Origin of the sequence: Alloyangia pacifica, assembly GCF_003111685.1 — a bacterium.
In the GTDB taxonomy this organism is placed as follows: domain Bacteria; phylum Pseudomonadota; class Alphaproteobacteria; order Rhodobacterales; family Rhodobacteraceae; genus Salipiger; species Salipiger pacificus_A.
Genome location: NZ_CP022189.1, coordinates 2558615 through 2667944 on the forward strand (window position 1 = coordinate 2558615; position 109330 = coordinate 2667944).

Annotated in this window: 112 protein-coding genes (1 of these 112 only partly in view); 50 read left to right on the forward strand and 62 right to left on the reverse strand. The window is 67.2% G+C overall.

Annotated elements, in window-relative coordinates:
• A protein-coding gene (locus tag CEW88_RS12365) for a molybdopterin-dependent oxidoreductase (protein WP_108967204.1) crosses the window boundary here: on the reverse strand, positions 1-450 show its 5' portion. The gene continues 54 nt to the left of window position 1, outside the view; the window shows 450 of its 504 coding nt (coding positions 1-450); its start codon is at positions 448-450; its stop codon lies off the left edge, out of view.
• Between the two features lie 167 nt (positions 451-617).
• On the opposite strand from CEW88_RS12365, the gene CEW88_RS12370 reads away from it, so the two are divergent.
• On the forward strand, positions 618-1220 hold the full coding sequence (locus CEW88_RS12370; RefSeq protein WP_108967206.1) for a response regulator: 603 nt from the start codon (positions 618-620) through the stop codon (positions 1218-1220).
• 33 nt (positions 1221-1253) lie between these two features.
• On the opposite strand, the gene CEW88_RS12375 is transcribed toward CEW88_RS12370, so the two are convergent.
• The gene (locus CEW88_RS12375; RefSeq protein ID WP_108967208.1) at positions 1254-2246 is read right to left on the reverse strand and encodes a zinc transporter ZntB; all 993 of its coding nucleotides are present in this window, start codon (positions 2244-2246) and stop codon (positions 1254-1256) included.
• Positions 2247-2659: 413 nt separating this feature from the next.
• Here CEW88_RS12375 and CEW88_RS12380 point away from each other — a divergent pair, with 413 nt between their 5' ends.
• Together CEW88_RS12380 and CEW88_RS12385 are read left to right on the forward strand one after the other, a co-directional pair.
• A complete protein-coding gene (locus CEW88_RS12380; RefSeq protein WP_108967210.1) occupies positions 2660-2896 on the forward strand; it encodes a hypothetical protein in 237 nt (78 codons plus the stop codon).
• A 185-nt stretch (positions 2897-3081) separates the two neighbouring features.
• Positions 3082-3333, forward strand: a complete 252-nt coding sequence (locus CEW88_RS12385) for a hypothetical protein (protein WP_108967212.1) — start codon at positions 3082-3084, stop codon at positions 3331-3333.
• Between the two features lie 212 nt (positions 3334-3545).
• On the opposite strand, the gene tuf is transcribed toward CEW88_RS12385, so the two are convergent.
• The 5 genes from tuf to CEW88_RS12410 form a co-directional block, all read right to left on the reverse strand.
• Entirely contained in the window at positions 3546-4721 is a 1176-nt protein-coding gene (gene tuf, locus CEW88_RS12390; RefSeq protein ID WP_092424762.1) for an elongation factor Tu, read from the reverse strand.
• A gap of 284 nt (positions 4722-5005) precedes the next feature.
• Positions 5006-5581 carry a cob(I)yrinic acid a,c-diamide adenosyltransferase gene (locus CEW88_RS12395; RefSeq protein WP_108967214.1) on the reverse strand — a complete coding sequence of 192 codons (576 nt, stop codon included), beginning with the start codon at positions 5579-5581 and terminating at the stop codon, positions 5006-5008.
• A 2-nt stretch (positions 5582-5583) separates the two neighbouring features.
• The gene (locus tag CEW88_RS12400; RefSeq protein WP_108967216.1) at positions 5584-5784 is read right to left on the reverse strand and encodes a twin transmembrane helix small protein; all 201 of its coding nucleotides are present in this window, start codon (positions 5782-5784) and stop codon (positions 5584-5586) included.
• A 104-nt stretch (positions 5785-5888) separates the two neighbouring features.
• Positions 5889-6764, reverse strand: coding sequence for an SDR family NAD(P)-dependent oxidoreductase (locus CEW88_RS12405; RefSeq protein WP_254694402.1), 876 nt, complete (start codon positions 6762-6764; stop codon positions 5889-5891).
• Between the two features lie 101 nt (positions 6765-6865).
• Positions 6866-7453 (reverse strand): SH3 domain-containing protein, encoded by a 588-nt coding sequence (locus CEW88_RS12410; protein ID WP_108967218.1) that lies wholly within the window; start codon positions 7451-7453, stop codon positions 6866-6868.
• Positions 7454-7645: 192 nt separating this feature from the next.
• Between CEW88_RS12410 and CEW88_RS12415 the strand changes: the two genes are divergently transcribed.
• The 4 genes from CEW88_RS12415 (at position 7646) to CEW88_RS12430 (ending at position 12797) form a co-directional block, all read left to right on the forward strand.
• Positions 7646-9958: a DNA topoisomerase IV subunit A gene (locus CEW88_RS12415; RefSeq protein WP_108967220.1), complete on the forward strand. Its 2313-nt coding sequence runs from the start codon at positions 7646-7648 to the stop codon at positions 9956-9958.
• Positions 9959-10315: 357 nt separating this feature from the next.
• The gene (locus CEW88_RS12420) at positions 10316-11074 is read left to right on the forward strand and encodes an electron transfer flavoprotein subunit beta/FixA family protein (protein ID WP_108967222.1); all 759 of its coding nucleotides are present in this window, start codon (positions 10316-10318) and stop codon (positions 11072-11074) included.
• Complete coding sequence (locus CEW88_RS12425) at positions 11074-12000, forward strand: electron transfer flavoprotein subunit alpha/FixB family protein (protein WP_108967224.1); 927 nt, start codon at positions 11074-11076, stop codon at positions 11998-12000. The genes CEW88_RS12420 and CEW88_RS12425 overlap by 1 nt, the downstream gene beginning before the upstream one ends.
• A gap of 221 nt (positions 12001-12221) precedes the next feature.
• Entirely contained in the window at positions 12222-12797 is a 576-nt protein-coding gene (locus tag CEW88_RS12430; protein WP_108967226.1) for an NADPH-dependent FMN reductase, read from the forward strand.
• Positions 12798-12882: 85 nt separating this feature from the next.
• Here CEW88_RS12430 and CEW88_RS12435 read toward each other — a convergent pair whose 3' ends face one another.
• Together CEW88_RS12435 and CEW88_RS12440 are read right to left on the reverse strand one after the other, a co-directional pair.
• Positions 12883-14514: a capsule biosynthesis protein gene (locus CEW88_RS12435; protein WP_108967228.1), complete on the reverse strand. Its 1632-nt coding sequence runs from the start codon at positions 14512-14514 to the stop codon at positions 12883-12885.
• Entirely contained in the window at positions 14492-15151 is a 660-nt protein-coding gene (locus CEW88_RS12440; RefSeq protein ID WP_092426167.1) for an ABC transporter ATP-binding protein, read from the reverse strand. The genes CEW88_RS12435 and CEW88_RS12440 overlap by 23 nt, the downstream gene beginning before the upstream one ends.
• A 211-nt stretch (positions 15152-15362) precedes the next feature.
• On the opposite strand from CEW88_RS12440, the gene CEW88_RS12445 reads away from it, so the two are divergent.
• Positions 15363-15959 (forward strand): uracil-DNA glycosylase family protein, encoded by a 597-nt coding sequence (locus tag CEW88_RS12445; protein ID WP_108967230.1) that lies wholly within the window; start codon positions 15363-15365, stop codon positions 15957-15959.
• Positions 15956-16744: an SseB family protein gene (locus CEW88_RS12450; RefSeq protein ID WP_108967232.1), complete on the forward strand. Its 789-nt coding sequence runs from the start codon at positions 15956-15958 to the stop codon at positions 16742-16744. Before CEW88_RS12445 ends, CEW88_RS12450 begins: the two co-directional genes overlap by 4 nt.
• A 10-nt stretch (positions 16745-16754) precedes the next feature.
• Here CEW88_RS12450 and CEW88_RS12455 read toward each other — a convergent pair whose 3' ends face one another.
• From CEW88_RS12455 to CEW88_RS12485, 7 genes are all read right to left on the reverse strand, one after another.
• Positions 16755-17759 carry a P1 family peptidase gene (locus CEW88_RS12455; protein WP_108967234.1) on the reverse strand — a complete coding sequence of 335 codons (1005 nt, stop codon included), beginning with the start codon at positions 17757-17759 and terminating at the stop codon, positions 16755-16757.
• A gap of 224 nt (positions 17760-17983) precedes the next feature.
• The gene (locus CEW88_RS12460; protein WP_108967235.1) at positions 17984-18724 is read right to left on the reverse strand and encodes an SDR family oxidoreductase; all 741 of its coding nucleotides are present in this window, start codon (positions 18722-18724) and stop codon (positions 17984-17986) included.
• Positions 18725-18759: 35 nt separating this feature from the next.
• Positions 18760-20205, reverse strand: a complete 1446-nt coding sequence (locus tag CEW88_RS12465) for an aldehyde dehydrogenase family protein (RefSeq protein WP_108967236.1) — start codon at positions 20203-20205, stop codon at positions 18760-18762.
• Positions 20183-21871 (reverse strand): ABC transporter ATP-binding protein, encoded by a 1689-nt coding sequence (locus tag CEW88_RS12470; RefSeq protein ID WP_108967813.1) that lies wholly within the window; start codon positions 21869-21871, stop codon positions 20183-20185. Before CEW88_RS12470 ends, CEW88_RS12465 begins: the two co-directional genes overlap by 23 nt.
• Entirely contained in the window at positions 21871-22686 is an 816-nt protein-coding gene (locus tag CEW88_RS12475) for an ABC transporter permease (protein WP_108967237.1), read from the reverse strand. The genes CEW88_RS12470 and CEW88_RS12475 overlap by 1 nt, the downstream gene beginning before the upstream one ends.
• Positions 22683-23627 carry an ABC transporter permease gene (locus CEW88_RS12480; RefSeq protein WP_108967238.1) on the reverse strand — a complete coding sequence of 315 codons (945 nt, stop codon included), beginning with the start codon at positions 23625-23627 and terminating at the stop codon, positions 22683-22685. Before CEW88_RS12480 ends, CEW88_RS12475 begins: the two co-directional genes overlap by 4 nt.
• A gap of 40 nt (positions 23628-23667) precedes the next feature.
• Positions 23668-24111, reverse strand: a complete 444-nt coding sequence (locus CEW88_RS12485; RefSeq protein WP_108967240.1) for an NUDIX domain-containing protein — start codon at positions 24109-24111, stop codon at positions 23668-23670.
• Positions 24112-24222: 111 nt separating this feature from the next.
• On the opposite strand from CEW88_RS12485, the gene CEW88_RS12490 reads away from it, so the two are divergent.
• Entirely contained in the window at positions 24223-25362 is a 1140-nt protein-coding gene (locus CEW88_RS12490; RefSeq protein ID WP_108967241.1) for an alpha-D-ribose 1-methylphosphonate 5-triphosphate diphosphatase, read from the forward strand.
• A 15-nt stretch (positions 25363-25377) separates the two neighbouring features.
• Here the strand turns inward: CEW88_RS12490 and CEW88_RS12495 are convergent, their stop codons facing one another.
• Positions 25378-26451: a 5-(carboxyamino)imidazole ribonucleotide synthase gene (locus tag CEW88_RS12495; protein ID WP_108967243.1), complete on the reverse strand. Its 1074-nt coding sequence runs from the start codon at positions 26449-26451 to the stop codon at positions 25378-25380.
• Between the two features lie 144 nt (positions 26452-26595).
• On the reverse strand, positions 26596-27087 hold the full coding sequence (purE, locus tag CEW88_RS12500) for a 5-(carboxyamino)imidazole ribonucleotide mutase (protein WP_108967245.1): 492 nt from the start codon (positions 27085-27087) through the stop codon (positions 26596-26598).
• Between the two features lie 219 nt (positions 27088-27306).
• Between purE and CEW88_RS12505 the strand changes: the two genes are divergently transcribed.
• The gene (locus CEW88_RS12505; RefSeq protein ID WP_108967247.1) at positions 27307-28236 is read left to right on the forward strand and encodes an L-lactate dehydrogenase; all 930 of its coding nucleotides are present in this window, start codon (positions 27307-27309) and stop codon (positions 28234-28236) included.
• Between the two features lie 49 nt (positions 28237-28285).
• Here CEW88_RS12505 and CEW88_RS12510 read toward each other — a convergent pair whose 3' ends face one another.
• The 3 genes from CEW88_RS12510 to CEW88_RS12520 form a co-directional block, all read right to left on the reverse strand.
• On the reverse strand, positions 28286-28786 hold the full coding sequence (locus CEW88_RS12510) for a YbjN domain-containing protein (protein ID WP_108967248.1): 501 nt from the start codon (positions 28784-28786) through the stop codon (positions 28286-28288).
• Positions 28787-29225: 439 nt separating this feature from the next.
• Positions 29226-29759 (reverse strand): DUF3859 domain-containing protein, encoded by a 534-nt coding sequence (locus CEW88_RS12515; protein WP_108967250.1) that lies wholly within the window; start codon positions 29757-29759, stop codon positions 29226-29228.
• Positions 29759-31357 (reverse strand): phosphoenolpyruvate carboxykinase, encoded by a 1599-nt coding sequence (locus CEW88_RS12520; protein WP_108967252.1) that lies wholly within the window; start codon positions 31355-31357, stop codon positions 29759-29761. Before CEW88_RS12520 ends, CEW88_RS12515 begins: the two co-directional genes overlap by 1 nt.
• A gap of 381 nt (positions 31358-31738) precedes the next feature.
• Here CEW88_RS12520 and CEW88_RS12525 point away from each other — a divergent pair, with 381 nt between their 5' ends.
• Genes CEW88_RS12525 through CEW88_RS12555 form a run of 7 tightly spaced genes read left to right on the forward strand, consistent with a single transcriptional unit; the run spans position 31739 to position 37169 of the window.
• Positions 31739-32440, forward strand: coding sequence for a response regulator transcription factor (locus CEW88_RS12525; RefSeq protein WP_092426129.1), 702 nt, complete (start codon positions 31739-31741; stop codon positions 32438-32440).
• Positions 32441-32443: 3 nt separating this feature from the next.
• Complete coding sequence (locus tag CEW88_RS12530; RefSeq protein WP_108967254.1) at positions 32444-34159, forward strand: sensor histidine kinase; 1716 nt, start codon at positions 32444-32446, stop codon at positions 34157-34159.
• Between the two features lie 4 nt (positions 34160-34163).
• On the forward strand, positions 34164-34604 hold the full coding sequence (locus CEW88_RS12535) for an HPr kinase/phosphorylase (RefSeq protein ID WP_108967255.1): 441 nt from the start codon (positions 34164-34166) through the stop codon (positions 34602-34604).
• Positions 34597-35520 (forward strand): RNase adapter RapZ, encoded by a 924-nt coding sequence (gene rapZ / locus CEW88_RS12540; RefSeq protein WP_108967257.1) that lies wholly within the window; start codon positions 34597-34599, stop codon positions 35518-35520. Before CEW88_RS12535 ends, rapZ begins: the two co-directional genes overlap by 8 nt.
• The gene (locus CEW88_RS12545) at positions 35517-35915 is read left to right on the forward strand and encodes a PTS sugar transporter subunit IIA (protein WP_108967259.1); all 399 of its coding nucleotides are present in this window, start codon (positions 35517-35519) and stop codon (positions 35913-35915) included. The genes rapZ and CEW88_RS12545 overlap by 4 nt, the downstream gene beginning before the upstream one ends.
• Positions 35916-35962: 47 nt before the next feature.
• Positions 35963-36244 carry an HPr family phosphocarrier protein gene (locus CEW88_RS12550; RefSeq protein WP_095882339.1) on the forward strand — a complete coding sequence of 94 codons (282 nt, stop codon included), beginning with the start codon at positions 35963-35965 and terminating at the stop codon, positions 36242-36244.
• A gap of 37 nt (positions 36245-36281) precedes the next feature.
• Entirely contained in the window at positions 36282-37169 is an 888-nt protein-coding gene (locus CEW88_RS12555) for a lysophospholipid acyltransferase family protein (RefSeq protein WP_108967261.1), read from the forward strand.
• 124 nt (positions 37170-37293) lie between these two features.
• Here the strand turns inward: CEW88_RS12555 and CEW88_RS12560 are convergent, their stop codons facing one another.
• Complete coding sequence (locus tag CEW88_RS12560; RefSeq protein ID WP_108967263.1) at positions 37294-38169, reverse strand: 3-hydroxybutyryl-CoA dehydrogenase; 876 nt, start codon at positions 38167-38169, stop codon at positions 37294-37296.
• Between the two features lie 161 nt (positions 38170-38330).
• Here CEW88_RS12560 and CEW88_RS12565 point away from each other — a divergent pair, with 161 nt between their 5' ends.
• The gene (locus tag CEW88_RS12565) at positions 38331-39221 is read left to right on the forward strand and encodes a DUF6473 family protein (protein WP_108967265.1); all 891 of its coding nucleotides are present in this window, start codon (positions 38331-38333) and stop codon (positions 39219-39221) included.
• A gap of 67 nt (positions 39222-39288) precedes the next feature.
• Here the strand turns inward: CEW88_RS12565 and CEW88_RS24890 are convergent, their stop codons facing one another.
• Complete coding sequence (locus CEW88_RS24890) at positions 39289-39990, reverse strand: phasin family protein (RefSeq protein WP_254694403.1); 702 nt, start codon at positions 39988-39990, stop codon at positions 39289-39291.
• A 233-nt stretch (positions 39991-40223) separates the two neighbouring features.
• Positions 40224-40841 carry a glutathione S-transferase family protein gene (locus CEW88_RS12580; protein WP_108967267.1) on the reverse strand — a complete coding sequence of 206 codons (618 nt, stop codon included), beginning with the start codon at positions 40839-40841 and terminating at the stop codon, positions 40224-40226.
• 211 nt (positions 40842-41052) lie between these two features.
• Here CEW88_RS12580 and CEW88_RS12585 point away from each other — a divergent pair, with 211 nt between their 5' ends.
• Entirely contained in the window at positions 41053-42183 is a 1131-nt protein-coding gene (locus CEW88_RS12585) for an SRPBCC family protein (protein WP_108967269.1), read from the forward strand.
• A gap of 83 nt (positions 42184-42266) precedes the next feature.
• On the opposite strand, the gene CEW88_RS12590 is transcribed toward CEW88_RS12585, so the two are convergent.
• Together CEW88_RS12590 and CEW88_RS12595 are read right to left on the reverse strand one after the other, a co-directional pair.
• Complete coding sequence (locus tag CEW88_RS12590) at positions 42267-42581, reverse strand: DUF1244 domain-containing protein (protein WP_108967271.1); 315 nt, start codon at positions 42579-42581, stop codon at positions 42267-42269.
• 13 nt (positions 42582-42594) lie between these two features.
• A complete protein-coding gene (locus tag CEW88_RS12595; protein ID WP_108967816.1) occupies positions 42595-43332 on the reverse strand; it encodes an N-formylglutamate amidohydrolase in 738 nt (245 codons plus the stop codon).
• A gap of 230 nt (positions 43333-43562) precedes the next feature.
• Here CEW88_RS12595 and pyk point away from each other — a divergent pair, with 230 nt between their 5' ends.
• The 5 genes from pyk to CEW88_RS12620 all read left to right on the forward strand — a co-directional run bounded on the left by pyk (position 43563) and on the right by CEW88_RS12620 (position 47421).
• Positions 43563-45008 carry a pyruvate kinase gene (gene pyk / locus CEW88_RS12600; protein WP_108967273.1) on the forward strand — a complete coding sequence of 482 codons (1446 nt, stop codon included), beginning with the start codon at positions 43563-43565 and terminating at the stop codon, positions 45006-45008.
• Between the two features lie 181 nt (positions 45009-45189).
• Positions 45190-45390, forward strand: a complete 201-nt coding sequence (gene rpmI / locus CEW88_RS12605; RefSeq protein ID WP_009504408.1) for a 50S ribosomal protein L35 — start codon at positions 45190-45192, stop codon at positions 45388-45390.
• Between the two features lie 17 nt (positions 45391-45407).
• Complete coding sequence (gene rplT / locus CEW88_RS12610) at positions 45408-45773, forward strand: 50S ribosomal protein L20 (protein ID WP_108967275.1); 366 nt, start codon at positions 45408-45410, stop codon at positions 45771-45773.
• 210 nt (positions 45774-45983) lie between these two features.
• Entirely contained in the window at positions 45984-47054 is a 1071-nt protein-coding gene (gene pheS / locus CEW88_RS12615; protein ID WP_108967277.1) for a phenylalanine--tRNA ligase subunit alpha, read from the forward strand.
• An 82-nt stretch (positions 47055-47136) separates the two neighbouring features.
• Positions 47137-47421, forward strand: coding sequence for a YrhK family protein (locus tag CEW88_RS12620; RefSeq protein ID WP_108967818.1), 285 nt, complete (start codon positions 47137-47139; stop codon positions 47419-47421).
• Here the strand turns inward: CEW88_RS12620 and holA are convergent.
• The 3 genes from holA to leuS are packed head-to-tail and all read right to left on the reverse strand — an operon-like array spanning position 47418 to position 51511.
• On the reverse strand, positions 47418-48446 hold the full coding sequence (gene holA / locus CEW88_RS12625) for a DNA polymerase III subunit delta (protein ID WP_108967279.1): 1029 nt from the start codon (positions 48444-48446) through the stop codon (positions 47418-47420). The two genes, CEW88_RS12620 and holA, sit on opposite strands and share 4 nt — an antisense overlap.
• A 10-nt stretch (positions 48447-48456) precedes the next feature.
• On the reverse strand, positions 48457-48954 hold the full coding sequence (gene lptE, locus CEW88_RS12630; protein ID WP_108967281.1) for an LPS assembly lipoprotein LptE: 498 nt from the start codon (positions 48952-48954) through the stop codon (positions 48457-48459).
• Positions 48941-51511 carry a leucine--tRNA ligase gene (gene leuS, locus CEW88_RS12635; protein WP_108967283.1) on the reverse strand — a complete coding sequence of 857 codons (2571 nt, stop codon included), beginning with the start codon at positions 51509-51511 and terminating at the stop codon, positions 48941-48943. Before leuS ends, lptE begins: the two co-directional genes overlap by 14 nt.
• 209 nt (positions 51512-51720) lie before the next feature.
• Here leuS and CEW88_RS12640 point away from each other — a divergent pair, with 209 nt between their 5' ends.
• Positions 51721-52980 carry a glycosyltransferase gene (locus CEW88_RS12640; RefSeq protein ID WP_108967285.1) on the forward strand — a complete coding sequence of 420 codons (1260 nt, stop codon included), beginning with the start codon at positions 51721-51723 and terminating at the stop codon, positions 52978-52980.
• Positions 52981-53058: 78 nt separating this feature from the next.
• On the opposite strand, the gene CEW88_RS12645 is transcribed toward CEW88_RS12640, so the two are convergent.
• Positions 53059-53556, reverse strand: coding sequence for a DUF3576 domain-containing protein (locus tag CEW88_RS12645; protein ID WP_193989038.1), 498 nt, complete (start codon positions 53554-53556; stop codon positions 53059-53061).
• A 302-nt stretch (positions 53557-53858) separates the two neighbouring features.
• Here CEW88_RS12645 and CEW88_RS12650 point away from each other — a divergent pair, with 302 nt between their 5' ends.
• The 7 genes from CEW88_RS12650 to CEW88_RS12680 all read left to right on the forward strand — a co-directional run bounded on the left by CEW88_RS12650 (position 53859) and on the right by CEW88_RS12680 (position 61133).
• On the forward strand, positions 53859-54842 hold the full coding sequence (locus CEW88_RS12650) for a porin (protein ID WP_108967287.1): 984 nt from the start codon (positions 53859-53861) through the stop codon (positions 54840-54842).
• 132 nt (positions 54843-54974) lie between these two features.
• On the forward strand, positions 54975-56447 hold the full coding sequence (locus tag CEW88_RS12655; RefSeq protein ID WP_108967289.1) for a tetratricopeptide repeat-containing sulfotransferase family protein: 1473 nt from the start codon (positions 54975-54977) through the stop codon (positions 56445-56447).
• Positions 56438-57091: a YggS family pyridoxal phosphate-dependent enzyme gene (locus CEW88_RS12660; RefSeq protein ID WP_108967291.1), complete on the forward strand. Its 654-nt coding sequence runs from the start codon at positions 56438-56440 to the stop codon at positions 57089-57091. The genes CEW88_RS12655 and CEW88_RS12660 overlap by 10 nt, the downstream gene beginning before the upstream one ends.
• A gap of 118 nt (positions 57092-57209) precedes the next feature.
• Positions 57210-58679 carry a PLP-dependent aminotransferase family protein gene (locus tag CEW88_RS12665; RefSeq protein ID WP_108967292.1) on the forward strand — a complete coding sequence of 490 codons (1470 nt, stop codon included), beginning with the start codon at positions 57210-57212 and terminating at the stop codon, positions 58677-58679.
• Positions 58680-58690: 11 nt separating this feature from the next.
• On the forward strand, positions 58691-59623 hold the full coding sequence (locus CEW88_RS12670; protein WP_108967294.1) for a bifunctional riboflavin kinase/FAD synthetase: 933 nt from the start codon (positions 58691-58693) through the stop codon (positions 59621-59623).
• A complete protein-coding gene (locus CEW88_RS12675) occupies positions 59620-60090 on the forward strand; it encodes a YcgN family cysteine cluster protein (RefSeq protein WP_108967296.1) in 471 nt (156 codons plus the stop codon). Before CEW88_RS12670 ends, CEW88_RS12675 begins: the two co-directional genes overlap by 4 nt.
• A complete protein-coding gene (locus CEW88_RS12680) occupies positions 60090-61133 on the forward strand; it encodes a threonine aldolase family protein (protein ID WP_108967298.1) in 1044 nt (347 codons plus the stop codon). The genes CEW88_RS12675 and CEW88_RS12680 overlap by 1 nt, the downstream gene beginning before the upstream one ends.
• Before the next feature lie 61 nt (positions 61134-61194).
• Here CEW88_RS12680 and hspQ read toward each other — a convergent pair whose 3' ends face one another.
• Positions 61195-61521 carry a heat shock protein HspQ gene (gene hspQ, locus CEW88_RS12685; RefSeq protein WP_108967822.1) on the reverse strand — a complete coding sequence of 109 codons (327 nt, stop codon included), beginning with the start codon at positions 61519-61521 and terminating at the stop codon, positions 61195-61197.
• Between the two features lie 222 nt (positions 61522-61743).
• Between hspQ and CEW88_RS12690 the strand changes: the two genes are divergently transcribed.
• Positions 61744-62340, forward strand: a complete 597-nt coding sequence (locus tag CEW88_RS12690) for a lytic transglycosylase (RefSeq protein ID WP_108967300.1) — start codon at positions 61744-61746, stop codon at positions 62338-62340.
• 84 nt (positions 62341-62424) lie between these two features.
• Here the strand turns inward: CEW88_RS12690 and CEW88_RS12695 are convergent, their stop codons facing one another.
• From CEW88_RS12695 to dapE, 4 genes are all read right to left on the reverse strand, one after another.
• On the reverse strand, positions 62425-63006 hold the full coding sequence (locus tag CEW88_RS12695) for a LolA family protein (RefSeq protein WP_108967302.1): 582 nt from the start codon (positions 63004-63006) through the stop codon (positions 62425-62427).
• 295 nt (positions 63007-63301) lie between these two features.
• Positions 63302-66703, reverse strand: a complete 3402-nt coding sequence (locus CEW88_RS12700) for a DNA translocase FtsK (RefSeq protein ID WP_108967304.1) — start codon at positions 66701-66703, stop codon at positions 63302-63304.
• Positions 66704-66724: 21 nt separating this feature from the next.
• Positions 66725-67906 carry an aminotransferase class I/II-fold pyridoxal phosphate-dependent enzyme gene (locus CEW88_RS12705; protein WP_108967306.1) on the reverse strand — a complete coding sequence of 394 codons (1182 nt, stop codon included), beginning with the start codon at positions 67904-67906 and terminating at the stop codon, positions 66725-66727.
• 290 nt (positions 67907-68196) lie between these two features.
• Positions 68197-69339, reverse strand: a complete 1143-nt coding sequence (gene dapE / locus CEW88_RS12710) for a succinyl-diaminopimelate desuccinylase (protein WP_108967308.1) — start codon at positions 69337-69339, stop codon at positions 68197-68199.
• Positions 69340-69577: 238 nt separating this feature from the next.
• On the opposite strand from dapE, the gene rnr reads away from it, so the two are divergent.
• Entirely contained in the window at positions 69578-71914 is a 2337-nt protein-coding gene (rnr, locus tag CEW88_RS12715; protein WP_108967310.1) for a ribonuclease R, read from the forward strand.
• On the opposite strand, the gene CEW88_RS12720 is transcribed toward rnr, so the two are convergent.
• Complete coding sequence (locus CEW88_RS12720) at positions 71886-72596, reverse strand: glutathione S-transferase family protein (RefSeq protein ID WP_108967312.1); 711 nt, start codon at positions 72594-72596, stop codon at positions 71886-71888. The two genes, rnr and CEW88_RS12720, sit on opposite strands and share 29 nt — an antisense overlap.
• Positions 72597-72701: 105 nt before the next feature.
• Here CEW88_RS12720 and CEW88_RS12725 point away from each other — a divergent pair, with 105 nt between their 5' ends.
• The gene (locus CEW88_RS12725) at positions 72702-73409 is read left to right on the forward strand and encodes a helix-turn-helix transcriptional regulator (protein WP_108967314.1); all 708 of its coding nucleotides are present in this window, start codon (positions 72702-72704) and stop codon (positions 73407-73409) included.
• Positions 73410-73529: 120 nt separating this feature from the next.
• Complete coding sequence (locus CEW88_RS12730) at positions 73530-74810, forward strand: lytic murein transglycosylase (RefSeq protein WP_108967316.1); 1281 nt, start codon at positions 73530-73532, stop codon at positions 74808-74810.
• A gap of 6 nt (positions 74811-74816) precedes the next feature.
• Here CEW88_RS12730 and CEW88_RS12735 read toward each other — a convergent pair whose 3' ends face one another.
• The 12 genes from CEW88_RS12735 to CEW88_RS12790 all read right to left on the reverse strand — a co-directional run bounded on the left by CEW88_RS12735 (position 74817) and on the right by CEW88_RS12790 (position 84793).
• Positions 74817-75257, reverse strand: coding sequence for a hypothetical protein (locus CEW88_RS12735; protein WP_108967318.1), 441 nt, complete (start codon positions 75255-75257; stop codon positions 74817-74819).
• A complete protein-coding gene (locus CEW88_RS12740) occupies positions 75254-75736 on the reverse strand; it encodes an RNA pyrophosphohydrolase (RefSeq protein WP_108967824.1) in 483 nt (160 codons plus the stop codon). The genes CEW88_RS12735 and CEW88_RS12740 overlap by 4 nt, the downstream gene beginning before the upstream one ends.
• Positions 75737-75901: 165 nt before the next feature.
• Complete coding sequence (locus CEW88_RS12745) at positions 75902-77266, reverse strand: S41 family peptidase (protein WP_108967320.1); 1365 nt, start codon at positions 77264-77266, stop codon at positions 75902-75904.
• A gap of 7 nt (positions 77267-77273) precedes the next feature.
• Positions 77274-78386: a murein hydrolase activator EnvC family protein gene (locus CEW88_RS12750; protein WP_108967322.1), complete on the reverse strand. Its 1113-nt coding sequence runs from the start codon at positions 78384-78386 to the stop codon at positions 77274-77276.
• Positions 78383-79900: a 2,3-bisphosphoglycerate-independent phosphoglycerate mutase gene (gpmI, locus tag CEW88_RS12755; RefSeq protein ID WP_108967324.1), complete on the reverse strand. Its 1518-nt coding sequence runs from the start codon at positions 79898-79900 to the stop codon at positions 78383-78385. Before gpmI ends, CEW88_RS12750 begins: the two co-directional genes overlap by 4 nt.
• An 82-nt stretch (positions 79901-79982) precedes the next feature.
• Complete coding sequence (locus tag CEW88_RS12760) at positions 79983-81263, reverse strand: TRAP transporter large permease (protein ID WP_108967326.1); 1281 nt, start codon at positions 81261-81263, stop codon at positions 79983-79985.
• The gene (locus CEW88_RS12765) at positions 81257-81760 is read right to left on the reverse strand and encodes a TRAP transporter small permease (protein WP_108967328.1); all 504 of its coding nucleotides are present in this window, start codon (positions 81758-81760) and stop codon (positions 81257-81259) included. Before CEW88_RS12765 ends, CEW88_RS12760 begins: the two co-directional genes overlap by 7 nt.
• 106 nt (positions 81761-81866) lie before the next feature.
• Positions 81867-82871, reverse strand: coding sequence for a TRAP transporter substrate-binding protein (locus CEW88_RS12770; protein WP_108967330.1), 1005 nt, complete (start codon positions 82869-82871; stop codon positions 81867-81869).
• Between the two features lie 259 nt (positions 82872-83130).
• On the reverse strand, positions 83131-83385 hold the full coding sequence (locus tag CEW88_RS12775) for a DUF6455 family protein (protein ID WP_203594938.1): 255 nt from the start codon (positions 83383-83385) through the stop codon (positions 83131-83133).
• A gap of 3 nt (positions 83386-83388) precedes the next feature.
• On the reverse strand, positions 83389-83712 hold the full coding sequence (locus tag CEW88_RS24895) for a DUF6455 family protein (protein ID WP_254694404.1): 324 nt from the start codon (positions 83710-83712) through the stop codon (positions 83389-83391).
• A 4-nt stretch (positions 83713-83716) separates the two neighbouring features.
• Positions 83717-83974 (reverse strand): DUF6455 family protein, encoded by a 258-nt coding sequence (locus tag CEW88_RS12785; RefSeq protein WP_108967332.1) that lies wholly within the window; start codon positions 83972-83974, stop codon positions 83717-83719.
• A 90-nt stretch (positions 83975-84064) separates the two neighbouring features.
• Positions 84065-84793 carry a M48 family metallopeptidase gene (locus CEW88_RS12790; protein ID WP_108967334.1) on the reverse strand — a complete coding sequence of 243 codons (729 nt, stop codon included), beginning with the start codon at positions 84791-84793 and terminating at the stop codon, positions 84065-84067.
• 179 nt (positions 84794-84972) lie between these two features.
• Between CEW88_RS12790 and CEW88_RS12795 the strand changes: the two genes are divergently transcribed.
• On the forward strand, positions 84973-85218 hold the full coding sequence (locus CEW88_RS12795; RefSeq protein WP_108967336.1) for a hypothetical protein: 246 nt from the start codon (positions 84973-84975) through the stop codon (positions 85216-85218).
• Here CEW88_RS12795 and CEW88_RS12800 read toward each other — a convergent pair whose 3' ends face one another.
• Positions 85219-85476, reverse strand: a complete 258-nt coding sequence (locus tag CEW88_RS12800; RefSeq protein ID WP_108967338.1) for a DUF167 domain-containing protein — start codon at positions 85474-85476, stop codon at positions 85219-85221.
• Between the two features lie 173 nt (positions 85477-85649).
• On the opposite strand from CEW88_RS12800, the gene CEW88_RS12805 reads away from it, so the two are divergent.
• Together CEW88_RS12805 and CEW88_RS12810 are read left to right on the forward strand one after the other, a co-directional pair.
• On the forward strand, positions 85650-86228 hold the full coding sequence (locus CEW88_RS12805) for a nitroreductase family protein (protein ID WP_108967340.1): 579 nt from the start codon (positions 85650-85652) through the stop codon (positions 86226-86228).
• Entirely contained in the window at positions 86225-86926 is a 702-nt protein-coding gene (locus CEW88_RS12810; protein ID WP_108967342.1) for an EI24 domain-containing protein, read from the forward strand. The genes CEW88_RS12805 and CEW88_RS12810 overlap by 4 nt, the downstream gene beginning before the upstream one ends.
• Before the next feature lie 32 nt (positions 86927-86958).
• On the opposite strand, the gene CEW88_RS12815 is transcribed toward CEW88_RS12810, so the two are convergent.
• Positions 86959-87252 (reverse strand): DUF1467 family protein, encoded by a 294-nt coding sequence (locus CEW88_RS12815; RefSeq protein ID WP_108967344.1) that lies wholly within the window; start codon positions 87250-87252, stop codon positions 86959-86961.
• 9 nt (positions 87253-87261) lie between these two features.
• Positions 87262-87666 (reverse strand): methylmalonyl-CoA epimerase, encoded by a 405-nt coding sequence (gene mce, locus CEW88_RS12820; protein ID WP_108967346.1) that lies wholly within the window; start codon positions 87664-87666, stop codon positions 87262-87264.
• Positions 87667-87831: 165 nt separating this feature from the next.
• On the opposite strand from mce, the gene CEW88_RS12825 reads away from it, so the two are divergent.
• From CEW88_RS12825 to CEW88_RS12835, 3 genes are all read left to right on the forward strand, one after another.
• Positions 87832-88566: a response regulator gene (locus CEW88_RS12825; RefSeq protein WP_254694405.1), complete on the forward strand. Its 735-nt coding sequence runs from the start codon at positions 87832-87834 to the stop codon at positions 88564-88566.
• 77 nt (positions 88567-88643) lie between these two features.
• Positions 88644-89120: a hemerythrin domain-containing protein gene (locus CEW88_RS12830; protein WP_108967348.1), complete on the forward strand. Its 477-nt coding sequence runs from the start codon at positions 88644-88646 to the stop codon at positions 89118-89120.
• Between the two features lie 240 nt (positions 89121-89360).
• Positions 89361-89993, forward strand: a complete 633-nt coding sequence (locus tag CEW88_RS12835) for an MT-A70 family methyltransferase (protein WP_108967350.1) — start codon at positions 89361-89363, stop codon at positions 89991-89993.
• 85 nt (positions 89994-90078) lie between these two features.
• On the opposite strand, the gene CEW88_RS12840 is transcribed toward CEW88_RS12835, so the two are convergent.
• Positions 90079-90810: a BglII/BstYI family type II restriction endonuclease gene (locus CEW88_RS12840; RefSeq protein ID WP_108967352.1), complete on the reverse strand. Its 732-nt coding sequence runs from the start codon at positions 90808-90810 to the stop codon at positions 90079-90081.
• 17 nt (positions 90811-90827) lie between these two features.
• Positions 90828-92609 carry an aspartate--tRNA ligase gene (gene aspS / locus CEW88_RS12845; RefSeq protein WP_108967353.1) on the reverse strand — a complete coding sequence of 594 codons (1782 nt, stop codon included), beginning with the start codon at positions 92607-92609 and terminating at the stop codon, positions 90828-90830.
• A 183-nt stretch (positions 92610-92792) separates the two neighbouring features.
• Between aspS and CEW88_RS12850 the strand changes: the two genes are divergently transcribed.
• Together CEW88_RS12850 and carB are read left to right on the forward strand one after the other, a co-directional pair.
• Positions 92793-94025: an SAM-dependent methyltransferase gene (locus CEW88_RS12850; RefSeq protein ID WP_108967355.1), complete on the forward strand. Its 1233-nt coding sequence runs from the start codon at positions 92793-92795 to the stop codon at positions 94023-94025.
• Positions 94026-94313: 288 nt separating this feature from the next.
• Entirely contained in the window at positions 94314-97661 is a 3348-nt protein-coding gene (gene carB / locus CEW88_RS12855) for a carbamoyl-phosphate synthase large subunit (protein ID WP_108967357.1), read from the forward strand.
• Positions 97662-97890: 229 nt separating this feature from the next.
• On the opposite strand, the gene CEW88_RS12860 is transcribed toward carB, so the two are convergent.
• The 5 genes from CEW88_RS12860 to CEW88_RS12880 all read right to left on the reverse strand — a co-directional run bounded on the left by CEW88_RS12860 (position 97891) and on the right by CEW88_RS12880 (position 102459).
• On the reverse strand, positions 97891-98577 hold the full coding sequence (locus CEW88_RS12860) for an ABC transporter ATP-binding protein (RefSeq protein ID WP_108967358.1): 687 nt from the start codon (positions 98575-98577) through the stop codon (positions 97891-97893).
• Positions 98574-99323, reverse strand: a complete 750-nt coding sequence (locus tag CEW88_RS12865; RefSeq protein ID WP_108967360.1) for an ABC transporter ATP-binding protein — start codon at positions 99321-99323, stop codon at positions 98574-98576. Before CEW88_RS12865 ends, CEW88_RS12860 begins: the two co-directional genes overlap by 4 nt.
• The gene (locus CEW88_RS12870) at positions 99316-100299 is read right to left on the reverse strand and encodes a branched-chain amino acid ABC transporter permease (protein WP_108967362.1); all 984 of its coding nucleotides are present in this window, start codon (positions 100297-100299) and stop codon (positions 99316-99318) included. Before CEW88_RS12870 ends, CEW88_RS12865 begins: the two co-directional genes overlap by 8 nt.
• On the reverse strand, positions 100296-101216 hold the full coding sequence (locus CEW88_RS12875) for a branched-chain amino acid ABC transporter permease (protein ID WP_108967364.1): 921 nt from the start codon (positions 101214-101216) through the stop codon (positions 100296-100298). The genes CEW88_RS12870 and CEW88_RS12875 overlap by 4 nt, the downstream gene beginning before the upstream one ends.
• A gap of 112 nt (positions 101217-101328) precedes the next feature.
• Complete coding sequence (locus tag CEW88_RS12880) at positions 101329-102459, reverse strand: ABC transporter substrate-binding protein (RefSeq protein WP_108967366.1); 1131 nt, start codon at positions 102457-102459, stop codon at positions 101329-101331.
• A 191-nt stretch (positions 102460-102650) separates the two neighbouring features.
• Here CEW88_RS12880 and CEW88_RS12885 point away from each other — a divergent pair, with 191 nt between their 5' ends.
• The 5 genes from CEW88_RS12885 (at position 102651) to CEW88_RS12905 (ending at position 106457) form a co-directional block, all read left to right on the forward strand.
• A complete protein-coding gene (locus tag CEW88_RS12885) occupies positions 102651-103055 on the forward strand; it encodes a winged helix-turn-helix domain-containing protein (RefSeq protein WP_254694406.1) in 405 nt (134 codons plus the stop codon).
• Positions 103056-103124: 69 nt separating this feature from the next.
• Positions 103125-103913: a molybdate ABC transporter substrate-binding protein gene (modA, locus tag CEW88_RS12890; protein WP_108967368.1), complete on the forward strand. Its 789-nt coding sequence runs from the start codon at positions 103125-103127 to the stop codon at positions 103911-103913.
• A 3-nt stretch (positions 103914-103916) separates the two neighbouring features.
• Positions 103917-104609 carry a molybdate ABC transporter permease subunit gene (modB, locus tag CEW88_RS12895; protein WP_108967370.1) on the forward strand — a complete coding sequence of 231 codons (693 nt, stop codon included), beginning with the start codon at positions 103917-103919 and terminating at the stop codon, positions 104607-104609.
• Complete coding sequence (gene modC / locus CEW88_RS12900; protein ID WP_108967829.1) at positions 104606-105709, forward strand: molybdenum ABC transporter ATP-binding protein; 1104 nt, start codon at positions 104606-104608, stop codon at positions 105707-105709. The genes modB and modC overlap by 4 nt, the downstream gene beginning before the upstream one ends.
• A 79-nt stretch (positions 105710-105788) precedes the next feature.
• Positions 105789-106457, forward strand: coding sequence for a GntR family transcriptional regulator (locus CEW88_RS12905; protein WP_159099601.1), 669 nt, complete (start codon positions 105789-105791; stop codon positions 106455-106457).
• A gap of 7 nt (positions 106458-106464) precedes the next feature.
• On the opposite strand, the gene CEW88_RS12910 is transcribed toward CEW88_RS12905, so the two are convergent.
• The 4 genes from CEW88_RS12910 to CEW88_RS12925 all read right to left on the reverse strand — a co-directional run bounded on the left by CEW88_RS12910 (position 106465) and on the right by CEW88_RS12925 (position 109328).
• Positions 106465-107379 carry a DMT family transporter gene (locus tag CEW88_RS12910; RefSeq protein ID WP_108967373.1) on the reverse strand — a complete coding sequence of 305 codons (915 nt, stop codon included), beginning with the start codon at positions 107377-107379 and terminating at the stop codon, positions 106465-106467.
• 66 nt (positions 107380-107445) lie between these two features.
• Positions 107446-107832: a hypothetical protein gene (locus CEW88_RS12915; RefSeq protein WP_108967375.1), complete on the reverse strand. Its 387-nt coding sequence runs from the start codon at positions 107830-107832 to the stop codon at positions 107446-107448.
• A 13-nt stretch (positions 107833-107845) separates the two neighbouring features.
• On the reverse strand, positions 107846-108622 hold the full coding sequence (locus CEW88_RS12920; protein WP_108967377.1) for a DUF6478 family protein: 777 nt from the start codon (positions 108620-108622) through the stop codon (positions 107846-107848).
• A 109-nt stretch (positions 108623-108731) separates the two neighbouring features.
• Positions 108732-109328, reverse strand: a complete 597-nt coding sequence (locus tag CEW88_RS12925; RefSeq protein ID WP_254694407.1) for a dihydroxy-acid dehydratase — start codon at positions 109326-109328, stop codon at positions 108732-108734.
• Positions 109329-109330: the final 2 nt, after the last annotated feature.

Genomic DNA, 109330 nt, shown 5'->3' on the forward strand with positions numbered 1-109330 from the left:
CTCGCTGCGGTACTCGGGATAGTCGTCAAAGGGGTAGACGATCCAGAGCGGCCCCTTGTCGCGCACGCTCATCAGCGAGCCGTTGCGGGCCCAGGCGATGATCGGCCCCTCCGGCACCGCGTCCTCGAGCGGAATTTCGGCGGAATACTCGTTGATCGCCACCGCCCGCAGCGACCCCTCGGTCACCTGCAGCGCCTGAACCAGATCGTGCAGGGACACGCCGGTGAAGCGCTGCGCTCCCTCGGTCCAGATGGTGGCAGTGGTGAAGGTCGTGGTCCCGATGGATTCCAGCATGTGCAAATCAAATTGGGCGCCCTCGGGAGCGTTTGTCACGGGCACCGCGCCGGTCACCGTCAGCAGCACCGGCCCCTGGGGCGCTTCGAGCGAAATGGCAAACGCCGGAACGGTCTTGAGAAGGAAAAACGCACAGCAAGCTACCCAACGGAACATGACGCTCAACCTCCTTGCGAACCTTATTGCCGCTCAATATCATACGAGCCAGTTACCCAAGCGCAAAGAGCTACCATATTGCGAGTGACCGAACCAGTTAGCGAAACCAACCGGTAATAATTTTGCGCCAGAAATCGCTTGTGGCATAGGCCGCACCCGGAGGACATATGCGTATTCTGGTCGCCGATGACCACGACCTCGTCCGAGAAACGATTGCCGCCTTCCTGCGCTCGGAGGGTATCGATGACGTGGACACTGCGGCAACGCTGGACGAGGCGATCGCGCTTGTCGACCGAGGCATTTCCTTCGACCTGATCCTGCTAGATTACAATATGCCCGGCATGTCCGGCCTCACGGGGCTCGACCGCATGCGCGAGGCCTGCGCGGGTGTGCCCGTGGCGCTGCTTTCGGGCACCGCGACGGCCGACATCGCCCAGGCGGCGATTCGCTCCGGCGCGGCGGGGTTCATTCCCAAGACCCTGCCCTCCAAGACGATTGTCAGCGCCGCGCAGGTGATGGCCGCGGGCGAGGTTTTTGCCCCCTATAGCTTCATGACCCAGGTTCCCGACGGCAAGGCCGCCGAGCTGACCCCGCGCGAGCGCGAGGTGCTCCGTGGCCTCTGCGCCGGCAAGTCCAACAAGGAGATCGCCCGCGATCTCGACCTGCAGGAAGTGACGATAAAGCTGCACGTGAAGACCCTCAGCCGCAAGCTCGAGGCGCGCAACCGCACCCACGCGGCCATGATCGCCAAGGAACTCAACCTGGCCTGACCACGCCCGAGATCGGCGCGGGCGTGGAGGACCTCAGATCCAGCGCAGCTTGCGCAGGATCAGCATTTGCAGCGCGACGACGATCAGCAGTCCGCCGCAGAACAACCAGAACGCCACCGGCTCGCTTGCGCCCGGCATCCCCGCGACGTTGATCCCGAAGAGCCCGGTCAGGAAGCCGAGCGGCAGGAAGAGCGCCGAGAGCACCGACAGCATGTACATGTTGCGGTTCAGCCGGTCCGAGAGCTGCCCTGCCAGCTCGTCGCGCACCAGCGCCATGCGCTCGCGCATCGCGTCGGCATCTTCCACCACCCGCTCCAGCGCATCCAGCTCCTCCTCGAGCTGACGCAGATCGTCGATCTCAAGCCAGTCCGGATGGCTGCCCTGCAAGGCCCGCAGGGCGTCGCGCTGCGGCAGCAGGTAGCGCCGAAGGATGATGGCGCGGCGGCGCAACTCGACCAGCTGCTGGCGCATCGCCTCGTGCCCCTCCTCGAGCACGTCCTCCTCGAGCTGGTCGGCCTCGTCCTCGATGCCGCTCCAGAAGGCCTCGATCCGGTAGGTCAGCCGCTCGACCAGCAGCGACAGGAACGCGGCGCAATCCTCGGGACCGCTGCCCAGTTCGAGCGCCTGCGCAATGTCCTCCACCGCCCGCACCTTTCGGCGCGACAGGCTGACGATGCGGTTCTCGTCGATCCACAGGCGGATCGAGACCATGTCCTCGGGGTCTTCCCCCTCGATCGTGTTGATGCCGCGCAGGATGACGATGAGCCCGTCGCCGATGCGGGTGATGCGCGGCCGGGTTTCCTCGGCCACCAGCGCGTCGATGATCGTCGGGTCGAGGTACGAGAGGTTATCCACAATCCACCCCGGCGCATCGGGATGCGCGGCGCGCAGGTGCACCCAGCCCAGCGTGTCGCTGCGCAACACCTCCGGGGCCTCTGGGGGTAGCAGGCGCCGCCCACGGTCCGGCCCCGAGAGCACGAATCCGGTTTCGATCAGGTTTTCGGGGTGTGGGACAAGCTCTTGCATGGGCCAGAAAGTACACCGGATCAGGCAAAGGACAAGCGCCCCCGGTTGCGCGGAAATTCGACGCCATTTCAAGGACTCCACCGGGTGGGCCCGGGCGTCGATCCAGGCTGTTCAAAAACGCACAGGGCCTGGTGATTTTTTGGAAACCCAAGGGTTTTTTAAGTTTAGTTCACAAAAAATCTGCGCCTGAAACTAAACCCCTCAGTTCATTTCCTCAGAAAATTTGCAGGTTCCCTCCCTGTGGGAAGCCGGTCGCTCACTTTCAAGCCCACGATTTCGCGATCAGCCGTGAGCAATCCGGTGATTTGATAAATGTCCTCAGAACAACGATTTACTCCTCATCCCCGACGCAAGAAGGGATGCGGCGACGCCTGACGCCACCGCAATCAACCGCAAGAAATAGGAATGTCGTCATGAAAACTCTCATCGCATCCGCACTGATCGCCACCGCTGCCTTGACAGGCGCTGCCTCCGCAGCAACCTCGACCTCCGCTGCCGCACAGAGGGAAATCCTGTCCCTGATCCCGCAGGCAGAACTGTCGGGTCTGACCGCCGCCGAGATCGTCTCGGTTGCCCAGGCGATGGACCGCGTCGACGGCGCCGCGCAGAAGATCGGCACCGGCGAGGCCCTGATCAAATCGCTGCAGTGAGCGGCGCGGCGCGTCCTCCCACGCGCCCTCGCTTCCCCCTTCACGCGACACCTCGCGTGACGGATACGGCGGGCCGTCCGATCTGAACGACCCGCTCCTCCCCGGGGCAACAGTCCCCAGCGCCTCGGCGCCTCCCCAAATGGCATCGAAGAATGCCGCTCAAAATGTTACGGAAGGATCCTCCCATGAAAACCCTCATCACCTCCGCCCTGATCGCCACCGCAGCCCTGACCGGTGCAGCATCTGCGGCCTCCACCGCTGCGAACGCGACCAACATCATCGAAAGCGCGCTGCCCGGCACCGATCTTTCGGCGCTGAGCACCGAGCAGCTGGTGGCCGTCGCGGGCACCCTGCAGAACACCGACGGCGGCGCCGCCAAGAAAGCCGGCGTGACCCGCGCGCTGATCAAGTCGCTGCAGTTCAAGGCAGAGCAATAAGCCACTCCGGGCTGCGGCCTCCGCAGCCCCAGATGCGCCGATCGCGGCGCGAGGGCCGGTCCGTTCGCGGGTCGGCCTTTTCATGTGCCGGTTCATGATCCGGGCGCCGCAGGGGCGGCCACGGCGTGCAACAACTGGCCAACGAAAAGGGGCCGCCCGATGGGCGGCCCCTTCGCAATGCCCGCCCGGTCCGGGGACCGGGCCGAAGCGCATCACTCGATGATTTTCGACACGACGCCGGAGCCGACGGTGCGGCCGCCTTCGCGGATTGCGAAGCGCAGACCATCTTCCATGGCGATCGGGGCGATCAGTTCCACGGCGAACTTCAGGTTGTCGCCGGGCATGACCATCTCGGTGCCCTCGGGGAGGGTCACGGTGCCGGTCACGTCCGTGGTGCGGAAGTAGAACTGCGGACGGTAGTTCGCGAAGAACGGCGTGTGACGGCCGCCTTCTTCCTTGGTCAGGATGTAGACCTCGGCTTCGAACTTGGTGTGCGGCTTGACCGAACCAGGCTTGCAGAGAACCTGGCCACGCTCAACGCCTTCGCGGTCGATGCCGCGCAGCAGGGCGCCGATGTTGTCGCCGGCTTCACCGCGGTCGAGCAGCTTGCGGAACATTTCCACACCGGTGCAGGTGGTCTTCTTGGTGTCGCGGATGCCGACGATTTCCAGTTCGTCGCCGACGTTCACAACGCCACGCTCCACGCGGCCGGTGACCACGGTGCCGCGGCCCGAGATCGAGAACACGTCTTCGATCGGCATCAGGAACGGCTGGTCCACGGCGCGTGCCGGCTGCGGGATGTACTCATCCACGGCCGCCATCAGTTCGCGGATCTTGTTCTCGCCGATTTCCGGGTCACGGCCTTCCATCGCGGCCAGAGCCGAGCCGGCGATGACGGGGATGTCGTCGCCCGGGAAGTCGTAAGCCGACAGCAGTTCGCGGATTTCCATCTCGACGAGCTCGAGCAGCTCTTCGTCGTCGACCTGGTCAACCTTGTTCATGAACACGACCATGGCGGGGATGCCCACCTGGCGGCCCAGAAGGATGTGCTCGCGGGTCTGCGGCATGGGGCCGTCAGCTGCGTTCACAACCAGGATCGCGCCGTCCATCTGCGCCGCGCCGGTGATCATGTTCTTCACGTAGTCGGCGTGGCCGGGGCAGTCCACGTGCGCGTAGTGACGCGCGTCGGTCTCGTATTCCACGTGCGCGGTCGAGATCGTGATGCCGCGTGCCTTTTCTTCCGGCGCGCCGTCGATCTGGTCGTACGCGCGGAAGTCACCGAAGTACTTTGTGATCGCTGCGGTCAGCGTGGTCTTGCCGTGGTCAACGTGACCGATCGTGCCGATGTTGCAGTGCGGTTTGCCGCGCTCAAACTTTTCCTTTGCCATCTTTCCAGACGTCTCACCTCTAGGGGGTCGACTGCGACCCGGTTTCGCATCGCGGGCCGTTTATTGGGTCGGGAGCGGAAAATCAAGCGTCTGTTGATATCTGCAGCCTCAAAGCCGCGCTAATTCGGTCACGCTTTCGCGCGCCCGGCCCTCAACCGGCATGTCGCCAGGGCAGAGTCCGCGCCCGAAAAGCCAAGTCCGAGCTCGCCGGAGCCTTCGCCCGGGGCCGAATATCCCGGGGATGACCTGGGCGCAGGCCTAAGGAGGGGCAGAGCCCCCGTCCGCTACTCCCTGTGCGCGCCCGGCACCCAGAGCACATCCGCGGTGCCGCCCTCATTGGCCATGCGCGCGGCGCAGAAGAACCAGTCGCTAAGCCGGTTGAGGTATTTCACCGCATGTGTGTTCACCTCCTCCGAAGCCGCCAGCTCAACCGCGCGGCGCTCGGCGCGGCGGGCGACGGTGCGACACTGGTGCAGGAAAGCCGAGGCCGGCGAGCCCCCGGGCAGCACGAAGCTGCGCAACGGTTCGAGCTGGGCGGTCATCGCGTCCATCTCCGCCTCGAGCCGTTCGACCTGCGCCTGCGTCACGCGCAGCACCGGGTAGCCGGCCTCGGCGTCGCGCGCCATGTCGGGGCGGCCGAGATCAGAGCCGAGGTCGAAAAGGTCGTTCTGGATCCGCGCCAGCGCAGCGTCGAGCTCCCCCTCCGCATGCAGCCGCGCGAGACCAACCACCGAGTTCAGTTCGTCCACCGTGCCATAGGATTCGACCCGCGCGCAGTATTTCGGCACCCGGGTGCCATCGACCAGCGCGGTGTCGCCCTTGTCGCCGGTGCGGGTGTAGATCTTGTTGAGCACGATCATCGTCAGCTTCTCCGGATAAACACGAAAAGCAGGATCAGAAGCACCGCGACGAATTGCGCGATGATGCGCCAGCGCATCGCCTTGTTGGCGTATTTCTTGTTGAAGGCCCCGCCCTTGGCAAAGGAACCGATGCCGAAGAGCAGGATGCCCACGACCGCCATCATCACGACGGCCACGACCAGAAACAGCGGATCCTTCTGCATTGCGCAGCCTCCCTATCCTCTTTGCCCCCACATAGCCGCTTCGGGCCCAAAAGCGAAGCCGGCGCGGCTGCGACCTTAGCGCGCCACCCGTCGCGGCGCCTTCGTCACCGGGCGCGGGCGATCAGCGCGTCGAGCAGCCGGGTCGGCAACAGGCGGCGCAGGGTGCCCATGATGTGCGTCGCGGTGGTCACGTAGTAGCGCGGCGCCGGGTGGTCGCTCTCGAGCGCGAGGATGAGCTTCTCGGTGACCGCCGAGCCCGGCAGCTCGAAGGTATCCGGCTGGCCGCCCGATGGTGCGTAGAGCCGCTTCAGCAGAGAGCGCTCGTATTGCGTGCGGCGCGGGCTGGCCTGCCAGTCCACCCAGCGTTCGAAATGCGGAACAGAATTGGCGCGGATGCGTGAGGTGATCGGGCCGGGCTCAAGCAGGATCACCTTGATCGGCGTGTCCGACATCTCGAGGCGCAGCACATCCGTCAGCCCCTCCAGCGCGTGCTTGGTCGAGACATAGGCGCCGCGCCAGGGCATCGGCACGAGTCCCAGCACCGAGGAGCAGTTGATGATGCGACCGTGGCCCTGCGCCCGCATCACCGGGATCACCATGCGGGTGAGAGTGTGCCAGCCAAAAAGGTTGACCTCGAAGATCTCGCGCAGGGCGCCGGTGGGCAGGTCTTCCAGCGCCCCGGGTGCGGCATGGGCGCCGTTGTTGTAGAGCACGTCGAGCGTGCCGCCTGTCGCCGCCAGCACCTCGGCCAGCGCCTGCGCCATCGAAGCCTCGTCGGTGTAGTCGAGCCGCGGGCTCTCGAAGCCCATGAGCCGCATGCGGGCGCAATCCTCCTCGCGCCGACAGCTGGCGAAGACCCGCCAGCCCCGCGCGCGAAGACCTCGGGCGGCAGCTTCGCCGATGCCCGAGGAACAGCCGGTGATGAGAATGGTTTTCCGCGGGGTCCCTGCCCCACCCTGCGCCTCTGTCTGCGCCATCATGCCTGCCCCGCCGTGCTGCCTTGCCTATTTGTTGCAGGGATAGGCGAGCCAGCGGCGGGCTGCAATCGGCCGCCGGGTTCTGCGGCCGGGCCTGGCGCCGCTCAGTTGGCGGCGCTCAGATAGGCGTCATACATCCAGCCGGCGGTGCCGCCTTGGGCCTGGAGCTTCACCCAGCCGTCTCCGGGGTCCGAGAGCACCTCGACCTTGGCACCTTCGGCGAGCTGCCCGACGACAGAGTAACCGGTGCCGGGTCCGTGGCGCAGGTTGACCCGCGTGCCGGTGACGCGGCGCAGGTCCGCGGAGATCGCATTAGTCGCAGCGGCGGAGGCGACCGCAGGCGTGGCAACCGCGGTTTCCGGCTCGAAGCTGGCCGAGATCGGCTGCGCAGGGACCGCGGCGAGCGACACGTCGATCGCCTCCGCCGACACCTTGGTCACCGCGGGCTGCGGCGAATCGGGGGCGGAAATATCGGCCAGCGAGGCGGTGCTGGCGCGGGTGACCTCCGGGGCGGTCTGCGCGCTGGCGATCGAAGCCGAGGCCGCACGCGGCGCCGCCGGGCTGGTGAAGCCCCAGGCAAGCAGGTTGGGAAGTTCGACGGAGTGCGCCCCGGGCTCGAAATTCGCGCCGCCGGACAATGCGTACCAGGCCCAGCCGAGCGCGGCAAAGGTCGTGACCATCAGACTTTTCATGCTGAAATCTCCCGTACAGGAAAGGGCTGGGTGAAAAGGGCCGCAAACGCGCCGCTCAAATACTCGGCGCCATACACACCATAGTTGATTTCAGCGTCTCGGATAAGCGGAATTCGGGAAATTTGGCGCCCTGGCTGATTTCCCGATGGGGATCGCTTGCCCGCGCTTTTCAGCGCGGGTATCACAATATGCATGAATGATATCGTCGATGACCCCAACATGAACCCTCGTAACGTGGCAGAAACTCTGCGCCGGGCGATCGGCGAGCGCTATCTGACTTATGCTCTTTCGACGATCATGAACCGGGCGCTGCCAGACGCCCGCGACGGGCTTAAACCCGTGCATCGTCGTATCCTTTATGCAATGCGCCGGCTGCGACTTAGTTCCACCGGAGGCTTTCTGAAGTCGGCAAAAATCTCCGGCGACACCATGGGGGACTTCCACCCGCACGGCGACGCGGCGATCTACGACGCCATGGCCCGCCTCGCGCAGGATTTCACCATCCGCTACCCGCTGGTCGACGGTCAGGGCAACTTCGGCAACATCGACGGCGACAACCCGGCGGCCTCGCGCTACACCGAGGCGCGGATGACCATCATGGCCGAGGCGCTGCTGCAGGGTCTCGACGAGGACGCGGTCGATTACCGCCCGAACTACGACGGCCGCCTTGAAGAGCCTGTCGTGCTGCCCGCCTCCTACCCCAACCTGCTCGCCAATGGATCGAGCGGCATCGCGGTGGGCATGGCGACCAACATCCCGCCGCACAACATCGGCGAGCTGATCGACGCTTGCCTGCATCTCATCAAGTCGCCGAACGCGGCGGACGAGACGCTGCTGAACTACGTGCCCGGCCCCGACTTCCCCACCGGCGGGGTGATCGTCGAGCCGCGCGAGAACATCGCCCAGGCCTATGCGACGGGCCGCGGCTCGATCCGCCTGCGCGCCAAGTGGGAGGTCGAGGACCTTGGCCGCGGCATGTGGCAGGCCGTGGTCACCGAGATTCCCTATCAGGTGCAGAAGTCCAAGCTGGTCGAGCGGCTGGCCGAGCTGATCCAGACCAAGAAGGTCCCGATCCTCGCCGACATCCGCGACGAGAGCGCCGAGGACATCCGCATGGTGCTCGAGCCGAAGACCAAGAACGTCGACCCCGACGTTCTGATGAACATGCTGTTCCGCAATTCGGACCTGGAAATCCGCTTCTCGCTGAACATGAATGTGCTGATCGACGGCGTGACGCCGAAGGTCTGCTCGCTGAAGGAGGTGCTGCGCGCCTTCCTCGACTTCCGGCGCGACGTGCTCTGCCGCCGCTCGCGGCACCGGATGGAGAAGATCGACCACCGCCTCGAGGTGCTCGAGGGCCTGATCATCGCCTTCCTCAACCTCGACCGCGTCATCGACATCATCCGCTACGACGAGGACCCCAAGGCTGCGCTGATGCGCGAGGACTGGGGCCGGAAGACCGCTCGGGCGACCTCCGAGGCCGATTACGTCTCTCCTGCTCCGGTGTCGGGCGAGGAATTCGGCCTCACCGAGGTGCAGACCGAGGCCATCCTCAACATGCGCCTGCGCAGCTTGCGCAAGCTCGAAGAAATGGAGCTGGTCGCCGAACGCGACAAGCTGATGGAGGAGCGCGCCGGGCTCGAGGACTTGCTGGCCAGCGAAGATCTGCAGTGGAAGACCATCTCGAGCGAGTTGCGCGACGTGAAGAAGGCCTTCACCAAGGGGCTTGACCGCGGCGCCCGTCTGACCGGCTTCGCCGAGGCGGGCGAGGTCGAGGACGTGCCACTGGAAGCGATGATCGAGCGTGAGCCGATCACCGTGGTCTGCTCGCAAATGGGCTGGATCCGCGCGATGAAGGGCCATATCGACCTCGGCTCCGAGCTGAAATTCAAGGACGGCGACGGCCCGCGCTTCATCTTCCACGCCGAGACCACGGACCGGCTGCTGGTCTTCGGCTCGAACGGGCGGTTCTACACGCTTTCGGCGGCCAACTTGCCCGGGGGACGCGGCATGGGCGAGCCGCTGCGCCTGATGGTCGATCTCCCCAACGAAGCGCAGATCATCGACATCTTCAGCCACGTCCCGGACCGCAAGCTGCTGCTCGCCTCCTCTGCCGGGGATGGCTTCCTGGTGCCCGAGGCCGACGTGCTGGCCCAGACCCGCACCGGCCGCCAGGTGCTCAACGTGCGCGACGACGTGATCGCCAAGGTCTGCAAACCGGTGCAGGGCGATGCCGTCGCCGTGGTCGGCGAGAACCGCAAGGTGCTGGTCTTCATGCTCGACGAATTGCCCGAAATGGGCCGCGGCAAGGGCGTGCGCCTGCAGAAATACAAGGATGGCGGCCTGTCGGACATCACCACCTTTACGCTGGCCGACGGTCTCAGCTGGAAGGACCCGGCCGGGCGCACCCGCACCGAGACGGACCTCAGCGAGTGGATCGCCAAGCGCGCCACTGCGGGCCGCATGGCGCCGCGGGGCTTCCCCAGGAACAACACCTTCACCTGATCCGCACAGGGCCGCCTCCGGGCGGCCCTTCTGCTTCGTCAGCTCGCCCGCAGGCACTCCCTCGAATCATGCGCAGAGCATGGTTCCACCGGCCAACAGAACCTGCGCGAGGAACCGGAACGTGGTCGCCTAATTTTCAGGCACTCGGCGAAATCGCCCTGAATGCGTTTCCGACCCTTCGAATTTCCGCCGCGACATGCCACCGCATCAGAGGCCATGACCTCGCGAAAACGCAGCGTCCTTTTGCTGCGCTTGCGCAAATTGTCTCTGTTTCCCCAGCGTTCACTTCGCTATCACCCCACGGGAGAATACGAAGTGCCGCGTCCCGCGCGGCGAAACCAAGGGAGAGATCCGCTCATGAAGGTGCTTGTGCCCGTGAAGCGCGTGATCGACTACAACGTGAAAGTCCGCGTGAAAGCGGATGGCACGGGCGTCGATCTTGCCAACGTCAAGATGTCGATGAACCCCTTCGACGAGATCGCCGTCGAAGAGGCGATCCGTCTCAAGGAGGCCGGCAAGGCCGAGGAGGTCGTCGTCGTCTCCATCGGCGTGAAGCAGAGCCAGGAAACCCTGCGCACCGCGTTGGCCATGGGCGCCGACCGCGCCATCCTGGTGACCGCCGCCGAGGATGTGCACACCGACATCGAGCCGCTCGCGGTCGCAAAGATCCTCGCCAAGATCGTCGAGGAAGAGGCGCCGGGGCTCGTCATCATGGGCAAGCAGGCGATCGACAACGACATGAACGCCACCGGGCAGATGCTGGCGGGCCTTCTGGGCTGGGCGCAGGCGACCTACGCCAACAAGCTCGACATCGAGGGCGATGCCGCCACGGTGGCGCGCGAAGTGGACGGCGGTCTGCAGACCATCAAGGTCGCCCTGCCCGCCATCATCACCGCCGACCTGCGCCTCAACGAGCCGCGCTATGCCTCGCTGCCGAACATCATGAAGGCCAAGAAGAAGCCGCTCGACGAGAAGACCGCCGCCGATTTCGGCGTCGACGTCTCGCCGCGCCTCGAGATCGTCAAGACCTCGGAGCCCGCAGAGCGCGCCGCTGGCATCAAGGTGGGCTCGGTCGACGAGCTCGTGGCGAAACTGAAAGACGCGGGGGCTCTCTGATGGCTGTTCTCCTTCTTGCTGAAATCAACGACGGTGCCCTGGCGCTGGACGCCACCGCCAAGGCCGTGAACGCGGCCGCGAAACTGGGCGAGGTCACGGTTCTGGCCGCCGGTGCTTCGGCTGCCGCAGCCGCCGAGGAAGCCGCCAAGATCGACGGTATCGCCAAGGTGCTGGTCGCCGAGGACGCGCTCTACGGCCACCGCCTGGCCGAGCCGGTCGCGGCGCTGATCGTGTCGCTGGCGGGCGATTACAGCCACATCGTTGCCCCGGCCACGACCGACGCCAAGAACATCCTGCCGCGCGTCGCCGCGCTGCTCGACGCGATGATCCTGACCGATGTCACCGCCGTGGTCGACGCCGACACCTTCGAGCGCCCGATCTACGCTGGCAACGCCATCCAGACGGTGAAATCGAAGGATGAAAAGAAGGTCATCACCTTCCGGACCTCTACCTTCGAAGCCGCAGGCACCGGCGGTTCGGCCGCAGTCGAGACCATCGGCGCGGGCGACAACCCGGCCCTCTCCGAATGGGTCGAGGACAAGATGGCCGAGAGCGACCGCCCCGAGCTGACTTCGGCGAAGATCGTCGTCTCGGGCGGCCGCGGCGTCGGCTCGGAAGAGGACTTCGCGATGATCGCGAAGCTCGCCGACAAGCTCGGCGCTGCCGTGGGGGCCTCGCGCGCCGCAGTGGACTCGGGCTTTGCCCCAAACGACTGGCAGGTCGGCCAGACCGGCAAGGTCGTCGCGCCCGATCTCTACATCGCGGTCGGCATCTCGGGCGCGATCCAGCACCTCGCGGGCATGAAGGACTCCAAGGTGATCGTGGCGATCAACAAGGACGAAGAGGCGCCGATCTTCCAGGTCGCCGACTTCGGCCTCGTCGCCGACCTCTTCACCGCGGTGCCGGAGCTGACCGACAAGGTCTGATCCCAGGCGAGAGAGACAAGAAGGGCCCGCCACTCCGGCGGGCCTTTTGCGTTCACGCACCGTAAAAGCGGGATTTCACCGGTCGCTCGTGCACCGATGCACCCGGGCTGTGCATTCGGGCGAATTGTCCTCGCGGCAATGAGGCGTAGGTAGGAGCGCAAGGAACGGCCATCTCCCTCCCCGGCCGCCCACTCCCACATGACCGCAGAAGGACAGCTCCCATGTCTCTTAAAGTGAAAATCATCCTCGGCTCCACCCGCCCCGGCCGCATCGTCCCGATCGTCGGCAAGTGGGTCGAAGAACTCGCCCGCGAGCAGAACGGCTTCGACGTCGAAGTTGTCGACCTCAAGGAAATCGACCTGCCGCTGCTCGACGAGGCCGGCCACCCGCGCGCCCAGGCCTACGAGCACGAGCACACGAAGAAATGGGCCGCCAAGATCGCCGAGGCCGATGCCTTCGTCTTCCTGACCCCGGAATACAACAGCTTCCCCTCGGCCGCGCTGGTCAATGCCATCCAGGCGCTGGCGGTGGAATGGGAGCGCAAGGTCGCGGCCGTGGTCAGCTACGGCGGTGTCTCCGGCGGCATGCGCGCCGCGCAGGAGCTGCGCCAGCTGCTGGTCAACATGAACGTCATGGCGCTGCCGCAGTCGGTGCCGGTGCCCTTCGTGTTCAACTTCATCGGCGACGACGGCGTGCTGCGCCCCGAACAGCCCGTGGTGGACGGCCTCAAGGGCATGTTCAACGAGCTGTCCGTCTGGGGCGAGGCGCTGAAGCCCTCGCGCGCGCAGGCCGCCTGATCCGCCCGGCGACCTTGAGCAGACAGCAAAACGCCCGGTCATCGACCGGGCGTTTTCTTTTGGCTCGTCGGCGCGCGACTTGCACTCAGGTCGACACCTGCTCGCGCAGAATCGAGGCGGTCAGCGAGATCATCAGGTAGATGCCGGAGAAGATCAGGAAGGCGAGGATCGTGTTCTCGAAGGCGCGCGGGTAGCTCGGGTCCTCCGAGGCCACCGGCTCGACGGAAGTGGTCAGGTAGCGCGCCTGGCTCTCGGCATCGCGCCGCGCCTGTTCGAGCCGCTCGAGCGCGGTCTGCAGCATCAGGTCACGCGTGGCGAGATCGGCCTGCGCGAGCTGGATCTGCACCGCCTTCTCGGCCAGCGAATCCTCCCCCGTGGTGGCGCTGGTCATCTGCGCATTGAGATCGACGAGCAGCGCCTCGAGCCGCCGCACGTCGCCCTGCGCCCCCTCGACACGGCTGCTGTTGGGCCGCGCGTTGTCGAGCAGTGCCTGCAGGGTCAGCTGCTTCTCCTGCAGCTGCACCTCGACGTTGCTGATCTGGGTGCGCAGCGAGGCGATGCGCCCCTCCGGGTCGATCACCGAGCCCTGCTGCTGCAGGCGCACGAGTTTCTCCTGCGCCTCCTGCCGGTCGGCCTGCGCCTCTTCGAGCCCGACCTCGGCATCCGTTACCGCGTTGGAGCGCTTGCGCAGCGACAGGTTGTCGACGCGGGTCTCGGCGTAGCCGATCAGCGCCCGGCTGAAGCGCGCGGCGGTTTCGGGGTCGGCGGCCTGCACCTCCATCTTCACCACGCCCTCGGTCGGGTCGTAGCCGATCTCGATGTTGCGCTTGTAGATGCCGTAGGCCTCCTCGTTCGAGGCCCCTTCGTCCAGCCGCTGCAACGGGTCGATCCGCGCCTGCTGGTAATGCGCCTTGAACCCCTCGTCGCGGTCGAGCCGCAGCATGGCGTCCTTGGACATAAGGTAGCTCTGCACCGCGATGGCATCCTGGTTCGTGGCGAACTGCGTCCCCGAGAAGAGGCTGCCCATGGACGAAGCGGAATTCTCGGCCTTGAGGATGAGGAACTCGGACTTGGTGGCATACATCGGTGTCGCCACCACGTAGAAGTAGTAGCCCGCCAGCACCGTCGGCAGCGTCACGAAAAAGGCCAGCCGGCCGAGCAGCATCATCTGCTTCTTGCGGCGGCGCTTGGCCAGCTCCTGCTGGATCTTCATGATCTCGGCAGCGCGGCGCTCTGCGGGGCTGGCGGTGTCGGTCGACGGCAACTGGCTCTTGGGTGCCACAGGCTCGGGCAACCCCTCGCTGCCTGTGGGCAGCGCCGGCAGCCCGGCGCCCGGTCCCTTGGCGCCGCCGCTTCCGCCCGTCTCGGGCACCACCAACTCAAGCATCGAGCTGCGCTGGAACGGATCGATCCCCCGCGCCCGCAGCATGCGCACCGCGTCGAGATCGGAGGCCGGCTCGAAGCCGTTCTTCTGCGCCACCCGCCGGGCGAGGCGCAGCTGGCGCCCGGTCAGCCCCTCGGCCCGGATCGCATCAAGATCGGCGGCCCCGGCGGCAGGTTTCGGTGACGCCGCGGCCGTGCCGGATGTCTTGTCCGGTGCAGCGGCCCGACCGGGTGAAGTGGACGCCGGTCGCGGCTCCGTCTGCGGCGCGGCGGCGACCTGCCCCGGTTCGGGGCGGCGGATGCGGAATTTCTTAGCCTTGGGTTTCGTAGTCATAGAGCCGTTTCGCTTCTTCCAAGGTATCAAACTGGTGCAGCTTCCCGTCCATCAGGACCGCCGCCTTGCTGGCAAATTTTTCGAGGATCGCGGGCTGATGCGAGACGATCACGATGGTGGTGGTGCGCAGACGCTCGGCGAGGATCTCGCCGGCCTTGCGGTTGAACTCGACATCGGTCGAACTCGGCATCCCCTCGTCGATCAGGTAGATGTCGAAATCCAGCGCCAGCATCAGCGAGAAGGTGAACCGCGCCTTCATCCCCGACGAATAGGTGCCGATCGGCTGGTCGAAATACTCGCCGAGCCCGCAGAGCCAGCGGCAGAAGGCCTCGACGTACTCGGGATCGAGCCCGTACATGCGCGCAATGAAACGCGCGTTCTCGCGGGCCGAGATCTTCGACACCACGCCGCCCATGAAGCCAAGCGGGAAGGACACGCGCGAGGTCCTGCGGATCTCGCCCTCGTCGGGTTTCTCGAGTCCGGCCATCATGCGAATAAGGGTGGTCTTGCCGGTGCCGTTCGGGGCGAGAATGCCGATGCTCTCGCCGACGGTGACCTGAAAGGACACGCGATCAAGGATCACCTTGCGGCGCTCCCCGGTCCAGAAGGACTTGCTGACCATATCGAACTCAATCATCACCCGACCCCCTTCACAGGGCCAACATACTCCGGCCCCCGGGATGCGTGACGGATATTTGGCGAATTAGGTCACATTATGGCCAAATTTTGAAACATCCTCCTCCTCTGCAGCCCACCATCTCCGATGCGCGGATAGTCGTGCCCACCTGCGTGATCGCGCGACCGCCGCGCCACTGGCAGGCCGATTCCTCTCGACCTATCTCTTCCGCATGACCGAGCGCCTGAGCCCCCTCCGAGACAGCATCTCCGCCTGCCGCCTTTGCGCCGCGCGGTTTGCTGCCACCGCCACCCGGCACAGCCCGCGCCCGGTGCCCTGGTTCCGCCCCGGCGCGCGGCTGCTGATCGCCGGACAGGCGCCCGGGATGCGGGTGCACAAATCCGGCAGGCCCTTCGACGACCCCTCCGGCGACCGGCTGCGTGATTGGCTGGGCCTGTCGAAAGAGGAATTCTGGGACCAGAGCCGCGTCGCCATCGTGCCCATGGCCTTCTGCTTTCCGGGCTATGACGCCAAGGGCTCCGACCTGCCGCCCCCGCCGATTTGCCGCGCCACCTGGCACGACGCGCTTTTCGAGGCGCTCGGCCCCCTGCCGCTGCGGCTCTACATCGGCGGCGCTGCGCAACGCTACCATCTCGGCAGCAGGACCGGCGTCACCGAGACGGTGGCCAATTGGCGCGCCCACCTTCCCCACGCTCTGCCCTTGCCCCACCCGTCCTGGCGCAATACGGGTTGGCTCAAACGCAATCCGTGGTTCGAGGCCGAGCTCCTGCCCGTCCTGCGCGCCCGTGTCCGCGAGGTTCTGACATGACGATCACACCGCTTGATGCCGCGCTCAGCGCGATGGAGGCCGCCCCCGAGGATGACAACGCCCGCCTGCGCTTCTACGAGCGCCTGGCCGACGGCGAGCTCTTTCTGCTGCTCACCCGCGAGATCGATGGCGACCAGATCGAGCCCGAGCTCTTCGACCTCGGCGACGCCCGCTTCGTGCTGGTCTTCGACCGCGAGGAACGGCTGTCGCAATTCGTCGGCCGTGCCGCGCCCTATGCCGCCCTTTCGGGCCGCGCCGTGACCAACATGCTGGCCGGCCAGGGCATCGGCTTGGCAGTGAACATTGAGGTCTCCGAGGCCTCCACCCTGCTGCCCGCCGAAGCCGTGGATTGGCTGGCCGAAACCCTCGGCCATGGGCCCCGCGAAGAGGCTGCCCGGATCGAGGAAGTCACCAAGCCCGGCGGCCTGCCCGAGGCGCTGCTTGCGGCGCTCGACACCAAGCTCGCCACCGCGGCGGGCTTTGCCCGCTGCGCCTGGCTCGCCGGGGCGCGCTACGAGGGTGGCGGCCGTGGACACATCCTCGCTTTCGCAGGCGCGGTGCCCGGCGCAGAGGATGCGTTGGCGCGCGCGGTGAACGAGGCGCTGGTCTTCTCGGGCATCGAGGCCGGGGCGCTCGACGTTCTCTTCCTGCGCGACAGCGACGAGCTGGCGGCCAGCCTGACCCGGGTCGGCCTGCGGTTTGATCTGCCCGAGATCGAAGAGCCCGCGCGCATCGAGCGCATCGCCCCCGGATCCGACCCCGACAGCCCGCCGATCCTGCGCTGAGCGGAACCCGCTAGAGTCCCAGGTCCTCGCGCAGCGTCGGCAGCGTGTCGCCCAGGGCCGGCGTCGCCTCCCAGACGCCGCGCGCGATCGCGCGGGCCAGGCAGAGGCTCGCCGCGTGGCCGATCTGCGCCAGCTGCAGCGCCGGCTCGGCAAGCGGCACGCGGCCCGTGGAGCAGGCAAACACCAGATCCCCGTCCATCGGCGAATGCGCCGGCAGGATGGCCCGGCCGATGCCATCCTGTGCGGCCACGGCGATGCGGTGCGCCTGCGCCTTGTCGATCTGCGCGTCCGTGGCGACCACCGCGATCGTGGTGTTCCCCAGCGCTGCCATCGCCCCCAACTTACGGCTCTCGGGCATGTCCTGAAAGCCCGCTGCCGGCTCCGGCCCGAGCCCGCCGAATTCCGCCCCGATCTCGAAAGGTGCCGACCAGAAGTGCCGCCCCGATGGCGTGGTCACGCTGCCCATCGGGTTCACCGCCACCAGCGCGCCGACGGTTATCCCGCCCTCGAGCACCAGCGACGCCGAGCCCAGCCCGCCCTTGTGCTGCGCGGTCTGCGCGCCGCAGCCTGCGCCGCGAGAGCCAAGCTTGAAGCTGCTGCCGACATTGGCGAGCGCCTGCCGCCCGAGCCCGGGATAGGGGTTTACACCCCAGCGCTTGTCGCCCCCGTTGAGCAGGTCGAAGAGAATCGCCGCCGGCACGATGGGGACCCGCGCCGAGAACACCTCGAAGCCCCGTCCCTCCTCGTGCAGCGCATCCATCACCCCCTGCGCCGCCGCCAGCCCGAAGGCGCTGCCACCCGAAAGCACCAGCGCATCGACCCCCGGTGCGGATTTGTCAGGCGCCAAGAGGTCGGTCTCGCGGGTGCCGGGCGCGCCGCCCATGACCGAGACCGAGGCGACCATCGGCGCCGCGGCGGTCACCACGGAGACGCCGGATTTCAGAAAGGAATCCTCGGCATTGCCGACCCGCAGGCCAGGAACGTCGGTAATCAGGTTGAGAGGGCCGGGTCGCATGAGTCCACTCCTTGCAGCCACATCTTTATATTTTGCTGCACTGCGGCAAAAAACAAGGGCGCCCACTGGTGCAGGCGCCTTTGCGCATATTCAGACCCCATGAAGGCGTTGGTCCGCCAAGTCGCCGAGAGCAGCCTGAAGTCCCGTCTTCTTCTCTCTTCCCCATACCCCGGGGGAGACGAGGCACAGCCGGCGGCGGAGCTGGAGCCCCCACGGTGTGCTCCTCAAATGCAGCGCCCCCCGTCCACCTCCATGCAGACCCCGGTCACCAAAGACGCCTCGTCCGAGCAGAGGTAGAGCGCGGCATTGGCAAGGTCCTCGGGGGTCGAGAACCGCCCCATCGGGATGGTCGAGAGGAACTTGGCGCGCATCTCGGGCGTGTCCTCGCCCATGAAGCTCTTCAGCAGCGGGGTGTCGCCCGCCACCGGGTTCAGTGCATTGACCCGCACGCCGAAGGGCGCGAGCTCGATCGCCATGGCCCGCGTCGCGGTGATCATCCAGCCCTTCGAGGCGTTGTACCAGTTGAGCTTCGGTCGCGGCGAGACCCCCGCCGTCGAGGCGACATTGAGGATCGCTCCCGCGCCGCGCGCCTTCATCCCAGCCACCAGCGCGCGGGCCGTCAGGTAGACCGACTTGCAGTTGACCGCCATGACCCTGTCGAAATCCGCCTCGCCGATGTCTTCCATGAAGCCCGGCAGGTGGGTCACCCCGGCGTTGTTCACAAGAATATCGACCCGCCCGAGCTCGGCGCCGGCGCGCAGCGTCATCTCCTCGACCGACGCCCCGTCGGCCACGTTCACTTGATGCGCGATGCCGCCGAATTCCGAAGCCACCGCCTCGGCGCCCTCCATGTTGATGTCGGCGACCATCACCCGCGCGCCCTCTGCCGCGAAGCGCCGCGCGATGCCCGCACCGAAGCCCGATCCCGCGCCGGTCACGATGGCGGTTTTTCCCGAAAGTCTCATGCCTGTCTCCTCCCTCATCACTTCACGTGCCACGCTCAGCCGTGATGCGCCGCGACTGTCTTCAGAACCGAGAAGCCGTAGAGCGCCTCAAAGCCCTTCTCCCGCCCGTGGCCGGATTTGCCGACCCCGCCGAAAGGCAGCTCGACCCCGCCCCCCGCGCCGTAGTTGTTGAGAAACACCTGCCCGGCCTTCAGCTTCCTCGCGAGGCGCATCTGCCGCGCGCCGTCGCGGGTCCAGACGCTGGCGACCAGCCCGTAGGCGGTGCCATTGGCGATGCGCAGCGCTTCCTCTTCGTCCTCGAAGGGGATGACCACCTGCACCGGGCCAAAGATCTCGTCCTGCGCCAGCGCGTGCTCCGCCGGGACCGGGCCATAAAGACAGGGGGCGACGTAATGCCCGCCCTCGGGCAACCCCTCGGCCAGCCGCGCCCGCGCCAGAACCGGCAGGTCTGCGCCCTGCTCCAGAAACCCCTCGACGCGGCGCTTCTGGGCGGCATTGATCAGCGGGCCGATGTCGCGATCCTCCATGGCGGGGCCGACGATTTTGGCCTCGTAGGCCGCCGCCATGCGGGCCATCACCTCATCGAGGATCTCCCGCTGCACGAGGATGCGCGAGGAGGCCGAGCAGGTCTGCCCGGCGTTCTGCAGCCCGGCATTCACCAGGAAAGGCAGCGCCGCGTCGAGATCGGCATCGGCAAACACCAGCTGCGGCGACTTGCCCCCCAGCTCCAGCGTCACCGGGATCACGTTGTCCGCAGCCGCGCGCTGCACCGCGGCACCGGTGGCGACCGAGCCGGTGAAACTCATGTGCTGCACGCCCGGGTGGGATGACAGCGCCGCGCCCGCCTCGGACCCAAGCCCCGGCACCACGTTGAGCGCCCCCGCCGGCAGCCCCGCCTGCTGCGCCAGATCGGCGAAATGCAGGGCGGTCAGGCAGGCGTCCTCGGCCGGTTTCAGCACGCAGGCATTGCCCATGGCCAGCGCCGCGCCGACCGAGCGGCCGATGATCTGCATCGGGTAGTTCCAAGGCACGATATGGCCGGTCACCCCATGCGGCTCGCGCAGCGTGTAGACGGTGTAGCCACCGAGGTAGGGGATGGTCTCGCCGTGGATCTTGTCCGCCGCACCGCCATAAAACTCGCAGTAGCGCGCCAGCGCCACCGCGTCGGCGCGCGCCTGGCCCAGCGGCTTGCCCACGTCCTGTGCCTCGATCCGGGCGAGCAGGTCGACATTCTCGAGCACGAGCACCCCGATGCGGGTGAGGATGCGCCCGCGCTCCAGCGCCGTCATCGCCCCCCATTCACCGTCCAGTGCGGCCTGCGCCGCCGTCACGGCCGCGTCGATCTCGGCCTTGCCACCCCGGGCGATGCGCCCGATCTCCGCGCCCGTGGACGGATCGCTCAGCGGCAGCGTGTCCGCGGTTTCGCGCCATGTGCCGCCAATGAGCACGCGGGCGCTGTCAAAGGGGCTCCCCTCCGGCATCGTCATCTCCTCCCGTCTCCGGCGCCGGTAGTCTCGGCGCCGCCTCCATCAGAGATTTGGTATACCAGTGCCGGGGATTGTCAAACACCTCGGCCGTCGCGCCACGCTCGACGATCTCGCCCTCGCGCATGACCAGAACCCGGTCAGTGACCCCGCGCACCACCGACAGATCGTGGCTGACGAAAAGATAGCCGAGGCCCCTTGTGCGCGACAGCTCGGCCACAAGGTCGAGGATCTGCGCGCGCACCCGCACATCAAGCGCCGAGACCGCCTCGTCGAAGATCACAAGTTCGGGCTCGATGATCAGCGCGCGGGCGATGGCAATGCGCTGGCGCTGGCCGCCCGAGAAGGCATGGATCGGGGCCTCGGCGTGCTCGGGCTTCAGCCCTACGGCAGCCAGCGTCCCGGCGATCGCGGCCTGCCGCGCCGCGCCCTTCGGCGGATCGGGCAGAAGATGGAAGGGTTCGGCGATGATCCGGCCGACGCTGTGGCGCGGGTTGAACGAGCCGTAGGGGTCCTGGAACACCACCTGCACCCGGCGCCGGAGCTCAGGGTCCGGCTTGCCATGCGAAAGGATTGGCTTGCCACCGAGGGTGATCGTCCCCGCCTGCAGCGGCTCGAGCCCGAGGATCGCGCGGGCGAGCGTCGACTTGCCGCAGCCCGACTCGCCCACCAGCCCGACCCGCTCGCCCCGGCGGATGTCGAAGCTGACGCCCTTCACCGCGCGGAACTGGCCGCGCGGGGCAAGGAGGCTCTTGCGCGGCAGGGGATAGTCACGAACCGCCTCCCGCACGCTGAGCAGGGGCTCGCCGGGGGTGATCGGGGCCAGCGCCGCCTGGTGGCGCGAGGCCTCGAAGAGCTGGCGGGTGTAGAGGTGGCGCTGTTCCGAGAGGACCTGCGCCGTCGGCCCCTGCTCGACGATCCGGCCCGCGTTCATCACCGCGATGCGATCGGCCATGCCCGCCACCACGGCAAGGTCATGGGTGATCATCAGCATCCCCATCCCCTCTTCGCGCACCAGCCCGGTGAGCAGCTCGAGGATCTGCGCCTGGGTGGTCACGTCGAGCGCGGTGGTGGGCTCGTCGGCGATCAGCAGCTTCGGCCGCAACGCGATGGCCATGGCGATGCCGACCCGCTGGCGCTGCCCGCCCGAGAGCTCGTGCGGGTAGCGGCTGGGCGGAATGCGCGCGGGGTCGAGCCCGACGCGGGCCATGACCTCGGCGGCGCGGGCGCGGGCGGCGGCCCGGGGCATCGCCTTGTGGATCAGGATGGTTTCCATCACCTGGTCCCCGATCCGCTGGACCGGGTTGAGCGCGGTCATCGGCTCCTGGAAGACCATCCCCACCTCGCGGCCCCTCAGGGCGCAGAGGTCCCGCTCGGGCAGGGTCAGCAGGTCACGGCCCGAGAGCAGCAGCCTGCCGGAGGTCTCGGCCCGGTCCGGCAGCAATCCGATGGCAGCAAGCGCGGTCATCGACTTGCCCGAGCCCGACTCGCCGGTGAGCGCGAGGATCTCGCCCTGCGGAAGAGACAGGGACACATCCTGCAGGATCGCGGTGCCGCCGATGGAGAGGCTGAGCCCCTCGAGCCGCAGCAGCGCCTCTGGCGCCCGCCGGACCGGGGGCTCCGCCCCCGGGGCCACGGGATATTTTTGTCCAGACGAAGACATCATGCGCGGGAGGGCCTCAGGCGGGGATCGAGGGCGTCGCGCAGCCCGTCACCGAGCAGGTTGAGGCCGAGCACCGTCAGCAGGATCGCGAGGCCGGGCACGATGGCCACATGCGGCGCGAGCGCCACCATGGTCTGCGCGTCGGCCAGCATCCGGCCCCAGCTCGGCACCGGCGGCTGCGCGCCGAGGCCGACGTAGGAGAGACCCGCCTCCGCGAGGATGCCAAGCGAGAACTGGATGGTGCCCTGCACGATCAGGAGGTTGGCGAGGTTGGGCAGGATGTGCTCGACGCTGATCCGCGGCGCGCCCTTGCCGGCGACGCGGGCGGCAAGGATGAACTCGCGCCGCCAGAAGCTGAGCGCCGCGCCGCGGGTGAGCCGGGCGAAGACCGGGATATTGAAGATACCGATAGCAAGGATGGCGTTGAGTGCTCCGGGGCCGAAGATAGCGGTGATCAGGATGGCGATGACCAAAGAGGGGAAGGCGAAGATGAGATCGTTTGCGCGCATCACCAGCTCGTCGAGCCAGCCGCCCTGCCTTGCGGCGGCGGCGAGCCCCAGCGGCACGCCGAGCCCCATGCCGAGCCCCACCGCCACCAGCGCCACCGCCAGCGAGGTGCGCGCGCCGGTCATCACCATGCTCAGCATGTCTCGGCCGAGGTGGTCGGTGCCCAGCAGATGCGCCGTCGAGGGCGGCTGCAGCCGGGCAGCGATGTTCACCGACTCGACATCTCCCGGGGTCCAGGCAAAGGAGAGCAGCGCCGCGAGGGTGAAGACCAACGTCAGCAGCGCGCCGAGGATCAGGGTGGGTCTCATCTCGTGCGCCTCAGTCTCGGATCGGCGATGGCATAGGCCATGTCCGTCAGGAAGTTCACCGCGATCACCGCGAAGACCAGCAGCATGACGACGCTCTCGACCACGATGAGGTCGCGCTGGGTGATCGACTGGAAGATCAGCCGGCCTAGGCCGGGCAGAAAGAACACCTGTTCGATGATGATCGCCCCCGCCAGCAGGAAGGAGAACTGCAGCCCGAGGATGGTCAGCACCGGGATGAGCGCGTTGCGCAGCCCATGCCGCCAGAGCGCCTGCCTGCGGGACAGGCCCTTGGCGCGCGCGGTGCGGATGAAATCCTCCGTCAGGATGTCGATGAGCGAGGAGCGCATGACCCGGGCCAGGATCGCCGCCTGCGGAAGCGCCAGAGCCACCGCCGGCAAGGTCAGCGATTTCAGTGCCAGAAGCGGGGACTCCCAGCCGGGAAAACCGCCGGCGCTGAACCAGCGCAGCTTCAGCGCGAAGAGCAGCACCAGCAGCATCGCGAACCAGAAGTTGGGGATGGCGATGCCGAGCTGCGTCGCCCCGATCACCGCCGCGTCTCCCGCCCTGCCGCGGCGCGCCGCGGCGAAGATGCCCGCGGGCAGCGCAATCAGCGTAGAGAGCCCCAGCGCGTAGAGCGCCAGCGGCAGCGAGACGGTGATGCGCTCGGCGACCATCTCGGCCACCGGCGTGCGGTAGGTGTAGGAGGTGCCGAAGTCACCGCTCAGCATGCCGCCGAGCCAGGCAAGGTAACGCTGCCATTTCGGCAGGTCGAGGCCAAGCTCGGCCCGCAGCGCCGCCACCGTGTCGGGCTGGGCGTTCATGCCAAGCATGTAGCTGGCCGGATCGCCGGGGGCGACCTCGACCACCAGGAAGATGACCAGCGACGCAACCAGCAGTGAAACCGCCAGCGAGGTCAGACGTTTGAGCGCGTAGCCTAGCATGGCGTCACGTTAGGCGCAGGCCGCGGCGCGGTCCAGACGCTCAATGCTGGATCAGCTCCAGCGGATCGTAGCCGAAGCCCCTGCCCCACGCCACATGCGCAAGGCTGCTCGGCTTGAAGCGCAGCCCGTCCATCTCGGCGCGGGTGACGAAGCGGCGCTCGGTCACCACGCCCTCGGGGTCCTGCCAGCCCGGGTCGAGCGTGCCGCTGGCGATCCGGCAACGAAAGAAGATCTCGACTTGGTGGAAGCCGCTTGCGGGGTCGTGGAACTCGTTCACCAGGCAGGGCGGGCCGACGGTGATCTCGAGCCCGGTCTCCTCGCGCAGCTCGCGGGCGAGGTTCTCGGGCAGCGAGGTACCGATCTCGGCGCCGCCGCCGGGGGCGCACCAGAGGTCGCTCTTGCCACCGGGCCAGGCATTGACCAGCAGCAGCCGGTCCTCGTGGAGCAGAACGGCGCGGGCGGCAAGGCGGGGAGATTTCGACATAAGTGACCCTTCGGGCGTGTGCTTTTGCCCCTTTCATAGGGCCGGGCGGGCGCGTATCTCAAGCGCCGACCCAGCCCTGCCCCTTCAGGGCCCGACGAAAGGCCCCAACCCGTGCTCGACCTGATCCTTCAGAATGCCCCCGTCCTGCGCCCCGAGGGCTGGAGCGACGCGCCGTTGTCCCTCCACGATGGCCGCCTCGGCGGCGGCGCCGGCCGGGCCGTGGACCTCGCGGGCTTCGAGGTGCTGCCGGGCATTGTCGACGCCCATGGCGACGGCTTCGAGCGCCACATGGCCCCGCGCCGGGGCGCGCTGCGCGAGCGTGCGTCGGGGGTGCAGGCCTGCGCCGCCGAGCTGGCGGCCTGCGGCATCACCACCGCCGCACTGGCGCAATTCTGGTCATGGGAAGGCGGGATGCGCGGACCGGAGTTCGCCGAAGAGGTCTTTGCCGCAGTCACCGAGGTCGCGCCCACCGTGCCCGTGGACCTCCGCCTGCAACTGCGGCTCGAGACGCATTTCCTCGATGGATTTGCCGGAGCCGAGGAGGCGATTGCGCGCTGGGGCATTTCCTATGTCGTGTTCAACGACCACCTGCCGCACCAGCGGCTGGCCGAGGGGCGCAAGCCGCCGCGGCTCACCGGGCAGGCGCTGAAAAGCGGCCGCAGCCCCGAGGCGCATCTGGCGCTGATGATGGGGCTTCACGACCGTGGCGGCGAGGTGCCCGAGGCGCTGGACCTGCTCTGCTCCCGGCTGCAGGCGCGCGGCGTGACCATGGGCAGCCACGACGACCGCACCGCCGAGGGCCGTGCCGACTGGCGGGCGCGCGGCGTGCGCGTCTCGGAGTTCCCAGAGACGGTCGAGGCGGCGCTGGCAGCGCGCGCGGCCGGCGAATTCATCGTGCTGGGGGCGCCCAACGTGGTGCGCGGGGCAAGCCATGCGGGCAACGTCTCGGCGCTGGAGCTGGTGGGGCTGGGGCTTTGCGACGCGCTGGCCTCGGACTATCACTACCCCGCCCCGGCACGTGCCGCATGGCGCTGTGTCGAGCTTGGGCTTCTGGACGAGGTCGCGGCGTGGAAACTGGTCTCGGAAGGGCCCGCGCGGCTCTTGGGGCTCACCGACCGGGGCCGGATCGAGGACGGGCTGCGCGCCGACCTGATCATCCGCGAGCAGGACACGCGCCGCATCGTGGCGACGATTGCCGGGGGCCGCGTGGCCTACATGAGCGGGGATGTGGCCGGGCGCTTCATAGGTTGAAGCGCCGGCGACAGATCAGCCGCCGCGCACGATGCGGTTGACGTGGCCCATCTTGCGGCCGGGCTTGGCCTCGGCCTTGCCGTAGAGGTGCAGCGCGGTGTCGGCCTCGCGCAGCAGCTCGGGCACCCGGTCCATATCGTCGCCGATCAGGTTTTCCATCTGCACGTCCGAATGGCGCCCGCCATCGCCCAGCGGCAGGCCGGCTACGGCGCGGATGTGCTGCTCGAACTGGTCCACGCTGCAGCCGTTCTGCGTCCAGTGGCCGGAGTTGTGCACCCTCGGCGCGATCTCGTTGACCACCAGCCCGTCGGCGCAAACGAAGAGCTCGACCCCCATCACGCCCACGTAGTCGAGCGCGTTGAGGATACGGCCCGCCAGCAGGATCGCGTCCTGCTGGTGCGCCGGGGTCAGCCGCGCAGGAACGGTTGTGGTGCGCAGGATGCCGTCGCGGTGGACGTTCTCGCCGGGATCGAAACAGGCGACCTCGCCGCTCGTGCCACGCGCCGCGATCACCGAGACCTCGTGGCTGAACTCGACGAACCCCTCGAGGATCGCCGGGGCGCCGTTCATCGCGTCGAACGCATCGGCGGCGTCATCCTTCGACAGGATGCGGGCCTGCCCCTTGCCGTCGTAGCCGAAGCGGCGGGTCTTGAGGATGGCCGGCGCGCCGATCAGCTCGAGAGCGTTGTTCAGGTCGAGCTCGGTGTCGACGGCGGCAAAGGGCGCGGTGCGCAGGCCGAGACCCGAGAGGAACTCCTTCTCGGTCATCCGGTCCTGGCTCACCCGCAGCGCCTCGCGCCCCGGGCGGATCGGGCGCAGCGCCTGCAGCGTGTCGAGCGCCTCGGTGGGGATGTTCTCGAACTCGTAGGTCACCACGTCCACCGCTTCGGCGAACCGGGTCAGCGCCGCCTTGTCCTCGTAGGAGGCGGTGGTCACCGCGTGGGCGACATGGCCGGCGGGCGGCTCGGCGCCCGGCTCGAAGACATGCGTGCGGTAGCCGAGGCGGCTCGCGGCCACCGAGAGCATCCGTCCCAGCTGTCCGCCGCCGAGAATGCCGATGGTTGCACCTTGGGGAAGAGCGTCAGACATGGGGGCCTCCGTTGCTGGGGTCGGGTTTCGCCGCTTTTCCTGCGGATTGGCGCGGCTTGCAACACCCCTTTGTGTGACGCGGTGACGGACTGCGCCACAGAGGGCGCACCCGGCCCATCTGCGCGGGCCGGGATCAGACCGGGGTCAGTCCCGCACCGGCTCGTCGGGGATCGAGTCCGACAGCGCCTGGCGCCAGGCGTCCAGCCGCTCGGCGAGCGCCGGATCCTGCAGCGCAAGGATGCCCGCCGCCATCAGGCCCGCATTGGCCGCGCCCGCCGCGCCGATCGCCATGGTCGCCACCGGGAAACCGCGCGGCATCTGCAGGATGGAATAGAGGCTGTCGACGCCCGACAGCGCCCGCGTCTGCACCGGCACGCCGATCACTGGCACGCGCGTCTTGGAGGCCATCATCCCCGGCAGATGCGCCGCGCCCCCCGCTCCGGCGATGATCACCTGCAGCCCGCGCCCGGCGGCCTCCTTGCCATAGGTCCAGAGCCGGTCCGGCGTGCGGTGCGCCGAGACGATCTTGACCTCATGGGCCACGCCCAGCTCGTCGAGCATCTGCGCCGCTTCCTGCATCGTGGGCCAGTCCGACTGGCTGCCCATGATGATGCCGACCTTCACCTGTTCCGTCATGTCCGGGCCTCTTTCGCCTGCGGGCTCCGCCTTTGGACCCGCCTTGTGGAGGCGGCACTATAGCCACGTCGCCCCGGGTGTCCATGGCGCAGCGGGCGTTTGCGCGCGGGCTGGGCGACGGGCGAATAGTCGCGCCATCGCGGCCGCTTCCGGGCCCTGCGGGTTTGGCCCCTCGCCCCTCCCGTGCCATGGTAGCCCAACAGCGGAAGGGAGAATGCCATGAAGGTGGGAATTGTGGGCGCTGGCATGGTCGGCTCGGCGGCGGGCTATGCGCTGGCCCTGCGCGGCGGCGCGAGCGAGATCGTCCTGGTGGACAAGAGCGCGGCGCTGGCCCGGGCCCAGGCCGAGGACATCGCCCACGCGGTGCCCTTCGCCCATCCCTGCCAGGTGCGCTCCGGCGGCTACGAACGGCTCGAAGGTGCGGCGATCGTGATCCTCGCCGCAGGGGTGGCGCAGAAGCCCGGAGAGAGCCGCCTGAGCCTTTTGTCGCGCAACGCCGAGGTCTTTGCCCAGGTGATCGACGGGGTGCAGAAAGCCGCCCCCGAGGCCATGCTGCTCGTCGCCTCCAACCCCGTCGACGTGATGACCGAGGTGGCCCTGCGCGCCTCGGGTCTGCCCGCCGGGCAGGTGATCGGCTCGGGCACCATCCTCGACACCGCGCGCTTTCGCTGGCTGCTGGCCGATCACCTCGGCATCGCGGCGCAATCGGTGCATGCCTACGTGCTTGGCGAGCATGGCGATTCAGAGGTGCTGGGCTGGAGCTCGGCCCGGGCCGGGGCGCTCACCGTCAGCGAATTCGCCAAGCAGGTCGACGCGCCGATCACCCCCGAAGTCCGCGCCGGCATCGATGAGGCGGTGCGCCGCGCCGCCTATCGCATCATCGAGGGCAAGGGCGCGACCTGGTACGGCATCGGCGCAGGGCTCGCCCGGATCGTGCAGGCGGTGCGCGACGACCAGCGGGCGGTGCTCTCGGTCTCGGTGGTCACGCCGCGGGTGCAGGGGGTCGAGGAAGTGGCGCTCAGCCTGCCCCGCGTGGTCGGCGCGGGCGGCGTGCTGACGACGCTGACCCCCGATCTCGATCCGTCCGAGGCGGCGGCGCTGCGCGCCTCGGCGGAAATGCTCAAGGAAACCGCGCTGGGTATCCACTAGGGGGCGCGAGGACCCCTCGGGGCGATCTCGCGCTCCCGACAAGCCGCGCTTAGGCGCGGCCGTAGGCTTCCGCCATGGCGATTTGCAGGGCTTCCTTGGCGCTCTTGCCGGCCCAGTTGATCAACTGGAAGCAGGGGTAGTAACGCTCCGAGGTCATCACCGCCGCGCCGATCATCGTGTCGATCTGCTCGGCGCTGGCCACCTGGCCCCCGGCGAGCACCAGCCCATAGCGGTAGACCATCAGCTTGGATTCCGCCCAGTAGCAGAAAGCCCCTGCCCAGCACTGATCGTTGACCGCGTTGAGACCGGCATAGAGTTCGGGCAGCGAGTCCTTTGGCGGCTCCATCTCGAAGCTGCAGATCATCCGCAACGTCTCGTCGTAGGGCGACCATGCGAGGGTGATCGAATAGGTGCGCCACTGCCCCTCGACCGCCATGGCGATTTGATCTTCGCCGACGCGGTCGAAATCCCAGTCGTTGGTCTCGGCAAGGGTCTCGACGATGTCGATGGGGTGCAGCTCTTCGCTCAGAAAGTCTTCGGACAGTGCCATGCGCCACCTCTTATGGTTGTAGCTTCGGGGCTTGGCAGAGCCCCGCGTGCTAGGTGCCTGCTCGTAGAGATGTTGGGGGTGAACCCTCGTCTCTTACCATATATCGTGCCTGTGGCCCCCACCTTCTGTAAAGCGAAATGTTCGTGGCGCACTCAATAAGTTGTGGAACGATCTGTTATTTACTCAACATGCAGACTCACTGATTGTGGGCAACTCCGGGGAGTCCGCAGGGGGGCGGACTCAAGGTTCCGAGTCTTTTCAGCAGCCTGACTCGCGCTTCAGGCCTGTGGATGAAATCGGAGAAACGCGTGCGTAATCGAGGACAATTCTGGCAGGAAATCTGTCCCGGAATTCGACGCCTCAGCGGCACAATCCCGCAGAGCGTGATCCAGCGCAGTTCAGGTACCGCATAAGGTGATTTCAGCGGGAGGCCGCAGCGTCAGGACATCGCCGCCGGGCCGTCGCAGGCGGCCAGGACCGGCCGTGCCGCATCGGCGGGAACCACGGTGAAATGCTGCTCCAGCAGCCGCTCGCCGCCCGCCTCGAGCGCCATGGTCCAGTCGCCTTCGACCATCTCGTAGGCGTATTCGAAGGTGAAGAGGCTCAGGCTGGGCGCGCCGGGCGCGGCGCCGGTGGTCCAGCTCTCGACCTCGACCCCGCGCGAGCCCATCGGGGGGTGGGTGACGATGACCCGTAGCGCGAGCGGCGCGGCGGTCTCGGCGAGCGTGAAGCGGATGCCGAAGCTGATCCCAAGCGCCGCCGGCACCACCTCGGTGGCGACGTCGACGCGCCGTCCCGGCTCGATGAGGTTGATGATCCCCTGCTCGGTCTCCGGCGCCGCCCGGGCGCCCTCCGGGGTCACCTGGCAGATCACACCGCGTTCGATCAGCATCACCGGCGGCTCGGCAAAAGAAAGGCCGGACCCCGCCAAGGCGGGTCCGGCCAGCATCATGAGGATCGCGGCAAGACGCATCAGCCGATCGCGGCGGCTTTCACGTCGTCGTCGATGTAGGGCACGTATTGCGCGAAGTTCTCGGCGAACATGTTCACCAGCTTCTGCGCCTGCGCGTCAAAGGCCTCCTTGTCCGACCAAGTGCGGCGCGGGTCGAGCAGCAGCTCGGGCACGCCCTCGACCGAGACCGGCACCTCGAAACCGAAGTTCGGGTCCTTGCGGAACTCGACCTTCGCCAGCGAGCCGTTCAGCGCCGAGTGCAGCAGCGCACGGGTCGCCTTGATCGGCATCCGGTGGCCGGTGCCATAGGCGCCGCCGGTCCAGCCGGTGTTGACCAGCCAGCACGTCGCGCCGTGCTTGGCGATCTTGTCTCGCAGCAGGTTGCCGTAGACTTCCGGGCGCAGCGGCATGAAGGGCGCGCCGAAGCAGGTCGAGAACGTCGGCTGCGGCTCGGTCACGCCGCGCTCGGTGCCCGCCACTTTCGAGGTGAAGCCCGACAGGAAGTGGTACATCGCCTGCGCCGGGGTCAGCCGCGCGATCGGCGGCAGCACGCCAAAGGCGTCGCAGGTCAGCATGATGATGTTCTTCGGGTGGCCGCCAAGCGCGGTGGACGACGCGTTCGAGATGTACTCGAGCGGGTAGGCGCAGCGCATGTTCGCGGTCAGGCTGTCGTCCTCGAAATCGAGCTCGAAGGTCTCCTCGTCGAAGACCATGTTCTCGATCACGGTGCCGAACTTCGAGGTGGTCGCGTAGATCTCGGGTTCCGCTTCGGCCGACAGGTTGATCGTCTTGGCGTAGCAGCCGCCTTCGAAGTTGAAGGTGCCACGGTCGGACCAGCCGTGCTCGTCGTCCCCGATCAGCACGCGCTCGGGATCGGCCGAGAGGGTGGTCTTGCCGGTGCCAGACAGGCCGAAGAAGACGGCAGTGTCGACCGGGTTGTTCGGCGCGTGGTTGGCCGAGCAGTGCATCGCCATGATGCCCTTGAGCGGCAGCAGGTAGTTCAGCAGCGTGAAGACCGACTTCTTGTTCTCGCCGGCGTATTCGGTGCCGCCGATGAGGATGGTCTTCTTGTCGAAGTTCAGCGCGATGACGGTGTCGGTGCGGCAGTCGTGCTTGGCGGGGTCCGCCTTGAAGCTCGGGCAGTTGATGATGGTGAAATCAGCGAGGAACTCGTCAAGCTGCTCCCGCTCGGGGCGGCGCAGCATGTGACGGATGAAGAGCCCATGCCAGGCCAGCTCGGTCACCATGCGTACCTTGATCGAATGCGCCGGGTCCGCGCCGCCGATGAGGTCCTGGACGTAGTAGTCCTTGCCCTTCATGTGCTCGAGCATGTCGGCATGCAGCGCGTCGAAGCCCTCGGGCGACATGGCGCGGTTGTTTTCCCACCAGATCTTGTCTTCGACCGAGGCGGTCTTGACCACGTGCTTGTCCTGCGGCGAGCGGCCGGTGAACTTGCCCGTGGTCACGTAGAAGGCGCCGCCCTTGCCCAGCGTGCCCTCGCCGCGTTTCAGCGCGGACTCGATCAACGCGGGCTCCATAAGATTGTAATAGACATTGCCCAGCCCTTCGATCCCCTGATCTTCAAGCCGGAATTGCGGGTTCACCCGTCCAAATGTCATCTGCCAAGCTCCTGTAGCCGCTTGTCTGGGCGGCGGTAGTCATTGGGGCGGCACAGTGGCTGCCGTCCACCGGCAGCGCCCGCCACCGGTATCAGAGCCTTTAACATGCTGGGATCGGCCAAGAACAGAAGTCATCCGGGACGTTAGCGCAATCAAAATGGCTTTAGCGTTAGCACCCGTTCAGGCTAGCGTTACCATCGGTCACGGTTTTTGCAACTTGCACTGGTATGGTGAGGCAATTTAGCCATTCGTTACTCAATCTGCGCTGCAATTAAGTCGCAGCTCTGTACTGATTCGCGGTATGGGATTGTTGAACAATCCGAAACTTCGCATACTCGGCGAAAAAGAAGGCATAACAGAGCAGTACAAGGATGAAGTGCTATGTCTAAAATCGCCCTGGTGGACGATGACAGGAACATCCTGACATCCGTGTCCATGACACTCGAGGCGGAGGGGTTCGAGGTTGAAACTTACAATGACGGGCAATCTGCGCTGGATGCGTTCAGCAAGAAGATGCCCGACATGGCGGTTTTCGACATCAAGATGCCGCGCATGGACGGGATGGATCTGCTCCAGCGGGTGCGCCAGAAATCCCGCATGCCGGTGATCTTCCTCACCTCCAAGGATGACGAGATCGACGAGGTTCTCGGCCTGCGCATGGGCGCGGACGATTACGTCAAGAAGCCGTTCAGCCAGCGCCTGCTGGTCGAGCGGATCCGCGCGCTCCTGCGCCGTCAGGAAGCCCAGGCTGGTGAAGTGGTTGGGGATACCGAAGACACCAAGCTGATGACCCGCGGCTCGCTCACCATGGACCCGCTGCGCCACGCGGTGAGCTGGAAGGGCAAGGACGTCTCGCTCACCGTCACCGAATTCCTTCTGCTGCAGGCGCTGGCCCAGCGGCCCGGCTTCGTGAAGTCGCGCGACCAGCTCATGGATGTGGCCTACGACGACCAGGTCTATGTCGACGACCGCACCATCGACAGCCACATCAAGCGCCTGCGCAAGAAGATGCGGACCGTGGACGAAGACTTCTCGGCCATCGAAACACTCTACGGCATCGGGTATCGTTACAACGAAGAGTAAGCGATGGCCCTGGCCGAAAGGATCTCCATGCGCGACGCGGAGTCGGGCGACAGGCAGGATGCCGATGTTGTTCTTGGGGACGACTGGATCGCCCCGGACAGCACCGTGGAAAAGGAATTGCGGGACAGCCGTGCGCGGCGCTCCCTCTTCTCCTTGAATCGGTCTCCGCTCACGCGCAAGATCATCACGTTCAACCTCATCGCGTTGAACGTGCTGGCCGCAGGCATTCTCTGGCTCAATTCCTCACGCGATACGCTGGCGCAGCAGCGCGCTGATGCGACGCTCGTCCAGGCCGAGCTGATCGCCGATGTCTTTGCCATGCAACTGCCCGAGGGCGCGCCGGTCAGCCTCGGCTCCTCCGACGGCATCGATGTCGCCGCCACGCTGGGGGCCCTCGAGCTGCGCCGCGGCACTGGCGTGCTCATCTTCGACACCGGCAATTTCCTCGTCGGCGAGGCCGGCGGCCCGCCGCCCCCTTCCAGCAGCGCGTCGGGGCGCGAGACGATGATCTCGCAGCTGCTCGACCAGCTCTGGCAGGGCATCTCGGGCATCTTCGCCTATTTCCAGCAGACCGAGGCGCTGGGTCTCGAGGACCGTCTCCGCCAGCAGATCGAGGCGGGCGATCCCGCCATCCCGCGCGTCGAAGCCGGCTTGGGCGAAGAGGGTGAGACCGTCTTCACCGCCTTCGCGCCGATCCGCCAGGGCAGCGACATCATCGGCAGCGTCGCGCTCGTTGCCGCCGCCCCAGAGATCGACCTTGCGGTCAGCGCCGAGCGAGAGCGGGTGCTGCAGATGTTCGTCATCGCCACGCTGGTCTCGATCGGCCTCAGCCTGGTGCTGGCCTCGACCATCGCCAACCCGATCTCCGACCTCGCCGATGCCGCCGAGATCGGCCGCGACCGCAACAAGTCGCAGGGCAATTCGCGCCGCATCCGCATTCCCGATCTCACCGCCCGCCCCGACGAGATCGGCCGCCTCTCGGGCGCGCTGCGCGGCATGGTCGCAGCGCTCTACGACCGTATCGACGCCAACGAGCAGTTCGCCGCGGACGTCGCACATGAGATCAAGAACCCGCTCGCCAGCCTGCGCTCGGCCATCGGCTCGTTGCGCATCGTCAAGAAGGAAGAGCACCGCGACAAGCTGCTCAACGTGATCGAACATGACGTGCGCCGCCTCGACCGGCTCGTCTCGGACATTTCCAACGCCTCACGGCTCGACTCCGAGCTGGTCAAGGAAGAGGAGCAGGAGTTCAACCTGCTCGAGATGCTCGGCAACCTCGGCCAGTTCCTTGGCGAGGACGCGCGCAAGAAGGGCATCGAATTCATCACCGACCTGCCCGAGAAGCCGATCCGCATCAACGGGCTCGAGCCGCGGCTCGCGCAGGTCTTCGTCAACCTGATCACCAATGCCATTTCCTTCTGCGAGGATGGAGACGCGATCCGCGTCTGGGCCCGCCGCCGCGACAACCGCGTGCTGGTGGTGGTCGAGGACACGGGCCCCGGCATCCCCGAAGAGGCGCTGCAGAAGATCTTCAAGCGCTTCTACTCGCAGCGCCCCGAGAACGACTTCGGCAACAACTCCGGTCTCGGCCTCGCGATCTCGAAGCAGATCGTCGAGGCGCATGGCGGGGTGATCTGGGCCGAGAACATCCGCCCGACCGAGGCGGACATCACCTCGGAGCCGCTGGGCGCGCGCTTTGTCGTCGGCCTGCCGATCTGATCCGATGACCACACCCAATCCGCTGATCCTCCACGCCACCGCCGTGGCGGTGACCGGACGCGCGCTGCTGATCCGCGGCGCCTCGGGCGCGGGCAAATCCGGCCTTGCGCTCGAGATGATGGCGCGCGGGGCGCGGCTCGTGGCGGACGACCGCGTGGTGCTGACGCTCGAGGCGGGAGCGCTCTGGGCGAGCCCCCCTGCCCCGCTCGCCGGGATGATCGAGGCGCGCGGGCTCGGGCTGCTGCAGGCCGACCACCTGCCCCGCGCCGAGGTCGTTGCCGTGCTCGACCTCGACACCCCGGAAACCGAACGCCTGCCGCCTCTGCGGGAAATCATGCTGCAGACGCGAAATCTCCCATTGCTTCACAATGCCGCGCACCCCTATTTTCCCGCAGCGCTCGTTCAATATCTCAAAGGCGCAACAAGGGATCCGGACAATGGATGACTCGCCGAAAGGACCCCAACACGTCGTGCTGGTGACCGGCCCCTCGGGCGCCGGGCGCTCCACCGCGATCAACGCGCTGGAGGATTTCGGGTTCGAGGCGATCGACAATATCCCGCTGGGGCTGATCCCGCGGCTGCTCGAGGGTCCGGCGCTCGAGCGCCCGCTGGCGCTTGGCGTCGACATCCGCAACCGCGACTTCACCGTCGGGGGGCTGCTCTCATTGCAGTCCGCACTGTCCGAGCAGATGCAGATCACCCCGCAACTCCTCTATCTGGACGCCGCGCCGACGGTGCTGGCCCGGCGCTATTCCGAGACGCGCCGCCGCCACCCGCTCGCGCCCGACAGCGCCTATACCGAGGGCATCACCCGCGAGCTGGCGCTGCTCGAACAGGCCCGCGCCGCCGCCGACATCCTGATCGACACCTCCGAGCTGAGCCCGCACGAGCTGCGCGCCCAGCTCGCCACTTGGTTCGCCGGGGCGCAGGCGCAGCAGCTGGCCGTCTCGGTGGAGAGCTTTTCCTACAAGCGCGGCCTGCCGCAAGGGCTCGATATGGTCTTCGACTGCCGCTTCCTCGACAACCCGCACTGGGTGCCGGAGCTGCGCGCGCTCAGCGGGCTCGACACGCCGGTGCAGGCGCATGTGAAAGCCGATCCGCGCTTCGATCCGTTCATGCAAAAGGTGATCGATCTCGCGCTTTTTCTCCTTCCGGCCTGCACGGACGAAGGCAAGGCGCATCTCTCCTTCGGATTTGGCTGCACCGGTGGGCAACATCGTTCCGTCACCGTGGCGGAAACCGTCGCGCGTGCCCTTGCAGAGCAGGGCTGGCAGGTGTCAACTAGGCACCGGGAACTCGAACGCCGCGGCCAAGCCGCCAAGGGCGTGGCAACTGGACTGGACGAGAGGTCGCAGGCGTGATCGGCATCGTGATCGTGGCGCATGGTGGGCTGGCAAGGGAATACCTTTCGGCCGTCGAACACGTGGTCGGTGTGCAGCCCGGAATCCTCGCGATCTCCATCGAGGCCGAGCACGACCGCGCCAAGAAGCAATCCGAGATCTGCGCCGCCGCGGACAGCGTCGATACCGGTGACGGCGTCGTGCTTGTCACCGACCTCTTCGGCGGCTCGCCCTCCAACCTCAGCCTGCTCGCCTGCCAGCCGGAGAACCGCCGCATCCTCTACGGGATGAATCTGCCGATGCTGATCAAGCTCGCCAAGACCCGCCAGCTGTCGGTGCCCGACGCGGTGCGCGGCGCGCTCGAGGCCGGCCGCAAATACATTGACAGCCAGAACGTCCGGCCCGATCCGGTCTAGGACCGCATCCCAAGCCGCGCGATGGCCCCGCAACCAAGAGTTTTAAGATGAGTGATACCTCTGTTCGCCGTGTGCTGAACATCGTCAACGAAAAGGGGCTGCACGCCCGCGCCTCCGCCAAGCTGGTCGAGGTGGTCGAAGGATTCGACGCCCATGCCGAGGTCTCCAAGGACGGCATGAGCGCCGGCGGCGACAGCATCATGGGGCTTTTGATGTTGGCAGCTTCCAAGGGAAGCTCTATTGAAGTCGAAACCTCGGGCCCCGACGCCAAGGCGCTCGCCGATGCGCTCGAGGCCCTCGTCGCCAATCGCTTCGGCGAGGACAATTGACGCGCGGACCGGCCGCATGACACAGCAGGGGAGGCACATGCTCGACAGCTATGACGCCCCGGCCAAGGGGGGCGGCGCGGCGCCGCAGTCGACGACGGCTCCACCGGCGCCCTACGACAAGCGCAAGCTCAGCTACGCCAATACCTTCACCAATCCGTGGAAGGCCAACACCATCCGCGCGCTGGAGTGGATGACCGGGAAGCTCCCGCTGATCCGCCTTGTGCGCCGCTTCGAGCGCGAAGGCGTGCCCGAGGGACAGGCGTTCTGGGCGCAGGCGCTGCGGATCATGCGCATCGAGTTGCAGACCACCGCCGAGCAGATCGCCCGCATCCCGCGCGACGGCCCGGTGATCGTCGTCGCCAACCACCCGCACGGGCTGGTCGACGGGATGATCCTCGCCGAGTTGATCGGACGGGTGCGCACCGACTACCGCATCCTCACCCGCTCGCTGCTGACCGGGGTGCAGGAGATCGCCGAGTTCATGATCCCCGTGCCCTTCCCGCATGAGGAGAAGGCGCGCGAGCAAAGTCTCGAGATGCGCGCCACGGCCATGGAGCATCTCAAGCGCGGCGGGGTCATCGCGCTGTTTCCGTCGGGTGTCGTGGCCTCGTCCGACTCCCTGTTCGGCGCGGCGATCGAGGCGGTGTGGAACCCCTTCACCGCGAAGATGATCCAGCGGTCGGGCGCCACGGTGGTGCCGATCTACTTCCCCGGCCAGAACAGCCGCGCCTACCAGATCGCCAACCGGCTTTCGCCGACGCTGCGCCAGGGCTTGCTGATCCACGAGGTGATCCACGCCTGCGGACGGCCGCAGCGACCGGTTGTCGGCACGCCGATCAGCCCCGACGAGGTCCGCGGCTGGAGCGGCAACCAGCGCGAGTTTGTCGCCTCGCTGCGGGCCCGGACGCTGGCGCTGAAGGGCTAGGCGAGGCCGCCCTGGCGCGGTCGCGCTGGCAGAAATAAAGGGGGCGCTGCCCCCTCTTGGCCTGCGGCCAATTCGCCCCCGGCGCATCTCCGAAAAGAAGAAGCTCCGGGCGGTGCGCGGCGCCTCAGCGCGTCGGAACCGGCTCGTCGCCGCGGTAGTCGTAGAACCCGCGCTTGGTCTTGCGGCCGAGCCAGCCGGCCTCGACGTATTTGGTGAGCAGCGGGCAGGGGCGGTACTTGGTGTCCGCAAGCCCGTCGTGCAGGACGTTCATGATCGCAAGGCAGGTGTCGAGGCCGATGAAATCCGCCAGCTCGAGCGGGCCCATCGGGTGGTTGGCGCCGAGCTTCATCGCCATGTCGATCGAGCGCACGTTCCCGACGCCCTCGTAGAGCGTGTAGACCGCCTCGTTGATCATCGGCACCAGGATGCGGTTGACGATGAAGGCCGGGAAATCCTCGGCCGAGGCGGCGGTCTTGCCGAGGTTCTCGACCACCTTGAGGCAGGCCTTGTAGGTCGGCTCGTCGGTGGCGATGCCGCGGATCAGCTCGACGAGCTGCATCACCGGCACCGGATTCATGAAGTGGAAGCCGAGGAACTTCTCGGGCCGGTCGGTGCGCGAGGCGAGCCGGGTGATCGAGATCGAGGAGGTGTTCGAGGTCAGGATCGTGTGCGGCAGCAGGTGCGGCACCAGACCCTCGAAGATCTTGGTTTTCACCGCCTCTTGCTCGGTGGCGGCCTCGATCACCAGGTCGGTATGGGCGATCTCGACCTTGTCGAGCGTCGTGGATATCTTGGCCAGCGCAGCATCGCGGGCCTCGCTCGAGATCTTCTCGCGGCTGACCTGGCGGTCGAGGTTGCGCGTGATCAGCTCCAGCGCGGCGTCGAGCGCCTCCTGGCTGACGTCCGACAGGCGCACCTCGTAGCCCGCAAGCGCCATGACATGGGCGATGCCATTGCCCATCTGACCCGCGCCGATGACACCGATGCTCTTGATTTCCATGCGCCCTATCCTGCTCTGATGCGCGGCAACCTTATGCCCCCGCGCCAGCCCGCCGCAAGCGGGGGTGCTGCAATTTTTGCCTGCATTTTCGCATTAGCGAATTGTTGGGACGGGGTGTTGATCCTGACCTCGGGTGAATGGGAATCAGAATGGGGGGCGTCATGTCCGTTGCCGGGTCTTTTCAGGGTGCGCTGGAGTATTTTCCCTGTCGCTATGGCCGCTCGCGCCTGCTGTTCCGCGGGCCGAAGCGCGCTCTCGACGCGCCCTATATTGCCTTCCTCGGCGGGGCCGAGACCCTTGGCCGTTTCGTCACGGCGCCCTTCCCGGCGCTGGTCGAGCGCGCACTGGCGGAAGGGGCAAAGAGGACCGGCACCGAGAGCGGGGAGGCGGAGCCTTCCGGCGCCCTGCCCTGCGTCAACCTCGGCGTGGTGAACGCCGGGATCGACCTCTACCTCGGCGACCCGGCGGTGCTGAACCTTGCCGCCCGCGCCGAGCTCTGCGTCATCCAGGTGATGGGGGCGCAGAACATGTCGAACCGCTTCTACGGCGTGCACCCGCGGCGCAACGATCGCTTCCTGCGCGCCTCGGACCGGTTGCAGCAGCTCTTTCCCGAGGTCGATTTCACCGAGTTCCATTTCACGCTGCACATGCTGGGCCGGCTGCGCGAGGTATCGGAAAAGCGCTTTGCCGAGGTCACCGCCGAGCTGCGGCTCGCCTGGGTGGCCCGGATGAAGCACCTGCTGACATTGCTCGGCGGGCGGGCCGTGCTGGTCTGGGCCGCTGGTCACCCGCCGCCCGACACCCATGTGAACGCGCTTGCCCCCGCCCCGCTCTTCATCGAACGCGGCATGCTCGAGGCACTCCGCCCCCGGGCCGCGGCGCTGCTCGACCGGCCGCTCTCTGCCGCCGCACTGACGGCCGGGACCGAGGGGATGGTCTTTGCCGATTTCGAGGCCGCGGCCGCCGCCGAGGCACTTAGCCCCGCCGGACATGCCGAGATCGCCGAAGCGCTGAGCCCGACCCTCGCCCGCCTCCTCGCCCAGCGCGCCTGAGCGATACCCCTGAGCAGCACGCCGGAGGGCGCCCGCCCGCAGAGCGGACGGGACGGGGCTCGCAAGCTCAGGTCGGGAAGATCGAGAGCTTGTTGCCCAGTTCCGCGAGGCGCCCCCAATGGGCGCGGTAATCCTCGCTAGCCTTCTGGAAGAAGGCGCTCTGGATGTGGATCAGCTCGCCGGGCGTCTTGCAGTGCAGCATCCTGTGCTGGGTCGCCACGTCCTCTCGCACCCGCTCGGCCGTGAAGCTCTGCAGCTCGGCGCCGATGTCGAGCATGGTGTCGACCAGGGCGGTGGCCGCATAGGGCTCGAGATCCCAGCTCATGCGCACGCTGCGCTCGACAGGCGCCACCGTCGCAGCGGCAGCGAGAGCCGGTTTGGATGCCGGCTTCGACGCGGCCGGTTTCGGGGCGGCGGTCTTCGGAGCGGCGGGCTTCGAGGCCGCCTTGGCGGCAGGCTCGGCGGTCGGCTCGCTCGATTCGGCGGGTTTCGCGACGCTGCGTGGCGGCGTGGGCAGCGGCTTGGGCGCGGGCGCGGCGGGTGTGGGGGCAGCTGCCTCCACCGGCGCGGGAGCGGGGGTGTGCGGCGTTTCGGGGGCCGACGCCGGGGCGGCGGCAACCGTCTCAGGTGTCTCTTTTGTCACGGAAGTTGCAGTCTTGGCCGGGGTCACATCTGCCGGTTTCGCCGGAGTGCGGCGGCGTGGGCTGGTGCCCCGCGACGCGGTCGACTGGCTGCGCGAAGTGGTCTTGCGGGGGGTCGGCTTATCCATGTCTGGGCTCCTTCCAAGCAGGATAGATTTGCCCCACCCTTACCACAGGACAGTCTCCAACGGGACGTTGCACCCCTGGCTTAAAGGCAATTTGTCGCAGTTTGCTCTGCAATGCGGCATTGCTCCGCCGACGCGCGGGGCGCTGCCGCCCGAACGGCAAGACCATGGCAAGGATCGGGTGGCCGGCGCAGCGGACTAACTCACCTCAAGGTTGCGCGGCAGTCCCGCCCTGCTCAGGCCGGAAACCAGCTGTCCCCGCGGGGACGCATCTGCGGCAGGGCCTGCATGCGCCCGATCCAGCCGGTCATCGCCTCGGAGGGCGCGACCCCGGCCTTGTCGAGCCATTGCACGTAGCCCCAGATGGCACAGTCTCCGATCCCCGGGGCATCACCGTGGAAGAAAGGCCCCTTGCCCAGCAGCCGGGCGAAGTTGTCTCGGTCGGTCTCGTAGCGCCCGGTGAGCCACGCCACGGTGCCCCCCGGAAAGCTGTCCCCGCGGGGACGCCGCGCCTCGATGAGTTGCGGCAGGCACATGCCGATGCGGTTCGCCTCCCACATCAGAAGTTCGGCGCCACGGCGCATCCCGGCGGCGCTCTCGCCGCCCAGCACCTGCCAGCGGCGGGCGATCTCGAGCAGGATGGCACCGGATTGGGTCATTGCTTCGCCCTCGATCACCAGCGCGGGCACCTGCGCCAGCGGGCTGGCCGCGAGGAAGGCGGCGGGGCGGGTCTCGGGCGCGGCCCAGATGTCGACGAAGACGGTCTCATGCGCGATCCCGGCCAGGGCGAGGGCCAGCGCCACCTTGCAGGCGTGGCCGCTGTCGGGGTGTCCGTAGAGGGTGATCGTCGTCATATGTGTTGTCCCGTGAATGCTCGCAACACGTCATCGCCGTCCCCGCGGGGACGGTCAAACGCTGTTTCGTGCGCCCCCCGATCACCGCACGTGATACCGCCTGCGCCAAGGCGCGGCAGTTGGACTTGACGGGCGCGCGTTTTGCAGGCTCGTTGCGCGCCGTCCGTTAACGGTTTCTAAACGGCTCTGCGAAGCCGCATCGGAGCGTAGAATGACCCTGTACGACCCCGTTGCCGAACTGCGCGCCAACGTCGCGGTGCCCTTCGAGATGGCGCAGGCCATGCCGGTCTCGGTCTATACCTCCGAGGAGTTCCTCGGGCTCGAGCAGGAACATGTCTTCGGCAAGAGCTGGCTCTGCGCCGGGCGTGTCGATGCGCTGAAGGCGCCGGGCGACTACCTGACGCTGGAGATCTCCGGAGAGCCGATCGTCGTGCTGCGCGACCGCGAGGGGCTGCTGCGGGCGCTGTCCAACGTCTGCCGCCACCGCATGTCAGTGCTGCTGGAGGGGCGCGGCAACGTCCGCACCATCACCTGTCCCTACCACGCCTGGAGCTACAACCTCGACGGGTCGCTGCGCGGTGCCCCGGCGATGGAGTTGAACGGCAGCTTCTGCAAGGAGAGCACCCGCCTGCCGCAGGTCCGCTGCGTCGACTGGAAGGGCTGGATCATGGTCACCCTCGACCCGGACCTGCCCGAGCCCGGCGATACGCTGCGCGAGGTCGATGACCTTGTCGGCTACCTGGCGATGGAAGACTACGTCGAGACCTTTCGCGAGGAGCACCGCTGGGGCACCAACTGGAAGATCCTCGCCGAGAACTTCATGGAGAGCTACCATTTGCCGATGTGCCATGGCGGCACCATCGGCGGCGCCGTGGATCTGAGGAAGATGACCTGCCCCGAGGGATTCGAGGGCTTCAACTACCACCACATCCTGAAGGACGACTCGATCGCCCTATCGATCGCCCATCCCGGCAATACCACGCTCCGGGGCGAGGAGCGTTACCGGACCTGGTTGCTGGCGGTCTACCCGTCGCTGCTGATCACCCTGACGCCGGGCTATTTCTGGTACCTCTGCCTGACCCCCGATGGACCGGGCCACGTGAAGATCCTCTTCGGCGGTGGGCTGCACCCGGATTTCATCTCCGACCCCGAAGCGGCCTCGCATTTCACCGCGCTGAAGGCGCTGCTCGATGCGGTGAATGACGAGGACCGGGGCTGTACCGAGCGGGTCTGGAAGGGGATGCAATCGCGCTTTGCCGCGCCCGGGGCGCTGTCGCACCTCGAGCGGCCGAACTACGAGTTCGCGCGGTGGATTGCCGGGAAGATTCCCGAGGCGCACTGAAGCCGAGAGAAAGGGACCGAAGGCTTCGCCCCCCGGCCCCCTGTGCGATTTTCCCGGCTAGAAGAAAGCGCGGGCCTCGCGGCTCATTTCTTGTCGGTGACGTTTTCCGCGAAGGACTTCTCGAAGGCGGCCTGCTTGTCGGGGCTCGCCTCGGTCTGGTTCTGCGCGCGCCACTCGTCGTAGGGCATGCCGTAGAAGATCTCGCGGGCCTCGGACTTGCTCATCTCGAGTCCGCGCTCGGTGGCGGCTTCCTCGTACCAGCGCGACAGGCAATTGCGGCAAAACCCGGCGAGGTTCATCAGGTCGATGTTCTGAACATCGGGGCGGTCTTGCATCAGGTGCTGGCGCAGCCGGCGGAAGGCGGCAGCCTCGAGCTCGATGCGGGTCTGGTCGTCCATGGTCTCTCTCCTCTTAGTCGGGGGCGCGGGCCAGCGCGGTCTTCAGCAAGGGCGCGAGGCGGCGGCCCCAGTCTTCCTGCGCCTCGGGCTCGGAAACGAGGTCGTTGCGCAGCTCGATCAGCGTGTTGTGGCGGCCGTGTTTCAGGGCGTGGCGATGCACGGCGTCGCCGGGCAGATGGCCAGGGTAAGGCTCGTTGCGCCCCACCACCAGATCGGGCTGCTGCGCGAGCACGTCAAGCAGCGCGTCAGATAGCCGGGCATCCCAGGCATGCAGAATGCCCAGGTGCCACGGCCGCGGCAGGCGCCCGCGCAGCTGCGGGGTGAAGGAATGCACCGAGACCAGCGCCAGTTCGGGGCGCGCCTCGAACAGCCCGGCGACGGCAGCGTGATAGGGCCGCCAGTAGGCCTCGATCCGGCGCTGGCGCTCGGCCGCATCCGCATGGCGGTTGCCGGGGATGATCGAGCCGTCGTAGAGCCGCATCAGCAGCGTTGGATCGTCCTCGCCGCGGTTGGGATCGATGACGAGGCGCGAGAAATCGGACCAGACCAGTGGGCTGTCGAGCGCCTCGGCCAGGGCACGGGCGGTCCCCAGCGCGCCTATATCGTAGGCGATGTGGCGGGCCATGTCCTCGGGCGGCAGGCCAAGGCTTCCCCCGAGCTCTGCCGGCACGCTATTGGTCGCATGGTCGCAGGTGACGAGAAAGCGGCCTTTGCGCGTGGCGCCTTCGATGTGGAATGGCGTGTGGGTCATAATCGCTTCGCAGTCTGCCGCCATGTCTTGGGAGCACGTGACGTGATAGGACCTCTCTAGATCAGTTGCGCCGGGAAGGGAATTCCGCGATAAAAGGCGCGACTGTTAGCGATAACCTAACTGTGACGAGGGTGGTTGGTTTAACTTTGAACCACTATTCTGAATGAGAATACGCTGCTCTGCAGCAAGGCGGCCCGGCGCGGCCGCGGCACGAGGTCGAGGAGTCCCAGATGAGACGTTTGCGCAAAGTGAAGATCGTGGCCACGCTCGGGCCGGCCAGCAACACCTACGAGATGATCCGCACGCTGCACGAGGCAGGGGCAGATGTGTTCCGCCTGAACATGAGCCACGGCAGCCACGAGGACATCACCAAGCTGCACCGCGCCATCCGGCAGGTGGAGAAGGATCTCGACAGCCCGATCGCCATCCTGGCCGACCTGCAGGGACCGAAGCTGCGTGTCGGTGAATTTGCCAACGGCTCGGAAGAGCTGGAATGGGGCGAGACCTTCCGCTTCGATCTCGACGAGACACCGGGCACCGACAAGCGCGTCTGCCTGCCCCATCCCGAGATTTTCCAGGCGCTCAGCGTTGGCGCGCACCTGCTTGTCAACGATGGCAAGATCCGCATGCGGGTCGAAGAATGCGGCGAAGATTTCGCCAACTGCGTGATCGAGGCGGGCGGCACGATCTCGAACCGCAAGGGCGTCAACGTGCCGGATGTGGTGCTGCCGCTGGCGGCGCTGTCGGAGAAGGACCGCTCCGACCTCGAGTTTGCTGCGGCGCTCGGCGTCGACTGGCTGGCGCTGAGCTTCGTGCAGCGCCCCGAGGACGTGGAGGAGGCGCGCAAGCTCTGCGACGGCCGCGCCGCCATCCTGTCGAAGATCGAGAAGCCCTCGGCGGTGAAGGCCTTTGACGAGATCCTCGCGGTCTCGGACGGCATCATGGTTGCGCGCGGCGATCTGGGCGTCGAGCTTCCCGTGCAGGCGGTGCCGCCCATCCAGAAACGGTTGATCCGCAAGTGCCGCGCCGCCGGCAAGCCGGTGATCGTGGCGACCCAGATGCTCGAATCGATGATCGAGAGCCCGATGCCCACGCGCGCGGAAGTCTCGGACGTGGCGACGGCGATCTACGAGGGCGCCGACGCGGTGATGCTCTCGGCCGAATCCGCCGCCGGGCAATATCCGGTCGAGGCGGTAACGACGATGAACAACGTCGCCATCAGCGTCGAGAACGACCCGACCTTCACCGAGGTCATGGAGAACTCGCGCAACATCCAGCGCACCAGCGTCGCCGATGGCATCGTGGCGGCAGCGCGGGAGATCGCCGAGACCGCCAACGTCAAGGCGATCTGCTGCTTCACCTCCTCGGGCACCACCGCGGCGCTGGTCGCGCGCGAGCGCCCGCGGGTGCCGATCATCGCGATGACCTCGCTGCGTGGCACGGCGCGGCGGCTGTCGCTGACCTGGGGCACCAACTGCGTGATGACCGGCGAGCTCGAGCGCTTCAAGCAGGCGGTGGTCAATGCCGCGCGCGCGGCGCGGGCGCAGGGCTATGCCGGCACAGAGGACCATATCATCGTCACCGCCGGCGTGCCCTTCAACATGTCGGGCACCACCAACATTCTGCGCGTTGCCCCCTGCGACGAGCGGCTGATCTACTCGACCGACCCCGAGTGATCGTTCCCCGGGAGCGGGGCCCGCGCTGCTGGTCGGCGCGGGCCCCGCTGCCGGTCCTTCCGGAGGCGATTCCGGCTTGCAAATATCAGGCCCCCCGCCTATAGGGGCGCCTCTAACCGCGCGGCCGGCCCATTGCGGCATGCCGAGTCGCGCCTGTACGCACTTCGTTAAGGAGACGAAAATGCCCAAGATGAAGACAAAGTCGAGCGCCAAGAAGCGCTTCAAGGTCACCGCGACCGGCAAGGTCGTCGCTGGTCAGGCCGGCAAGCGCCACGGCATGATCAAGCGCACCACGAAATTCATCCGCGACGCGCGCGGCACGACCACGCTGTCGGCTCCCGACGCGAAAATCGTCAAGGGCTACATGCCCTACGACCGCTGATAAAGGAGAGCTGAACAATGGCACGAGTCAAAGGTGGTGTCGTCACCCACGCCCGTCACAAGAAGGTCATCAAGGCAGCCAAAGGTTACTACGGCCGCCGCAAGAACACCTTCAAGGTTGCAGCCCAGGCCGTCGACAAGGCCAACCAGTACGCGACCCGCGACCGCAAGAACCGCAAGCGCAACTTCCGCGCCCTGTGGATCCAGCGGATCAACGCGGCAGTGCGCGCACATGACGAGGCTCTGACCTACTCGAAGTTCATCAACGGCCTGAACCTGGCTGGCATCGAAGTTGACCGTAAGGTGCTGGCGGACCTCGCCGTGCACGAGCCGGACGCCTTCAACGCCATCGTCGACCAGGCGAAGGGCGCGCTGGCCGCCTGATCGGGCGCCAACGGCTGACTTTCGAAACGCCGCTCCTTCGGGGGCGGCGTTTTTCGTTCTGCGCGCGCGTGGGGTCTCGGCCCCCGCTGCCTGCGGCCGCTCCGCCGGGATATTTGCACCTAGACGAACATGGCGGGCGGCGCAGGCTTGCGCGCCGGACCCGCAGCCGGTAGTGGACGGACCCGAAGAGATGCTCGGAAGAGGCCCGGAATGGACGACCTGCGCGACAAGTATATCGACCTGATTGGCAAGGCGGCGGATGAATCCGCGCTTGAGGATCTGCGGGTGCAGGCCGTCGGCAAGAAGGGCGAGATCAGCCTTCAGATGCGGAGCCTCGGCAAGATGAGCCCCGAGGAGCGCCAGCTCATGGGGCCGAAGCTCAACGCGCTGAAGGATGAGATCAACGCGGCGCTTGGCGCCAAGAAGGCGGCGCTGGCAGATGCCGCGTTGAACGAGCGGCTGCAGGCGGAATGGCTCGACGTGACCCTGCCCGGCCGCAACCGGCGCGTCGGCAGCATCCACCCGGTCAGCCAGGTCTGGGAGGAATGCACCGCGATCTTCGCCGACATGGGCTTTGCCGTCGCCGAAGGCCCGCAGGTCGAGACCGACTGGTACAACTTCGACGCGCTGAACATCCCCGGCCACCACCCTGCCCGCGCCGAGATGGACACCTTCTACATGCACCGCGAAGACGGCGACAACCGCCCGCCGCACGTGCTGCGCACCCATACCTCGCCGGTGCAGATCCGCTCGATGGAAGCCGGCGGCGCACCGACGCGGATCATCTGCCCGGGCCGCGTCTACCGCGCCGATTACGACCAGACCCACACGCCGATGTTCCACCAAGTCGAGGGGCTTGCCATCGACAAGGACATCTCCATGGCGAACCTCAAGTGGGTTCTGGAAGAGTTCTTCTCGGCCTTTTTCGGCCGCTCGGTGAAAACCCGCTTCCGTGCCTCGCACTTCCCGTTCACCGAACCCTCGGCCGAGGTGGACATCCAATGCCAGTGGAAGGACGGCTCGGTCACCGTGGGCGAAGGCGACGACTGGCTGGAAGTGCTGGGTTCGGGCATGGTGCACCCCAAGGTGCTGCAGGCCGGCGGGATCGATCCGAGCGAATGGCAGGGCTTTGCCTTCGGCATGGGGATCGACCGGATCGCGATGCTGAAATACGGCATCCCCGACCTGCGCGCCTTCTTCGATTCGGATCTGCGCTGGCTGCGCCATTATGGCTTTGCCTCGCTCGATGTGCCGACGCTGCATGGCGGCCTGTCGCGCTAAGCGCGGGTATGGCAGGGAATTGGGGCCCGGCGCATCCGCGTCGGGCCTTTTCCTTTTTGAAACCTGCGCCATCTTGGGGCTCATGAAGCTCTTCGATCACCGCAACCGCGAGCGTAACGCGGACACGCGGCGCGTCTACGCGCTTTTCGAGATCGCCCATACGGCGGTGGATTTCGGCGCCGCGCTCTGTTTCACCATCGGCTCGGTGCTGTTCTTCTGGAAGCAGTACGAAACCGCCGCCATCTGGCTCTTCACCGTCGGCTCGGTGCTCTTCATGGTGAAGCCCTCGCTGCGGCTGGCGCGCGAGATCAAGCTCTGGCGGATGGGGCAGATCGAGAGGCTGGCAGATCGCGATCGGAACGGCTAGCGCCGCGAGGCGAGCCAGGCGAGGCGCACGAAGTTGCGCTCGACGAGGGCCATGGCCGGGGCGCGGGCGCCGGCGGAGCGGATCGAGAGATCGGTTTCCATCAGCATCGAGAGCGCATCCTCGAGCCGGTCGGCAGTCCAGCCCGAGGCCTGGCGCAGCATCCGGTCGCGGCGCGGGCCGAAGAGCGGAGGGCGCAGGCGTTGCACCCCGGCTTGCGGGCCACCCTGGGCCGAGGCGAGCGCGTAGAGCACGCGGAAGTGGCGCATCGCCATGATCAGCAGCGTGACCGGCGCGACCCCCTGCCCTTCGAGCCGCTGCATCAGCGGTCCGATTTCGGGCGAGCGACCCTCGGCGACCACGTTGAGGATGTCGTCGAGCTCGGCTTCGATCGAGGCGGGGGCGCAGGCGGCCACCTCCTCGGGGGTGAGCGGCGCGGGATCGTCCAGCTTGTAGAGCCCGAGCTTTTCGAGCACCTGCCGGAAGTCGCCCGGCTCGAGCGCGCGGGCGAGATGCTCGAGTGCGTCAAAGGCGGCGCGGTCGACCTGGGTGAGACCGGCCTTCTTCAGCGCGGCCTCGATCTCGTCACGGCCCGGCGGGTCCGAGTAGATGCCAATGGCCAGCGCGTCGGGGGCGGCCTCGAAGAGCTTGCGGAGGGCGGATTTCGCGGTGAGCTGTCCGGCGGTGACGATGATCTGCGCATCGCCCGGGCGCCAGTCGGTCAGCGCCGCGCCCATGGTCTTGGCAAGCCCGTCGGTCGCCTCCTCGACGAAGACCACGCGCGGTCCGGGGAAGAAGCCCTGCGCCTTCACAGCGTCGAGCAGCAGCGCCGGGTCCTTGCGCAGGTCGGCACCGCCCATGCGGGTCAGGCGCATCTCGGCCTCGGCCTCGGGGCCGACAAGGGCCGTGATGACCTCCTGCCGCCGGTGCGCCACGCGCATGGCGTCCTCGCCGTAGAGCAGCACGCCCGAGCGCGTCGGGTCCGGCTTGCGGAAAAAGGCCTGTGCGTCGCGCCCGCCGAGTTTCACGAGACCCCCGTCACTGCGGCAGGTCCGCCGCGACCAGCAGCAGCCGGTCGATGACCCGGTCGGCCAGCATGAGCATCAGCCGCTCCTCGGCGTCGCGCTCGGCGGCCTGGGTGGCGGCGGTCGAGCCGGTGGTGGAATAGCCGGTGAAGGTAGAGGTGTCGCCGGAGGTCAGCGCCTCGTTCGTCACGGCGTCGCGCAGCGTGAAGTACGCGGTGCCGATCACCCGGATGCGGGTGGTGTTGCCGTCGGCGAGCGAGCCGTGCCCCGAGGTCTCGGTCCTCAACGAGGTGTCGAGCCGGTAGGGCGCGCCGGGCGCGGCGCGGCCGAGCCGTTCCTCGATCCGGCGGGTGTAGAGATAGGCGTCGGGCGAGTCGGGATCGGCAAAGGCGATCTGCCCGAGCAGCTTCTGCCCGCCGCCCTGAGGCCCGTAGGCCGGGGCAAAGCCACAGCCCGCGAGCGCCAGGGCGCCGCAGGCTGCAAGCAGGGTTCTTCGATCAAGCGACCACATTGACGATCCGGCCAGGCACAACGATGAGCTTCTTCGGGGCGGCCCCTTCGAGGCTCCGCACCACAGCTTCGTGCGCGAGGACGAGTTTTTCAATCTCTTCCTTGGCCATGTCCTTGGGAACGGTGAGTTCGCCGCGGCGCTTGCCGTTGACCTGGATCGGCAGGGTGACGCTGTCCTCGACCAGCATCGCCTCGTCGGCCTTGGGCCAGGGCGCGTTGGCGATGAGCCCCTCGCCGCCGAGCAGATGCCAGATTTCCTCGGACAGGTGCGGGGTCATCGGCGACATGAGCTGCGCGAGGACCTTGGCCGCCTCCTTCTTGGCAGCAGCGCCCGCCTGCGATTTGCCGAGCACGGCGGTGAAGGCATAGAGCTTGGCGATGGCCGCGTTGAAGCCGAAGCTCTCGACGCCCATGGTCACGTCGTGGATCGCCTTGTGCATCTCGCGCAGCAGGGCGGCATCCTCGGCCCCGGCGGGGGCATCGGATGCGGCGATCTCGGCGGCGATCCGGTAGACCCGGGCGAGGTGCTTGGAGGCCGCTTCCGCACCCGACGCGGTCCATTCCACGTCACGCTCGGGCGGGCTGTCCGAGAGCACGAACCAGCGCGCGGTGTCGGCGCCGTACTGGCCGATGATCGCCACCGGGTCGACGACGTTGTTCTTCGACTTGGACATCTTGGCCGAGGGGATGATCTCGACCTCGGTGCCGTCCTCGAGGAAGCCCTTGCCGTCCCTCAGCTCGACCGACTCGGGGTAGTGGTAGACCGGGCGGCCGTCGGCATTGCGCGTCTGGTAGATCGCGTGGGTCACCATGCCCTGGGTGAAGAGCGCCTTGAACGGCTCCTTGCTCTTTTCCGGCAGGTGGCCGGTGAGGTTCATCGCGCGGGCAAAGAAGCGCGAGTAGAGCAGGTGCAGGATCGCGTGCTCGATGCCACCGATGTATTGATCGACATTCATCCAGTATTCGGCCTCGGCCATGTCCATCGGCGTCTCGGCGCGCGGCGAGGTGAAGCGGGCGAAGTACCAGCTCGAGTCGACGAAGGTGTCCATGGTGTCGGTCTCGCGCCGTGCCGGGGCACCGCAGGACGGGCAGGCACAGTCGCGCCACGACGGGTGGCGGTCGAGCGGGTTGCCGGGCACCGAGAAGTCGATCGCCTTGCCGTCCTCGTCGTAGGGCAGGCTGATCGGCAGGTTTTCCTTCTTCTCGGGCACCACGCCGCAGGCCTCGCAATGGACCACGGGAATCGGGCAGCCCCAGTAGCGCTGGCGCGAGAGGCCCCAGTCGCGCAGGCGGTACTTGGTCACGCCTTCGCCGATGCCGTTCTTCTCGCAGAAGTCGACGGCGGCGTTGACGCCCTCCTCACCGGTCTGCACTTCGGTCCCGGCGACGAGGCGGGTGTAGCGCACCTTTTCCGTCTTGGCGGGCACGAAGGGCTCGGCCTGGATGTCGATCTCGCCCTCGAGCGGGACAAAGGTCTCGACGATCGGCAGGCCGTACTTGCTGCAGAAGTCGTGGTCGCGCTGGTCGTGGCCCGGGCAGCCGAAGATCGCGCCCGTGCCGTAATCCATGAGGATGAAATTGGCGATGTAGACCGGCAGTTCCCAATTCGGATCGAACGGGTGACGGACCTTGAGCCCTGTGTCGAAGCCGCGCTTCTCGGCCTTTTCCAGCTCTTCTTCCGAGGTGCCCATGCGGCGGCACTCGGCAACGAAGGCGGCGAGCTCGGCGTTGTCCTTCTCGAGCTCTTTCGCGAGCGGGTGGTCGGGCGAGATGCCGACGAAGGAGGCGCCGTGCAGCGTGTCGGGGCGCGTGGTGTAGCACTCGATCTTCTCGAAACCGGCCGGGGCGGCGACGGTGTCGAAGGAGAACTGCAGGCCGCGCGAGCGGCCGATCCAGTTCGCCTGCATCAGCTTCACCTTCGCGGGCCAGTCATCGAGCGTATCCAACGCATCGAGCAGCTCGCCCGAGAAGTCGGAGATCTTGAAGAACCACTGGGTGAGTTCCTTGCGCTCGACCAGCGCGCCCGAGCGCCAGCCGCGGCCGTTCTCGACCTGCTCGTTGGCGAGCACGGTCATGTCGACCGGGTCCCAGTTCACCACGGCGTTCTTGCGGTAGACGAGGCCCTTGTCGAGCATGTCCAGGAAGAGCGCCTGCTGCTGGCCGTAATATTCCGGATCGCAGGTCGCGAACATGCGCGACCAGTCGAGCCCGAAGCCGAGCGGCTTCATCTGCGCGACCATCGTGTCGATGTTCGAATAGGTCCAGTCCTTGGGGTGCCCGCCCGAGGCCATGGCAGCGTTCTCGGCCGGCATGCCGAAGGCGTCGAAGCCCATCGGGTGCAGCACGTTGAAGCCGTTCTGCTTCTTGTAGCGGGCGATCACGTCGCCCATCGTGTAGTTCCGCACGTGGCCGATGTGGATACGGCCCGAGGGATAGGGGAACATCTCGAGCACGTAGTATTTCGGCTTATCGGCCGAACGGGTGGCCTTGAAGGTCAGGGCGTCTTCCCAGGCGGCCTGCCATTTCGGCTCGATCGTGGCGGGGTCGTAGCGCGACATAATCTCTTGTCCCTCGGAGCGGATGGGTCTTGGCGGGTGATAGGGCAGCCCCCGCCGGACGTCCAGTGCCCGGTCTCCGACAGGAGGGGATGCAGGCGACATTTCCGCAACCTCGGCACCGCAATATTGCCGTGTCCTGCATTACTGTATTGGCCGAAGCCGGCACGCATGAAACATTGACCGAATAGTCAAAAAAAGAATGTAGCCCGATGAAGCTCCTTTGTATCCACCAGAATTTCCCTGGGCAGTACAAGCATCTCGCCCCCGAACTCATCCGGCTCGGCCATGAGGTCACCGCGCTGACTCCCAAGGTCAAGGAGCCGACCACCTGGAACGGGGTGGAGGTGCTGCCCTACCAGATCCGCGGCAGCAGCACCCAGGGCATCCACCCCTATCTCACCGACTTCGAGACCAAGATCCTGCGCGGCGTGAGTTGCTGTAACGCGGCGCTTGCGCTGAAGACGCAGGGCTACATGCCCGACGTGATTCTGGCGCACCACGGTTGGGGCGAGAGCCTGTTCCTCAAGGACGTGTGGCCCGAGGCCCGGCTCGGGCTTTACTGCGAGCTTTACCACCGGACCTCGCCCGACTTCCTGAGCTTCGATCCGGAGTTCGCCAAGGACCCGTCGCTGCGCGACGCCCAGCGGATCCGCATGAAGAATCTCAACAACCGCATGCACGAAGAGGTCATGGACGCCGGGATCAGCCCGACACGGTTCCAGGCGGGCACCTTTCCCGCGGCCTGGCAGGACCGGCTGACCGTCGCCCACGACGGCATCGACACCGATCTCGTGGCGCCGAGCCCCGACGCGCGGCTGACACTGGACGGCGGCGAGGTGCTGACCCGCGACGACGAGGTGATCACCTTCATCAACCGCAACCTCGAGCCCTACCGCGGCTATCATATCTTCATGCGCGCCCTGCCCGAGATCCTGCGCCGCCGCCCGAACGCCCGGATCGTGCTGATCGGCGGCGACGAGGTCAGCTACGGCGCCAAGGCCCCGGACAGCAAAAGCTGGAAGCAGATCTTCATCGATGAGGTGCGCGGACAGATCCCCGATGCGGACTGGGCGCGGGTGCATTTCCTTGGCCGGGTGCCCTACGGGCGGTACCTGTCGATGCTCCAGGTGAGCCGGGTGCACATCTACCTGACCTATCCCTTCGTGCTCAGCTGGTCGCTGCTCGAGGCGATGAGCGCGGGCTGCGCCATCCTTGCCAGCGACACAGCGCCGGTGCGCGAGGCGCTGACCGAGGATGAGACCGGCTGGATGGTCGGTTTCTTCGATCGCGGTGCGCTGATCGACCGGCTCTGCGCCCTGCTCGACGATCCGGCGACCCGCGCCCGGCTCGGCGCGGCGGCCCGTGCCCATGTGCAGGGGACCTATGACCTGCGCCGCCATTGCCTGCCGAAGCACGTGGACTGGGTGACCCGCCTCGCCGCGCTGGAGCCGCGCCCGCCGCGCGACTGATCCGCCGCACCCCGAAACGACGAAGGCCCGGACAAGCGTCCGGGCCTTTTCATCTCGGTGGTCGCGATCCGCTGGGGATCAGATCCTGCTGTCGACCGCCCGCAGCTGCCGCGCGCGGGTCAGGATCGCATCCTCGACCGCATGCACCGCCGAGGCGCTGGCCGGGCCGGAGCGGGTCTGCAGCGACACGTTCAGCGAGCGCGCGTCCAGCGCCGGGTCCGACACGAGGATCGTGGCGCGATAGGCGGTACCGCCGCCTGGGGGCGTGCCATAGCCCGTGGTGATCACCCCGGTGAAGGGATCGACGCTTTCCACCGGCAGGAAGTCGAGCACCTGCAGCGAGGCGGTCCAGATGTACTTGTTCACCGAGCCGACCTGCCCGGCGTCCGGACTTGCCTTGAAAATGTCCCAAATGGTCGAGTCGGGCGCCCCGCGGCCATCGTAGACATCGGCTTCCATGAGCGCGTCAGCAGACTGGGTCTGCACCGGCTGGCGGGCCCCATTCTGACTGCAGGCAGCCAGGACCGCCGTAACCACGATCAGGGCGCCGGCTTTTGCAAACCGCTTATATTCCATGAAACCAAAGCTCCTGCCCGTCTGCTTCTTTGCTCCTGCATACTCGCCGGGCCCGCTTATCACAAGTCGTCAATCCGGCGCTTTGGCTGCACGCCGGACACCGCCGACAGGACCGGCGGGAGCTCGCGGCGGCGGCGCGAAGGGCCCGTCATGTCTTTGTGGCAATTGGGCATCACTGGTTCGCTTCGTGGGCGCCTGACCCAGCGACGGGTTGCCAGAACGACCAGGCCGAGCGCATAGAAGTGGCCATCAAGGCCGGGCTACCCGGATTGGTACGTGCCTTAGAACACATGAGGGAAACAATGAAAAAGATTCTGTTTGCTTCCACCGCGCTGGTTGCAACCGCAGGCATCGCCTCGGCAGAAGTCACCCTGTCCGGTTACGCCGAAATGGGTATCTACAACCCCGGCGAAACCCGTAACGACCCGGGCAACGACGAAGTTCAGTTCTTCACTGACATCGACCTGACCTTCACCATGTCCGGCGAAGCCGACAACGGCCTGGTCTTCGGTGCGAACATCGACCTCGACGAAGCTCAGAAGCCGTTCACCAACCCCTGGCAGCAGGGCGGTGAGGCACTGTTCGTTTCGTACGGCGGCGCGACCTTCACCATGGGCGACACCGACTCGGCATACGACAAGATCGTTCCCGAGATGAACCTCGGCGGCGCAGGCTCGATCGCTGACGACGAAACCGTCCACGCCGGCTTCAACGACGGCGCAGAGTTCGACGGTGGCGTGAACGGCTCCGACGGCCAGATCGCTCGCTTCGACTACGCTTTCGAAGGCCTGACCTTCTCGGCATCGGCTGAGCAAGTCAACGACGGCGCAGAGCCCGATGACTCGATCGCAGGCATCGTTGACTCCGGCGACACCATCTGGTCGATCGGTGCAGGCTACAAAGCTGACCTCGGCGGCATCGACATGAACGCTGGCGTTGCTTACCTGACGCTCGAAGATTTCGCAGACGTTTGGGGCCTCGGCGTGACCGCTGGCTTCGCAGGCGGCTTCGAAGTCGGCGCGACCTACAGCGACATCAACAACGAAGTTGGCGAAGACTTCGAGCACTGGGGCGTTGGCCTCGGCTACTCGATGAACGCTCTGTCGATGGGCGTCAACTACGGCAAGTACGACTTCGAAGACGGTGACGACCAGTCGGGTTACGGCGTTGCCGTGAACTACGACCTCGGCGGCGGTCTCGTTGCTCAGGCCGGCTACGGCTACAGCGAACTGCGCAACGGCGACGACGACGACTCGTTCTCGCTGGGTCTCGCAATGTCCTTCTAATCTCACCTGAGATTAGACTGATTAGGGAAGAGCGGGCTTAGGCCCGCTCTTTTCTTTTGCGCCCTCAGCGGGCAGAACGGTCCCGCAAGATCACCGCCGGGCACGGACCCGGATGAACGACGAGGGATCCCCATGCTGCCACTTTCGGCCGCGCGAAAGGCCAGCCTGATCGACAAGGTCCGCCCCGCCCTTGCCAAGGGCCGTCTCGGCGAGGCCCGCGCCGCGCTGGAGCAGGTGCTTCCCTCTGAGCCGACCCGCGCCGATCTCGTCTTCCAGCTCTCGCAGATCTGCTACGAGCAGGGCGACCGAGAGGCCTGCCTGCGTTACCTCGACCGCGCCGTGGAGCTCGCCCCGGAGCAGCCGCAGGTCACCGCCACCGCGGTCGAGCGTTACCGCGCGCTGGACCGGCCCGAAGCGGCGCTCTCCGCGCTCGACCGGCAGATCGCCGCGGAGCCGAAGGCGATCAAGCCGCGTGCCGACAAGGCGCATTACCTGCAGCTTCTGGGCCGCTTCGACGAGGCCGAGAAGCTGTTTCGCGCGCTGATCAAGCGCCACCCGAACGAGCCCGAGCTCTACCGCATCTTCCTCGCCGCAAAGAAGCTCGCCGCCGGCGATCCGCTGCTGCGCGCCATGGAAAAGCTCTGGGCCCGGCGCGATCTTTCGGACCGACAGCGCATGCACCTCGGCTTTGCGCTGGCCAAGGTGATGGAGGAGACCGGGCAGACGGCAAAGGTCTTCCCCTATCTCACCCGCGCCAACGCCCTGCAACGCAAGGCCGCGCCTTTCGACAGCGCCGCGCAGGCGCGCGAGTTCGACACCGTGCGCCGCGCACAGGTGGGGCTGGTCTCTGCCCCGGCCGTTGAACCGCCCCCCGCCCTGCGCCCGATCTTCGTCACCGGCATGCCGCGCTCGGGCACCACGCTGGTCGAGCGCATCCTCGGCGCCCATCCTGATGTCTCGGCGGGCGGCGAGTTGGGCCACGCGCTGAAGCTTGCCTACGGCTATTTCGGCGCCGGCGCGCAGATGCGCCTCATCGCACAGGAACCGCCCGAGCGGGTCGCCGCCTTTGCCGCACAGTACATGCGCCTCGCCGCCCGCGACACCGGGCGCAGCCAAGGGGCGATCACCGACAAATCGATCCTCTGCCACCTGATCTTCGGCCTGCTGGACCACGCGCTGCCTGGCGCGAAGATCATCGTGGTGCACCGTGACCCGCGCGATATCGCCCTGTCGATCTACAAGAACCACTTCGTGACGGGCACTCATCGCTACGCCAACGACCTGTCCGAGATCGCAACGGCCATCAAGCGCTTCCGCGCCAATGTGGCGCATTGGAAAGAAGCCCTGCCCGGCCGCCTGCACGAGATCCGCTACGAGGCGCTGGTCGCCGACCCCGAGCCCCAGGCCCGCGCCCTTGTCGCAGCGGCCGGGCTCGACTGGGATCCCGCCTGCCTTGACATGCAGGCGGCGCAGGGCGCGGTGAAGACGCTCAGCGTCAGCCAGGCGCGCCAGCCGATCTACCGCGGCTCGGCGCAGGCCTGGAAGAAATTCGAAACCGAACTGGCGCCTTTCATCGAGGCCTGGGGAGAGGAACCATGGGACTGAACGACATCAAGGCGCGCATTGCCAAGGCCGAGAAGAAGGCGGGCCGCGCGCCCGGCTCGGCGCAGCTGATCGCGGTCAGCAAGGTACAGCCGAACGAACGCGTCGAGGCGGTGCTTGAGGAAGGCCACCGGCTCTTTGGCGAGAACAAGGTGCAGGAAGCCGCCGGCAAGTGGCCGGCCTTCCAGGAGCGCTTCCCCGACGCCGAGGTGCATCTCATCGGCCCGCTGCAGAGCAACAAGGCGCGGCAGGCGATGCAGCTCTTCTCGGCGATCCACTCGCTCGACCGCCCGAAGCTCGCCACCACGCTGGCGCGGCTGGCGCAGGAGGTGGGGCACTGTCCCGATCTCTTCGTGCAGGTCAACACCGGCGAGGAAGAGCAGAAGGCCGGTATCCTTCCCGCCGAGGCCGACGCCTTCATCAAGGAGGTGCGTGGCCTCGACCTGCCGCTCAGGGGGCTGATGTGCATCCCCCCCGTGGACGAGACTCCCAGCCTGCACTTCGCCCTGCTGGCGAAGATCGCCGAGCGCAACGGGCTTGACGGGCTGTCGATGGGCATGAGCTCGGACTTCGAGCAGGCCATCGCCTTCGGCGCCACCCATGTGCGCGTCGGTTCGGCGATCTTCGGCGAGCGCGACTACGGCTGAGACCCGGCCCGGCGCCCCGTCTTCTGGCCGGGAACGATCCCGGGGTGAAGCGCGCAGCGCCAAAGGGGGGCCGCTTTGGGGGCCTTCCCCTCTCCGACGCGCAGGATAGAGTGCCCAGATGGCAATCCCGGTCGAGACCTTCTTTCTGCGCCCCGGCGATCAGGGCACGCTGCAGGCACGGATCCAGCAGATGGTGGCCGAGGGCGTGCTCTCGGGCAGGTTTAGGCGCGGCGAGAAGATGCCCTCCACCCGGCGGCTGGCGGCGCATCTCGGGGTCAGCCGGATCACCGTCTCGCTGGCCTATACCGAGCTGCAGGCCTCGGACTACCTCACCTCGCGTGACCGTTCGGGCTATTACATCTCCGAAGGCGCCCCGGAGCCGCCGGACTTTCCCGAGACGCCGCGGGCCGAGCGGGTCGACTGGCAGCGCGCCATGGGGCGGCGCTTCGCGGCGGGGGCGGTGCCCGTGCGACCGTCCGACTGGGCCAGCTACCGATTCCCTTTCATCTACGGCCAAGCCGATCCGAAGCTCTTTGATCACGCCAACTGGCGACTTTGCGCGGTGCAGGCGCTGGGGGCACGCGACTTCGGCGCGCTGACCCAGGATTATTACGACCGGGACGATCCGCAGCTGGTGGAGTTCCTTGCCCGCCAGACCCTGCCCCGGCGCGGCATCCAGGCCAGGCCCGAGGAGATCCTGATCACCCTTGGCGCGCAGAACGCGCTCTGGCTGGCAAGCCAGATCCTGCTCTCGCCGGGGCGGCGGGCGGCGGTGGAGGACCCGTGCTACCCGGCGCTGCGGGTGCTGCTCGGTCAGACCGGCTGCGCGCTCTCGGCGGTTTCTGTAGACGCGCAGGGCCTGCCACCCGAGGCGGTGCCCGAGGGCACCGACGTGATCTTCACCACCCCCAGCCACCAGTGCCCGAGCGGCGCCACCCTGCCGCTGGAGCGGCGGCGCGCGCTGCTGGACCGGGCGCGCGCGCTCGAAGCGGTGATCGTCGAGGATGACTACGAGTTCGAGATGGCCTACCTGCAGCCGCCCACCCCGGCGCTGAAGAGCCTCGATGGCGACGGCCGGGTCGTCTACGTCGGCAGCTTCTCGAAGTCGCTCTTTCCGGGGCTGCGGCTCGGCTATCTCGTCGGCGCCGAGCCCTTCATCCGCGAGGCACGCGCCCTGCGCGCCTCGGTGCTGCGCCACCCGCCGGGGCACATCCAGCGCACCGCTGCCCATTTTCTGAGCCTTGGCCACTACGACAGCCTGGTCCGGCGAATCGGCCGCGCGCTGGGGCAGCGGCGGCAGGTGATGGAGGCCGAGATCGCCCGAAATGGGCTAGAGGTGGCGGGCGTCGCCGCGCACGGCGGCTCGTCGTTCTGGATGCGCGCCCCCGAGGACGTCGATACCGCCGAGCTTTGCGCGACGTTGCAGCGCGAAAGCGTGCTGATCGAGCCCGGTGCGCCCTTCTTCCAGCGTGGAGACGGGCGGCGGAATTTCTACCGCCTCGGCTACAGTTCCATCCCCTCGGAGCGCATCGCCGAGGGGTTGCAGCACATCGCACAGGCGCTTGCACGTCCCCGCAGTCGAGGCTAGGGCTTTGCCCCATGCGGACCATCCGGGATTACCAGTCAACCGAGCGTCGCGACCGCGGCGCCAGCGTCGCCATCGGCAATTTCGATGGCGTGCACATCGGTCATCGCGCGGTGATCGAGCTGGCCCGTGAAAAGGCCGGAGGCGCCCCTTTCGGCGTGCTGACCTTCGAGCCGCATCCGCGTGAGTTCTTCGCCCCCGATGCCCCGCCCTTCCGGCTGATGTCCGCCAAGGCGCGCGCCTCGCGGCTGGAAAAGCTGGGCGTCGAGCGGCTCTACGAGCTGCCCTTCGACGCCGCACTGGCCGCGCTCACCCCCGAACAGTTCGCCCGCGAGGTGCTGGTGGACGGGCTTGGCCTCAGCCATGTGGTGGTCGGCGCCGACTTCTGTTTCGGCAAGGGCCGCGCGGGCCGGGTCGCGGACCTGCAGCGCTTCGGCGAAGACATGGGCTTCGGCGTCACCGTGGCCGAGCTCCTTGGCACCGCGGGCGGCGAGATCAGCTCGACCGCGATCCGCCGGGCGCTGTCGGACGGCGATCCGCGCGCGGCCAAGGCGCAGCTCGGCCACTGGCACCGGATCGAGGGCGAGGTGGTCGGCGGCCACCAGCTTGGCCGGACCCTCGGCTATCCCACCGCCAACATGAGCATCGACGGGCTGCACCCGCCGCGCTACGGCGTCTATGCCGTGCTGGTGGACGTGCTGACCGGCCCGCACAAGGGCAGCTACCACGGCGTCGCCTCGCTGGGCGTACGCCCGATGTTCGGCGAGAACAGCGCCAACCTTGAAACCTTCCTCTTCGATTTCTCCGGCGATCTCTACGGCGCGGTTCTGTCGGTCGGGCTGGTCGAGTTCCTCCGCCCCGAGATGAAGTTCGACGGGCTCGAGGCTCTGATCTCCCAGATGGACTGCGACAGCGCCGAGGCCCGCCGTATTTTGGACGCCCTATGACCGACCACATCGACCGCAAGGGGCTCACCCCGCGCTTCTGGGAAAAGAAGCCGCTCTCCAAGCTCAATGACAAGGAGTGGGAGGCGCTCTGCGACGGCTGCGGCAAGTGCTGCCTCAACAAGCTCGAGGACGAGGAAACCGGCGAGGTTGCGCTGACCTGCGTGTCCTGCCGCCTGCTCGACGACGAGTCCTGCCTCTGCTCCAACTACGAGATCCGGCACCAATTCGTGCCGGAATGCATCGTCCTGCGCCCCGACAATATCGACGAACACGCCTACTGGATGCCCGAGACCTGCGCCTATCGGCGGCTGTGGCAGGGCAAGCCGCTCTTCGACTGGCACCCGCTGAGCTCGGGCGACCCCGAGAGCGTCCATGCCGCCGGCGTGTCCATGCGTGGCCGCACCGTGCCCGAGTTCGAGGTCGGCGAGGACGACTGGGAAGATTACATTATCGAGGAGCCCACCTGATGTTCTTTGCCTCCGACAATTCCGGCCCCATCCCTCCGCAGGTGCTCGAGGCGCTGACCCGCGCCAACGAGGGCCACACCTCGGGCTACGGGTCGGACGCGCTGTCTGTGCAGGTGGCGGAGCGCATCCGCGATCTCTTCGAGGCCCCCGAGGCGGCCGTCTACCTGGTACCCACCGGCACCGCGGCGAATTCGCTGGCGCTGGCAACGCTCTGCCCGCCCTATGGCACGGTCTTCTGTTCGCCGGTCGCCCACATCCACGAGGACGAGTGCAACGCGCCCGAGTTCTACTCCGGCGGGGCCAAGCTGACGCTGGTCAAGGGCGGCGACCGCATGACCCCCGAGGCGCTGCGCGCGGCGATCGAGGGCGAAGGCAACCGCGGCGTGCACGGGCCGAAGCGCGGCCCGGTGTCGATCACCCAGCTCACCGAGAAGGGCAACTACTACACGCTCGACGAGCTGCGTGCGCTGACCGCCGTGGCCCGCGAGTACGGCCTGCCGGTGCACCTCGACGGCGCGCGCTTTGCCAATGCCGCGGTGAAGCTCGGCGCCACCCCGGCCGAAATGAGCTGGAAGTCCGGCGTCGACATCTGCGTCTTCGGCGGCACCAAGAACGGGCTGATGGGCGTCGAGGCGGTGGTGATCTTCGATCCCGCCAAGGCCGAGGAATTCGAGTATCGCCGCAAGCGCGGCGCGCATCTCTTCTCCAAGCACCGCTATCTGGCGGCGCAGATGGACGCCTACCTCGCGGGGGACCTCTGGAAAGAGCTGGCGGAGAAGGCCAATGCGCGCTGCGATCAGCTGCTGCAGGGTCTCAAGGGGCTGGGGCTGACGGTGCACAACGACACCCATGCCAACATGATCTTTTTCGAGATGCCGCGCGCGGCGCACCGCAAGGTCCTGGAGGCCGGGGCGGTCTACTACCCGTCGGGCGATCTGGAGGGCGACGATGCTGAGCTGCTCACCGGCCGGCTGGTCTGCGACTGGTCGCTGCAACCCGCGGATGTGAGCGCTTTCCTCGACCTGCTGCGGGACGCTGCCTGACCCCGGCGCGGTCGAAATTCCTTAGAAGACATCGGCAAGAGCCTTCCAAGGCTCTTGCCCTTCAGTTCATCTGGAAGTGCAACTCGTAGCTGCCGTCGACAAAGGCACCGAAGAGGTCGGGAATGTCCGGGTGCTCGACCGGCTCGCCGGAATAATCTGCGACCAGGTTCTGCTCCGACACGTAAGCCACGTAGAAGCTCTGCTCGTTCTCGGCCAGGAGGTGGTAGAACGGTTGCTCACGGCGCGGGCGCGACTCCTCGGGAATGGCCTCATACCACTCCTCGGTATTGCTGAACTCTGGGTCGACATCGAAGACCACGCCGCGGAACGGGTGCTTGCGATGGCGGACGACCTGGCCCAGATGATATTTCGCGCGCGCTGTGTGCATGTTCACCTCTGAGAACAATTTTTGACATTTTTGCGGCAATAAGTCCAATGCCTTGCCGGGCATCGGAGGAAACACACTGTGAACACCGGGCCGACAGTATGGCAGAGATCCGCCGACCCGAGGTGAAGGAATTGTGATTCCAACGCGGGTGGCTTTGCGGTAAAATCCCTGTCAACAAAAGGCAAAAAGACTTCCAGAAGAGCAGAAAAAAGCGAGAGGCAGATGAGCAGATGGCTTCGCGCGGCGACGCTGGTGTTGTTGGCCGCGTCCTGCGGAGGCGGCGGTGCAGGCCGCGCCCCGAACAATCTTGAAGACGCATGCGCCATCATACGTGAGCGACCCCAGTATATCCGCGCGTTCCGCGACGCGGAGCGCAAATGGGGTGTGCCGGTGCATGTGCAGATGGCGACGATCTATCAGGAAAGCAAATTCATCTCGGACGCGCGGACCCCGTTCCGCTATGCGCTCGGGGTGATTCCCTATGGCCGGCAAAGCTCGGCCTTCGGGTACAGCCAGGCGCTGGACGGCACCTGGGACGAATACCTCGAGGAAACCGGCCGCTGGCGCGCCGACCGCGACGACATCCGCGACGCGACGGATTTCATGGGCTGGTACATGGCCGGCAGCCGCGATCGGCTGGGAATCAGTCTGCGCGACGCACGCAACCAATACCTTGCCTATCACGAGGGCCGGGGCGGCTTCTCGCGCGGGACCTACAACAGCAAGTCCTGGCTGCTGCGCGTGGCCGAGGACGTGGGCAACCGCGCCGTGGTCTACGAGGTGCAGCTGGCCAATTGCCGGCAGGCGCGCCGCTGGTGAGCCAGCGCCAAGGAAACGCGAAAGGCCGGGCCCTGCGCCCGGCCTTCTGCGTCTTGGCGATGATGCGGGGCCCCTGGGGCCGCCTTATTTCACCCGATTCACGTCGAAGACGGAGTTCGGCAGCTGCGCATTGCTCAGCGCGCCGAGCACGACGGTGGTCTTGGCGCCATTGCCATCGGTGATCACCCATTGCCGCAGCTGCACCGGGTTCGCGGTGAACTTCATCTGGATCGAGCCGCGATCCGGATGCTGCGGGTCCTGCGCGGTCACCGTGGTGGCGGTGCCGTCATATCCGTGACCGGTCACCATGCCTGCGCGGCCGAGGTTGACGTTGCGGTCGAGGATGATCGACAGCGGTGTCTGGCTCAGCGGGTAGGTTTCGGGCTGCCCGCCCAGCTTCTTGTCAAAGACATAGACCGCCCCCGCCCAGGCCAGCACGAGCGCCTGGTCCGGCGGATTGTATTCGAAGCGCACCTTGCCCGGGCGCTTGATCGAGATCGTGCCGGTCGAGATCGAGCCGTCGCCGTTGATCTGGGTGAACTGTCCTTTCGCGGACTGGATCGAGTTCAGGTACTGGGACACCTCGCCCAGCGAGAGCTTCTGCGCCGCCGCCGGCAGCGTGGTGAGCACCAGCGCCGTGAGCGCGGCGATGAGAGTGCGGATCATTCTTCAGGTCCTTCTGGCCGTGGTCTGCCCGACTGTCGCACACCGCGTCGCGGCTATGCGATATCACGCAGGCGTTGAAGCCTATCTAGGGCTTGAGACGGGGCGATCAAAGCCCCCGCCTCGGCCCGGTGGCGCAGCTCCGCGCAAGACGGGGGACTCCGGCCCCGCCCTGCGGGCGCTTCCCGGGGGTAGGCGCACATAGAAGAAGAGGCCCGGGAGCGCGCGCTCCCGGGCCTCTTCTCTTTTCAGATACGCAGGTCCCTGAGGGGCCACAGGCGTGGCGCCGGGACAGAACTCACTGCTCGGGGACGAGGATCTCGCGCTTGCCGACGTGGTTGGCCGACGAGACGACGCCCTCGTCCTCCATCTGCTCCACCAGACGCGCGGCCTTGTTGTAGCCGATGCCGAGCTTGCGCTGGATGTAGGACGTCGAGCACTTGCGGTCCTTGACGACTATGGCCACCGCCTGGTCGTAGAGCGCATCCTCGCCGTCGGTGTTGCCACCGGTGTTGAGACCCAGCACCGCGTCGATATTCTCGGCCTTCTCGTCGTCCGGGCCCTGCACCACGCCGTTGACGTATTCGGGCGGGCCGAAGGCCTTGAGGTGGTTCACCACCTCCTCGACCTCTTCGTCGCTCACAAAAGGACCGTGGCAGCGGGTGATGCGCGCGCCGCCAGCCATGTAGAGCATGTCGCCCATGCCCAGCAGCTGCTCGGCGCCCATCTCGCCGAGGATGGTGCGGCTGTCGATCTTCGAGGTCACCTGGAAGGAGATCCGGGTCGGGAAGTTGGCCTTGATGGTGCCGGTGATCACGTCCACCGAGGGGCGCTGCGTGGCCATGATCAGGTGAATACCCGAGGCACGGGCCATCTGCGCGAGGCGCTGGATGCAGGCCTCGATCTCCTTGCCCGCGACCATCATCAGGTCGGCCATCTCGTCGACGATGACGACGATGTAGGGCATCTTGCGCGGCTCGAACTCCTCCGTCTCGAACACCGGCTCGCCGGTCTCGTCGTCGAAGCCGGTCTGGACGGTGCGCTTGAACATCTCGCCCTTCTTCAGCGCCTCGGCGACGCGCCCGTTGTAGCCGTCGATGTTGCGCACGCCCATCTTTGACATCTTGCGGTAGCGGTCTTCCATCTCGCCCACCACCCACTTGAGCGCCACGACGGCCTTCTTGGGGTCGGTGACGACGGGACTCAGCAGGTGCGGGATGCCGTCGTAGACGGACAGTTCCAGCATCTTGGGGTCGATCATCACCAGCCGCAGATCCTCGGGGGTCAGCTTGTAGAGCAGCGACAGGATCATCGTGTTGATCGCCACCGACTTGCCCGAGCCGGTGGTGCCGGCGATCAGCAGGTGCGGCATCTTGGCGAGGTTCGCCACGACCGGATCGCCGCCGATGTCCTTGCCGAGCGCCAGCGGCAGGCGCTGCGTGCCGTTATCGTAGTCGCGGCTCGAGAGGATCTCGCGGAACGAGACCATCTCGCGCTTGTCGTTGGGAAGTTCGATGCCGATCACCGAGCGGCCCGGCACGGTCGAGACGCGCGCCGAAAGCGCCGACATCGAGCGCGCGATGTCGTCGGCGAGGCCTATGACACGGCTCGCCTTGAGGCCCGGCGCGGGCTCGAGCTCGTACATGGTGACCACGGGACCGGGGCGGACCGAGACGATCTCGCCCTTCACGCCGTAGTCGTCGAGCACCGATTCCAGCATCCGCGCGTTCTCTTCCAGCGCCTCATCCGAGAGCACATGACGCTCGATGTTCTCTGCGCTGGCCAAGAGGTGCAGCGGCGGCAGCTCGTAGTCGATGGTGTTCTCGGTGAAATGCAGCGCCGGCTGTGCCTCGGCCTGGGCGCGGCGCGAGGGCTGCATCGGCTTGGGCTCGGGTTTCTGCACCACCTTGCGGGGCTGGGCGACCGGAATGTCCGGGCGTGAGGCGCCATCGCTGGACCAGCTCTGGACGTAATCCTCCTCGTCGCCCTCCTCGTCGAGGTCGTAGTCGCGGGACGCCGCCTCCACGTAGCCGTCGCCGTAGCCATCGTCATCGCCGTCGGAGGTGAAATCGTCCGAATAGTCGTCCTCGGCAAAATCTTCTTCGGCAAGCGGCTGCGCGGCGTAGCGATCCTCGGCACGGGGCCGGGCCGCCGGAACGGGCTGCGCGCCATAGGCCGCAGCGGCCTCGTCGCCGTAATCGTCAAAGTCACGGTAGTCATCGAAGCCCTGCGCGCCTGCACCGGCCTCTGCCAGAGCGTCATAGGGATCCTCGGCGTGAGTGAAGGGCGCGGGGCCCGAGGCCTGGGCATAGCCCTGCCGCGCGGCCAAGTGCTCGGGCGCCGGCGGCACGGCCCGCGAGGCGGTGAGCGGCGGCTCGGGCGGCAGTTCCTGCGCCGCTTGCGCGGCGGTCAGCGGCGGCTCGGCGCGCAAGAGCTGCGTCGGCTTGTAGATCAGCGGCGCCGGGCCACGGCCGCGGCCCTTGGTCAGCGGCTTGCTAGGGTCCTCGGTGCGGCTCGAACTGCCGAAGGAGGGCATGGAGGGACGCCGGCGGCTCTTCACCGCGTGGGCGATCTTGGCGCGGATCCGGTCCTCGCCATTGTCGGGTTCGATCGGCAAGAGCTCGACCTCGTCGTCATAATAGGGTTCGGGATCCGGCTCGACCCGGCGGGTGATGCGGGCCAGAAGGCCTGGCTTCTTCACCGGCTCGGGTGCCGGGCGCGGGGTGGGTGCGGGGGCGGGCGCCGGTGCGGCGGCCTGCTCCCATGCCTGCATCTGCGCGTAGGCATAGGCATCGTCCTCGTCGAGCAGCTCGGGCTCTTCGGGTTCCAGCTCGAGCGGCGGCGGGGCGGCTCGGCGCACCCGCGAGACCGGGCGCGGCGCCTGCACCGGTGGCTCGGGATCATAGTCTTGCGGGTCGTAGTCCTGCGCCTGCTCGGTGTCGCCATAGCGCGTGGCGGCCCAGGCCTCCGCCTCGGCGGCTTCCTCGGCGCGGCGGGCGCGGCGGTCGGAATGGGCGGCCTGCGCCTTGTGCGCGGCGGCCATCGCGCCGCCGGCCCCACGGCCCAGCAGGTTCAGCAGCGAGGCATAGGACATGATCAGCCCGACCAGCAGGAACCGCGCAACGTTTTGCAATTCAAGCTTGGTGAAGCCCAGAACGAAAGCCCCCAGCGCGAGCAGGCCAACGCCCAGAAGCACGGTCAGCAGTTTCAGCCCGAAGCCCGCGCTCAGAGGCAGGATGCCGAGCGCCGTGCCCATCATCATGTCCCCGAAAAGCCCGCCGAGCCCGAAGCTGTGGGTCCATTCCGGGCCGGTGGTGAGCCCGGCGGCATAGACCGAGGCCAGCGCGATCCAGATCGGCGCGAAGACGACGCGCGAGAGCGCGCGGTCGTCACCGCGGTGCAGGGCGAAGCGCACGCCCCAGACCAGCAGCACCAGCGCGATCCCCCAGCTGCCGAGGCCGACGATCATGAAAAGCGGCGCGGCGATCGAGGCGCCGAGCCGGCCGAGCCAGTTCTGCACCGGCGCGTCGGTAGCCGAGAGCCACGACGGATCGTCCGGCGTGTAGGACCCGATCATCGCAGCCGCCAGAAGGCCGAGAACGATCAGGGCGATGCCGCCGAGCTCCCTGCCCCGCTTCTCGATCGCGGCCTGCATGTTGCTGTCGAAGAGCGGGTCGCGCCCCTTCACCTGATATGCCATCGCTCGCCTCGTCGTTTTTTCTTATTGCCCGTACAGGCAGTCCCGGATCCGGCTCAGCCCGCGTTCGGTTTCCTCGCGGGGGGCCACCAGTGCCACGCGCAGGAACCCCTTCCCCGGATTTCCTGCCTCGGTGTCACGCGAAAGGTAGGCGCCCGGCAGCACGCGCACGCCGGTCTCTTTCCAGAGCTTCAGCGCCGCGGCTTCGCCATCCTCGACCGGCAGCCAGAGGAAGAACCCCGCCTGCGGCGGCATATAGCCCGGCACGTTGCCGAAGATGCGGTCCGCCAGCTCGAACTTCTCGAGATAGAGGGCGCGGTTCTCTTCCACATGCGTCTCGTCGGCCCAGGCCCGCTCGGACACGCGCTGCACGGGCAAGGGCAGCGGCGCGCCGGCAAAGGACCGGTGCTGCTTGATCCGGCGCAGGCTCTCGGGCCCGCCCGCCACGAATCCCGAGCGCAGCCCGGGCAGGTTCGAGCGCTTCGACAGCGAGTGGAAGATCACCACCCGCTCGGGATCGGCGCCCATTTCGCTCGCCACCTGCAGCGCGCCCATTGGGGCCTCGCCGCGATAGATCTCGGAGTAGCACTCATCCGCGAGGATCTGGAAATCATGTTTCTCGCCAAGCGCGATCAGCGTCTGCCAGTAGCCTTGGTCGGCCACGGCGCCCTGCGGGTTGGCGGGCGAGCAAAGGTAGACCAGCGCAGTGCGGGCGAGAACGTCCTCGGGCAGACCCGCGATGTCGGGCAGATGGCCGGTCGCCTCGGTCGCGTTCACATAGACCGGCTCGGCGCCGACCGAGAGTCCGGCCACTGCGTAGACCTGGTAGAAGGGGTTTGGCATCACCACCAGCGGTTGCTGGCCGTTCTTGGTCTCCGGGCAGAGCGCCATGGCGGCATTGTAGAGCCCCTCGCGGGTGCCGTTCACCGTGCTCACCTGCGTGTCGGGATCGACGGTCACACCGTAGCGGCGGGCGATCCACGCGGCGATGGTGGCGCGCAGTTCCGGTGTGCCCTCGTTGGGCGGGTATTTGCCGAACTCATGAACCGACTCGGCCAGCACCTCGCCGACGAACGCCGGGAAGGCGTGCTTCGGCTCGCCGATGGTCATGTGGATGACCTCGCCGCCGGGCTCGAAGGAATCGAGCAACGCCCGCAGGCGCGGAAACGCGTAAGCCGGAAGGTTCGAAAACCGTTCGGGGAACATGCCAATACTGCCTCTGTAAGTCGGGATCGTATGCGCCCCGTTTGCGCCAGAGGATACGCAAGGCAACGGGCTTCGTCTACCGCAACTCCACGCTGCGCGGGGGGCGTGGCAGGAATGTCGCAGCGCCGCAAAATTTTTGGCGCGCGGCGGCGCCAGGGAGAATTCCAATGTCACCCCGGCGACTTAGCGCGGCCCTGCCGTGGCGGAGGCCGGATGGGTAGGGAGCGAATCCCACCGCTCCCCGCGCCGGGCACCGGGTCCGGCGCGGCCTTTGACGGGCCCTTCCCGCCTCAGGCGAAATACTCGCGCAGCATCCGGGTGTAGATGGTCTTGAGCTGGGTGATCTGCGCCACTTCGACGTTCTCATCCACCTGGTGCAGCGTCTTGCCAACGAGGCCGAATTCGACCACCGGGCAGTGGTGCCGCACAAAACGCGCGTCCGAGGTGCCGCCGGTGGTCGAGAGCACCGGGGTGCGACCGGTCTCGGCCTCGACCGATTTCGCCACCAGGTCCGAGAGCGGCCCCGGCGGGGTCAGGAAGGCCTCGCCCGAGATCTTGATCTTCAGCTCGGTGCGGGTGCCGAACTCGGCATCGACCTTGGCCGTCTCGGCGCGCAGCCAGTCCGAGAGCGAGGCGCCGCTGTGGGTGTCGTTGAAGCGGATGTTGAGGGTGGCGCGGGTTTGCGCCGGCACGACGTTGGTTGCCGGGTTGCCGGTGTCGATGGTCACCACCGCCAGCGTCGAGGGGTCGAAATGATCGGTGCCCTCGTCGAGCACGTGGCTCGACAGCCGGTCCATCAGCCGCGCCATGGCCGGCATCGGGTTGAGCGCGCGGTGCAAGTAGGCCGAATGGCCCTGCTTGCCGGTCATGTTGAAATGCGCGTTCATCGAGCCGCGGCGGCCGATCTTCATCATGTCGCCCATCTCTTCGGGGCAGGTCGGCTCGCCGACGATGCAGAACGACATCTTCTCGCCCTCGGCCTCCATGTAGTCGAGCAGAGCCGTGGTGCCATCCAGCGCGTCCCCCTCCTCGTCGCCGGTGATGGTCAGGACGATGGCGCCCTCGGGCGGGGTCTCTTTCACGAAGTCCACCGCCGCGGCGGCGAAGGCGGCGACGCCCGACTTCATGTCGGTCGCGCCGCGACCGTACATGATGCCGTCTTTCACCTCGGCGCCGAAGGGATCGACGGTCCAGGCGGCGAGATCGCCCACCGGCACAACGTCAGTGTGACCGTTGAAACCGAAGGTGCTGGCGTGGCCCTTCTCGCCCCAGCGGGCGAAGAGGTTGGACACCCCACCCCGATCGACCCGGGTGCAGGCAAAGCCCGCCGCTTCCAGCAGGCCCTGCAGCAGCAGCAGCGCGCCGCCCTCCTCGGGGGTGACCGACGGGCAACGGATGAGGTCGGCTGTAAGCTGAACGGGATCGGTGGTCATGAGCGCATCTCCGGGCGTGGTTTGCCCTTGGCTACCGCGCGGCGCGCGCGCGTGCAAATGCGATGGCGGCGGCGAAGAGAAGAAGGGGGCTCTGCCCCCGCCGCCTGCCGCGGCTCCCCCGGGCTATTTATGTCCAGGCGAAGAGGCGGGCGCGGCGGCAAACCCGGCGGTTGCCGCAGAGGTGAGACCGCGAGAGAATCGCGATGACGCTGCCCGCCGCCCATGCTACGGCTGCGGCATGAGCAAATTGCCTTCGAAAGCCGAGATCCTCGACTGGATCACCGCGCACCCGACCCAGACCGCGAAACGCGACATCGCCAAGGCCTTTGGCATCAAGGGCGCTGCGCGGATCGACCTCAAGCGCATCCTCAAAGAGCTCGAGGCCGAGGGGCACCTGGAGAAGCGCCACAAGACCTACCGCGACCCGGACCGGCTGCCGCCGGTCTCGGTGCTGCAGGTCAGGGCGCCGGACGAGAATGGTGATCTTTTCGCGCAGCCACTGGAATGGCACGGCGAGGGCGTCGAGCCGATCGTGCTGCTGGTCCTGCGCGCGTCCGACCCGGCGCTCGGCGAGGGCGACCGCATCCTTGCCAAGCTGCAGGTGGTGCACGAGGCCGACCACAACTACGAGGCGCGGCTTATTCGCAAGATCGGTGTCAGCCCGCGCAAGATCGTCGGCATCTTCCGCAAGGGCCCTGAGGGCGGGCGCATCGTGCCGATCGACAAGGGCGCCGACAAGGAATGGCTGGTGGCCCCCGATGCCATGGGTGGCGCCAAGGATGGCGAGCTGGTCGAGGCCGAACAGGCCGGGCCGCGCGCCTCGCGCATGGGGCTGCCGAAGGCGCGCATCGTGATGCGGCTTGGCGATCCGTCGGAACCCAAGGCGGTCTCGCTCATCGCCATCCACCAGCACGGCATTCCCGACGACTTCCCGGCCAAGGTGCTGGAAGAGGCCGACCGGATGAAGCCCGCGGGCCTGAAGGGCCGCACCGACCTGCGCGAGCTGCCGCTGGTGACCATCGATCCCGCCGACGCGCGCGACCACGACGACGCCTGCTTCGCCGAGCCCGACACGGATCCGAAGAACCCCGGCGGCCATGTCATATGGGTCGCCATCGCCGACGTGGCGCATTACGTGCTGCCGGGCTCGCAGCTCGACCGCGAGGCCAAGAAGCGCGGCAACTCGAGCTACTTCCCCGACCGCGTCGTGCCGATGCTGCCCGACCGGCTGTCGGGTGACCTGTGCTCGCTGCACGAGGGCGTGCCGCGCGCCTGCATCGCCGTGCGCATGGTGATCGACGCCGAGGGCAACAAGCGCTCGCATGAGTTCCAGCGCGGGTTGATGCGCTCGCCCGCCTCGCTGAACTACGCCGAGGTGCAGGCGGCGATGGACGGCCAACCCAACGACAAGACCGGGCCGCTTCTGGAGGATGTGATCCGCCCGCTCTACGCAGCCTACAACGCGCTGCGCGCCGCCCGCGAACGGCGCCAGCCGCTCGATCTTGAACTGCCCGAGCGCAAAATCGTTCTGGCCGAGGATGGCACCGTGGCGTCGGTCAACTTCGTCGACCGGCTCGACGCGCACAAGCTGATCGAGGAGTTCATGATCCTCGCCAACGTGGCGGCCGCCGAGACGCTGATCGCCAAGCGCACGCCGCTGCTCTTCCGCGTGCACGAGGAGCCGCCGCCCGAAAAGCTTGACGCGCTGCGCGAGACCGCGCTGGCCTCGGGGCTGACGCTGGCCAAGGGGCAGGTGCTGAAGACCGCGCATCTCAACAAGCTGCTGCACGACGCCGCGGGGCGCGAGGATGCCGAGCTGATCAACCTTGCCACGCTGCGCTCTATGACGCAGGCCTATTACAACCCCGAGAACTTCGGCCACTTCGGCCTGGCGCTGCGCAACTACGCGCATTTCACCTCGCCGATCCGCCGCTATTCGGACCTCATCGTGCACCGCGGCCTCATCACCGCGCACGGTTGGGGCGACGACGGGCTGAGCCAGGAGGACATCGAGCGGCTGCAGCAGACCGCCGAGCACATCTCGGACACCGAGCGGCGCTCGATGATGGCCGAGCGCGACACCACCGACCGCTACCTCGCGGCCTACCTGTCGGAGCGCGTCGGCGCGGAATTCGGCGGGCGGATCAGCGGCATCGCCAAGTTCGGGGTCTTCGTGAAGCTCGACGAGAGCGGTGCCGACGGGCTGGTGCCGATCCGCAACCTCGGCAACGAGTTCTTCCACTTCGACCGCGACGCGGGCACGCTGATGGGCGCCGACACCGGCACGCTGATCACGCTGGGCCTGCGGGTGCGGGTGAAGCTGGTAGACGTGACGCCGGTGACCGGCGGCATCGGGCTGGAACTGCTGGAGCTTGCCGGCGAGGCGGTCGAGGCGCCGCGCCACCGCAAGCCCGCGGGCTACGGGCGGTTCAAGAAAACCCCCGGTGGCAAGGGCGGCCCGAAAGGCAAGGGCGGCAAGGGCAAGGGACCCGCACGCCGCAAGGACGTGCAGGCCCGCGCCAAGGACGCCAAGACCGCCCGCAAGGTCAGCCGGACACGTAAATCCGATCGTTGAGCGGCGCGTAGAGCGCCTCTAGACCGCGCGCGACGTAGTCCATCAGCGGCTGCCGCGCGCGGAGCGCTCCGCGCAGCGCGGTCTCGCCGGGCAGCCGGTCGATCATGCTCAGCACTGGTAGCACAGAGGCATCCGCCGCCGAGGGCCGCGCGCCGAAAAGCCACGGCCCCTCACCAAGCACGGAAACCAGCGCATCGAGGTCCATTTCCGCCAGCGTGCAGCGGTCCTCCTCCGAGTAGCGCGCGATCCCCTGCCACGTCATGCCCTGCCGCTGGCTTTCCTGCACCTTGGCCTCGAGCCCGTCGGGCATGTCCTTGAACACATGCGGGAAGAACTGCGGCCAGACGCGGGCATCGAGCCAGCGGTCGTGCACCAGCTGCAGCCGCAGGCTGTCCTCGGCCAAGTGCATCACCGCATGGGCCATGCCGCGCGCGGCACCGTCGAAGCCGGGGAAAACATCCGCCCCCTGCGCCTCCAGCCAAGTCTGGATGAGCGCGCTGTCGGGCACCGCGCCCTGCGGCGTCTCCAGGACCGGCAACTTGCCATAGGGCCCCTCGGGTATCCGCAGGAATCGCGGCTGCCAGTCGAGGCCGGACATTTCCAGCAGGATCATCGCCTTCACGCAGAAGGGACTGTTGGACGGCTCGCCGAGGGCGGGCGGTAGAGAAATCAGGGTCAGCATGGAATGGGTCCTTTTCGGGACTTGGAGGGAAGGAAGTGCCGGCGCCTCGGACCCTAGCCGGCGCTCTTGCCGAAATCTGTCAGGACGGTGCAGGATGATACGGCCATGTCCCGGACCGAACGCCTCTTCCAGCTCATGCAGGCCATGCGCCGCCTGCCCTCCCCCGTCACCGCCGCCACGCTGGCGCAGGAGACGGGGGTGTCGGAGCGCACGCTCTATCGTGACATCGGGTCTCTGCGCGGGCTCGGCGCGGTGATCGACGGCGAGGCCGGTTATGGCTTCACCCTCATAGAGGACCCGCACCTGCCGCCGCTGTCCTTCGACGAGGACGAGCTCGAGGCGCTGGTGCTGGGGCTGCGCGAAGTCGAGGCGCTGGCCGATCCGGCGCTGGCCCATGCGGCGCGCAATGCGCTGGCAAAGCTGCGCGCCCGCCTGCCCGAGCGGCAGGCCCACCAGCTGCGCCACGCGGTGCTGACCGCCCATCGTTTCTCGCCCCCTGCCGAGCCCACCATCGACGCCGCCCGGCTGCGCTGCGCCTGCCGAGAAGAGCGGCACATCCGCTTCGACTACCGCGACGCGCAGGGCGCGGCGACGCAGCGCGAGGTGAAGCCGTTGTCGCTGCTGCTGCTCGACAATTCGCATTGCCTGATCGCCTGGTGCCTGCTGCGCGCCGACTACCGCACGTTCCGGCTCGACCGGATGGTCGGGATGGAGGTGCTGGAGACCTCCTTCCGGCCCGAGCGCGTGCCGATGCTGCGCGGCTTCATGGCGCGCATGGAGGCCGAGAGAAGCAGCTGCGCGATCCGGATGTGAGCCCCCCGTCCGCAATCTCTTGCCGATTGCGTGAAATGTGATCGCGGCCCCTCCTTCGCAAAACGCCCCGCACGCGGTAGCCTTCCGGTCAACAAGAACACGAGCAGTAGGTGACCCCAGATGAAACGGAGCCTTTCCGGCCTCGCGCTGTGCCTGATGGCCACGCAGGCGTCGGCAGACCGCCTAGACGACTTCACCGCCCCGGTGATCTCGCAGCGCCCGGCGCTGCGCCCTCTCGCCTTTGTCGCGGCGGAGCCCGCGCAGGTGGTCCCCGCCAGCGAGGTGCAGCAGGAGTTCGCCCGCTGGCTCACCAGCTTCCGCGCGCGTGCCCGCGCCGAGGGGATCAGCGAGCGCACCCTCGACGTTTCGCTTCGCAACGTCACGCTCGACACGGACGCGCTGCACAAGATCAACAATCAGGCGGAGTTTACCAAGACACTCTGGGCCTACCTCGGCTCGGCGGTCTCGGACACGCGCATCGAGAACGGCCGAGCGGCGCTGGCGCAGCATGACCAGCTTCTGCGCCAGATCGAGGCGCGCTACGGCGTCGACCGGCAAGTGGTGCTGGCGATCTGGGGCATGGAAAGCGCCTATGGCAGCCATCGAGGCACGCATCCGGTGATCCCGGCGCTGGCGACGCTGGCTTTTGGCTCGCGGCGGGGCTCTTTCTTCGAGGGTCAGCTGATCGACGCGCTGCACATAATCCAGAACGGCGACACCAGCCCCGAGCACATGACCGGCAGCTGGGCCGGGGCGATGGGCCATACGCAGTTCATTCCCTCCTCCTACCGGGCGCTGGCAGTGGACTGGACCGGCGACGGCAAGCGCGACATCTGGTCGGACAACCCCGCCGACGCGCTGGCCTCGACGGCGCATTACCTTGCCGAGAACGGCTGGATTCACGGTCAGCCCTGGGGGGTCGAGGTACAGCTGCCGCGCGGCTTCGACTACGAGCTGGCGGGCAGCACGGGCCGCATGCCCTCGGATTGGGCCCGGCTCGGCGTGGTCGGCATGGACGGACGTCCGGTACAGGACTTCGGCTCGGCCCGGCTGCTGCTGCCGGCGGGACACAGGGGCGCGGCCTTCCTGACCTTCAAGAACTTCAAGGTGATCTCGCGCTACAACGCCGCCGACGCCTATGTGATCGGGGTCGGGCACCTGGCCGACCGGATCATGGGCGGCGCGCCGATCCGCGCCAGTTGGCCCGATGACGAGCGCGCGCTGACCAGCGACGAGCGCAAGGAGCTTCAGGTGCGGCTGAGGCAGGCGGGTTTCGATCCCTCGGGGGTCGACGGGCGCATCGGGCCGAACACGATCAAGGCGCTGCGGGACTACCAGCGTGCGGTGGGCGTGGTGCCGGACGGCTATGCCTCGCTCGAGGTGCTGCACCGGTTGCGCTGAGGCGGTTCAGCGGCACCCCGCGCCGCAGCTCTTCACCAGCGCCCTCACCTGGCGGGCGCTGGGACCGGGCCAGCGGTTGGCGTTGCAGGGGTCGGCGATCAGCACAAGCCGGCCCTCCTCGCGCTTCAGCAGCGCCGCCATGGGGCCGGTCCGGGCCTCGCCGCACCATGGGCCGTAGCAGGAAACGCGCAGGGTGATGCGCTGGTCGAAGGGGCGGTCGAAGCCCGCCCGCCCCAATGCCCAGCCCCAGAAGCGCGCGGGCACTTCGCCCGAACTGCGCGGCACCGGTCCGGTCTCGAGCATGCCGTTCACCGCGATCCACTCGGTCTGCTCGGACTTCGCCGCGCGCACGTCGCGCGCCACGTCCGGCGGCAGGCACTTGAGCGCAAAGGCCGGACTGGCCACACCAAGCAACAGAACGAGAAACAGGAACGCGGTACGGATCACAGCTTCTCCCGGAAGGCGGCCATCACCTGCTCGTAAACGGGGCGCTTGAAGGGCACGATCTGGCCCAGAACCTCATCCGCCGGCAGCCAGCACCATTCCGAGAACTCGGGGTGCTCGGTCTGGATGTTCACCTGCGCATCCTCGCCGTGGAAGCGCAGCAGGTACCACTTCTGCTCCTGCCCCTTGTAGCGGCCCTTCCAGATGCGCGGCACGATGTCGTGCGGCAGATCATAGCAGAGCCAGCCCTCGGTCTCGGCCTCGACGGTGACCAGCGAGGGGCTGACGCCGATCTCTTCCTCGAGCTCGCGCAGGGCGGCCTCCTGCGGCGTCTCGCCCTCGTCGATCCCGCCCTGCGGCATCTGCCAGGCGGGCACCTCGCTGTCGAGCCGCTGGCCGACGAAGACGTGCCCGGCGGCGTTGACCAGCATCACGCCGACGTTGCGGCGATAGGGCAGCGCGGCGATTTCTTCGGGGGTCATGGTCTTCATCGGAGGCTCCTTGGTTTGCGTCGCACGCTAGCGCCGGTTCAGGAATTTTGGAAGGGACGACCCGTCTGGCCACGAGGCGAAGCCACTGGAAGCCCCCCACGGAAAAAGGCGCGCCCTGCGGGACGCGCCTTTGCCAGTCCCGGAAACCCGGAAACCTTATTTGTCGGTCGCCTGCGCCTGCTGCATGAGCGCCTGCTCGTCGCCGAGAACGCTGAGGCCCTTGAGGATGTCGATCGCATAGGCCAGCTGGTAGTCGTCCTGGCGCAACTTGGCGGCTTCCTCGGCCTTGGCGCGGTCCTCTTCAATCTGGCGGACCTCGTCCTCGGTCAGGCTGTCGTTGTCCAGCGCGCCGCGCAGGTCGGCCTCGGAGCGGCCGAAGCCGGGCACGGTGTCCTCTTCACTCTCCGGCTCGGGCGGACGCTGCTCGACGACGATGTCGGGCGAGACGCCGAGCGCCTGGATCGAGCGGCCCGAGGGGGTGTAGTAGCGCGCAGTGGTCAGGCGCATCGCGCCGTCGCCCCGCAGCGGCATGACGGTCTGCACCGAGCCCTTGCCGAAGCTCTTGGTGCCCACGACGACGGCGCGGTGGTGATCCTTCAGCGCACCGGCGACGATCTCGGACGCCGAGGCCGAGCCGCCGTTGATCAGCACCACGATCGGCTTGCCGTCCGACAGGTCGCCCTCGGTGGCATTGTAGCGCTCGCCATCGGCGGCGTTGCGGCCCCGGGTCGAGACGATCTCGCCCTTGTCGAGGAAGGCGTCGGCGACCTTGATCGCCTGGGTCAGAAGGCCGCCCGGGTTGTTGCGCAGGTCGAGCACGATGCCGTTGATCTTGTCGATGCCCCCCGCGGCCTCGACCTCCTTGGCCAGCCCCTCTTCGAGGTTGGGGAAGGTCTGGTCGTTGAAGGTGGTCACGCGCAGCACAACGGTGTCGCCCTCGCGGCGGGTGCGCACGGCGGTGAGGGTGATCGTGTCGCGGATGATTGAGATTTCGAGGGGCTCTTCCTCGCCTTCACGCACCACGGTGATCACGATCTCCGAGCCGACCGGCCCGCGCATCTTGTCCACCGCCTCGTCGAGGTTCAGACCCAACACCGACTCGCCGTCGACGTGGGTGATGAAATCCCCGGCCTGCACGCCGGCCTCGGCGGCGGGGGTGCCGTCCATCGGCGAGACGACCTTGACGAAGCCGTCTTCCTGGGTGACCTCGATGCCAAGCCCGCCGAATTCGCCGCGTGTCTGCACACGCATGTCGGCGGCATCGTCTGGCGGAAGGTAGCTCGAATGCGGGTCGAGAGAGGTGAGCATGCCGTTGATGGCAGCCTCGATCAGCTTCTTGTCGTCCACCTCCGAGACGTATTGCGCACGGATGCGCTCGAAGATATCGCCGAAGAGGTCGAGCTGTTCGTAGACGCTGGTGTTCTTCTCGGCTTCCTGGGCCAGCAGCGGGCCGACGAACTGCGTCGTCGCCACCACGCCTGCCACGGTGCCGCCCAGTGCGGCCATCAGAAACTTGTTCATCCTCAGATCATCCCTTGTCGCTGGCGAACCATTCTAGCGGGTCCACGGGCGCGTCGCCCTCTCTTACCTCTATATACAGGGTCTCCGTGCGTCCAGCGCCGGAACCTTCACGTGACGGTGACGCCCCGTCGCCTGCTGCATCTCCCATCAGCCCGACGGGCGCGCCCTCGGAAAGGATTTCCCCCGTCGCCGCATAGGTCTCGTCCAGCCCCGCGAGGACGATGAGCAAATCCGGCTGCGGCTCGAGAATGGTCACGAGGCCATAATCGAGCAGCGGGCCGGAGTAGCGCACGGTGGCGGCAGTGGGCGTGGTGACGATGGCCTGCGGCAGCGTGGCGATCACGATGCCGGGACGTGAGACCCCGGCGGCATCCGCCTCGCCCGCCGCGCGCAGCACCTGCCCGCGCACCGGCATCGGCAGGCTACCGCGCCGCGCATCCACGGGTGGCAGCCGGTTCGGCGCCTCGCCCTGCGAGATGTTCGACAGGCCGGAGGCAAAGCCCTCCAGCGTCTCTGTGGCCGAGATGAGGATCGCGGTGCGCACCGGGTCCTCGGTGAAACGCATCGGCAGGTCGGTGCGGTCGGCCACCGCCTGACTGAGCTCGGTGCGCGCGGCCTGCACACCGGCCAGCCCCTCGCGCAGGGTTTGGGCGGCGCTTTCCTGCAGGGTCCGCAGCTGCGCCACCTCGTCGAGGTCGGAGCGCAGTTGGCGCGCCTCCTGCGCCAATCCCGGCGTCACCGCCGACAGCAGCATGCCCGCCCGCGCCGAGCCGACGGGCCCCGCCGGATGCAGCAGCGCCTCGGGCGCCGCCGAGCTGCCGAGGCTCGACAGCACGCCAAGAAGCTGCGCCACCTCGCCCTCCTGCGCGGCAAGGCGGCGGCTCAGCTCGGTCTCGCGCACGGCCGCGTCCCGGAGCCCGTCGCGCAGGGCGGCAAGCCCGTCCTCATAGGCTTCGACAGTGCGGGTCAGCGCCTTGACGCGGTCGCGCGCCGTGTCCGCCCGCCCCAATTGCACAGAAGCCGCTTCCAGCGCCCGCGCCGCGGCACGGGCAGCCTCGCCCGGGGCCTGCGCCAGCGCCGGACCCGCCATCAGGCAAAGGATCAGCGCGGCGGCTCTCATTCGTCGATCAGGCTCGTCCCGGTCATCTCCTCGGGCGGCGGCAGGTTCATCAGCTGCAGCAGCGTCGGAGCGACATCGGCGAGGATGCCGTCATGCACCGTCGCGCCTTCGGGTCCGCCGAAAAGGATCACCGGCACCGGGTTGGTCGTATGCGCGGTGTGAGGCCCGTTCGTCTCGTCGTCCCACATGGTCTCGCAATTGCCGTGGTCCGCGATGACCACCATGGCGCCGCCGACCTTCTCGAGCGCCGCGACCACCTTGCCGAGCCCGTCGTCCACCGCCTCGCAGGCCTTGATTGCCGCGTCGAGATCGCCGGTGTGACCGACCATGTCGGGGTTGGCGAAATTGGTGACGATGAGGTCATAGCCCTTCTCGATCGCCGCGACGAAGCGCTCGGCGACCTCGGGTTCGGACATCTCGGGCTGCAGGTCGTAGGTCGCCACCTTGGGCGACTTGGGCATGAAGCGGTCCTCGCCTTCCTCAGGCGTCTCCTTGCCACCGTTCAGGAAGAAGGTGACATGCGGATATTTCTCGGTCTCGGCGAGGCGGAACTGCGTGAGCCCGTGCTTGGCCACCCATTCGCCCAGCGTGTTGACGATCACCCGCTTGGGATAGGCGGTGGTCATGTAGGTGTTGTGCTTGTCCGAGTATTCGACCATGCCGAGCAGCGCCGAAAGCTCGGGCTTCTCGCGCTCGAACCCGTCGAAGTCCGGCGCGCCGATGGCCGCGAGGATCTCGCGCGCCCGGTCGGCGCGGAAGTTGAGGCAGAAGAAACCGTCGCCTGACGTCAGCCCCTCGTAGCCGCCGATCACGGTCGCCGGGATGAACTCGTCGGTCTTGTCATTGGCGTAGCTCTGGGCAACGGCGGTGACCGCGTCGGGGGCGGTTTCGCCCTTCCCGCCCACCATCGCCTCATAGGCCGTCTGCACCCGCTCCCAGCGATTGTCGCGGTCCATGGCGTAGTAGCGACCGATGACGGTGCCGATGCTGGCGCCCTCGGGCAGGCTTTCGTCAAGATCCTTCACGAAGCCTTCACCCGACTTTGGCGCCACGTCGCGGCCATCGGTGATCGCGTGCAGCACCACGTCCAGACCCTGCTCCACCAGCAACTTCACCGCAGCCTTGATGTGGGTGATGTGACCGTGCACGCCGCCGTCCGAGACGAGGCCCATCAGGTGCGCGCGACCGCCCGCCGCCTTCACCTTGGCAGCGAAGTCGAGGATCGCCTCGTTCTTGAAGAAGGAGCCGTCCTCGATCGCGAGGTCGATCTGGCCCAGATCCATCGCCACCACCCGGCCCGCGCCGATGTTGGTGTGGCCCACTTCCGAATTGCCCATCTGGCCGCTCGGCAGGCCGACCTCGGGCCCGAAGGTGACCAGCGTGGCATGCGGGCATGTGGCGTAGAGCCTGTCCATCGTGGGGGTCTTGGCCAGCGCCGGGGCGTTGTACGCCGTCTCGTCTCGCAGGCCCCAGCCGTCGAGGATGGTCAGGACAACGGGTTTCGGAGTGGTCATGCTCAAACGCCCTTTTTCTCGCGAGGTTGTCGCAGGTGTAGCAGGGCGGCGCGGCGATGTGGAGGGCCGCCGCGCGCCGGCCTCACCCGAAGATCAGTTTCGGGATCAGAAGGGAAATCTGTGGCAGGTAGGTGATCAGTAGCAGCACAAGGATGTTGACCACAACAAAGGGCCAGACCCCGGCAATGATCTGCGACACCGGCTTGCCCAGCGTCGAGGAGGCCACGAAGATATCCAGCCCGAAGGGCGGCGTGATCATCCCCAGCGAGATGTTCAGCGTGACGATCATGCCGAAGTGCACCGGGTCAATCCCCAGCGACTGCGCGACCGGGAAGAGCGGCGGCACCAGCACCAATAGCGCCGAGTTCGGGTCGATAAACATGCCCGCGACGAAGAAGCAGAGGTTGGCCACCATCAGGAAGGTAATCCAGCCCGCATCCACCGACTCCAGAAGGCCGATGATCGAGTTCGGCACCTGCGCCAGCGTCACGAAGAAGGAGATCAGCCCGCCCATCGCCAAGAGCACGAAGATGATCGCGGTGTTGATCGCGCTGCGCTCGGTGATCTTGAACAGGTCGTTCCACGTCAGGCTGCGCAGGATGAAGGCCTCGACGACGATCGCATAGACCACGCTGACCGCCGCCGCCTCGGTGGGGGTGATGACGCCGGAATAGATGCCGCCAAGGATGATGACCGGCATCCCGAGCGCCCATTTCGCCTGCCAGATGGCCCGCAGACGTTCGGACCACGCCACGCGCGGCTCGCGGGTCACCCCGCCCTTGCCGGCCTCGAGCCAGACAAAGAGCGCGAAGGCCAGGCCAAGCACCAGCCCCACCGCGAGCCCGCCGGCAAAGAGCCGCGAGATCGAGGTGCCGGTCATCCAGCCGTAAACGATGAGCGTGATCGACGGCGGGATCAGCAGCGAGGTTTCGGCGCTGGCCACCAGCAGGCCAAGGCTGAACTTGTCCGAGTAGCCGGCCCGGCGCATCTCGGGGTAGACCATCCGGCCCATCGCCGCGACCGTCGCCGGGGCCGAGCCCGACACCGCGCCAAAGGCCATCGAGCCGCCGACCACCACGTGTCCGATGCCGCCCCGGGTATGGCCGACCAGCGCCTTCACCACGTTGACCAGCTGCGCGGCAATCTGCCCCGCCCCCATGAGGTTTGCTGCGAAAATGAAGAAGGGGATGGCCAGCAGCGTCGTGTGGTCTATGCCGCCGACGATCTTCTGCACGATCGCCGGGTCCGGCAGCCTGGCGTAGAAGAGCTCCTTGTAAGCCAGCGCGGGCACGCCCAGCACCAGCAGCATCTCTAAACCGGCAAGCAGCAGCAGCGCGGCGAGGAGGACGATCAGGATCAGCATCGCTCGGCCTCCGCCTGCGCCGCGAAGCGGTCGATGACGCCGAAGAGGCTCAGCCCGTAGCGCAGCGCCAGCAGCAGGAAGCCGATGACTGGCGCCAGATAGATCAGCCCCATGGGGATCCCCAGCGTCGGCGAGGTCTGGCCGGATTTGAGCACGAACTCAACCATCTGCACGCCCAGCCACGCCACGTAGAGCGAAAAGAGCAGCCCCACCGTGTCGATGACCCGCAAGAGCCAGCGCCGCGCGGGTTCGGGCAGCTTGTCGCGCAGGTTGGTGATGCCCACGTGCTTGCCGCGCTCCAGCGCGAGGCCGAGCGCGAGGAAGACCAGGAAAAGGTTCATCAGCCGCACCGCTTCCTCGATCCAGGCAAAGCGGCTGGCCATCGTGCCGCCGAATTCCCGCACAACCACCGAGCCGAAGAACAGCGCCACCATGGTCAGGAACAGCACCACGAGAATCGTGCGCTCGACCCTTCGCAGCAAGTTGAGGAATGTCATGGGCGGTCTCCGGATCAGCGGTCGGGCGGCGTCTTGCAAAGAGGCGCCCGGAGAACCGGGCGCCCTGTAAGGTCTTGGTAAGTCAGGTCGCCCTCGGGGCGCGGACTTATTTGGCGGTGGCCGTCTCGTAGGCGTCTAGCAGCGCCTTGCCGGTTTCACCGGCCATGGCGACATAGGCTTCCGAGGCCGGGCCCCAGGTCAGCTCGCGCAGCTCTGCACGCTCTTCGGGCGAGGCGACGCGGACGTTGGTCCCCGAGTCCTTGATCACTTGCAGCGCCTCTTCGACGGCGGCGGCCTTGTGGGCGGTCAGATCGGGGATGACCTCGGCGAAGGCGCCCTTGATCACGTCCTGATACTCGGCCGGCAGGCTCTCCCAGAACATCGGGTTGAACAGAACCACGTCTTCCATCGCGCCGTGATCCGAGATCACTAGGTTCTCCTGCACCTCGTAGAACTTCATGTTCTTGATGGTATCGAGCGGGTTCTCCTCGCCGTCCACGACGCCGGTCTGCAGCGAGGTGTAGAGCTCGCCGAAGGGCAGCGCGATGGCCGAGGCGCCCAGCGCGTTGAACTGCTCGATGAGGATCGAGCTGTCCATCACCCGGAACTTCTGGTCGGCAAAGGCGGCGAGGTTGTCGAGCGGCTTGTTCGAGGTGAACTGCTTCTTGCCATTCGGCCAGAGCATCAACGCGACCATGCCCTTGTCCGCGAAGGTGTCCAGCAACGCCTGGCCGAAGGGGCCCTCGCGCAGCGCCTGCGCCTCGGCGGCGTCCTCGGGGATAAGGTAGGGGATGTCGAGGATCGACACCGCCGGGTTGAAGCCGCCAAGGAAGGCGGCCGGGGCGACGGTGCCCTCGATGGTGCCGAGCTGCACGCCCTCGTTCATCTGGCGCTGGTTGCCCAGCTGGCCCTGCGGGAAGATCTGCAGCTCGACCGCGCCTTCGGTGCGCTCTTTGACCAGCTCGGCGACCTTCTCGAGGTGCACGTGGCGGCTCTGCGCCGTGCTTTCAAGATGGCCGATCTTGGCCACGAACTCCTGCGCCGAAGCGGTGCCAGATGCGAAGGAAAGCGCGAGCGCAAGCGCGGCGCCGGCAATGCGGGTCATGACCATGCGGGGTACTCCAGAATTTTCAACGCCACTAGCTATCGGCGGCGCGGGGTGCAAGTCAAAGCGAACCGCCTATACGGAAGGCGGTCCCGATGCATCAGCCTGTTTCTTGAGCGTGCAGCCCCGCCTGCAGGGTCAGAGCAGGGCGCGGTCCTACGATCGCTCCCCCGGCTGCCGCGGAAGCCGGGCAGAAAAAAGCGGCCCGCTCATGTTTAACGGGCCGCAGTGAGATGCACTCCCCTCTCAAAAAAGTGCACCTATCTCATTTCGCGCGCCTGAGCCGGGTCAGCGGCGCCGAGATCCGGCATCCCGGCGGCGGCACCCTGGCGAGATCGCAATGGGTCGCCAGCCACTTTTCACATTGCTCCACCAGCGCGCAGCCGCAGCATGCGGCCACCATCACCTGATATTCCTCGGGCCGAAGCCGCCCCGTGTCGATCTGCTCGGCAAGGTTGAGGCCCATGACCCGCGCCACGCTGCGCGCCATCCAGAAGTGACGTGCCTGATCGCCCAGCATGATTCACACCTCGTTCCGGAGTTCATCCCGCAACATCTTGAAAGGACGTCCGTTCACACAGTCTTCGGGCCAGACGCGCGCGCGCTCCCCTCCAGCCTCTATATCGGCCCGGTGATCGAGCCAGCGGGCGCAGCCCTCGGCCCAAAGGCAGGCCCGGCAGCGCCGCACCATCCCGGCCCAGTCGTCCTGCGGCAGCACCCCGCGGCGCTGCGCCTCGGCGAGATCGACACCGGTGGCACGGGCCATGCGCTGTACGCGCCAGTAATGGCTGCGCTCGTCGCCCAGCGGAAAGGGCCTCGGGCCGCGCAGCATGTTGGCCGAGATCATCGCGCTAGCGTCCGGTCAGATCGCGAAAAAGGTCGGCGTTGCGGCAATAGCCCGGAGTGGCCGCCGTGATGCCATCGCGCGTGGCGAGCCAATGCTCGCAGTCACCGGGCTTGTGGCAGCCGGTGCAGGCCAGCACCGCATCCTCGAGACCGGCAAAGCTCAACCGTCCGCGCATCATCTGCTCTTCGAGGTCGACGCCGAGCGCTCCGGCCATCTGGTCGACGAGACCGGCATGACGTTTGAAATCCTTCGCTCCAGGCATGGCTCTTCTCCCTTGTTGGCGGCCTTTTCGGCCTTGCCTCGGGACAAGCTTAGCACGGCAGGGCGGCGGCCCCCTTGATGCACATCAACGTCAGACGCCGCCACCGGCCCGATACGCCTCGCTCGTGCGCCGCACGGTTTCGATTCGTTCGCTGTTCGGCGGGTGGGTCCCGAGGAAACGGTTCCCCGGATCCGGCAAACGCTCGAAGAACCGCGCGCCGCGAATCGGATCAAAGCCGCTGCGCAGCGAGATCACCGTGCCCAGTTCGTCCGCCTCCAGCTCGTAGTTCTTGGTAAAGGTTCGCGCCCCGACCGAGGCGCCGAATTCCTCGGCCGAACGCACCGAAGCCTCATCCGCGCCGGTCATCGCGGCGATGCCCGAGAAGATGATCGCGCCGATGGCGGCATCCTCCTGCACCCGGTCGAGGTGGCCCAGGATGTGATGCGAGGCCTCGTGGCCCATGACGAAGGCCAGTTCGTCGGCGTTCTGCGCCTCACGGATCAGCGCGAGGTTGAAGGCCAGAACCGGCCGCCCCTGGCTGTCGCGGGTCTGGAAGGCGTTCGGCGTCTCGTCGGGGCGGTCGTCGACGACGATCAGGAAATCGCAGTTCGCGCCGCCGCGGGTGAAGTTTCGGCACTGGCTCTCGGCCACCGGCTCGACACGGTGGACAACCTCGGTGAACTGCCGTGCGGCGCGGGATTCGCCCCCTCCAGAGAAGGGATCGTTGCGACCCGAGGGCACCGAGGAAACAGGCGCCACGGCACAGGCCGAAACAAGGGCCGAGACGAGGACGAGGAAAACGGGCAGAAGTCGGCGCATGCGGAAGGTCGCTCCGGTTCGGATCATGGATCGAAGGATAGGCGGCGGCGCGCCCCGGCGCCAGTGCAGCGCGCACAGAGTGGCATCTTTGTGCTTTTTGCGTGGGCCCCGCGCCGCCGCTAGGGACTGGTACATTTTGTGGATTGCACGCCGCGTGAAGGCGGGTCTAGGCTGCTATCATGTTCAGCATCGAGCACGAATTTGACGCCACCGTGGTGACCCTCGTCGACGAGGGCGAGCCGCATTTGCAGGAAGACGTGATCGTCTCGAGCTTCGAGGAATGCGTCACGGTCGAGCAATATGATCCGCGCACCGACAGGGTGAACAAGATCACGCTCTCGATGACCCAGATGCGCGATCTCGCCGCCGCGATCAGCCTGCCCGAGGGCGTCTATACCAGACAGGGAGCCGACGAGGAGGAGTGATCACCCCTCCACCCGGAAAGCCTTGTCCCGCGACGTTGCTCCGCGGATCAGCGTGAGCCGCGACTTTGGCACCCCCAGCGCCTTTGACAGCAGCTTGATCACCGCCTCGTTGGCCTTGCCGTTTTCCGGAACAGTGGTGACGTAGACCCGGATCTGCCCCTCTTCCTCGCGGATCTCGTTGCGCGACGCCTTGGGCGTGACGCGCAGCTCCAGCACCGTACCCGGCGCAGCGAGATGGGAAAGGTCGGACTTGGCCATGGCGGGGCTCCTCGTGCGGCTGCCCGTGCTCATATCAGCCCGTCGCAAACCAGACACCCCCAACTCGGCGCCGACTGCCTTCGGCCTGTCTCAAGGCACACCCCGGCACCGCAACCGGTTGAATCCGCGCCGTCAAAGCCTGACATAGGGGGCAACTGAATGAGGAGACGGCGATGCCCACCCCCAATCCGCAGGCGATGGACTTCCTGCTCAGCCGGCGCTCGCGCCCGGCCAAGACGCTGACCGGCCCGGCACCCGACCGCGCGGCGCTGATGCCGTTGCTTACCGCCGCTGCGCGCACGCCGGATCACGGCAAGCTCGAGCCCTGGCGCTTCATCGTGCTGGAGCGCGGCGCGCTCGACCGCATGGCGGAGGCCGTCGCCGCCCGCGCTTCCGCATTGGGCATCGACGAAGACCAGGGCGCCAAGGCCCGCGCCGCCTTTGCCGATAGCCCGCTCTGCGTCGCGGTGATCGAGGTGCAAAAGGAAAGCCCCAAGATTCCGCCGCTGGAGCAGACCTATTCCGCGGGCGCCGCCTGCCTTGCCCTGCTCAACGCCGCGCTGGCCTCGGGCTGGGGCGCGAACTGGCTGACCGGCTGGGCCTCGCATGACCGCACTTTCGTCGCCGAGACGCTTGGGCTGGCCGAGAACGAGCGCGTCGCGGGCTTCATACACATCGGCACCGAAACTTCGGCCCCGCCGGAGCGCCCGCGCCCCGACCTCGAGGCGATCACCACCTGGATGGACGCATGATCCCGGCGTCCTTTCTTGCCGCGATCGGCCAGATCGGCGATCCGCGCTTCCGCTCGGTTCTGCTCAAGGGGCTCGGCCTGACGGTCGGGCTCTTCGTGCTGATCTACTTCGTCTTCGTCACCGTCGTTGGCTGGCTGGTCGGCGACACTGTCTCGCTGCCCTGGATCGGCGAGGTGACCTGGGTCGACACCGCGATCAGCTGGGGTGCGGTGCCGCTGATGATGCTGCTCTCGGTGGTGCTGATGGTGCCCGTTGCCTCGGCGATCACCTCGTTCTTCCTCGACGACGTGGCGCAGGCGGTCGAGGACCGACATTATCCCGCGCTCGGCCCGGCGACCGAGGTGAGCTGGGGCGAGGCGCTGCGCGACACGCTGAGCTTCCTTGGCGTGCTGATCGGGGCCAACCTCGTGGCGCTGGTGCTCTACATCTTCTTCGCCCCGCTCGCGCCCTTCATCTTCTGGGGGCTGAACGGCTTCTTGCTGGGGCGGGAGTATTTCACCCTCGCGGCGATGCGCCGGGTCGGGCGGGAACAGGCCGCCGTGCTGCGCCGCCGCCACCTCGTGACGATCTGGATCGCCGGCGTGCTCATGGCGCTGCCGCTCTCGGTGCCGCTGGTGAACCTGCTGATCCCGATCCTCGGGGCGGCGACCTTCACCCACCTCTACCACCGGCTGCAGGGCGAACGCCCCGCGAGCTAGGCAATCAGGCTAGAAAGCCGGGGCTGGCGGGGTCACTCGCCAGCCGTCAAGGGCGGGCCCATCCGGTTGAACATCCAGCCGTCGATGTCCCGGACCGAGATCAGCCCGCTGAAGATGATCCCCGCGAAGATTCCCCACAGGACAACCGAAATGCCGGTGGTGATCCAAGCCTTGCGCTTGAGGTTGTGCACCTCGGGGCTGCCAGCGTGGGTGCCGGGCACGATCTCGCCGAGGTCCCCCTGCGTCTTCAGCCGCACGGGAATCACGCAAAGGAAGGTCATGAACCAGATGACCGCGAAGAGCACGATGCCGGAAGTGATTGCCATGATGTGTCCTCAGACCTGTTCCAGCTCGACGAGCGTGCCTTGGAAATCCTTGGGGTGCAGGAAAAGCACCGGCTTGCCATGCGCGCCGATCTTCGGCTCGCCATTGCCCAGCACCCGCGCCCCCTGTGCCTTGAGATGGTCGCGCGCGGCGAGGATGTCCTCGACCTCGTAGCAGACGTGGTGAATGCCGCCCGAAGGGTTCTTGTCGAGAAAGCCCTGGATCGGCGACTCGTCTCCGAGCGGGTGGAGCAGCTCGATCTTGGTGTTGGGCAGCTCGATGAACACCACCGTCACGCCATGGTCCGGCTCGTCCTGCGGCGCGCCGACTGCCGCACCCAGCGTGTCACGGTACATCGCCGAGGCCGCCTCCAGATCGGGCACGGCAATGGCGACATGGTTGAGACGACCGATCATGACACTCTCCCTCGAATCCTCGCGTCGCCCGGTTATCGCGCGTGCGGCCCCTGCCCCGCAAGCCGGGTGCGTCCATTAACCGCCCATTAGCCAAGGCGGGGCACGATGGACTGGCGCGGGCGTCCCTTCTCGGCCCCGCCCGACCGCTCTATCGAGGAAGGCCAGATGACCGACAGCGACATGACCGACAGCAACCGCAACACGCCCTTTCCACCGCGCCCCACCGCCACCCGGCCCCTGCTCGGCATGACCATCCTCGCGGTGGAAGACAGCCGCTACGCCTGCGATGCACTGCGCCTGATGGCCCTGCGCAGCGGCGCGCGGATCCGCCGGGCGGACTGCCTGCAGGCGGCGCGACGCCACCTGTCGCTCTACCGGCCAACCGTCGCGGTGATTGACCTCGGACTGCCCGACGGATCGGGTGCGGGGCTGATCGCCGAGCTGGTGGCACGCAGCCCGCGGTTGCCGGTGATCCTCGGCATCAGCGGCGATCCCTTTGCCGAGAACATGCTGCGCGCCGCCGGGGCGGACGGTTTCCTCGAAAAACCGCTACGCAGCCTGCTCGAGTTTCAGAACGCGATCATCGCCGCCCTGCCCGACAGCCGCAAACCCGGCGGCATCCGGCTCGTCTCGGACGACCCGATCACCCCCGACCCGCTGGCCTACCAGGACGACATCGCCCATGCCGCCGCGCTCTTGCAAGAGGCCGGAGAGCCCGGGCTCGCCGACTATATCGCGCAGTTTCTTGCCGGGCTGGCGCGCAGCGCCGGGGACAGCGCGCTCGAGGCTGCGGCGCGGGCGCTGGCCGCGGCGCGGGCCGAGCGGCGCCCGACGACGCAGGCGCTCACGCAGCTCTCTGCCCTGTTGCACCAGCGCATGGCGACCCGCATAGCGATCTGAGCCCTCCCACCAGACGGAACCCGCGCAGCTCTCTCTGCGTTGCCTGCGCAATCGCCATCTGCACGCGGAGAGCTGCCATGACCTCGATCTACGACGCCATCAAGAAGGACCACGAGACGCATCGCGCTCTGCTCGAGCGTATCGACGAGACCACCGGCGACAGCCCCGAGCGCCGCAAGGCCTGGAACACCTTCTACCGCGACATCAAATCCCACTCCGCCGCCGAGGAAGAAGAGTTCTATTCCGAGCTGATGCAGCACACCTGGGGCCAGGACGCCGCCCGCCATTCCGTGCATGAACACGCCGAGATGGACGAGATCCTCGAGGAATTAAACGAGATGGACATGTCCTCGCCCGGCTGGCTGACGCGCTTCCGCACGCTCAAGCATGATTACGAGCACCACATGGACGAAGAAGAGGAGGACGTCTTCGCCCGTGCCCGCAAGGTCGTCGGCGAAGAGGACAACGATGCCTATGGCCAGCGCTTCCTTGACCGCAAGAAAAAGGAGTTGGGGCTGATCGAGGAGAAGAAGGAAGATCACCTCGAGGACTGACCTGCGCGTTTGGAACAGTGCCGCGCCGGAGGGAGCCCCGAGACCTCCCGGCGCGGCTGACCGATCCGTCTCAGAGCGCGCCAAGGCTGCACCAAGGTCCGCAACGTCGAGGCAGTCGGCCGCCTTCCCCAGCGTCGAATCGTTCCATTTTTGTTCGCGCCCTGCCATAGAGCGTAAATGCCTCGCGCGCGGCGCGAAAGCCGCGTGACATTTGCTCGATCTGGGGGCTATATTTCGACGATGACACAAAGCGCCGCGCAACATCTGTCCGAGTTCCTTGGGGACGACCGGTTCGCCACTGTGATGGCCGATCCGCCTTGGCGGTTCACCAACCGCACCGGGAAGGTCGCCCCCGAACATAAGCGCCTGGCGCGTTATCCCACGATGACGCTCGAGGACATCTGCGCACTGCCGGTGGCCGACCACCTGCAGGACACGGCGCATTGCTACCTCTGGGTGCCCAACGCTCTGCTGCCCGAGGGGCTTCAGGTGCTCAGCTCTTGGGGCTTCGAATACAAGTCGAACATCGTCTGGCACAAGATTCGCAAGGACGGCGGTTCGGACGGGCGCGGTGTGGGCTTCTACTTCCGCAACGTGACCGAGCTGCTGCTCTTCGGAACCCGTGGCAAAAGCGCTCGGACCGAAGCAGCGGGGCGGCGCCAGGTCAACATGATCCAGACCCGTAAGCGCGAACACTCGCGCAAGCCCGACGAGCAATACACGCTGATCGAGAGCTGCTCGAAGGGGCCCTACCTCGAAATGTTCGGGCGTGGCGTGCGCGAGGGCTGGACGGTCTGGGGCAACCAGGCCGATGCCGACTACAAGCCGACCTGGAAAACCTACAGCTACAATTCGAGCGTCGCGGCGGAATAACGAGCGCCCGCCCCAGGGCTCTGCTCGACGTCTGGCGCGCTTTGGTCGCTTCTGAACATTTCCGAAGCGCCGGAGCTTCGGGACGTCAGCCCGACAGGATCGCGTCCGGCAGGCCGATCAGCACCAATGGGCAAGGATTGCCGACGCCGCGGCGGACGCGCTCGTCGAGCTTAGACCAATGGGTGGTGGCAGTGCCGAACTTGTCGCCGACGAACTTGCGGGCAAATGCCTCGGGGAAGGACACGCCCCTGGCGACCTGCGCCTCGACCGCCGCGCGCTGCTTGGCGGTGCGGTCGCCAATGCCGAGCCTCTGCAGGTCTTCTTCCGATTGCAGCCCCTGCGCCTCGAGCCAACCGCGGATGCGCGGCAGCATGCGGTCCTGCAACGAGGACCCGCGCGTCACCACGATCCCCAGCGAGATCGCCGACTGTGCGTGCAGGCGCTGGAAGTTCTCGAGATCGCGGTCGAAGAACGGGTCCTTGTTGTTCCACTCGATCTCGAGCGCGAGCCGCCCCGCCCCGCCTCGGCGCACGTGGTCGATCTCGTGCGAGATCGCCTCGCGCTCGACACCGTCGACGATGGTCTGGACAAGGAAGTTGTGCTTGGCCCAGCCGCGGGCGGCGAGCGCGCGCCGCAGCCGCTGGGTCTGACCCGACTCGCCGCCGCCGCCGGCGATCAGCTCCGAAAGTTCGATGCTGAACTCGGAGAGCGTCTCGACCAGCTCGGCCGTCTCATCGGGGAAATCGACGCTCAGGATCGCCGCGGCATGGTTGCGCACTTCGACATCGAAGCCGCGGGATCTGAGCGTCTCTAGCACCGGAACTTCCCCTGCGGTCACTCTTGCGGGATGACCCGCAGGGAGAGCTCCATCAGCTGGTCTGAGGCAGGCACGGAGGGCGCCTGCATCATCAGGTCCTCGGCGCGCTGGTTCATCGGGAACATGATGACCTCGCGGATGTTCTGCTCGTCCGCCAGCAGCATCACGATCCGGTCGATGCCCGCCGCGCAGCCACCGTGCGGCGGGGCGCCGTAGTGGAAGGCCTGGAAGAGCGCGCCGAAGCGGTTCTTCACCTCTTCCTCGCCGTAGCCCGCCAGTTCGAAGGCCTTGAGCATGATCTCGGGCTTGTGGTTCCGGATCGCGCCCGACACCAGCTCGTAGCCGTTGCAGGCCAAGTCATACTGGTAGCCGCGCACGTCGAGCGGATCGCCCAGCAGCGCCTCCATGCCGCCCTGCGGCATCGAGAAGGGGTTGTGCTCGAAGTCGATCTCGCCGGTCTCGTCGTCCTTCTCGTAGATCGGGAAGTCGACGATCCAGGCAAAGGCGAAACGGTCCGTCTCAGTCAGGCCCAGCTCGGCACCGATCACGTCGCGCGCCTTGCCCGCCACGCGCTCGAAGCTCGAGGGCTTGCCGCCGAGGAAGAAGGCGGCGTCACCGACGTCGAGCCCAAGCTGCTGACGGATCGCCTCGGTGCGCTCCGGACCGATGTTCTTGGCGAGCGGGCCGGCGGCCTCGATGCCTTCGCCCTGGTCGCGCCAGAAGATGTAGCCCATTCCGGGCAGACCCTCTTTCTGGGCAAAGGCGTTCATCCGGTCGCAGAACTTGCGCGAGCCGCCGGTGGGCGCGGGGATGGCGCGGACCTCGGTACCCTCCTGCTCAAGCAGCTTGGCGAAGATCGCGAAGCCCGAGCCGCGGAAGTGCTCGGAGCAGTCCTGCATCTTGATCGGGTTGCGCAGGTCGGGCTTGTCGGTGCCGTACCACTTGGCCGCGTCGCGGTAGGAGATCTGCGGCCATTCGCCGGGCGCATCGACCTTCCGGCCACCGCCGAACTCTTCGAAGATGCCCGCGATCACCGGCGAGATGGTGTCGAAGACGTCCTGCTGCTCGACGAAGCTCATTTCCATGTCGAGCTGGTAGAAGTCGGTCGGCGAGCGGTCGGCGCGCGGATCTTCGTCGCGGAAGCAGGGCGCGATCTGGAAATACTTGTCGAAGCCCGAGACCATGATCAGCTGCTTGAACTGCTGGGGGGCCTGCGGCAGCGCGTAGAACTTGCCCGGGTGCAGGCGCGAGGGCACGAGGAAGTCGCGCGCGCCCTCGGGCGAGGAGGCGGTGATGATCGGCGTCTGGAATTCGCGGAAGCTCTTGTCCCACATCCGGCGGCGGATCGAGGCCACCACATCCGAGCGCAGGGTCATATTGCGCTGCATGCTCTCGCGGCGCAGATCGAGGTAGCGATAGCGCAGGCGGGTCTCTTCGGGGTATTCCTGCTCGCCGAAGACCATCAGCGGCAGCTCGTTCGACGCGCCAAGCACCTCGATGCCGCGCACGAAGACTTCGATCTCACCTGTCGGCAGCTTGGGGTTCACCAGCTCGGGGTCGCGGGCCTTCACCTCGCCGTCGATGCGGATGCACCACTCCGAGCGCACCTTTTCGACCTCCGCGAAGGCGGCGCTGTCGGGGTCGCACAGGACCTGCGTGATGCCGTAATGGTCGCGCAGGTCGATAAAGAGAATGCCGCCGTGATCGCGGATGCGGTTCACCCAGCCGGAGAGACGCACGGTCTCGCCGACATTGGCCTTGGTCAGATCTGCGCAGGTATGGCTGCGATAGGCATGCATGGCTCTTGCCCTTCGGAAACTGCTGGAAAGTTAGGCGCCGATACACCGCTAGAGCCGCGGGAAGTCAAGGGAGGCCCACGGTATTTGCCATATTTCGTTCATGTTGTAACGTCTGGGAACCTTTTTGCGATTCAGGGCGTTTTTACCCGTTTTTTGCACTTCACGCAGTTAAGGGGGGCCGGCATGTGGCAGACCTTACTCGAACGGATATTGAAAAGACTCATTGTCGAAGGGCGCTTGCGGGTCACCTGGCCTGACGGCACCTGTCGCGACTACGGACCCGGAGCCGGTCCGGAGGCCGAGGTCACGCTCACCGAGAGCAGCATCATCGGCGAGCTTTGCACGAACCCTGTGCTGGCGCTCGGCGAGGGGTACATGGACGGCAGAATCGACTGCCCGCCGCACCGGCTCTACGCTTTCGTCGCGCTGCTGGTGCGCAATCAGCAGTCGGGCAAGATGCCCAGCTGGTTCTCGGCCATGGACAGGATGCGCGTCGCGCTGCGCGGCATCGAGCAACGCAACAACCCGCTTCGCTCGCAGACCAACGTGCAGCACCATTACGACATCTCGGATGATCTTTACCGGCTCTTCCTGGACAAGGACATGCAGTATTCCTGCGCCTATTTCACCGATCCGGGCATTTCCCTCGAGGCCGCGCAGACGGCCAAGAAGGATCATATCGCGCACAAGCTGCTGCTCAAGCCCGGGATGAGGGTGCTCGACATCGGCTGCGGCTGGGGTGGCATGGCGCTGACACTGGCGCGCGACTACGGCGTGCATGTGACCGGGGTGACCCTTTCCGAGAACCAGCTCGCCACCGCCAGGCGCCGCGCCGAGGAAGCCGGGCTCGCCGACAAGACCGACTTCCGCCTGCTCGACTATCGCAAGATCGAGGACCGCTTCGATCGGGTGGTCTCGGTCGGGATGCTCGAACACGTGGGCTACCCGCATCTGCGCGAGTATTTCGCCAAGGTGCAGGAGGTGCTCGCGCTGGACGGCGTCGCGCTCATTCACACCATCGGGCACACCGCCCCGCCCGCGCCGACCTCGCCCTGGCTCGACAAATACATCTTCCCCGGCGGCTACGTTCCCAGCCTCTCGGAAGTGTCAGCCGCGGTCGAGAAGTCCGGCCTTTGGGCCACCGATGTCGAAGTGCTGCGTGGTCATTACGGGCCGACCCTGAACCATTGGCGCCGCCGCTTCGAGGCGGCGCTGCCGAAGGTCCGCGACCTGGGTTACGACGAGCGGTTCATCCGCATGTGGCGCCTGTACCTCGTGGTCTGCGAGGCGGCCTTCGAGGAAACCCGTCAGGGCGTTTTCCACGTGCAGCTGTCGCACAAGCAGTACGCCGTGCCGACCACCCGGGACTATCTCTACGCGGACCGTGAACAGGAAATGCTGCACGCCGCGCAATAGGGGCGCGCAGCCGAACGGCTCACCCACCCGGGCCTCCCCCTCGACCCGGCGCTTGCTGTTGAAATTCGGGCAAGACTCCGTGACCCTTGGGCAACGTAGCGTCACGCTCCGGCCACGCCGCTGTCACGTCGCTGTCGCCGCCATTTGCTTTGCAGAGGAAAACAAGGCGGATCTGGGGTTGCGTGGGCAAAGCTTCTGTCTATAACGCACGACAATTTGCGGGGAGCGGCGACTCCGTCGCGCGCTGCCCCCTGCCCGACCGCGACTGACATCACATGAAGGTGCCCCATGCCTAAAAGAACCGATATCAAATCCATCATGATCATCGGGGCGGGGCCCATCATCATCGGGCAAGCCTGCGAATTCGACTACTCCGGTGCCCAAGCCTGCAAGGCGCTCCGGGAAGAAGGCTACCGGGTCATCCTGGTCAACTCGAACCCGGCCACCATCATGACCGATCCCGAGCTCGCCGATGCCACCTACATCGAGCCGATCACGCCGGAAGTCGTTGCCAAGATCATCGAGAAGGAGCGCCCCGACGCGCTGCTGCCGACCATGGGCGGGCAAACCGGCCTCAACACCTCGCTGAAGCTCGAGGAAATGGGCGTGCTCGAGAAATTCGGTGTCGAGATGATCGGCGCCAAGCGCGACGCCATCGAGATGGCCGAGGACCGCGCCCTGTTCCGCGAGGCGATGGACCGCATCGGGCTCGAGAACCCGCGCGCCACGATCGTCACCGCGCCGAAGAAGGCGAACGGCAAGGCCGACCTCGACGCCGGCGTCGCCATCGCGCTTGAGGCGCTGGAAGACATCGGCCTGCCGGCGATCATCCGCCCCGCCTTCACCCTCGGCGGCACCGGCGGCGGCGTGGCCTACAACCGCGAAGACTATATGCATTATTGCCGCTCGGGCATGGATGCCTCGCCGGTGAACCAGATCCTCGTCGACGAGTCGCTGCTCGGTTGGAAAGAGTATGAAATGGAAGTCGTCCGCGACAAGGCGGACAACGCGATCATCGTCTGCGCCATCGAGAACGTCGATCCCATGGGCGTGCACACCGGCGACTCGATCACCGTGGCCCCGGCGCTGACCCTGACCGACAAGGAATACCAGATCATGCGCAACGGCTCGATCGCCGTGCTGCGCGAGATCGGTGTCGAGACCGGCGGCTCCAACGTGCAATGGGCGGTGAACCCCGACAACGGCCGCATGGTTGTCATCGAGATGAACCCGCGTGTGTCGCGCTCCTCGGCGCTGGCGTCCAAGGCCACCGGCTTCCCGATCGCCAAGATCGCCGCGAAGCTGGCCGTGGGCTATACGCTCGACGAGCTCGACAACGACATCACCAAGGTGACCCCGGCGTCGTTCGAGCCGACCATCGATTATGTCGTCACCAAGATCCCGAAATTCGCTTTCGAGAAGTTCCCTGGCTCCGAGCCGCATCTCACCACCGCGATGAAGTCGGTCGGCGAGGCGATGGCCATCGGCCGCACCATCCATGAGTCGCTGCAGAAAGCGCTGGCGTCGATGGAATCCGGCCTGACCGGCTTCGACGAGGTGGAAATCCCCGGCGCGCCTGAGAAATCGGCGGTCATCAAGGCCATCGGCCAGCAGACCCCGGACCGGATGCGCACCATCGCGCAGGCGATGCGCCACGGTCTGACCGATGACGAGATCCACGGCGTAACCATGTTCGACCCGTGGTTCCTTGCCCGCATTCGCGAGATCGTCGAGGCCGAGGAGCAGGTCCGCGAGAACGGCCTGCCGACCGACGCCGAGGGCCTGCGCGCGCTGAAGATCATGGGCTTCACCGACGCCCGCCTCGCCAAGCTGACCGGCTTTGCCGAGAAGGACGTGCGCAAGCGCCGCACCGACCTCGGCGTCGTCGCCAGCTTCAAGCGCATCGACACCTGCGCCGCCGAGTTCGAGGCGCAGACGCCCTACATGTACTCGACCTACGAGATGCCGATGATGGGCGAGGTCGAATGCGAGGCGCGTCCCTCGGACCGCAAGAAAGTGGTCATCCTCGGCGGCGGGCCCAACCGTATCGGTCAGGGCATCGAGTTCGACTACTGCTGCTGCCACGCCTGCTTTGCGCTGACCAAAGCCGGCTATGAGACCATCATGGTCAACTGCAACCCCGAGACCGTGTCGACCGACTACGACACCTCGGACCGCCTCTACTTCGAGCCGCTGACCTTCGAGCACGTGATGGAGATCCTGCGCGTCGAGCAGGACAACGGCACGCTGCACGGCGTCATCGTGCAGTTCGGCGGCCAGACCCCGCTGAAGCTGGCAAACGCGCTCGAGGCCGAGGGCATCCCGATCCTCGGCACCACGCCCGACGCGATCGACCTCGCCGAAGACCGCGAGCGTTTCCAGGCGCTGGTCAACCAGCTTGGCCTCAAGCAGCCGCGCAACGGCATCGCCTCGACCGACGCGCAGGCGCTGGCCATCGCCGACGAGATCGGCTTCCCGCTGGTGATCCGCCCCTCTTACGTGCTGGGCGGCCGGGCGATGGAGATCGTCCGCGACATGGCCCACCTCGAGCGCTACATCGCCGAGGCGGTCGTGGTCTCGGGCGACAGCCCGGTGCTGCTCGACAGCTACCTGTCGGGCGCGACCGAGCTTGACGTCGACGCGCTTTGCGACGGCACCGACGTGCACGTCGCGGGCATCATGCAGCACATCGAGGAAGCCGGCGTCCACTCGGGCGACTCCGCCTGCTCGCTGCCGCCCTTCTCGCTCTCGGACGAGATCATCGCCCAGATCAAGGAGCAGACCGTGGCGCTGGCCAAGGCGCTCAACGTGGTCGGCCTTATGAACGTGCAGTTCGCGATCAAGAAGAACGAGCAGGGCGAGGAGGAAATCTACCTCATAGAGGTGAACCCGCGTGCCTCGCGCACCGTGCCCTTCGTCGCCAAGGCCACCGACAGCGCGATCGCCTCGATCGCCGCGCGGATCATGGCGGGCGAGAAGCTCTCGGCCTTCCCGCTGCGCGCGCCCTACCCCGAGAACGCCGACTACGACACCGCGCTGCCGCTGGCGGATCCGATGACGCTGGCCGATCCGAACATGCCGTGGTTCTCGGTCAAGGAAGCCGTGCTGCCCTTCGCCCGCTTCCCGGGCGTCGACACGATCCTCGGGCCGGAAATGCGCTCGACCGGCGAAGTCATGGGCTGGGACCGCTCGTTCCCGCGTGCCTTCCTCAAGGCGCAGATGGGCGCGGGCACGCATTTGCCCGAAGAGGGCACGGTGTTCATCTCGATCCGCAACGAGGACAAGACCCCGCAGATGGTCGAGGCGGCGCAGATCCTGTCGGACCTAGGCTTCAAGATCCTCGCCACCGCCGGCACGGCCAAGTTCCTCGAAGAGGCTGGCATCACCTGCGAGGTGGTCAAGAAGGTCTACGAAGGCCGTCCGAACGTCGTCGACCTGCTGAAGGACGGCGGCGTGCAGCTGGTGCTGAACACCACCGAGGGCGCGGCGTCGATCTCGGACAGCAGCGCCATCCGCTCGGTCGCGCTCTACGACAAGATCCCCTATTTCACCACCGCCGCCGGCGCCCATGCCGCCGCGCAGGCGATGCAGGCGCGCGAAGAGGGCGACCTGGTCGTCAAGCCGCTGCAGGCCTAAGCCTTCGGGATCAGAGACAGGAAAGGGGCGGGAAATTTTCCCGCCCCTTTTTGTCCCACGGTAGCCGGGTGAGCGCCTGCCCGTGGGCTGGCGCTGCAACGCCCGAGTTTCGCGCTTTATGCCAGCCAGATCCGGACGACATGGGAGCGTTGCGCGACGATGACAGAGCGCCAGCCCGTGGGGACGGGCAGGCGCTCGCCCGGCGGCTTCGCCTTGAGTCCGGACGGGCTCACACCCCCAGATACCGCTCCGCCACCTCGCCCTTCACCTCGGCGAACACCCCGTCCCAGACGGAGCGCCCGCGCTCGAGGATCACCGCGCGGTCAGCGACCTGCGCCAGTTCCGACAGCGCCTTGTCGACCACCAGGATCGACAGACCGCTCTCGCGCTTCAGCACCCTCAGCGCGTCCCAGATCTCTTGCCGCACCAGTGGGGCGAGCCCTTCGGTCGCCTCGTCCAGCACCAAGAGCCGCGGGTTGGTCATCAAGGCCCGGCCGATGGCCAGCATCTGCTGCTCACCCCCCGAGAGCGTGCCCGACACCTGCGTGCGGCGCTCCGCCAGCCGGGGGAACAGCGCCTCGACCCGCGCCTGATCCCACGGACCCGGGCGGGCGGCGGCGATAAGGTTCTCGGTCACCGTAAGATCGCGGAAGCACCGGCGTCCCTCGGGCACCAACCCGACCCCCAGCCGCGCCACCCTGTGCGAGGGAAGCTTGCCGATGTCCTGCCCGGCAAAGCGCCGGACACCCCCGGCCGCCATCATCCCGCTGAGGCAGCGGACAGTGGTGCTCTTGCCCATGCCATTGCGGCCCATGAGCGCCAGAACCTCGCCCTCGGCAATTTCCAGAGAGACGCCGAAAAGCGCTTGGGACGCGCCGTAGGAGGCGGTCAGATCGTGCAGTTCCAGAAGGCTCATTCGGCATCTCCAAGGTAGGCGTCGCGCACCTCCGGGCTGCGCCGAATCTCCTCTACCGTACCGGTGGCGATGATCCGCCCGTAGACGAGCACCGAGATCCGGTCGGCCAGCGCGAAGACGGCGTCCATATCGTGTTCGATGAGCAGGATCGGCGCCTCGGTCCGCAGCCTGTCGAGGATGCCGGTGAGCTGCTGTGAGCCCTCACCGCCGAGACCGGCCATCGGCTCGTCCATCAGGAAGGCCCTCGGCTGCAGCGTCAGCGCCACCGCGACCTCGAGCTGGCGGCGCTGGCCGTGGCTCAGCTCGCTCACCACGGTGGCGGCGTGGTCCGCCAATCCCATGCGGTCCAGCGCGGCCATGGCCCGGTCGCGCAATTCCGCGCGCTTCAGCGCAGGCCGAAAGAAGCGATATGGCGACGCGGTCGCCCCGAGCGCGCCCAGCACCGCGTTCTGCAGTAGCGTGTCCTCCATCGCCAGCGCCGAGACCTGGAAGGTCCGCGCCAGACCCATGCGGGCGCGGGCCATGGTGCTGAGGCCGGTGACATCCTTGCCGAGGAAATGCACGGTGCCTTCGTCCGGCGCGATATTGCCCGAAAGCTGCTTGATCATCGTCGACTTTCCGGCGCCGTTGGGACCGATCACCGCGTGGATCTCGCCGGGGCGCAGGTCGAGCGTGATGCCGTCCGAAGCGCGCAGCGCGCCGTAGGTCTTCACCAACCCGCGGGTTTCGAGAATGGCGTCAGTCATGGGCCTTCTCCCGTCCCGCAATCAGCCCGACCAGGCCGCCGCGTGCAAAGAGCACTACGGCGAGCAGCAGAACCCCGAGCCATATGTGCCAGTATTCCGACATGTCGCCGAGCCAATGCTCGAGCATCACGAAGACCGCTGCCCCGACCACCGGGCCGAACAGCCGTCCGACGCCGCCGAGGATGATGAAGACCATGATCTCTCCCGAGGTCTGCCAGCTGAACATCGTCGGGCTGACGAAGCGGTTGAGATCGGCGAAGAGCGCGCCCGCAAGGCCGGTGATCGCGCCCGAGATGACGAAGCCCACCAGCCGCAGCCGCTTGGGGTCGAGCCCCACAGCCTGCACCCGGTCCGGGCTCTGCCGCGCTGCGCCGAGCGCCAGCCCGAAGGGGCTGCACGCCAGCAGATGCGCGCCCAGCAGCACGAGGCAGAGCACCGCGTAGCACAGGCCAAAAAACTGGATCGGGTCGAGCGTGTTGAGCCCCGGGAAGCCGTTGCGCACGTAGATCGACATGCCGTCCTCGCCGCCGTAGCGGCTCCAGGAGATCGAAAAGAAGTAGAACATCTGCCCGAAGGCGAGCGTGATCATGATGAAGTAGACGCCCGAGGTCCGCAGCGCCAGCAGCCCGATCAGCAACGCGACCAGCGCCGAGGCCAGCACCGCCACCAGCCAAATGACCGGCATCGAGGTCGAGCCCTCGAAGAGGAAAGGCCATTCAAACATCGGCTCGTAGTTCTGCACATGGCTGGCGAGGATCCCCATGGCGTAACCGCCGATGCCGAAGAAGGTGGCGTGGCCGAGGCTCACCAACCCGCCGAGGCCAAGCGCGATGTTCAGCCCCACGGCGGCCAGCGCAAGGATCGCGGCCCGGGTCGCAAGCGTGATGGTGAAGGGCTCGCCCATCAGATGCGCGGCCAGCGGCACGAGGCCAAGCGCCAGCAGCACCACCGCCCCCAGAAGACGTTCGCGGCTCATGATTTCGCTCCGAATAGTCCGGTCGGCTTCCAGACGAGCACGGCCGCCATCAGCACATAGATCGCCATCGACGCCAGCGCCGCGCCGGTCTGGGTGGCGGCGGCAGGGTCCATGAAGAGGCTGAAGAGTTGCGGCAGGAAGATGCCGCCGAGCGTGTCGGTGAGGCCCACGAGCAGCGCGCCGACCAGCGCCCCCTCGATCGAGCCGATGCCGCCGATGACGATCACCACGAAGGCAAGGATCAGCACCGGCTCGCCCATGCCCACCTGCACCGACTGGATGGCCCCAACGAGCGCGCCGGCCAGCCCTGCCAGCGCCGCGCCGAGTGCGAAGACCAGCGTGTAGAGCCGGGCGATGTCGACGCCGAGCGCGGCAATCATCTCGCGGTCGTTCTCGCCAGCGCGGATGCGGATGCCGAGCCGCGTGCGGGCGATCAGCCAGAACAGCAGCGCAGCCACGACAAGGCCCATGCCGATGATGAAGAGCCGGTAGAGCGGATACTGGATGCCCCCCGGCAGGGTGACCGGCCCCGAGAGCGCCTCGGGGATGTCGAGATAGAGGGGAAAGGAGCCGAAGATCCAGCGCGTGCCTTCCGAGAAGATCAGGATCAGCGCGAAAGTGGCCAGCACCTGGTCGAGGTGATCGCGGTCGTAGAGCCTGCGGATCACCAGCCGCTCGACAAGCGCGCCCGCGGCAGCGGCAGCGGCCAGCGCCGCGACCAGTGCCAGCAGGAAGGAGCCGGTTGCGGCGGCAGTGGCGGCCGCAGCAAAGGCGCCGACCATGTAGAGCGAGCCGTGGGCGAGGTTGATCAGCCCCATGACGCCGAAGATCAGCGTCAGCCCGGCGGCCATGAGGAACAGCATCACGCCCGATTGCAGGCCGTTGAGGACCTGCTCGGCGATGAGGATGGGGGTCATTCTGTGGTCCGTCTCAATTCAGCAGCGGGGCATCGCCCGCGTTGCCCGACCCTCGGGCCGGGATGGAACGCGGCCCTCCAAGCATCTGCTCGGAGGGCCGCACCCGTCTGAATTACATCTTGCACTCGTCCTCGTAGGCGTGGCCACGATCCTCGATCGCCGTGCCGACGATCTTGTTGGTGAGGATGTCGCCTTCCTTGATCACCTCGCGGACGTAGATGTCCTGGATCGGGTGATGGCTGGCCGAAAACTCGAAGTCACCGCGGACCGAGGCGAAATCGGCCTCTTCCAGCGCAGCGCGGAAGGCGTCCTTGTCACCGATGTCGGCCTTGTCCATCGCCGAGAGCAGCAGCAGCGCGGTGTCGTAGCCCTGCGCCGAGTAGAGCGAGGGCAGGCGGTCGTACTTGGCGAGATAGGCCTCGACGAAATGGGCGTTGGACTCGTTCTCGAGGTCCTTGTTCCACTGCGAGGTGTTCTTCACGCCGAGCGCCGCATCGCCCACCGCCTGCAGGATGTTCTGGTCGAAGGAGAAGGCCGGACCCACCAGCGGGAGGTCGACGCCGCTGTCGGCATATTGCTTGAGGAAGGAGATCCCCATGCCGCCGGGCAGGAAGAAGAAGACGCTGTCGGCGCCCGAAGCGCGGATTTGCGCGATTTCGGCGGCGTAATCGGTCTGGCCGAGCTTGGTGTAGATCTCGCCGGCCAGTTCGCCCTCGAAGAAGCGCTTGAAGCCATTGAGCGAGTCCTTCCCGGCCGGATAGTTCGGCGCAAGGATGAAGGTGTTCTTGAAGTCGGCGCTGGTGGCATAGGCGCCCGCCGCCTCATGCAGGTTGTCATTCTGGTAGGAGACCGAGAAATAGTTGGGGTTGCAGCCCTTGCCGGCCAGCTGCGCCGGGGCGGCGTTGGTCGACAGGTAGAACAGCCCCTGCGCGGTCGCAGAGGGGACCACCGCCATGGCGAGGTTCGACCAGACGATGCCGGTCAGCAGGTCGACCTTGTCGGATTGGATCATCCGGTCGGCGATCTGCACGGCGACGTCGGGCTTCTGCTGGTCGTCCTCGACCACCACCTCGAGATCGTCGCGGCCTGCCTCTTCGACGGCCAGCATGAAGCCGTCGCGGGTGTCGATGCCGAGCCCGGCGCCGCCGCCCGAGAGCGTGGTGATGAGTCCGACCTTGACCTCGGCCGTGGCTGCGGAGGCGCAGGCGATGAGCGCCGCGGAGGCGAGAAGTTGTTTGAGCATGAATAACTCCCTGGTTTTCTTCGGGACCGCCTCTTGCGTGCGGTCCGCCGTTTTTTGTGAGCATCAGTCTTCGCCAGACGCACGTCAAATACAATGCAAGAAAAGCCGCTCTGCGGTCTCGCATGATCTTTTCTCGCTGTCGCGAGGTCATCTGCTTGCCAGCAAACCGACGATGCGGGAAGACTTTAAACATGAAAGAGTCCAGACCCGAGATGCAGAGCCCGCCGAGGCTGCGTCTGCGCATTCTCTTCGGCACCGACGCGATGCTCGGCCCCGGCAAGGCCGACCTGCTGGAGCAGATCCGCGAGACCGGCTCCATCGCCGCGGCGGGCCGCGCCATGGCGATGAGCTACAAGCGCGCCTGGAGCCTCGTCGAAGAGATGAACCACGCCTTCCGCGCACCACTGGTCGACAGCAGCCGTGGCGGCGCCAGGGGCGGCGGCGCGCATCTCACCGAGACAGGCGAGGAAGTTCTGGCCAACTATCGCGCCCTCGAGGAGACCATCGCCGAGGCCGGGGCAGACCGGATCGAGACCCTGCGCGGCCTGCTGCGCGACGCGCCCGTGTCGCCCCCCGATATTCCCGAGGAGAAATAACGCTTGCCCGGGTGGAGCCTGATTGCGATATGTTTCGAAGAACATATCACTTTCCAAGGCTTTTCTCCCATGCCGTTTCCCCGCCTCCTCCGCCCGGCGCTGGCCGCTGCCCTGCTGGCCGCCTTGCCCCTGGCAGCAAAGGCCGAGGAGGTGGTCGTCTTTGCCGCCGCCAGCCTGAAAACCGCCATGGACGAGATCGCCCCCGCCTTCGAGGCGAAAACGGGCCACGAGGTCACCGTCTCGCTCGCCGGCTCCTCGGCGCTGGCGCGGCAGATCCAACAAGGCGCGCCCGCCGGGATCTTCATCTCGGCCAATGAGGAATGGATGGACACTCTGGATGCGGATGGGCTGCTCGAGCCCGGCAGCCGAAGTGACCTGCTGCGCAATTCCATCGTGCTGATCGCCCATGGCGCCGATGCCGCCCCTGTCGCGATCAGCCCCGCGCTCGATCTGCCCGGGCTGCTGGGCGACGGGCGCCTTGCCATGGCGCTGGTCGACGCGGTGCCCGCCGGAATCTATGGCAAGGCGGCGCTCCAGAGCCTCGGCCTCTGGGACACGGCCCTGCCGCGGGTGGCGCAGGCGGACAATGTACGCGCCGCGCTGGCGTTGGTCTCGACCGGCGAGGCGCCGCTCGGCATCGTCTACGCCACCGATGCCGCCGCCGACAAAAACGTCTCGGTGATCGGCACCTTCCCCGAAGACAGCCATCCGCCCATCGTCTACCCCGTGGCTGAACTGGCCGGGCGGAACGGCGCCGCCGAGACCGCCTTCCTGGCCTACCTGCACGGCCCCGAGGCCCGCGCCGCCTTCGAGGCGCAGGGCTTCGAGGTCGTCTCCCAGCCCGGCACCGGCGGCTGAGGCATGGACTGGCTCGGCCCCGAGGAATGGCAGGCGGTGCGGCTCTCGCTGCGGGTCTCCTTCTGGGCCACGCTTTTCGCCCTGCCCCCGGCGCTGCTGGCGGCCTATGCGCTGGCGCGCTGGCGCTTTCCAGGCAAGCAGTTGCTCAACGGGCTGGTGCACCTGCCGCTGATCCTGCCGCCGGTGGTCACCGGCTACCTGCTGCTGCTGACCTTCGGCACCCGCGGCCCCGTCGGCTCGGTGTTGCAGCAGATCGGCCTTGTCTTCGCCTTCCGCTGGACCGGGGCGGCGCTGGCTGCGGGGATCATGGCCTTCCCCTTGCTTGTCCGCGCCATGCGCCTGTCGCTCGAATCCGTCGATCCAAAACTTGAACAGGCCGCCGCCACGCTCGGCGCGTCGCGGCTCTGGGTCTTTGTCACGGTGACCTTGCCGCTCATTCTGCCCGGCATCATCGCCGGGGCGGTGCTCGGCTTTGCCAAGGCGATGGGCGAATTCGGCGCCACGATCACCTTCGTGTCGAACATCCCGGGCCAGACCCAGACCCTGCCCTCGGCGATCTACGCCTTCCTGCAGGTGCCCGGCGGAGAAAGCGCCGCGCTGCGGCTGGTGGCGGTGTCTGTCGCGGTCGCCATGTCGGCGCTGCTGCTCTCGGAATGGCTGGCGCGGCGGGCGCAGCGGCGGGTGTCGGGCACATGACGCTTTCGGTCGACCTGCGCCATCGGTTCGCTGGCTTCGCGCTCGACGCGCGCTTCGAGGCTCCCAAGGGGATCACGGTGCTTTTCGGGCGATCGGGCTCGGGCAAGACCACCATCGTCAACGCCGTGGCCGGGCTGCTGCGCCCCGATGCAGGACGGATCGCGGCGGATGATCTGGTGCTTTTCGACACGGCCCGGGGCCTCTGGTTGCCGCCGCACCGGCGCCGCATCGGCTATATCTTCCAAGAGGGGCGACTCTTTCCGCACCTGTCGGTGCGCCAGAACCTGCACTACGGAGCGTGGTTCTCGCCGAACCGCGCGACGCCTGAGGACTTTGACCGGGTGGTCGCGATGCTGGGCATCGGCGCGCTGCTCGCGCGCCGCCCCGGCGCGCTTTCGGGAGGAGAAAAACAGCGCGTCGCCATCGGCCGCGCGCTGCTCTCCTCGCCCCAAATGATTCTTGCCGACGAACCCCTGGCGGCGCTCGACGAAGCCCGCAAATCCGAGATCCTCCCATACTTCGAGCGGCTGCGTGACGAGGCGAAGATCCCCATCCTCTTCGTCAGCCACTCCGCCGCCGAGGTCGCGCGGCTCGCCACGACCGTGGTCGTTCTGGAGGGCGGATGTGTCACCCGTCAGGGTCCGGCGGTCGAGGTTCTGGCCGATCCCGCTGTCACCCCGCTCGGCGCGCGGGCGGCAGGCGCGGTGCTGAGCGCGCGCGTGGCGCGGCACCATGACGACGGGCTGACCGAGCTCGACGCGGGCGGCGCCGCGCTCTTTATCCCGCGGCTCGCGGCGGCGCCGGGCACCCCTGTACGGGTGCGCATCGCCGCGCATGAGGTGATCCTCTCGCGGCAGCGTCCCGAGGGGCTCTCGGCACTGAACATCATCAGCGGCAAGGTGCAGGAAATCCGCGCCGGTGATGGTCCGGGGATGCTGGTCTCGCTGGACACCGCGGCGGGCAGGGTGCTGGCGCGCATCACCCGCCGGTCAGCCCAAGCGCTGGAGCTCGCCCCGGGCACCCCGTGCCACGCAGTGATGAAGACTGTTGCCGTCGCGCCCGAGGATATCGGCGGGCAAGGCCGGGACGCGAGGAAGTGATTGCGGGAAAGCCGGGCGCCCCCTACGCTCCCCCTACGTAAAGTACGGGTATCGTACCATGGTTCTGCGCGTTGCACCCTTGGCGGACAGAGAATCTGATCTTCCGCCGGTCCGAAAGCTCTTCGTCACCCTGCGCGACGGCATTTCGCGCAACCGGATGCCACCCGGCACGGTGATGGCGCTCTCCGACATCGCCGAAGAGCGGGGCATCTCCTTCGAAACCGTTTACGCGGCCCTGCTTTTGCTCATTGAAGAAGGCCTTGTAGAGCGTTGCGCGGAAGGTCGGGCGCGGGTGCTTCCGATCTCGGAGACGTGCCTGCGCAACACGGTCTTTCTCCGCGAGCAGGCCGAGGCCGAGATTGTCCGGCGCGTCACCCACAGCGCCGACACCGATTTCCTGAACGATCTGCGCGAGCAAATCCTGCGCCAGAAGCTTGTCGGCATGCGTGGCCCGGGCAATCTGCTGCGGCTCGACGACCGGTTCCACCGTACGCTGGCCGAACGCGCGGGGCTGGGATCTCTCTGGCCCTGGCTCGAGGCATGGAAACTCTGCAGCGACCGCCCGCGCTTCACCGTCGAGGGCAGCCTCTCGGCGCCTGACATGATTTGCCAGCACAGCGGCATCGTCGACCGGATCATCATGCGCGACGCCGAAGGCGCGGCCGCGGCGACCCGCTATCATGTGACCGGCGTGCTGCGGCAGCTTCCGGACTACCGCCGGTCCCACCCCGAGCTGTTCCGCGACTGAGCTTGGGTCAGCCCTGCGGCGTCATCCCCGGACGCGCCTTGAACCGCTTCAGCCCGAGCGCGCGCTCGCGCAGGATGATGGCGATGCCCGAGGAAATGACGATCGCCGAGCCCACGAGCATCAGCACCGTCGGCACCTCGTCGAAGACCAGGTAGCCGATGAGGATCGCGAAGAGGATCGAGGCATAGTCAAAGGGCGCCAGGAGCGCCGCCTCCGCGCCCTTGTAGGCCGAGGTCAGCAGGATTTGCGCCACGCCGCCGATCAGCCCCGAGCTGACCAGCAAGGCCAGGGTGCCGGGCCCAGGCATCACCCAGCCAAAGGGCAGGGTCAGCAGCGACAAGACCGTGGTGGTCAGCGAGAAATAGAAGACGATGGCCGAGGTCGCCTCGGTCTGCACCATGCGGCGGATATGGATCTGCACCAGCGCCCGCAGCACCGCCGAGGTCAGCACGAAGCCGATGCCCCAGAGCACCGCCGGGCTCACCTCCGAGACGGTGAGCATCGGCAGCATGATCACCAACACGCCCAGAAGGCCGATGAACACCGCCGAGATGCGGAACAGCCCAACCTTCTCGCCCAGCAGCAGCGCCGCGAAGATCACCGTCAGAGGTGGCGCGGCATAGTCGAGCGCGGTGACCTCGGGCAGCGGCAGAAGCCCCAGCGCGGCAAAGCTGAAGGCCATGGCCCCGCCGCCGATGATGCCGCGCAGGAAATGCGCCATCGGACTGGCGACTTTCAGCCCAGTCTTCAACTTGCCCGTCCAGACCAGCCAGCCAAAGATCACCGGGATCGCGAAGAACGAGCGGAAGAACACCGCCTGACCAGTCGGCACCTCGTCGGAGACGGCCTTGATCATGGCGGACATGAAGACGAAGAGCACCACGGAGGTGAGTTTCAGCGCAATGCCGCGCAAGGGGGACATGATGACCTCGGGCGACGCGCCGAAAGAGAAAAATCTCGGGCACACTGGCGCTTGGCCGCGGCAAGGTCAACTGGCCGCGGGGCCCTCTGCCTCGGTGCAGTGGCGGCGGAAGGCGCGCTTGAGCATGTCGAGTTCGGCACGGAGCAGCGACATCTCGACCCGGATGTCCTCGGCCATGGCCTCGCCCGCGATCAGGGTGAAGCTCTCCAGCAGCGCACCGCTCGCCGCCTCGGTGATCAAGAAGGTCCGCACCCCGTCGCCAACCGCCTCGAGCGGAACCTGTACCTCCAGCGCCCATTGCCCGCGCCTGCCCATCTCGGACAGGGTGACCCCGCGCAACGGTGCCGCGTCGAGCGTGACGCTGATCTCGGGCTGACTCCCGGGCGGGCCCGACAGCAGCCCATGCCAGACGCCTTCGCGGAAGCGGGTCTTGGTCAGTCTGTAGTCGCTCATCTGTCTCTCCGGCTCAGAGCGGCGCCCGCGGGCGACGGCTGAAGGTCAGGTCCCGCAGGATCACCTCGTTCATCTCCGGCCCCTCGAAGATCAGGTCGAGCCACGCGCCGTCGACCCGTTTCTCGTTGAGCCGGGTATAGGCGAGGTCGAACTCGACGGTGATCTCCTCGGCGGTCAGCGGCAGCTCGCGGAGGATCTGCTCGGTGTTCGGCCCGTGGCGGATGTTGAGCCGGGCGAAGATCTCGAGCGGCCTTTCCATCTCGACGATGGTCTGAATCCGGATCAGGTGGCGGCGGCTCAAGCCGGCGCGGGCCTCGGCGGGCAGGTCGACAGCCAGCGACAGATAGGAGCCGCTGAAGCGGAAGACGTCGAGCCGCAGCCCGTAGGGGGCGGCGTCGCCTTCGCGCAGGTTGCGGATCTGGCGCAGCGTGATCTCGGAGCGCGGGCAGTCGTGAAAGAGCTTCGCCTCGGCGCCGACCTGGGCCTTTTGGGGCACAGAGGCGATGCCCGGCAGCGGCATTGGCCCGCTCCAGAGTTCGGGGCGCCACGCCCAGTCCGCATCGGCCGGATGCGGAAAGGCCTGGTTGCCGATCAGCGGCAGCGCCAGCCGCTCTTCGGCCACGTGCAGAAGGTCGTCGAGACGGGCGCGCAGGCGGCGCGCGGCGCTTCGCTGGTTGCGCAGGTCGGACAAGGCCATGCTGGGCGCCTCGGCCGCCAGCCGCGACCAGCGCCGCAGCGATGCCGCCTGCAGCGTCTGCCGCATCCATCCGCCGCCCCATTGCCTTGCCATGCGTCCCCGGTCCTTCGCCCATCCGCCGTCGCGTGCTGTTTCGCGCGGTGTCCGGTTCTTATGGCAAATCCCGAAGATCGAATAAACGGGCCCGCGATCGGTGGCGCGGTCAGCGTTGCACCGCCGCCTCGGGGCTGAGCCGGGTGATGCGCGCCCGCACTGCCTGCAGCATGGCCGCGCCATCGCGCCCGGCCAGCGTGCCGTCCTTCGGCGCGTAGAGCGCCATTAGCACCAGCCGGCCGTTCAGCCGGAACGCGCCGCGCCAATGGCGCGGATCACCCTCGGGCAGCACCCGGTTGCCGCCCGCCGCCAGATGCACCAGCGACAGCCCGTCGACCACGCCGCCCCCGGCGATCACCCGCTGCCCTGCCTCCGCGGCCATGGTTTCGGGGGAGGGAAGCGCCGCCGCGCCCTCCACCGGGCCGACCGTCACCGTCAGCATCATCGGATCGACGAAGCCACCGCTCTCGCCGCTGCTGAGGATCTGGCAGGAGGCCAGCACCGCGAAGCCCCGGCCGGCGCGGCGTTCGAGCGTCACCGGATCGATGCAATAGCCACCGGGACCGCCGACGACCACCGCGCCCTCCTCGAGCGCGGCCTGCTGCAGTGGGGGACCGCCCGTCGTGGCCTCGCAGGAGGCCAGGGCGACAAGCGCCAGGAGCGCGATGCCGCGCAGGGTGCGGCCATTTCCGAGGATCGTCATCATGC

Coding starts and splice junctions, on each gene's coding strand:
- CEW88_RS12375 (WP_108967208.1), bottom strand. CDS start 2,246: ATGCAAGAGCTTGTCCCACACCCCGAAAACCTGATCGAAACCGGATTC.
- gpmI (WP_108967324.1), bottom strand. CDS start 79,900: ATGACCACTCCGAAACCCGTTGTCCTGACCATCCTCGACGGCTGGGGC.
- CEW88_RS12415 (WP_108967220.1), top strand. CDS start 7,646: ATGAATGATATCGTCGATGACCCCAACATGAACCCTCGTAACGTGGCA.
- CEW88_RS12485 (WP_108967240.1), bottom strand. CDS start 24,111: ATGTCGAAATCTCCCCGCCTTGCCGCCCGCGCCGTTCTGCTCCACGAG.
- CEW88_RS12730 (WP_108967316.1), top strand. CDS start 73,530: ATGAAACGGAGCCTTTCCGGCCTCGCGCTGTGCCTGATGGCCACGCAG.
- CEW88_RS12395 (WP_108967214.1), bottom strand. CDS start 5,581: ATGATCGTGCTCAACAAGATCTACACCCGCACCGGCGACAAGGGCGAC.
- CEW88_RS12655 (WP_108967289.1), top strand. CDS start 54,975: ATGCTGCCACTTTCGGCCGCGCGAAAGGCCAGCCTGATCGACAAGGTC.
- pyk (WP_108967273.1), top strand. CDS start 43,563: ATGAGACGTTTGCGCAAAGTGAAGATCGTGGCCACGCTCGGGCCGGCC.
- CEW88_RS12555 (WP_108967261.1), top strand. CDS start 36,282: ATGCTCGACAGCTATGACGCCCCGGCCAAGGGGGGCGGCGCGGCGCCG.
- CEW88_RS12405 (WP_254694402.1), bottom strand. CDS start 6,764: ATGATGGCGCAGACAGAGGCGCAGGGTGGGGCAGGGACCCCGCGGAAA.
- CEW88_RS12425 (WP_108967224.1), top strand. CDS start 11,074: ATGGCTGTTCTCCTTCTTGCTGAAATCAACGACGGTGCCCTGGCGCTG.
- CEW88_RS12795 (WP_108967336.1), top strand. CDS start 84,973: ATGTTCAGCATCGAGCACGAATTTGACGCCACCGTGGTGACCCTCGTC.
- CEW88_RS12800 (WP_108967338.1), bottom strand. CDS start 85,476: ATGGCCAAGTCCGACCTTTCCCATCTCGCTGCGCCGGGTACGGTGCTG.
- CEW88_RS12455 (WP_108967234.1), bottom strand. CDS start 17,759: ATGCGACCCGGCCCTCTCAACCTGATTACCGACGTTCCTGGCCTGCGG.
- CEW88_RS12915 (WP_108967375.1), bottom strand. CDS start 107,832: ATGAGCGACTACAGACTGACCAAGACCCGCTTCCGCGAAGGCGTCTGG.
- mce (WP_108967346.1), bottom strand. CDS start 87,666: ATGATCGGTCGTCTCAACCATGTCGCCATTGCCGTGCCCGATCTGGAG.
- CEW88_RS12450 (WP_108967232.1), top strand. CDS start 15,956: ATGACGATCACACCGCTTGATGCCGCGCTCAGCGCGATGGAGGCCGCC.
- CEW88_RS12920 (WP_108967377.1), bottom strand. CDS start 108,622: ATGGCAAGGCAATGGGGCGGCGGATGGATGCGGCAGACGCTGCAGGCG.
- CEW88_RS12675 (WP_108967296.1), top strand. CDS start 59,620: ATGACCGACCACATCGACCGCAAGGGGCTCACCCCGCGCTTCTGGGAA.
- CEW88_RS12505 (WP_108967247.1), top strand. CDS start 27,307: ATGAAGGTGGGAATTGTGGGCGCTGGCATGGTCGGCTCGGCGGCGGGC.
- carB (WP_108967357.1), top strand. CDS start 94,314: ATGCCTAAAAGAACCGATATCAAATCCATCATGATCATCGGGGCGGGG.
- CEW88_RS12740 (WP_108967824.1), bottom strand. CDS start 75,736: ATGACCCCCGAAGAAATCGCCGCGCTGCCCTATCGCCGCAACGTCGGC.
- CEW88_RS12640 (WP_108967285.1), top strand. CDS start 51,721: ATGAAGCTCCTTTGTATCCACCAGAATTTCCCTGGGCAGTACAAGCAT.
- CEW88_RS12830 (WP_108967348.1), top strand. CDS start 88,644: ATGACCTCGATCTACGACGCCATCAAGAAGGACCACGAGACGCATCGC.
- CEW88_RS12805 (WP_108967340.1), top strand. CDS start 85,650: ATGCCCACCCCCAATCCGCAGGCGATGGACTTCCTGCTCAGCCGGCGC.
- pheS (WP_108967277.1), top strand. CDS start 45,984: ATGGACGACCTGCGCGACAAGTATATCGACCTGATTGGCAAGGCGGCG.
- CEW88_RS12745 (WP_108967320.1), bottom strand. CDS start 77,266: ATGAACAAGTTTCTGATGGCCGCACTGGGCGGCACCGTGGCAGGCGTG.
- CEW88_RS12790 (WP_108967334.1), bottom strand. CDS start 84,793: ATGCGCCGACTTCTGCCCGTTTTCCTCGTCCTCGTCTCGGCCCTTGTT.
- rapZ (WP_108967257.1), top strand. CDS start 34,597: ATGGATGACTCGCCGAAAGGACCCCAACACGTCGTGCTGGTGACCGGC.
- CEW88_RS12580 (WP_108967267.1), bottom strand. CDS start 40,841: ATGACGACGATCACCCTCTACGGACACCCCGACAGCGGCCACGCCTGC.
- CEW88_RS12535 (WP_108967255.1), top strand. CDS start 34,164: ATGACCACACCCAATCCGCTGATCCTCCACGCCACCGCCGTGGCGGTG.
- CEW88_RS12645 (WP_193989038.1), bottom strand. CDS start 53,556: ATGGAATATAAGCGGTTTGCAAAAGCCGGCGCCCTGATCGTGGTTACG.
- CEW88_RS12925 (WP_254694407.1), bottom strand. CDS start 109,328: ATGATGACGATCCTCGGAAATGGCCGCACCCTGCGCGGCATCGCGCTC.
- modB (WP_108967370.1), top strand. CDS start 103,917: ATGGACTGGCTCGGCCCCGAGGAATGGCAGGCGGTGCGGCTCTCGCTG.
- rpmI (WP_009504408.1), top strand. CDS start 45,190: ATGCCCAAGATGAAGACAAAGTCGAGCGCCAAGAAGCGCTTCAAGGTC.
- CEW88_RS12885 (WP_254694406.1), top strand. CDS start 102,651: ATGAAAGAGTCCAGACCCGAGATGCAGAGCCCGCCGAGGCTGCGTCTG.
- CEW88_RS12760 (WP_108967326.1), bottom strand. CDS start 81,263: ATGCTGATCCTGATCGTCCTCCTCGCCGCGCTGCTGCTGCTTGCCGGT.
- CEW88_RS12810 (WP_108967342.1), top strand. CDS start 86,225: ATGATCCCGGCGTCCTTTCTTGCCGCGATCGGCCAGATCGGCGATCCG.
- tuf (WP_092424762.1), bottom strand. CDS start 4,721: ATGGCAAAGGAAAAGTTTGAGCGCGGCAAACCGCACTGCAACATCGGC.
- CEW88_RS12420 (WP_108967222.1), top strand. CDS start 10,316: ATGAAGGTGCTTGTGCCCGTGAAGCGCGTGATCGACTACAACGTGAAA.
- CEW88_RS12460 (WP_108967235.1), bottom strand. CDS start 18,724: ATGAGACTTTCGGGAAAAACCGCCATCGTGACCGGCGCGGGATCGGGC.
- CEW88_RS12775 (WP_203594938.1), bottom strand. CDS start 83,385: ATGCTGGGCGATCAGGCACGTCACTTCTGGATGGCGCGCAGCGTGGCG.
- CEW88_RS12700 (WP_108967304.1), bottom strand. CDS start 66,703: ATGGCATATCAGGTGAAGGGGCGCGACCCGCTCTTCGACAGCAACATG.
- CEW88_RS12850 (WP_108967355.1), top strand. CDS start 92,793: ATGTGGCAGACCTTACTCGAACGGATATTGAAAAGACTCATTGTCGAA.
- CEW88_RS12815 (WP_108967344.1), bottom strand. CDS start 87,252: ATGGCAATCACTTCCGGCATCGTGCTCTTCGCGGTCATCTGGTTCATG.
- CEW88_RS12565 (WP_108967265.1), top strand. CDS start 38,331: ATGTCCGTTGCCGGGTCTTTTCAGGGTGCGCTGGAGTATTTTCCCTGT.
- CEW88_RS12530 (WP_108967254.1), top strand. CDS start 32,444: ATGGCCCTGGCCGAAAGGATCTCCATGCGCGACGCGGAGTCGGGCGAC.
- hspQ (WP_108967822.1), bottom strand. CDS start 61,521: ATGCACACAGCGCGCGCGAAATATCATCTGGGCCAGGTCGTCCGCCAT.
- CEW88_RS12650 (WP_108967287.1), top strand. CDS start 53,859: ATGAAAAAGATTCTGTTTGCTTCCACCGCGCTGGTTGCAACCGCAGGC.
- CEW88_RS12860 (WP_108967358.1), bottom strand. CDS start 98,577: ATGAGCCTTCTGGAACTGCACGATCTGACCGCCTCCTACGGCGCGTCC.
- CEW88_RS12585 (WP_108967269.1), top strand. CDS start 41,053: ATGACCCTGTACGACCCCGTTGCCGAACTGCGCGCCAACGTCGCGGTG.
- purE (WP_108967245.1), bottom strand. CDS start 27,087: ATGACGGAACAGGTGAAGGTCGGCATCATCATGGGCAGCCAGTCGGAC.
- CEW88_RS12620 (WP_108967818.1), top strand. CDS start 47,137: ATGAAGCTCTTCGATCACCGCAACCGCGAGCGTAACGCGGACACGCGG.
- CEW88_RS12750 (WP_108967322.1), bottom strand. CDS start 78,386: ATGAGAGCCGCCGCGCTGATCCTTTGCCTGATGGCGGGTCCGGCGCTG.
- CEW88_RS12550 (WP_095882339.1), top strand. CDS start 35,963: ATGAGTGATACCTCTGTTCGCCGTGTGCTGAACATCGTCAACGAAAAG.
- aspS (WP_108967353.1), bottom strand. CDS start 92,609: ATGCATGCCTATCGCAGCCATACCTGCGCAGATCTGACCAAGGCCAAT.
- CEW88_RS12765 (WP_108967328.1), bottom strand. CDS start 81,760: ATGACATTCCTCAACTTGCTGCGAAGGGTCGAGCGCACGATTCTCGTG.
- rplT (WP_108967275.1), top strand. CDS start 45,408: ATGGCACGAGTCAAAGGTGGTGTCGTCACCCACGCCCGTCACAAGAAG.
- leuS (WP_108967283.1), bottom strand. CDS start 51,511: ATGTCGCGCTACGACCCCGCCACGATCGAGCCGAAATGGCAGGCCGCC.
- CEW88_RS12520 (WP_108967252.1), bottom strand. CDS start 31,357: ATGACATTTGGACGGGTGAACCCGCAATTCCGGCTTGAAGATCAGGGG.
- CEW88_RS12690 (WP_108967300.1), top strand. CDS start 61,744: ATGAGCAGATGGCTTCGCGCGGCGACGCTGGTGTTGTTGGCCGCGTCC.
- CEW88_RS12835 (WP_108967350.1), top strand. CDS start 89,361: ATGACACAAAGCGCCGCGCAACATCTGTCCGAGTTCCTTGGGGACGAC.
- CEW88_RS12400 (WP_108967216.1), bottom strand. CDS start 5,784: ATGCAGAAGGATCCGCTGTTTCTGGTCGTGGCCGTCGTGATGATGGCG.
- CEW88_RS12515 (WP_108967250.1), bottom strand. CDS start 29,759: ATGCGTCTTGCCGCGATCCTCATGATGCTGGCCGGACCCGCCTTGGCG.
- CEW88_RS12880 (WP_108967366.1), bottom strand. CDS start 102,459: ATGCTCAAACAACTTCTCGCCTCCGCGGCGCTCATCGCCTGCGCCTCC.
- CEW88_RS12495 (WP_108967243.1), bottom strand. CDS start 26,451: ATGTCTGACGCTCTTCCCCAAGGTGCAACCATCGGCATTCTCGGCGGC.
- CEW88_RS12865 (WP_108967360.1), bottom strand. CDS start 99,323: ATGACTGACGCCATTCTCGAAACCCGCGGGTTGGTGAAGACCTACGGC.
- CEW88_RS12430 (WP_108967226.1), top strand. CDS start 12,222: ATGTCTCTTAAAGTGAAAATCATCCTCGGCTCCACCCGCCCCGGCCGC.
- CEW88_RS12560 (WP_108967263.1), bottom strand. CDS start 38,169: ATGGAAATCAAGAGCATCGGTGTCATCGGCGCGGGTCAGATGGGCAAT.
- CEW88_RS12435 (WP_108967228.1), bottom strand. CDS start 14,514: ATGACTACGAAACCCAAGGCTAAGAAATTCCGCATCCGCCGCCCCGAA.
- CEW88_RS12595 (WP_108967816.1), bottom strand. CDS start 43,332: ATGACCCACACGCCATTCCACATCGAAGGCGCCACGCGCAAAGGCCGC.
- CEW88_RS12410 (WP_108967218.1), bottom strand. CDS start 7,453: ATGAAAAGTCTGATGGTCACGACCTTTGCCGCGCTCGGCTGGGCCTGG.
- CEW88_RS12525 (WP_092426129.1), top strand. CDS start 31,739: ATGTCTAAAATCGCCCTGGTGGACGATGACAGGAACATCCTGACATCC.
- CEW88_RS24890 (WP_254694403.1), bottom strand. CDS start 39,990: ATGGATAAGCCGACCCCCCGCAAGACCACTTCGCGCAGCCAGTCGACC.
- CEW88_RS12785 (WP_108967332.1), bottom strand. CDS start 83,974: ATGCCTGGAGCGAAGGATTTCAAACGTCATGCCGGTCTCGTCGACCAG.
- CEW88_RS12475 (WP_108967237.1), bottom strand. CDS start 22,686: ATGAGACCCACCCTGATCCTCGGCGCGCTGCTGACGTTGGTCTTCACC.
- CEW88_RS12720 (WP_108967312.1), bottom strand. CDS start 72,596: ATGCTGACCCTGATTTCTCTACCGCCCGCCCTCGGCGAGCCGTCCAAC.
- CEW88_RS24895 (WP_254694404.1), bottom strand. CDS start 83,712: ATGATCTCGGCCAACATGCTGCGCGGCCCGAGGCCCTTTCCGCTGGGC.
- CEW88_RS12445 (WP_108967230.1), top strand. CDS start 15,363: ATGACCGAGCGCCTGAGCCCCCTCCGAGACAGCATCTCCGCCTGCCGC.
- CEW88_RS12480 (WP_108967238.1), bottom strand. CDS start 23,627: ATGCTAGGCTACGCGCTCAAACGTCTGACCTCGCTGGCGGTTTCACTG.
- CEW88_RS12510 (WP_108967248.1), bottom strand. CDS start 28,786: ATGGCACTGTCCGAAGACTTTCTGAGCGAAGAGCTGCACCCCATCGAC.
- CEW88_RS12670 (WP_108967294.1), top strand. CDS start 58,691: ATGCGGACCATCCGGGATTACCAGTCAACCGAGCGTCGCGACCGCGGC.
- CEW88_RS12680 (WP_108967298.1), top strand. CDS start 60,090: ATGTTCTTTGCCTCCGACAATTCCGGCCCCATCCCTCCGCAGGTGCTC.
- CEW88_RS12665 (WP_108967292.1), top strand. CDS start 57,210: ATGGCAATCCCGGTCGAGACCTTCTTTCTGCGCCCCGGCGATCAGGGC.
- dapE (WP_108967308.1), bottom strand. CDS start 69,339: ATGACCACCGATCCCGTTCAGCTTACAGCCGACCTCATCCGTTGCCCG.
- CEW88_RS12465 (WP_108967236.1), bottom strand. CDS start 20,205: ATGCCGGAGGGGAGCCCCTTTGACAGCGCCCGCGTGCTCATTGGCGGC.
- CEW88_RS12870 (WP_108967362.1), bottom strand. CDS start 100,299: ATGAGCCGCGAACGTCTTCTGGGGGCGGTGGTGCTGCTGGCGCTTGGC.
- CEW88_RS12590 (WP_108967271.1), bottom strand. CDS start 42,581: ATGGACGACCAGACCCGCATCGAGCTCGAGGCTGCCGCCTTCCGCCGG.
- rnr (WP_108967310.1), top strand. CDS start 69,578: ATGAGCAAATTGCCTTCGAAAGCCGAGATCCTCGACTGGATCACCGCG.
- modA (WP_108967368.1), top strand. CDS start 103,125: ATGCCGTTTCCCCGCCTCCTCCGCCCGGCGCTGGCCGCTGCCCTGCTG.
- CEW88_RS12385 (WP_108967212.1), top strand. CDS start 3,082: ATGAAAACCCTCATCACCTCCGCCCTGATCGCCACCGCAGCCCTGACC.
- CEW88_RS12660 (WP_108967291.1), top strand. CDS start 56,438: ATGGGACTGAACGACATCAAGGCGCGCATTGCCAAGGCCGAGAAGAAG.
- CEW88_RS12875 (WP_108967364.1), bottom strand. CDS start 101,216: ATGACCCCCATCCTCATCGCCGAGCAGGTCCTCAACGGCCTGCAATCG.
- lptE (WP_108967281.1), bottom strand. CDS start 48,954: ATGTGGTCGCTTGATCGAAGAACCCTGCTTGCAGCCTGCGGCGCCCTG.
- CEW88_RS12910 (WP_108967373.1), bottom strand. CDS start 107,379: ATGTCCCCCTTGCGCGGCATTGCGCTGAAACTCACCTCCGTGGTGCTC.
- CEW88_RS12695 (WP_108967302.1), bottom strand. CDS start 63,006: ATGATCCGCACTCTCATCGCCGCGCTCACGGCGCTGGTGCTCACCACG.
- CEW88_RS12370 (WP_108967206.1), top strand. CDS start 618: ATGCGTATTCTGGTCGCCGATGACCACGACCTCGTCCGAGAAACGATT.
- CEW88_RS12470 (WP_108967813.1), bottom strand. CDS start 21,871: ATGTCTTCGTCTGGACAAAAATATCCCGTGGCCCCGGGGGCGGAGCCC.
- CEW88_RS12770 (WP_108967330.1), bottom strand. CDS start 82,871: ATGGTCATGACCCGCATTGCCGGCGCCGCGCTTGCGCTCGCGCTTTCC.
- CEW88_RS12440 (WP_092426167.1), bottom strand. CDS start 15,151: ATGATTGAGTTCGATATGGTCAGCAAGTCCTTCTGGACCGGGGAGCGC.
- CEW88_RS12380 (WP_108967210.1), top strand. CDS start 2,660: ATGAAAACTCTCATCGCATCCGCACTGATCGCCACCGCTGCCTTGACA.
- CEW88_RS12825 (WP_254694405.1), top strand. CDS start 87,832: ATGACCGACAGCGACATGACCGACAGCAACCGCAACACGCCCTTTCCA.
- CEW88_RS12725 (WP_108967314.1), top strand. CDS start 72,702: ATGTCCCGGACCGAACGCCTCTTCCAGCTCATGCAGGCCATGCGCCGC.
- modC (WP_108967829.1), top strand. CDS start 104,606: ATGACGCTTTCGGTCGACCTGCGCCATCGGTTCGCTGGCTTCGCGCTC.
- CEW88_RS12705 (WP_108967306.1), bottom strand. CDS start 67,906: ATGTTCCCCGAACGGTTTTCGAACCTTCCGGCTTACGCGTTTCCGCGC.